Annotated in this window: 109 protein-coding genes, 3 tRNA genes and 1 riboswitch (1 of these 113 cut by a window edge); of the genes, 60 read left to right on the top strand and 52 right to left on the bottom strand. The window is 71.6% G+C overall.

What is annotated here, in order from left to right:
- On the top strand, positions 1-245 hold the final stretch of the coding sequence (gene cysS / locus B9B60_RS10980; RefSeq protein ID WP_084451444.1) for a cysteine--tRNA ligase. The gene continues 1189 nt to the left of window position 1, outside the view; 245 of the gene's 1434 nt are visible here — the last part of the coding sequence; the start codon falls outside the window, past its left edge; it ends in the stop codon at positions 243-245.
- Positions 245-1198 (top strand): 23S rRNA (guanosine(2251)-2'-O)-methyltransferase RlmB, encoded by a 954-nt coding sequence (rlmB, locus tag B9B60_RS10975; RefSeq protein WP_084451443.1) that lies wholly within the window; start codon positions 245-247, stop codon positions 1196-1198. Before cysS ends, rlmB begins: the two co-directional genes overlap by 1 nt.
- Positions 1199-1265: 67 nt before the next feature.
- Here rlmB and B9B60_RS10970 read toward each other — a convergent pair whose 3' ends face one another.
- The 4 genes from B9B60_RS10970 to B9B60_RS10955 are packed head-to-tail and all read right to left on the bottom strand — an operon-like array spanning position 1266 to position 5449.
- Complete coding sequence (locus B9B60_RS10970; protein ID WP_084451442.1) at positions 1266-1958, bottom strand: RDD family protein; 693 nt, start codon at positions 1956-1958, stop codon at positions 1266-1268.
- On the bottom strand, positions 1955-3238 hold the full coding sequence (locus B9B60_RS10965; protein WP_407656478.1) for a DUF4032 domain-containing protein: 1284 nt from the start codon (positions 3236-3238) through the stop codon (positions 1955-1957). The genes B9B60_RS10970 and B9B60_RS10965 overlap by 4 nt, the downstream gene beginning before the upstream one ends.
- A 20-nt stretch (positions 3239-3258) precedes the next feature.
- A complete protein-coding gene (gene otsB / locus B9B60_RS10960) occupies positions 3259-4011 on the bottom strand; it encodes a trehalose-phosphatase (protein ID WP_084451440.1) in 753 nt (250 codons plus the stop codon).
- Position 4012: 1 nt separating this feature from the next.
- Positions 4013-5449 carry an alpha,alpha-trehalose-phosphate synthase (UDP-forming) gene (locus tag B9B60_RS10955; RefSeq protein ID WP_084451439.1) on the bottom strand — a complete coding sequence of 479 codons (1437 nt, stop codon included), beginning with the start codon at positions 5447-5449 and terminating at the stop codon, positions 4013-4015.
- A gap of 88 nt (positions 5450-5537) precedes the next feature.
- Here B9B60_RS10955 and B9B60_RS10950 point away from each other — a divergent pair, with 88 nt between their 5' ends.
- From B9B60_RS10950 to B9B60_RS10925, 6 genes are all read left to right on the top strand, one after another.
- The gene (locus tag B9B60_RS10950) at positions 5538-5966 is read left to right on the top strand and encodes a CBS domain-containing protein (protein WP_084451571.1); all 429 of its coding nucleotides are present in this window, start codon (positions 5538-5540) and stop codon (positions 5964-5966) included.
- Between the two features lie 73 nt (positions 5967-6039).
- Complete coding sequence (locus tag B9B60_RS10945) at positions 6040-7749, top strand: serine/threonine-protein kinase (protein ID WP_084451438.1); 1710 nt, start codon at positions 6040-6042, stop codon at positions 7747-7749.
- Positions 7746-9344 (top strand): threonine/serine exporter family protein, encoded by a 1599-nt coding sequence (locus B9B60_RS10940; RefSeq protein ID WP_159451195.1) that lies wholly within the window; start codon positions 7746-7748, stop codon positions 9342-9344. Before B9B60_RS10945 ends, B9B60_RS10940 begins: the two co-directional genes overlap by 4 nt.
- 167 nt (positions 9345-9511) lie before the next feature.
- The gene (locus tag B9B60_RS10935) at positions 9512-10324 is read left to right on the top strand and encodes a transglycosylase family protein (protein ID WP_084451436.1); all 813 of its coding nucleotides are present in this window, start codon (positions 9512-9514) and stop codon (positions 10322-10324) included.
- Positions 10325-10578: 254 nt separating this feature from the next.
- The gene (locus B9B60_RS10930) at positions 10579-11304 is read left to right on the top strand and encodes a transglycosylase family protein (protein ID WP_084451435.1); all 726 of its coding nucleotides are present in this window, start codon (positions 10579-10581) and stop codon (positions 11302-11304) included.
- Positions 11305-11378: 74 nt separating this feature from the next.
- A tRNA-Thr gene (locus B9B60_RS10925) sits at positions 11379-11451 on the top strand.
- 20 nt (positions 11452-11471) lie between these two features.
- On the opposite strand, the gene B9B60_RS10920 is transcribed toward B9B60_RS10925, so the two are convergent.
- On the bottom strand, positions 11472-11849 hold the full coding sequence (locus B9B60_RS10920; protein WP_084451434.1) for a tyrosine-type recombinase/integrase: 378 nt from the start codon (positions 11847-11849) through the stop codon (positions 11472-11474).
- Here B9B60_RS10920 and B9B60_RS17850 point away from each other — a divergent pair.
- On the top strand, positions 11797-12231 hold the full coding sequence (locus tag B9B60_RS17850; RefSeq protein WP_072623572.1) for a GNAT family N-acetyltransferase: 435 nt from the start codon (positions 11797-11799) through the stop codon (positions 12229-12231). The two genes, B9B60_RS10920 and B9B60_RS17850, sit on opposite strands and share 53 nt — an antisense overlap.
- 151 nt (positions 12232-12382) lie before the next feature.
- On the opposite strand, the gene B9B60_RS16925 is transcribed toward B9B60_RS17850, so the two are convergent.
- Positions 12383-13012: a hypothetical protein gene (locus tag B9B60_RS16925; RefSeq protein WP_143445545.1), complete on the bottom strand. Its 630-nt coding sequence runs from the start codon at positions 13010-13012 to the stop codon at positions 12383-12385.
- Positions 13013-13106: 94 nt separating this feature from the next.
- Positions 13107-13598, bottom strand: coding sequence for a lactococcin 972 family bacteriocin (locus tag B9B60_RS10910; protein ID WP_083545956.1), 492 nt, complete (start codon positions 13596-13598; stop codon positions 13107-13109).
- A gap of 404 nt (positions 13599-14002) precedes the next feature.
- Here B9B60_RS10910 and pyrE point away from each other — a divergent pair, with 404 nt between their 5' ends.
- Positions 14003-14536 (top strand): orotate phosphoribosyltransferase, encoded by a 534-nt coding sequence (pyrE, locus tag B9B60_RS10905; protein WP_072623573.1) that lies wholly within the window; start codon positions 14003-14005, stop codon positions 14534-14536.
- Positions 14537-15005: 469 nt separating this feature from the next.
- Here pyrE and B9B60_RS10900 read toward each other — a convergent pair whose 3' ends face one another.
- On the bottom strand, positions 15006-15416 hold the full coding sequence (locus tag B9B60_RS10900) for a transglycosylase SLT domain-containing protein (RefSeq protein ID WP_084451433.1): 411 nt from the start codon (positions 15414-15416) through the stop codon (positions 15006-15008).
- A gap of 32 nt (positions 15417-15448) precedes the next feature.
- On the opposite strand from B9B60_RS10900, the gene B9B60_RS10895 reads away from it, so the two are divergent.
- From B9B60_RS10895 to B9B60_RS10885, 3 genes are read left to right on the top strand one after another with little or no spacing between them, the layout of a single operon-like run.
- Positions 15449-16405 (top strand): glucosyl-3-phosphoglycerate synthase, encoded by a 957-nt coding sequence (locus tag B9B60_RS10895; RefSeq protein ID WP_084451570.1) that lies wholly within the window; start codon positions 15449-15451, stop codon positions 16403-16405.
- Positions 16402-17262 carry a dihydropteroate synthase gene (folP, locus tag B9B60_RS10890; RefSeq protein WP_084451430.1) on the top strand — a complete coding sequence of 287 codons (861 nt, stop codon included), beginning with the start codon at positions 16402-16404 and terminating at the stop codon, positions 17260-17262. Before B9B60_RS10895 ends, folP begins: the two co-directional genes overlap by 4 nt.
- Entirely contained in the window at positions 17259-17921 is a 663-nt protein-coding gene (locus B9B60_RS10885) for a class III extradiol ring-cleavage dioxygenase family protein (protein WP_084451428.1), read from the top strand. The genes folP and B9B60_RS10885 overlap by 4 nt, the downstream gene beginning before the upstream one ends.
- On the opposite strand, the gene B9B60_RS10880 is transcribed toward B9B60_RS10885, so the two are convergent.
- Together B9B60_RS10880 and B9B60_RS17570 are read right to left on the bottom strand one after the other, a co-directional pair.
- A complete protein-coding gene (locus B9B60_RS10880; RefSeq protein WP_084451426.1) occupies positions 17918-18295 on the bottom strand; it encodes a GntR family transcriptional regulator in 378 nt (125 codons plus the stop codon). The two genes, B9B60_RS10885 and B9B60_RS10880, sit on opposite strands and share 4 nt — an antisense overlap.
- Positions 18292-18573 (bottom strand): hypothetical protein, encoded by a 282-nt coding sequence (locus B9B60_RS17570; RefSeq protein ID WP_234993846.1) that lies wholly within the window; start codon positions 18571-18573, stop codon positions 18292-18294. Before B9B60_RS17570 ends, B9B60_RS10880 begins: the two co-directional genes overlap by 4 nt.
- Before the next feature lie 47 nt (positions 18574-18620).
- On the opposite strand from B9B60_RS17570, the gene B9B60_RS10870 reads away from it, so the two are divergent.
- Complete coding sequence (locus B9B60_RS10870; RefSeq protein ID WP_084451424.1) at positions 18621-19961, top strand: MFS transporter; 1341 nt, start codon at positions 18621-18623, stop codon at positions 19959-19961.
- A gap of 13 nt (positions 19962-19974) precedes the next feature.
- Here B9B60_RS10870 and B9B60_RS10865 read toward each other — a convergent pair whose 3' ends face one another.
- Positions 19975-21135, bottom strand: coding sequence for an acyl-CoA dehydrogenase family protein (locus tag B9B60_RS10865; RefSeq protein WP_084451422.1), 1161 nt, complete (start codon positions 21133-21135; stop codon positions 19975-19977).
- Between the two features lie 210 nt (positions 21136-21345).
- On the opposite strand from B9B60_RS10865, the gene B9B60_RS10860 reads away from it, so the two are divergent.
- On the top strand, positions 21346-22473 hold the full coding sequence (locus tag B9B60_RS10860; protein WP_084451420.1) for an LCP family protein: 1128 nt from the start codon (positions 21346-21348) through the stop codon (positions 22471-22473).
- Here B9B60_RS10860 and B9B60_RS10855 read toward each other — a convergent pair.
- The 7 genes from B9B60_RS10855 to B9B60_RS10825 all read right to left on the bottom strand — a co-directional run bounded on the left by B9B60_RS10855 (position 22466) and on the right by B9B60_RS10825 (position 27338).
- Complete coding sequence (locus B9B60_RS10855; protein WP_084451418.1) at positions 22466-23536, bottom strand: ABC transporter ATP-binding protein; 1071 nt, start codon at positions 23534-23536, stop codon at positions 22466-22468. The two genes, B9B60_RS10860 and B9B60_RS10855, sit on opposite strands and share 8 nt — an antisense overlap.
- Positions 23533-24309 carry an ABC transporter permease gene (locus B9B60_RS10850; protein WP_084451416.1) on the bottom strand — a complete coding sequence of 259 codons (777 nt, stop codon included), beginning with the start codon at positions 24307-24309 and terminating at the stop codon, positions 23533-23535. Before B9B60_RS10850 ends, B9B60_RS10855 begins: the two co-directional genes overlap by 4 nt.
- Positions 24306-25073: a molybdate ABC transporter substrate-binding protein gene (gene modA, locus B9B60_RS10845; RefSeq protein WP_200811210.1), complete on the bottom strand. Its 768-nt coding sequence runs from the start codon at positions 25071-25073 to the stop codon at positions 24306-24308. The genes B9B60_RS10850 and modA overlap by 4 nt, the downstream gene beginning before the upstream one ends.
- On the bottom strand, positions 25070-25471 hold the full coding sequence (locus B9B60_RS10840) for a TOBE domain-containing protein (RefSeq protein WP_084451414.1): 402 nt from the start codon (positions 25469-25471) through the stop codon (positions 25070-25072). The genes modA and B9B60_RS10840 overlap by 4 nt, the downstream gene beginning before the upstream one ends.
- Before the next feature lie 73 nt (positions 25472-25544).
- A complete protein-coding gene (locus B9B60_RS10835; protein ID WP_084451413.1) occupies positions 25545-26363 on the bottom strand; it encodes an SGNH/GDSL hydrolase family protein in 819 nt (272 codons plus the stop codon).
- Complete coding sequence (locus tag B9B60_RS10830; protein WP_084451412.1) at positions 26360-27037, bottom strand: uracil-DNA glycosylase; 678 nt, start codon at positions 27035-27037, stop codon at positions 26360-26362. The genes B9B60_RS10835 and B9B60_RS10830 overlap by 4 nt, the downstream gene beginning before the upstream one ends.
- Before the next feature lie 67 nt (positions 27038-27104).
- Positions 27105-27338, bottom strand: a complete 234-nt coding sequence (locus B9B60_RS10825) for a three-helix bundle dimerization domain-containing protein (RefSeq protein WP_084451411.1) — start codon at positions 27336-27338, stop codon at positions 27105-27107.
- A gap of 108 nt (positions 27339-27446) precedes the next feature.
- Here B9B60_RS10825 and B9B60_RS10820 point away from each other — a divergent pair, with 108 nt between their 5' ends.
- On the top strand, positions 27447-28805 hold the full coding sequence (locus tag B9B60_RS10820; RefSeq protein ID WP_234993845.1) for a pyridoxal phosphate-dependent decarboxylase family protein: 1359 nt from the start codon (positions 27447-27449) through the stop codon (positions 28803-28805).
- A gap of 18 nt (positions 28806-28823) precedes the next feature.
- Here B9B60_RS10820 and B9B60_RS10815 read toward each other — a convergent pair whose 3' ends face one another.
- Entirely contained in the window at positions 28824-29138 is a 315-nt protein-coding gene (locus tag B9B60_RS10815) for a hypothetical protein (protein ID WP_084451410.1), read from the bottom strand.
- 223 nt (positions 29139-29361) lie between these two features.
- On the opposite strand from B9B60_RS10815, the gene B9B60_RS10810 reads away from it, so the two are divergent.
- The 14 genes from B9B60_RS10810 to B9B60_RS10745 all read left to right on the top strand — a co-directional run bounded on the left by B9B60_RS10810 (position 29362) and on the right by B9B60_RS10745 (position 45813).
- Positions 29362-29661: a DUF3263 domain-containing protein gene (locus tag B9B60_RS10810; protein ID WP_094078806.1), complete on the top strand. Its 300-nt coding sequence runs from the start codon at positions 29362-29364 to the stop codon at positions 29659-29661.
- Positions 29662-29812: 151 nt separating this feature from the next.
- Positions 29813-30277, top strand: coding sequence for a hypothetical protein (locus B9B60_RS10805; RefSeq protein WP_084451409.1), 465 nt, complete (start codon positions 29813-29815; stop codon positions 30275-30277).
- A gap of 102 nt (positions 30278-30379) precedes the next feature.
- Positions 30380-30949, top strand: coding sequence for a hypothetical protein (locus B9B60_RS10800; protein WP_084451407.1), 570 nt, complete (start codon positions 30380-30382; stop codon positions 30947-30949).
- A 246-nt stretch (positions 30950-31195) separates the two neighbouring features.
- Positions 31196-32830: a chaperonin GroEL gene (gene groL, locus B9B60_RS10795; RefSeq protein ID WP_072623594.1), complete on the top strand. Its 1635-nt coding sequence runs from the start codon at positions 31196-31198 to the stop codon at positions 32828-32830.
- 81 nt (positions 32831-32911) lie between these two features.
- Positions 32912-33784 (top strand): AAA family ATPase, encoded by an 873-nt coding sequence (locus B9B60_RS10790; RefSeq protein WP_072623595.1) that lies wholly within the window; start codon positions 32912-32914, stop codon positions 33782-33784.
- Positions 33781-34911 (top strand): vWA domain-containing protein, encoded by a 1131-nt coding sequence (locus tag B9B60_RS10785; RefSeq protein ID WP_084451406.1) that lies wholly within the window; start codon positions 33781-33783, stop codon positions 34909-34911. Before B9B60_RS10790 ends, B9B60_RS10785 begins: the two co-directional genes overlap by 4 nt.
- On the top strand, positions 34904-36034 hold the full coding sequence (locus B9B60_RS10780) for an XdhC family protein (RefSeq protein ID WP_084451405.1): 1131 nt from the start codon (positions 34904-34906) through the stop codon (positions 36032-36034). The genes B9B60_RS10785 and B9B60_RS10780 overlap by 8 nt, the downstream gene beginning before the upstream one ends.
- 85 nt (positions 36035-36119) lie before the next feature.
- Complete coding sequence (locus tag B9B60_RS10775) at positions 36120-36614, top strand: (2Fe-2S)-binding protein (RefSeq protein WP_084451404.1); 495 nt, start codon at positions 36120-36122, stop codon at positions 36612-36614.
- Positions 36611-39127, top strand: coding sequence for a xanthine dehydrogenase family protein molybdopterin-binding subunit (locus B9B60_RS10770; RefSeq protein WP_084451403.1), 2517 nt, complete (start codon positions 36611-36613; stop codon positions 39125-39127). Before B9B60_RS10775 ends, B9B60_RS10770 begins: the two co-directional genes overlap by 4 nt.
- Positions 39124-39975: an FAD binding domain-containing protein gene (locus tag B9B60_RS10765; protein WP_072623599.1), complete on the top strand. Its 852-nt coding sequence runs from the start codon at positions 39124-39126 to the stop codon at positions 39973-39975. The genes B9B60_RS10770 and B9B60_RS10765 overlap by 4 nt, the downstream gene beginning before the upstream one ends.
- Before the next feature lie 10 nt (positions 39976-39985).
- Complete coding sequence (locus tag B9B60_RS10760; protein WP_084451402.1) at positions 39986-40729, top strand: SRPBCC family protein; 744 nt, start codon at positions 39986-39988, stop codon at positions 40727-40729.
- 53 nt (positions 40730-40782) lie between these two features.
- Positions 40783-42438, top strand: coding sequence for an alkaline phosphatase D family protein (locus B9B60_RS10755; protein WP_084451401.1), 1656 nt, complete (start codon positions 40783-40785; stop codon positions 42436-42438).
- 100 nt (positions 42439-42538) lie between these two features.
- Positions 42539-43279: an ABC transporter ATP-binding protein gene (locus B9B60_RS10750; RefSeq protein ID WP_084451400.1), complete on the top strand. Its 741-nt coding sequence runs from the start codon at positions 42539-42541 to the stop codon at positions 43277-43279.
- Entirely contained in the window at positions 43279-45813 is a 2535-nt protein-coding gene (locus tag B9B60_RS10745) for an ABC transporter permease (protein ID WP_084451399.1), read from the top strand. The genes B9B60_RS10750 and B9B60_RS10745 overlap by 1 nt, the downstream gene beginning before the upstream one ends.
- A 66-nt stretch (positions 45814-45879) precedes the next feature.
- Here B9B60_RS10745 and B9B60_RS10740 read toward each other — a convergent pair whose 3' ends face one another.
- The 5 genes from B9B60_RS10740 to B9B60_RS10720 form a co-directional block, all read right to left on the bottom strand.
- Positions 45880-46176 carry a WXG100 family type VII secretion target gene (locus B9B60_RS10740; protein ID WP_084451398.1) on the bottom strand — a complete coding sequence of 99 codons (297 nt, stop codon included), beginning with the start codon at positions 46174-46176 and terminating at the stop codon, positions 45880-45882.
- 53 nt (positions 46177-46229) lie between these two features.
- Positions 46230-48146 carry a DUF2339 domain-containing protein gene (locus B9B60_RS10735; protein WP_143445544.1) on the bottom strand — a complete coding sequence of 639 codons (1917 nt, stop codon included), beginning with the start codon at positions 48144-48146 and terminating at the stop codon, positions 46230-46232.
- 250 nt (positions 48147-48396) lie between these two features.
- Complete coding sequence (locus tag B9B60_RS10730) at positions 48397-49644, bottom strand: S1C family serine protease (protein WP_234993844.1); 1248 nt, start codon at positions 49642-49644, stop codon at positions 48397-48399.
- A gap of 86 nt (positions 49645-49730) precedes the next feature.
- Complete coding sequence (locus B9B60_RS10725; RefSeq protein WP_084451396.1) at positions 49731-51191, bottom strand: sensor histidine kinase; 1461 nt, start codon at positions 51189-51191, stop codon at positions 49731-49733.
- Between the two features lie 7 nt (positions 51192-51198).
- On the bottom strand, positions 51199-51912 hold the full coding sequence (locus B9B60_RS10720) for a response regulator transcription factor (RefSeq protein ID WP_072623607.1): 714 nt from the start codon (positions 51910-51912) through the stop codon (positions 51199-51201).
- A 176-nt stretch (positions 51913-52088) separates the two neighbouring features.
- Between B9B60_RS10720 and ehuB the strand changes: the two genes are divergently transcribed.
- From ehuB to ehuA, 4 genes are read left to right on the top strand one after another with little or no spacing between them, the layout of a single operon-like run.
- A complete protein-coding gene (gene ehuB / locus B9B60_RS10715; protein ID WP_084451395.1) occupies positions 52089-52976 on the top strand; it encodes an ectoine/hydroxyectoine ABC transporter substrate-binding protein EhuB in 888 nt (295 codons plus the stop codon).
- The gene (gene ehuC, locus B9B60_RS10710; protein WP_072623609.1) at positions 52973-53671 is read left to right on the top strand and encodes an ectoine/hydroxyectoine ABC transporter permease subunit EhuC; all 699 of its coding nucleotides are present in this window, start codon (positions 52973-52975) and stop codon (positions 53669-53671) included. The genes ehuB and ehuC overlap by 4 nt, the downstream gene beginning before the upstream one ends.
- On the top strand, positions 53671-54339 hold the full coding sequence (gene ehuD, locus B9B60_RS10705) for an ectoine/hydroxyectoine ABC transporter permease subunit EhuD (protein WP_084451394.1): 669 nt from the start codon (positions 53671-53673) through the stop codon (positions 54337-54339). The genes ehuC and ehuD overlap by 1 nt, the downstream gene beginning before the upstream one ends.
- Positions 54340-54373: 34 nt before the next feature.
- Complete coding sequence (gene ehuA / locus B9B60_RS10700; protein WP_084451393.1) at positions 54374-55129, top strand: ectoine/hydroxyectoine ABC transporter ATP-binding protein EhuA; 756 nt, start codon at positions 54374-54376, stop codon at positions 55127-55129.
- Between the two features lie 4 nt (positions 55130-55133).
- Here the strand turns inward: ehuA and B9B60_RS10695 are convergent, their stop codons facing one another.
- Positions 55134-56768 carry a DNA repair helicase XPB gene (locus B9B60_RS10695; protein WP_084451392.1) on the bottom strand — a complete coding sequence of 545 codons (1635 nt, stop codon included), beginning with the start codon at positions 56766-56768 and terminating at the stop codon, positions 55134-55136.
- Between the two features lie 2 nt (positions 56769-56770).
- The gene (locus B9B60_RS10690; RefSeq protein ID WP_084451391.1) at positions 56771-57208 is read right to left on the bottom strand and encodes a hypothetical protein; all 438 of its coding nucleotides are present in this window, start codon (positions 57206-57208) and stop codon (positions 56771-56773) included.
- A 70-nt stretch (positions 57209-57278) separates the two neighbouring features.
- Between B9B60_RS10690 and B9B60_RS10685 the strand changes: the two genes are divergently transcribed.
- Positions 57279-58217: a hydroxymethylglutaryl-CoA lyase gene (locus B9B60_RS10685; RefSeq protein ID WP_084451565.1), complete on the top strand. Its 939-nt coding sequence runs from the start codon at positions 57279-57281 to the stop codon at positions 58215-58217.
- Between the two features lie 15 nt (positions 58218-58232).
- On the opposite strand, the gene B9B60_RS10680 is transcribed toward B9B60_RS10685, so the two are convergent.
- A complete protein-coding gene (locus B9B60_RS10680; protein ID WP_084451390.1) occupies positions 58233-60431 on the bottom strand; it encodes a helicase-associated domain-containing protein in 2199 nt (732 codons plus the stop codon).
- Positions 60432-60445: 14 nt separating this feature from the next.
- Positions 60446-61756, bottom strand: a complete 1311-nt coding sequence (locus B9B60_RS10675) for an MFS transporter (RefSeq protein ID WP_084451389.1) — start codon at positions 61754-61756, stop codon at positions 60446-60448.
- Positions 61757-61882: 126 nt separating this feature from the next.
- Between B9B60_RS10675 and B9B60_RS10670 the strand changes: the two genes are divergently transcribed.
- The gene (locus B9B60_RS10670; protein WP_072623615.1) at positions 61883-62278 is read left to right on the top strand and encodes a cold-shock protein; all 396 of its coding nucleotides are present in this window, start codon (positions 61883-61885) and stop codon (positions 62276-62278) included.
- 1 nt (position 62279) lies between these two features.
- On the top strand, positions 62280-63017 hold the full coding sequence (locus B9B60_RS10665) for a DUF3027 domain-containing protein (protein ID WP_084451388.1): 738 nt from the start codon (positions 62280-62282) through the stop codon (positions 63015-63017).
- A 12-nt stretch (positions 63018-63029) separates the two neighbouring features.
- Here the strand turns inward: B9B60_RS10665 and B9B60_RS10660 are convergent, their stop codons facing one another.
- Positions 63030-63290 (bottom strand): DUF2530 domain-containing protein, encoded by a 261-nt coding sequence (locus B9B60_RS10660; protein ID WP_084451564.1) that lies wholly within the window; start codon positions 63288-63290, stop codon positions 63030-63032.
- Here B9B60_RS10660 and B9B60_RS10655 point away from each other — a divergent pair.
- The 3 genes from B9B60_RS10655 to B9B60_RS10645 all read left to right on the top strand — a co-directional run bounded on the left by B9B60_RS10655 (position 63289) and on the right by B9B60_RS10645 (position 66653).
- Positions 63289-64773, top strand: coding sequence for an NCS2 family permease (locus B9B60_RS10655; RefSeq protein WP_084451387.1), 1485 nt, complete (start codon positions 63289-63291; stop codon positions 64771-64773). The two genes, B9B60_RS10660 and B9B60_RS10655, sit on opposite strands and share 2 nt — an antisense overlap.
- Before the next feature lie 162 nt (positions 64774-64935).
- Entirely contained in the window at positions 64936-65373 is a 438-nt protein-coding gene (locus B9B60_RS10650; RefSeq protein WP_223277735.1) for a MarR family winged helix-turn-helix transcriptional regulator, read from the top strand.
- Entirely contained in the window at positions 65370-66653 is a 1284-nt protein-coding gene (locus tag B9B60_RS10645) for an MFS transporter (RefSeq protein WP_084451386.1), read from the top strand. Before B9B60_RS10650 ends, B9B60_RS10645 begins: the two co-directional genes overlap by 4 nt.
- 60 nt (positions 66654-66713) lie before the next feature.
- Here the strand turns inward: B9B60_RS10645 and B9B60_RS10640 are convergent, their stop codons facing one another.
- From B9B60_RS10640 to B9B60_RS10625, 4 genes are read right to left on the bottom strand one after another with little or no spacing between them, the layout of a single operon-like run.
- Positions 66714-68207 (bottom strand): glycosyltransferase family 39 protein, encoded by a 1494-nt coding sequence (locus B9B60_RS10640; protein ID WP_084451385.1) that lies wholly within the window; start codon positions 68205-68207, stop codon positions 66714-66716.
- Between the two features lie 8 nt (positions 68208-68215).
- Positions 68216-69334: a phosphoserine transaminase gene (gene serC, locus B9B60_RS10635; protein WP_084451384.1), complete on the bottom strand. Its 1119-nt coding sequence runs from the start codon at positions 69332-69334 to the stop codon at positions 68216-68218.
- Complete coding sequence (locus tag B9B60_RS10630) at positions 69331-70212, bottom strand: LppX_LprAFG lipoprotein (protein WP_084451383.1); 882 nt, start codon at positions 70210-70212, stop codon at positions 69331-69333. Before B9B60_RS10630 ends, serC begins: the two co-directional genes overlap by 4 nt.
- Positions 70212-71321: a citrate synthase 2 gene (locus B9B60_RS10625; RefSeq protein WP_084451382.1), complete on the bottom strand. Its 1110-nt coding sequence runs from the start codon at positions 71319-71321 to the stop codon at positions 70212-70214. The genes B9B60_RS10630 and B9B60_RS10625 overlap by 1 nt, the downstream gene beginning before the upstream one ends.
- Before the next feature lie 123 nt (positions 71322-71444).
- Here B9B60_RS10625 and B9B60_RS10620 point away from each other — a divergent pair, with 123 nt between their 5' ends.
- On the top strand, positions 71445-73415 hold the full coding sequence (locus tag B9B60_RS10620; RefSeq protein ID WP_159451193.1) for an acyltransferase family protein: 1971 nt from the start codon (positions 71445-71447) through the stop codon (positions 73413-73415).
- Positions 73416-73433: 18 nt separating this feature from the next.
- On the opposite strand, the gene B9B60_RS10615 is transcribed toward B9B60_RS10620, so the two are convergent.
- The gene (locus B9B60_RS10615) at positions 73434-75443 is read right to left on the bottom strand and encodes an acyltransferase family protein (RefSeq protein ID WP_143445543.1); all 2010 of its coding nucleotides are present in this window, start codon (positions 75441-75443) and stop codon (positions 73434-73436) included.
- 385 nt (positions 75444-75828) lie between these two features.
- Here B9B60_RS10615 and B9B60_RS10610 point away from each other — a divergent pair, with 385 nt between their 5' ends.
- Together B9B60_RS10610 and pdxH are read left to right on the top strand one after the other, a co-directional pair.
- A complete protein-coding gene (locus B9B60_RS10610) occupies positions 75829-76434 on the top strand; it encodes a recombinase family protein (protein ID WP_234993842.1) in 606 nt (201 codons plus the stop codon).
- Positions 76435-76660: 226 nt separating this feature from the next.
- The gene (gene pdxH, locus B9B60_RS10605; protein WP_084451379.1) at positions 76661-77365 is read left to right on the top strand and encodes a pyridoxamine 5'-phosphate oxidase; all 705 of its coding nucleotides are present in this window, start codon (positions 76661-76663) and stop codon (positions 77363-77365) included.
- Between the two features lie 6 nt (positions 77366-77371).
- Here pdxH and B9B60_RS10600 read toward each other — a convergent pair whose 3' ends face one another.
- Complete coding sequence (locus B9B60_RS10600; RefSeq protein ID WP_084451378.1) at positions 77372-78667, bottom strand: hydroxyacid-oxoacid transhydrogenase; 1296 nt, start codon at positions 78665-78667, stop codon at positions 77372-77374.
- 12 nt (positions 78668-78679) lie between these two features.
- Positions 78680-79417 carry an SDR family NAD(P)-dependent oxidoreductase gene (locus B9B60_RS10595; RefSeq protein ID WP_084451377.1) on the bottom strand — a complete coding sequence of 246 codons (738 nt, stop codon included), beginning with the start codon at positions 79415-79417 and terminating at the stop codon, positions 78680-78682.
- Positions 79418-79488: 71 nt separating this feature from the next.
- Here B9B60_RS10595 and B9B60_RS10590 point away from each other — a divergent pair, with 71 nt between their 5' ends.
- The 3 genes from B9B60_RS10590 (at position 79489) to B9B60_RS10580 (ending at position 82528) form a co-directional block, all read left to right on the top strand.
- Positions 79489-80685, top strand: a complete 1197-nt coding sequence (locus tag B9B60_RS10590) for an MFS transporter (RefSeq protein WP_072623629.1) — start codon at positions 79489-79491, stop codon at positions 80683-80685.
- Positions 80686-80692: 7 nt separating this feature from the next.
- A complete protein-coding gene (locus B9B60_RS10585) occupies positions 80693-81409 on the top strand; it encodes an iron-dependent transcriptional repressor DtxR (RefSeq protein WP_084451375.1) in 717 nt (238 codons plus the stop codon).
- 125 nt (positions 81410-81534) lie between these two features.
- A riboswitch (cyclic di-AMP (ydaO/yuaA leader) is annotated at positions 81535-81710 on the top strand.
- 2 nt (positions 81711-81712) lie between these two features.
- Complete coding sequence (locus tag B9B60_RS10580; protein ID WP_084451374.1) at positions 81713-82528, top strand: C40 family peptidase; 816 nt, start codon at positions 81713-81715, stop codon at positions 82526-82528.
- Positions 82529-82588: 60 nt separating this feature from the next.
- On the opposite strand, the gene mnhG is transcribed toward B9B60_RS10580, so the two are convergent.
- Genes mnhG through B9B60_RS10550 form a run of 6 tightly spaced genes read right to left on the bottom strand, consistent with a single transcriptional unit; the run spans position 82589 to position 88676 of the window.
- Positions 82589-82966 (bottom strand): monovalent cation/H(+) antiporter subunit G, encoded by a 378-nt coding sequence (mnhG, locus tag B9B60_RS10575; protein ID WP_072623632.1) that lies wholly within the window; start codon positions 82964-82966, stop codon positions 82589-82591.
- Positions 82963-83229, bottom strand: a complete 267-nt coding sequence (locus tag B9B60_RS10570) for an MrpF/PhaF family protein (RefSeq protein ID WP_072623633.1) — start codon at positions 83227-83229, stop codon at positions 82963-82965. Before B9B60_RS10570 ends, mnhG begins: the two co-directional genes overlap by 4 nt.
- Complete coding sequence (locus tag B9B60_RS10565; protein WP_072623634.1) at positions 83226-83792, bottom strand: Na+/H+ antiporter subunit E; 567 nt, start codon at positions 83790-83792, stop codon at positions 83226-83228. The genes B9B60_RS10570 and B9B60_RS10565 overlap by 4 nt, the downstream gene beginning before the upstream one ends.
- Complete coding sequence (locus B9B60_RS10560) at positions 83789-85420, bottom strand: Na+/H+ antiporter subunit D (protein WP_084451373.1); 1632 nt, start codon at positions 85418-85420, stop codon at positions 83789-83791. Before B9B60_RS10560 ends, B9B60_RS10565 begins: the two co-directional genes overlap by 4 nt.
- A complete protein-coding gene (locus B9B60_RS10555; protein WP_084451372.1) occupies positions 85417-85860 on the bottom strand; it encodes a Na(+)/H(+) antiporter subunit C in 444 nt (147 codons plus the stop codon). Before B9B60_RS10555 ends, B9B60_RS10560 begins: the two co-directional genes overlap by 4 nt.
- Positions 85857-88676, bottom strand: a complete 2820-nt coding sequence (locus B9B60_RS10550; RefSeq protein WP_084451371.1) for a Na+/H+ antiporter subunit A — start codon at positions 88674-88676, stop codon at positions 85857-85859. Before B9B60_RS10550 ends, B9B60_RS10555 begins: the two co-directional genes overlap by 4 nt.
- Positions 88677-88868: 192 nt before the next feature.
- On the opposite strand from B9B60_RS10550, the gene B9B60_RS10545 reads away from it, so the two are divergent.
- The 6 genes from B9B60_RS10545 (at position 88869) to B9B60_RS16915 (ending at position 94224) form a co-directional block, all read left to right on the top strand.
- Positions 88869-90329 carry an HNH endonuclease signature motif containing protein gene (locus tag B9B60_RS10545; protein ID WP_084451370.1) on the top strand — a complete coding sequence of 487 codons (1461 nt, stop codon included), beginning with the start codon at positions 88869-88871 and terminating at the stop codon, positions 90327-90329.
- Positions 90330-90734: 405 nt separating this feature from the next.
- Entirely contained in the window at positions 90735-91538 is an 804-nt protein-coding gene (locus B9B60_RS10540; protein WP_200811209.1) for an adenylate/guanylate cyclase domain-containing protein, read from the top strand.
- A gap of 9 nt (positions 91539-91547) precedes the next feature.
- Entirely contained in the window at positions 91548-92168 is a 621-nt protein-coding gene (locus B9B60_RS10535; RefSeq protein WP_084451369.1) for a type II CBASS E2 protein, read from the top strand.
- A complete protein-coding gene (locus B9B60_RS10530; protein ID WP_084451368.1) occupies positions 92158-92706 on the top strand; it encodes a Pycsar system effector family protein in 549 nt (182 codons plus the stop codon). Before B9B60_RS10535 ends, B9B60_RS10530 begins: the two co-directional genes overlap by 11 nt.
- 400 nt (positions 92707-93106) lie before the next feature.
- Entirely contained in the window at positions 93107-93541 is a 435-nt protein-coding gene (locus B9B60_RS16920; RefSeq protein WP_143445542.1) for a hypothetical protein, read from the top strand.
- A gap of 101 nt (positions 93542-93642) precedes the next feature.
- Positions 93643-94224 (top strand): hypothetical protein, encoded by a 582-nt coding sequence (locus B9B60_RS16915; protein ID WP_143445541.1) that lies wholly within the window; start codon positions 93643-93645, stop codon positions 94222-94224.
- 967 nt (positions 94225-95191) lie between these two features.
- Here B9B60_RS16915 and B9B60_RS10515 read toward each other — a convergent pair.
- A tRNA-Arg gene (locus B9B60_RS10515) sits at positions 95192-95263 on the bottom strand.
- 60 nt (positions 95264-95323) lie between these two features.
- On the opposite strand from B9B60_RS10515, the gene B9B60_RS10510 reads away from it, so the two are divergent.
- From B9B60_RS10510 to B9B60_RS17195, 3 genes are read left to right on the top strand one after another with little or no spacing between them, the layout of a single operon-like run.
- Positions 95324-96562: an MFS transporter gene (locus tag B9B60_RS10510; protein ID WP_234993841.1), complete on the top strand. Its 1239-nt coding sequence runs from the start codon at positions 95324-95326 to the stop codon at positions 96560-96562.
- 10 nt (positions 96563-96572) lie between these two features.
- Positions 96573-100214: a DUF4011 domain-containing protein gene (locus B9B60_RS10505; RefSeq protein ID WP_143445540.1), complete on the top strand. Its 3642-nt coding sequence runs from the start codon at positions 96573-96575 to the stop codon at positions 100212-100214.
- A complete protein-coding gene (locus B9B60_RS17195) occupies positions 100211-100381 on the top strand; it encodes a hypothetical protein (protein WP_159451192.1) in 171 nt (56 codons plus the stop codon). The genes B9B60_RS10505 and B9B60_RS17195 overlap by 4 nt, the downstream gene beginning before the upstream one ends.
- Positions 100382-100412: 31 nt before the next feature.
- Here the strand turns inward: B9B60_RS17195 and mscL are convergent, their stop codons facing one another.
- The 4 genes from mscL to B9B60_RS10485 all read right to left on the bottom strand — a co-directional run bounded on the left by mscL (position 100413) and on the right by B9B60_RS10485 (position 103208).
- Positions 100413-100775, bottom strand: coding sequence for a large conductance mechanosensitive channel protein MscL (gene mscL / locus B9B60_RS10500; protein ID WP_084451364.1), 363 nt, complete (start codon positions 100773-100775; stop codon positions 100413-100415).
- Between the two features lie 110 nt (positions 100776-100885).
- On the bottom strand, positions 100886-101320 hold the full coding sequence (locus B9B60_RS10495) for a hypothetical protein (protein WP_084451363.1): 435 nt from the start codon (positions 101318-101320) through the stop codon (positions 100886-100888).
- 41 nt (positions 101321-101361) lie between these two features.
- Entirely contained in the window at positions 101362-101676 is a 315-nt protein-coding gene (locus tag B9B60_RS10490; protein WP_084451362.1) for an FmdB family zinc ribbon protein, read from the bottom strand.
- An 11-nt stretch (positions 101677-101687) separates the two neighbouring features.
- Entirely contained in the window at positions 101688-103208 is a 1521-nt protein-coding gene (locus B9B60_RS10485) for a potassium/proton antiporter (protein ID WP_084451557.1), read from the bottom strand.
- Positions 103209-103257: 49 nt separating this feature from the next.
- On the opposite strand from B9B60_RS10485, the gene B9B60_RS10480 reads away from it, so the two are divergent.
- Positions 103258-105834 carry a penicillin acylase family protein gene (locus B9B60_RS10480; RefSeq protein WP_084451361.1) on the top strand — a complete coding sequence of 859 codons (2577 nt, stop codon included), beginning with the start codon at positions 103258-103260 and terminating at the stop codon, positions 105832-105834.
- Here B9B60_RS10480 and B9B60_RS10475 read toward each other — a convergent pair.
- On the bottom strand, positions 105800-106375 hold the full coding sequence (locus B9B60_RS10475) for a 5-formyltetrahydrofolate cyclo-ligase (RefSeq protein WP_084451360.1): 576 nt from the start codon (positions 106373-106375) through the stop codon (positions 105800-105802). The genes B9B60_RS10480 and B9B60_RS10475 overlap by 35 nt on opposite strands.
- A gap of 23 nt (positions 106376-106398) precedes the next feature.
- Between B9B60_RS10475 and B9B60_RS10470 the strand changes: the two genes are divergently transcribed.
- The 3 genes from B9B60_RS10470 to B9B60_RS10460 are packed head-to-tail and all read left to right on the top strand — an operon-like array spanning position 106399 to position 109333.
- Entirely contained in the window at positions 106399-107796 is a 1398-nt protein-coding gene (locus tag B9B60_RS10470) for a UTP--glucose-1-phosphate uridylyltransferase (protein ID WP_084451359.1), read from the top strand.
- The gene (locus B9B60_RS10465) at positions 107793-108446 is read left to right on the top strand and encodes a GNAT family N-acetyltransferase (protein WP_084451358.1); all 654 of its coding nucleotides are present in this window, start codon (positions 107793-107795) and stop codon (positions 108444-108446) included. The genes B9B60_RS10470 and B9B60_RS10465 overlap by 4 nt, the downstream gene beginning before the upstream one ends.
- Before the next feature lie 41 nt (positions 108447-108487).
- Positions 108488-109333, top strand: a complete 846-nt coding sequence (locus tag B9B60_RS10460) for a hypothetical protein (protein WP_084451357.1) — start codon at positions 108488-108490, stop codon at positions 109331-109333.
- Positions 109334-109347: 14 nt separating this feature from the next.
- Here B9B60_RS10460 and B9B60_RS10455 read toward each other — a convergent pair whose 3' ends face one another.
- Positions 109348-110610, bottom strand: coding sequence for an AI-2E family transporter (locus B9B60_RS10455; protein WP_084451356.1), 1263 nt, complete (start codon positions 110608-110610; stop codon positions 109348-109350).
- 89 nt (positions 110611-110699) lie between these two features.
- Here B9B60_RS10455 and B9B60_RS10450 point away from each other — a divergent pair.
- Positions 110700-110775 (top strand) — tRNA-Ala (locus B9B60_RS10450).
- 58 nt (positions 110776-110833) lie between these two features.
- Here the strand turns inward: B9B60_RS10450 and B9B60_RS10445 are convergent.
- The 3 genes from B9B60_RS10445 to B9B60_RS10435 are packed head-to-tail and all read right to left on the bottom strand — an operon-like array spanning position 110834 to position 112917.
- Positions 110834-111916, bottom strand: a complete 1083-nt coding sequence (locus B9B60_RS10445) for a tyrosine-type recombinase/integrase (protein WP_084451555.1) — start codon at positions 111914-111916, stop codon at positions 110834-110836.
- Positions 111913-112122 (bottom strand): helix-turn-helix transcriptional regulator, encoded by a 210-nt coding sequence (locus B9B60_RS10440; protein WP_084451355.1) that lies wholly within the window; start codon positions 112120-112122, stop codon positions 111913-111915. Before B9B60_RS10440 ends, B9B60_RS10445 begins: the two co-directional genes overlap by 4 nt.
- Before the next feature lie 15 nt (positions 112123-112137).
- Entirely contained in the window at positions 112138-112917 is a 780-nt protein-coding gene (locus tag B9B60_RS10435) for a replication initiator (RefSeq protein WP_327078586.1), read from the bottom strand.
- Positions 112918-112972 lie beyond the last annotated feature (55 nt).

Raw genomic sequence — 112972 nt, 5'->3', positions numbered from 1 at the left:
CCGACGTCCTCGGGATCAACCCGCTGGCGGGCACGTGGGGCGGTGCCGGTGGCAGCCGCGAGGCCGAGCTCACCGACGCCCTCGATGCGCTCGTCCAGCTGCAGGTCGAGGCCCGGGCCAAGGCCCGCGCGGCCCGCGACTTCGAGACCGCCGACCAGATCCGCGACGCGCTCACCGCCGCGGGCATCACCATCGAGGACACCCCGCGCGGCGCGCGCTGGACCCTCGGCAGGAAGGACCACTGATGGCCGGCAACAGCCAGCGTCGCGGCGCCGTGCGTCGCACCGGATCGAAGAAGGGGGCGCAGGTCGGCTCCGGCGGCCAGCGCCGCCGCGGGCTCGAGGGCAAGGGCCCGACGCCCAAGGCGAGCGAGCGACCCAACCACAAGGCCTACAAGATGTCCAAGGCCGCCGACAAGCGGGCCTCGGGCCGTCCGACGTCGACGCGCAAGAAGTCCGGCTCGACCGAGATGGTCGCCGGGCGCAACTCCGTCCTCGAGGCGCTGCGCACCGAGGTGCCGGTGTCGACGATGTACGTCGCGCACCGCATCGACAGCGACGACCGGGTCAAGGAGTCGCTCACCCTGGCCGCCGAGGCGGGCATCCCGATCATGGAGACGCCGCGGGCCGAGCTCGACCGGCTCACTGACGGCGCGGTGCACCAGGGCCTGGCCCTCCAGGTGCCGCCCTACGACTACGCCCACCCCAAGGACCTCGTCGACTCGCAGATCCCGGGCGTCCCGCTCGTCGTCGCCCTCGACGGCATCACCGATCCGCGCAACCTCGGCGCGATCGTGCGCTCGACCGCGGCCTTCGGCGGGCACGGCGTCGTCGTCCCGGCCCGTCGCAGCGCGGGGATGACCGCGTCGGCGTGGAAGACCTCCGCCGGTGCCGCCGCCCGGATCCCCGTGGCGCAGGCGAGCAACCTCGTGCGTGCGCTCGAGGACTACCGCAAGGCCGGGTTCTTCGTCATCGGCCTGGACATGGACGGTGACGTCGAGCTGCCCGGCCTGGAGCTGGCGACCTCGCCGCTCGTCGTCGTCGTCGGGTCCGAGGGCAAGGGCCTGTCGCGCCTGGTCCGCGAGACCTGCGACCAGATCGTGTCGATCCCGATGAGCAGCAGCGTCGAGTCACTCAACGCCGGCCTCGCCGCCGGCGTCACGCTCTACGAGATCGCCCGGGTACGGGGCGCCGGCTGACCCACCGCCGACATGACCGAAGGGGGCCGCGAGCATGACGCTCGCGGCCCCCTTCGCCCGTGGTGGGTCAGTCCTTGCCGACGTGCACGACGTGCGTCTTGCCGACGATGTCCGCCAGCGTGCGGTCGTCGTCGTCGACGAGCATCCAGATCCAGCTGATGATGCCGGCAACCTGGTGGACGAGCTCGCGCAAGGCGGCCGGGCCGAGCTGCGGGTGCTTGCCGCTCTCGGCGTCGATGACCTTGAGGCCGGTGACCTTCTTGCCGATGCTCTGGCCGGTCTTGGTCACCCGCCACACGCGGTTCCACGCGGCCATGGCGATCGCGGCGAGGAAGGACAGGAAGATCAGCAGGATGCCCAGGCCGACGAGCCCGCCGGACCCGGAGCCGGGCACCTCGCAGGTGCGCGTGTAGTAGACGCCGCAGTCGTAGGTGTCGGGCATGCCGGCGACGATGCACACGATGCCCAGGATCACGGGGATGAAGGCGGCGGCCATGCCGAGCAGGCTGTCGATGATCCCCGGGAGGATCCGGTCACCGAAGCCTGCGGTGCGGCCGTAGCGCTGCTCGACCCAGGCCCGCGACCCCGGCCTGCCCGGGTCACTGCCACCACCCGCTGGGTAGGGCGAAGGGGGACCCGGCTGCGGTGCGCCGGTCGTTGGGGTGGGTGCTCCGGGCGGCGGCGTCGGCGCCCCCTGTGGCGGCGTCGGCGCGCCCTGCGGCGGCTGGCCCGGCAGGCCCCCCTGCGTCGGGTCGGTCATTTCTTCTCTCCCTTGTCGACGACGGGCAGCATCTGGGTGTCGGTCCCCAGGACCGACTGCTCGTCGGGTTTGCTCGGCAGGACCTCTCGCAGGTAGTCGGCGATCGCGTCCTCGATGGGCACATCGTGCCCCACTTTTTCAGCCACGTACCACCGGTGCTCGAGGATCTCGTGGAAGATCTCGGCGGGCTCGAGCTTGGCGCGCAGCTCGGGCGGGATGCGGCGCGAGGTGGGTTCGTAGACCCGGGTGAGCCAGTCGTGGGCCACGAGCGCCTCGTCGTCGCCCTGCCGGTCCATGGCCGCGCGGTAGGAGTCGAGGTCGTTGAGCAGGCGGCGGGCCTGGTTTTCTTCCACGTCGAGACCGGTGAGGCGCAGCAGGCGCCGGCTGTGGTGCCCGGCGTCGACGACCTTGGGCTCGATCCGCAGGTGGGTGCCGTCGAGGTCGGTGGTGATCGCCAGCTCGTCGACGTCGAAGCCCAGGGCGTTGAGCCGGCGGATCCTCTCGTCGACCCGCCAGCGCTCGCCGGCGTCGAACCACTCGTCGCCGGTGAGCTCCTGCCACAGCCCGCGGTAGCGCTCGATGATGTCGTGGGCGATCTCGATGGGGTCGAGCTCCTCCGGCAGGTAGCCGGCCGCGGCGAGGTCCATCATCTCGCCGGCGATGTTGGTCTGGGCCAGGTCGAGGTCGTGCTCGCGCTGCCCGGTGCTCAGCCGGTCGTGCAGCTCGCCGGTCTCGGCGTCGACGAGATAGGCGGAGAAGGCGCCGGCGTCCCGGCGGAAGAGCGTGTTGGACAGCGACACGTCGCCCCAGAAGAACCCGGCCAGGTGCAGCCGGGCGAGGAGGACGGCCAGGGCGTCGGCGAGCCGGACGGCGGTGTCGGCGCGCAGGTTCTGGCTGAAGACGAGGCGGTAGGGCAGGGAGAACTGCAGGTGCCGGGTGACGAGGCAGGCGTCGAGCGGCTGCCCGTCGGCGTCGGTGCGCCCGGTGACGACCGCGAGCGGCTCGACGCACGGCAGGTCGAGGCGGCGCAGCTGCCGCAGCAGGTGGTACTCGTTGCGCGCCAGCTCGGCCTTGATCTCCTTGACCGCGACGATGCCGCCGGACAGGTGGGCGAAGCGCACGACGTGCCGGGAGATGCCGCGGGGCAGCGCGGCGAGCCGGTCGGCGGGCCAGTCCTCGAGGGGGGTCGACCACGGCAGGTCGAGCAGGGCCGGGTCCGGGCGTGCGGCGGAGATGTCGAGTGGCACGGCTCTTCCCTTCGCGGCCCCGGGTGGGCCCATCGACCCAGTGTGCCGCAGCCTCAGGCGCGAAGGGAGGTCAGCGCGGCCAGCACCTCGGGCACCGCGGCGGCGTCGTCGACCCGCACGGCGGCGGCCGTCTCGCCGGGCCCGACCTTGATCCCGAGGTCACCGGCACCGAGCACGGCGAAGGCGTGCTCGTCGGTGACGTCGTCGCCGAGGTAGACGACGGCGTCGGCGTCGAGCTCGGTGGCCAGGGCGCGCAGCGCCGTGCCCTTGTCCGCCTGCAGGACGCTCAGCTCGTGCACGCCCTTGCCCGCGAGGTGCCGCACGCCCTCGGTAGCGGCGGCCTCCTCGGCGATCGCGGCGGCCGTCGGCAGCACCTCGTCGGGCAGGCCGCGCGTGTGCAGCACGACGGCGGTCGGCTTGTGCTCCAGGCGGATCCGCGGATCGCGGGCGGCCACCGCCGCCTCGACCGCGCCGCGCAGCGCGGCGAGCGCGGCGGCGGTGCCGTCGGGCAGGGCCCCGCCGCGGCTGGACTCGGCGCCGTGGCTGCCGATGCGGGTCACGGCCGACCCCGCGAGGCCGGTGAGCTCGTCGAGGGTGGTCAGGTCGCGCCCGGAGACGACCGCCGACCACGTCGCCGGCAGGGCCGCCAGCGAGGTGAGCGACTCCAGGGTGCCCGGCTGCGCCCGGGCGTCCATGGGGTTGAGGACGAAGGGAGCGAGCACCCCGTCGAAGTCGGTGGCCACGAGCAGTCGGGGTGCGGCGGCGACGGCGGCCAGCGCGGTGGTGACCACGTGTGGCAGGGGCACGTCAGGCTCCCTTCGGGCCGGTCTTGTGCGGTGCGGTGTCGAGGTTGGTGAGGAAGCGGTCGGCCCAGCGCTGCACGTCGTTGTCGGCGACGCGGCGGCGCAGGGCCCGCATGAGGCGACGGCGCTCCTTGTCGTCGGTGCGCAGCGCCCGCAGGATCGTCTGCTTCAGCCCCTCGATGTCGTGGGGGTTGCAGACGAAGGACTGGTGCAGCTCGTGCCAGGCCCCGGTGAACTCGCTGAGCACGAGCGCGCCACCGGTGTCGTGCCGGCAGGTGACGTACTCCTTGGCGACGAGGTTCATCCCGTCGCGCAGCGGGGTGACGAGCATGACGTCGGCGGCCTGGAAGAGCGCCGCCATCTCCTCGCGTGGGTAGGACTGGTGGAGGTAGTGCACCGCGGGGGAGCCGAGGGTGCCGTAGGTGCCGTTGATGCGGCCCACGGTCGTCTCGACCTCGGTGCGCAGCCGCTTGTAGGCCTCGACGCGTTCGCGGCTGGGCGTGGCGACCTGGACGAAGGTCACCTCCGGCGGCCGGAGGGTGCCCTCGGCGAGCAGCTCCTCGTAGGCCTTGAGGCGGTGGCGGATCCCCTTGGTGTAGTCGAGCCGGTCGACGCCGAGCATGACCACCTCGGGCTCGCCGAGCGAGGTGCGGATCTGCCGGGCCCGCTCCTGCACGGCCTCGCTGCGGGCCAGCGACTCCAGGTCGGTGTAGTCGATGCTGATCGGCACCGCCGAGGCGCGCACGACCCGCTCGGCGCCGTCGGCGTCGCGGGCGATGACCGTGTCGCCCCGGGTCGCGCGTCCGTCGAGGCGCCGGGCGGCGCGCAGGAAGTTCTGCGCATCGGCGACCCGCTGGAAGCCGAGGTAGTCGGCGCCGAGGAGGCCCTCGATGATCTGCGAGCGCCACGGCAGCTGGGCGAAGAGCTCGACGGGCGGGAAGGGGATGTGGTTGAACCACCCGATGCGCACGTCGGGGCGGCGCCGGCGCACGAGGGCGGGGACCAGCTGGAGCTGGTAGTCGTGGATCCAGACCTTGGCCCCCGGCGCGGCGACCTCGCAGACCGCCTCCGCGAAGCGCTCGTTGACCCGCTCGTAGGCCTGCCACCACTCGCGGTGGAAGTGCGCCGGGACGATGACGTCGTGGTAGATCGGCCAGAGGGTGTCGTTGCTGAACCCCTCGTAGTAGGTCTCGAGCTCCTGCGCGTCGAGCGGCACCGGGTGCAGCCACATGCCGGCCTCGGCGAAGGGGGCGGGAGCCTCTCCCGGTTCGCCGGCCCAGCCGACCCAGGCCCCGTCGCGGCCACGCATCACCGAGTCCATGGCGGTGACGAGCCCGCCGGGGGAGCGGTGCCACTGCGAGCTGCCGTCGGGGGCCACGACCCGGTCGACGGGTAGGCGGTTGGCGGCGATGACGAGGTCGTACGTGCGCTGGTCTGACACGGTGGGCACCCTCCGGAGCTCGATGGCCCCACTCTATGCACCCGGGCTCGTCCTTCCATCCGCGGTCCGGGGCCACTACCGTCGGTACATGAAGATCTCGGACGTACTGCGCAGCAAGGGCACCGACGTCGTGACCGTCGCACCCGAGTCCACCGTCGGCGAGCTCCTCGCGCTCCTCGCGGAGCACCGCATCGGGGCCGTCGTCGTCTCCGCGGGGGAGGGCAGCGTCGACGGAATCGTCTCCGAGCGCGACGTCGTGCGCCGTCTCCACAGCGACGGGCTCGGGGTCCTCGAGGGGCCGGTGAGCGCGATCATGACCGCCGAGGTGCACACCTGCGGCGAGCACGACGACGTGCGGGATCTGGCCGGCGAGATGAGCGACCGTCGCATCCGCCACGTGCCCGTCGTGCGCGACGGCAAGCTCATCGCGATCGTCAGCATCGGTGACATCGTCAAGCAGCGCATCCGCGACCTCGCCGCCGAGCGCGACCAGCTCGAGGCCTACATCACCCAGTAACGATCCGGTCGCCACAGCGCGCACACAGGAGGTGCTCCGACATCTCCCAAGGAGGGCCTTCTACCCTGAACCCATGACGACACAGCTCCTCGGGGACGACCCCGCCCCGGACGAGCGCGGAGACGTCAGCGTCGCGGACTTCGACACCATCGGTCCCTACCGCGTGCTCCAGCAGCTCGGCCAGGGCGGCATGGGCATCGTCCACCTCGCACTCGACGCCCGCGGCCGCGCCGTCGCGGTCAAGGTGCTGCGGACCCACGTCGCCCACGACGACGACGCCCGGGCGCGTCTGGGCCGTGAGGTCGACACGCTCGCGCGGGTGCGCTCGCAGCGGATCGCCCCCGTCTTCGACGCCGACCTCGAGGCCGACCAGCCCTACATCGTCACCCGCTACGTCCCCGGCCCGAGCCTCGAGCAGCTCGTCCGCGAGGAGGGCCCGCTCGACGCCGAGTCGCTGCTGCGTCTGGCCCGGGGCCTGGCCGAGGCGCTGCGCGCCATCCACGAGGTCGGGGTCATCCACCGCGACCTCAAGCCGGGCAATGTCCTCATCCTCGACGGCGACCCGGTCGTCATCGACTTCGGCATCGCCCACGTCGCCGACACCTCCCGCATGACCATGACCGGCCTCGTCATGGGCACTCCCGGCTACCTCTCGCCCGAGCTCGTCGAGGGCGGCGACGTCACGCCGGCCACGGACTGGTGGGGCTGGGCGGCGACGCTCGTCTTCGCGGCCACCGGGCGATCCCCCTTCGGTCGCGGTGGCATGGAGGCCGTGCTCGCCCGCGTGTGCCGCGGCGACGCCGACCTGCGCGATGTCGACCCCGAGCTCGCCCCGTTGCTCTACGCGGCGCTCACGCCCGACCCGCAGCTGCGGCCCGATGCCGACGAGGTGCTCATGGCGCTCGAGGCCTGGGCGCGCGGGCGCCCGGTGACCGACGTGCTGCCGCAGCGCACCCGTGCGCTGCAGGCCGACGCGACGCGCACCCTGCCGCCGGTGGCAGCCGCGCCGGCCCCCGTCCAGCGCGCCGAGCCGCCGGCGCCCTGGGGCAGTGGCGACTGGACCGACCCGCGGCCGGCTCCCGCGCCGACCCCGGCTCCCGTCGCGCAGAGCGGTCACACCTCGTGGCCGGGCACCGCCCCCGCCGGGGTGGCCGGCGACCGCCCCGGCGACCCTCGCATCGGCAAGTCGCGCCGCAGCGACGTGCTCGCGGCACTCCTCGCCGCCGTCGTGGCCCTGGCGACGGCCGTCCCCTTCGTCGGCCTCGGCCTGGCCGTGCTCTGGTCGTGGCTCGCCCGCACCGTCGACACCTCGATGACCTCGACGGTGCGCCGACGCCACCAGGCCGGCCGGCGTCGCAGCGACGGGGTCGTCGCCGCGATGGCCTCGCCGTGGCACCTGCTCACCGCCGGCCTCAAGACGGTCGTCGCCGCCCTCCTGCCGATCGCCGTGGGCGCCGCTGGTCTGCTCGCCGCTGCGCTGGCCCGGTCGGCGGTCGACGGGCTCGGCGTGCGGCTGGCCGCGCCCGTGCCGCTCGCGGTCGGGTCGCTGCTCGCCCTCCTCGTCGCGTGGTGGGGCCCTGGCGGCCCGGGCCTGCGGCGCGGCAGCCGCAGCCTCGTCCGCGGCGTGACCGGTGTCCCGGCCGCGCGGGTCGTGCTCATCGCGGTGCTCGTCGTCTTCGCCGTGGGTGTGCTCGGCGCCCTGGCCGTCGGTGCCCTCGAGGTCTCGTGGTGGCCCGACGTCAGCTCGCCCCTGCCCGGCCCGGAGCAGCTGCCCGCGCGATGACGAGCACCCCGCCCCCTCCGCCCCCACCGCGCCCCCGTCCGCGACCGCGGCGGCGGCCGGGAGCCGAGCCCGAGGCCGTCGACCCGACGACCGGCTCGATCCCGCAGCGGCCCCAGCCCAAGCCGCGCCGCCGCCCGAGCCTGCGCGGCGAGCAGCCGACCGAGACGATCCCGCTGCGCGGTTCGCTGCGCGGCACCCCCTACCGCGACCCCCGCGTCACCCGCGCCGTCGCCGAGGAGCGGGCGGCCGCGCACGCGATGGACCTCGCCCTGCGGGTCGCCGAGATCATGCTGCGCTCGGGGTCGTCGGCCAGCGGTGTCGAGTCCGCGACGATCGCCGTCGGCGTGGCGGCCGGGCTCGAGGACCTCGACGTCGACCTGACGATGCAGTCGATGCACATGCAGTGCCGCACGCCGTCGGGGCAGACGATCAGCCGGCTGCGTGTCGTGCGTCAGCCGCGCCTGGACTTCGCCCGGCTGGCGATGGTGCACGCCCTCGTCGACGACCTCGTCTCCGGCGACATCGACCTCGAGCAGGCCGACTCCCAGCTGCGGGAGATCAGCCGTACACCGCGCATGTGGTCGCGCTGGTTCGTCACCCTCGCCGAGGGCGGAGTGGCGGCCGGGGTCGCCCTCATCCTCGGGGCGAGCGACTTCGCGGTGCTCGTGGCGCTGCTCTCGGCCTGTCTGACGATCGGGCTCGCCTCGCTCATCGACCGGCTCAACCTGCCCGACTTCTACCTCGGGGCAATCGGCGGTGCCGTGGCGACGCTCGTCGCCTTCGTCGCCTATGTCCTGGGCACCTACTCGATCCTGCCGATCTCACCGTCCGACTTCGCCTTCATCGTGGCCGGCGGCATCGTCGCACTGCTGCCCTCACGCACGCTCATCTCGGCGATGGAGGACGTGCTGTCGGGCTTCCCGGTCACCGGGTCGGCTCGGATCTTCGCGGTCATGCTGCACACCTTCGGCCTCATCGTGGGTGTTGCCGGCGGCCTGGGCATGAGTCTCGAGCTCGGTGGGGTGCTCGACTTCGGGCTCGAGCCGCCGCCGATCGACAAGCTCGCCTGGGCCTCGGCCACGCTGCCGGTCGTCATCGTCGGCGCCGTGCTCATCGGCTTCGCCGGGGCGATCACGCTCCAGGGCAGCCGGCGCATGCTCCTGCCGGCGGCGCTGCTGTGCACGATGGGTGTGGCCGTCGCGGCCCTGCTCACCCAGGCCGGCCTCGGGCGGGTGACCGCCACCGGAGTCGCGGCGGCGCTCATCGGCTTCATGGCCCGCTTCATCGCGCTGCGCATGGACGCGCCGGCCCTCACGGTCGCCGTCCCGGCGACCTTCGGTCTCTTCCCCGGTCTGGGGATCTTCGTCGGCCTCTACCACATGACCAGTCCCTCGGCGATGGCCGACGGGTCCGACACCGTGCAGGGTCTCTTCAGCGTCCTCGGGGCGCTCGGCGTGATCATGGCGATCGCCACCGGGACCACCCTCGGCGACCGGCTGGCCGCCCCCTTCGACGCCCCGGTGGCGCAGCGACGCAAGGCCGCCGTCGAGCAGGAGAGCACGGCCCGGGCCGACGAGGGCTGGGACATCGTCTGACCCGCGCGCTACCGCACGAGCTGACCCGGTCCTGACCATTTCAGGTCACGTGTTTGACTCGTTTGGTCACGGGAAGGTAACGTTCCCGCCGTCAGCGAATGACGCCAGACCCCCTGGCAGCTTCGACCACGAAGCCCCCTGAACTCCGTGGAAGGAACCACACCCCCATGTTCTACTCCCCCAAGCACGCCCAGACGAAGCAGTCGTCGCCCGCTCGCCGCCGCATCGCCGGTGTCGCCGTGGCCGGCGCGACCGCCACCGTGGGCACCATCGCGACCGCGCAGGGCGCCTCCGCCGCCCCGGCCGCCTCCTCGTCCTCCGTGTGGGACGCCGTGGCCCAGTGCGAGAGCGGTGGCAACTGGTCGATCAACACCGGCAACGGCTTCTACGGCGGCCTGCAGTTCACGACGCAGACCTGGCAGGGCTTCGGCGGCGGCAAGTACGCGGCCAACGCGCACCAGGCCACCAAGGCCCAGCAGATCGAGATCGCCCAGAAGGTCCTGCAGGTGCAGGGCCCCGGCGCGTGGCCCGTCTGCTCGCAGAAGGCCGGCCTGACCAAGGCCAACGGCGGTGCCGCCGTGGCGTCCACCTCCGGTGGCGACAGCTCGGGCACCACGACCCAGGCCCCCACGCAGCAGCAGGCTCCCACGCAGCAGCAGGCTCCCACGCAGCAGCAGGCCCCGACGCAGACCTCCCGCTCGGAGGTTCGCGGTGAGGCCACCTCCGGCAGCCTCGTCGTCGACGGCATCCGTGGCCCCAAGACCAACGCCGCCATCGAGAAGTGGGTCGGCGTCGCACAGGACGGCACCCTCAGCTCCGCCGACGTCCAGGCCCTCCAGGCCAAGGTCGGCACGGCTCAGGACGGCGTCATCGGCCCGAAGACCACCGCTGCGCTGCAGTCGGTCGTCGGGGCCACGCAGGACGGCATCTGGGGTCCCAAGACCACCTCCGCGCTGCAGACCTACCTCAACGGTCGCTGAGCGAGACGCGGCTGACGGGCTGACCTGATCGGCCCGATCACCTCCACGAAGGGGAGGGGAGACCACTGGTCTCCCCTCCCCTTCGTCGTGCCCGGACGGGGCGCTCGGGGTGGTGACGGATGGTGGCCGAGGGCCTTGAGTTACAGGTCTGTATTTACGTGGCAGGTGTTGTTTGTGTGACTGAAGTGTCCTTAGCGTCTCTCTCGGACCTGCGCGGGGACCCCTGCCGCGCTCAGCCCAGGAGAGGGACCTTCATGTTCAGCACCAACGACTTTCCCGACCAGCGCGTCGGTCGCCGCGGCCGTCGTCTGCGCGTGGCCGGGGGCGCCGTCGCCGCCGGCGCGATCGTCGCCGGCGGTCTGGTCGTCGCCTCCAACGCCGGTGCATCCGACACGGTCTGGGACCGCGTCGCGGCCTGCGAGTCGACCGGCAACTGGAGTATCAACACCGGCAACGGCTACTACGGCGGCCTGCAGTTCTCCTTCCAGACCTGGAAGGGCTTCGGTGGGCAGAAGTACGCCTACACCGCCGACCGCGCGAGCAAGGCGCAGCAGATCGAGATCGCCCAGGAGGTGCTCAAGGTCCAGGGCCCCGGCGCCTGGCCCGTGTGCTCCCAGCGCGCCGGCCTGACCGTGTCCAACGGTCTGGCCGTCGACCCCTACTCCGGTGGCACCCGCCCCTCGCGCGACACCACGCGGCCGCCGGTGACCTCGACCGGCGGCAAGCTCGTCGTCGACGGCGTCCAGGGCCCGCGGACCAACGCCGGCATCGAGAAGTGGGGCGGCCGCCCGATGAACGGCTACCTCGACGCCGGTGACAAGCGCGCCCTCCAGGCCCGCGTCGGCACCGCGCAAGACGGCATCATCGGCCCGATGACAACGCGGGCGCTGCAGCGCAAGGTCGGCGCCGACGTCGACGGCAAGTGGGGGCCGCAGACGACCTCCCGCCTGCAGACCTGGCTGAACAACAACGTGCTCTGAGCGCACGACCGGCTCGGTGAGGACCGGGACCGCGGGCTAAGATGCCGCGGTCCCGGTCTTCGTCGTCCGGGCCCGCTGGCGTGGCGCAATTGGTAGCGCACCTGTCTTGTAAACAGGTGGTTGAGGGTTCGAGTCCCTTCGCCAGCTCTGAAATCAAGGGAAACACCTCACTCCCCACCCTCCGGAAGGCCGAAGCCTCCACTTTCGCCTCCACTTTGGCCCGGCGAAGGGGGTCGTGGGTCCGCCGCTTCGAGCGCCGCCAGCACCCGAGGATCCTGCTCCCCACGGCCCAGGTAGACGTCCTGCGTCATCGACACCCGCGAGTGGCCGAGCTGGTCCGCGATGATCCGCGCCGTGACCCCTGACCCGTCGAGGATGCTCGCCGTCGTCTTGCGCCAGGCGTGCGAGGTCACCCACTCCAGGTCGCTGTCGAGCCGCACCTCGTAGAGCCACCGGCTGACCGAGCGCGGCTCCCGGAAGCCACCGTCGACCGTGCCGAAGACCGGCTCCTCCGGCCCGACCCCGACCTCAGCGCGCCGCCGCAGTCAGTGGGTGTCGCGTATTGACGGGCACCCCGTAGGGCATGTGGCGCTCACGCGCCCAGGGGACCGCGAGGACGCCGTCGAGATCATGGCTCAAAGAGGCATGCCCGTCGAGCGTTCGGCCGTCGTGGCTCGTCTCTTCGTGCTGCCAGCGGCAAGGGGTCGCGGCGTTGGCGGTGAACTGATGAGAACCGTCGCGGTTGCTGCGAGCGACTTGAGCCTGATCCCAATCCTAGAAGTTTTAGCAAAAGATCGGGCGGCCCTGCGACTGTACGAAGATCGTGGGTGGGAGCCGATCGGTGAAACCACCCATCGACACGGATCGAGGTCCTATTCTGCTGTGGCCCTTCGTGGACCCTCAGCGGGCGGTGGCAGTGAATGGTGACTCGCAGACTGCTGGCGGCGCAACGGGGAGACGTGCCAAGAATCAGGAGGGGATCAATACGTCGCATGACACGCCAATTACAAGTCTGACAAAGAACTCCCCCGGCTACGCCCAGCACATCGCCTAGCTTGCCGAATCGACATGGGTCGGCCTATTTGCTTAGGTCGCAATCGAGGCGCGCTGCCCCGGAGGCGTGTTCGCCCGGCCGGTGAGCCGCGGTGCGCGACGTGAGAGCAACGATGCGTATGACTGCGACGGCGAAAGCGACACCCGCGGCCACGGGCCACAGAATCCGCGTCACCTGCAAGAGCTCAGGATCCATCCAAGGGTCTTGAGAAAGAAAGCCGTATGCATCGAAAGCGCCGTAGGAGACGAACGCGGGAAGGGCGGCGGCGGCGGGAACGGATATCCACGTGCGTCTTCTGACTAGACGTGTCAACCCACCAATCGCCGCGGAGACGACCAGAGCCGCGATGGTCCAGAAAATGACGATGGCGGGAGACTTGGAACTTCCAGTTCCGGTTACCTGTTCAGCGAGAATGTAGTCGAATAGGTAGTACGCCGCTATGGCTGGCAACAGCGTGAATAAACTGCGCTTGGTGGCCGAAGGCCAAGACGCTCCCCCCCAGGCTGCGAGGAAGGAAGCCGCGAGCCACCCCCAGCTATTCCCGACAAGCTTGGAGATGTAAACGGCCCCGGGGAAGAGCCCGTAGTTTGCGGTCACGTTGACCAGACCTAGAAGTAGCCCGCCTCCAAGCAAGTACCAGTGGATCCGTCGCACGGTAGATCAGATCTCCTCGGGTCGAACAAGAGGTTGGGTTGATGACGCTGTGCATGACGCGTCATCAACCCAACTCGTTCATACTCAAACCAGGTCAGGCCGAGTTGCTCCAGTACACCTTGCAGGTGTTGCTGGTCCAGCGGATAACGTAGGCCTCGGCCCAGCCCTTAGCGCCTTGGGTCACGGTGTCGGTGTAGCCGTCCATCGAGGCAGTGGCGCTGTGGCGGTTGTACCAGTGGTAGTACTTGGAGAAGCAAGTCTTTTGACCTCCAGCGTTTACGGTGGTTCCGTAGCGCCACTCTCCGCCACCCACGCGCACCGTTGCAGCAGGCGCAAAGGGGGAAGATTGCTTGCCGTCAACGGTGACCGTTCCTTCGCCAGTGAAGGTGACATAGCCGCCGGTAGCGGTCTCCCCGCTATCGATGACCTTGATCGATCCAGTTGTCTCGACGTCAGCGCCCACATGGTGACTCTGCGGATCGCTAGCCTTCCGAGGTGACTCCGCGACGGCTGCGCCGGGCAGGGCCAGGGTCCCGAGTGCCATGGTCAGCGTCGCGATCAGGGATGCGGCGGACTTTCGATTCATGTTCAAACCCCCCCCTTGTGCGGTGACCCCGCGGCCCGCGCCGGGCGCGGAGTCCTGATGTTGCGAACACTAGGCCAGATCACGAGAAACCTCTCGACGAACCGTGCTCGGGCGCGCTGGGCGAACCGCACACCCACTGCTGCGCTCGGATGCGCGTGCTGCATCCCGGAGTTGGCCGGCTTTGCGCGAACTGAGGTACCGACCGTCCACAGGCCTTGACTCTTCGTCGCGCTGCCACCCGAGGGCCACTGAGGCTCACCGCGGCCCGGTGAGAAGTTTCTCCACTGACTCAAGCGCGCCTTCGGCGCGAGCCGGCGGGCCGAGCCCGCACGGCACAGAAACGGCGTCCGAGTGGGAAGTCAGACGCCAACTCTGCTGAGCAAGACCTATGGGAAACTGCCCTCGTGGCCGACCTCCTCAGCGAACTTGCCCGTGACATTGACCGGGCCTGCCGACTGACGGGCACCTTCACGCTTCGTAGTGGTCAGGTCGCCACCGAGTACTTCGACAAGTACCTCTTCGAATCCGACCCGCACCTCCTTCGGCGAGTCGCCGAGAGCATGGTCCCGCTGATTCCCGAAGACACAGACCTTCTTGGCGGCCTGGAGCTCGGCGGCATCCCTCTCGCCACGATGCTCAGCAGCCTCACCGCCACGCCCGCACTCTTCGTCCGGAAGAAGGCCAAGGAGTACGGAACCAAGCGGCTGGCCGAGGGTGCAGATGTCGACGGACGCCGCGTGACCCTCGTCGAGGACATCATCACCACCGGTGGTGCGGTCCGAGACGCCACCCTTGCCCTGCGCGAGGCGGGCGCGACGGTCGAGGCCGTCGTCTGCGCGATTGACCGCAGCCCCAATCCCGGCGACGCGCTGTCCGACGTCGACTTGACCACGCGCTACCTGTTGACCCGAGCCGACCTGGACCGAGCGCACGCGTAGAGGGACCAAGTCACCTTCACGCCTCCGACCCTCCGCTTCACTCTCCGCCCACCTCCGGACCGCATCAAGGGCGCTCCGCGTCACTCCGTGATGGACTCCGTCCACCCTTGACCCGGCCACTCCGGCAGGCTCCTCTGCTCCGCTACAGGGTCCGTGGCTAGATCCGGCCAGCCCTCCACTTACGCCTCCTCTTTGGTCCAGAGAAGGACCGATCCAGTCCGAGACGGCTCCATGCATGCACGCGAACACCGTTGGAAACACAGGGAATCCGAGTCCCAGCAGAACCCATCCGAGGACCACCGCAGGGAAACAGGTGGTTGAGGGTTCGAGTCCCTTCGCCAGCTCCACGTGCACCAGCTGCGGTGGCATGTCGCGCGGCAGTTCATGGTGTGACTCGGGCACAAGGCCCGGAAATTCGGCGGTTCCGATGGCGTGACTGGGCGAACTGCCGCGTGACGCGCCGTAGGCGTCAGTCGCGCTGGGCCAGCCAGGCGTCGATCGACTCCTTGAGCGGGGTCTCCTGCTCACCCACGAGGACCGCGCCGGCGTCTCCGGACGAGGAGGTGGGGGTGACTCCCTTCGCCTCGCCGTCGGCACCGATGATCACGTCGACCTCGCCGCGCTCGACGGCGGCAGCGAGCGCCTCGAGCTCGCCGACCTGCCAGCTCGGGTGCGCCCCGATGGAGTCCGCGTAGTCGCCGATGAGGTCGGCGGCCGGGCCGGTGACGTCGCCGCCGTCGGTCGGGACGGTGCGCGGGGGGTTGTCGACGACGCCGACGTTGAGCACGCCGGTGCTCTCGGCGCGGGACAGAGCGGACCCGGGGTCGGAGCAGGCGGTCAGCAGCAGCGGCAGCAGCAGGATCGCCAGGAGTCGTCGCATGGGCTCCATGATGCCTGCATACGATGAGCCGCATGCGCCCGTCGACCCGTGAGTGGCTGTCGGCGCGCAGCCACGTCCACACGGACTTCGACGCCGCCGACCTCGTCACCCGCCTCGAGGCGAAGGGGGAGTCCGTCGCCGTCGTCGTCCCGGCCCGCAACGAGGCCGCTACGGTCGGCGATGTGGTGGCCGGCCTACGCCGCGAGCTCGTCGAGACCCAGCCGCTCGTCCACGAGCTCGTCGTCATCGACTCCGACTCGACCGACGACACCGCGCGCGTCGCGGCCGACGCGGGGGCCACCGTGCACCGCGCGGCCGACATCGCGCCGCACCTCGGCGCCCACCCGGGCAAGGGCGAGGCGTTGTGGAAGTCGCTCTTCGTCACCACCGCCGACCTGCTCGTCTTCGTCGATGCCGACCTCACCGAGTGGGGACCGCACTTCGTCACCGGGCTCGTCGGTGCCATGACCGCCGACCCGGGCACCCTGCTCGTCAAGGGCTGGTACGACCGCGTCATGGACGTGCCCGGCCGCGCCGCGAGCACCGAGGGCGGCCGGGTCACCGAGCTCGTCGCCCGCCCGGTCCTCGACCTGTGGTGGCCCGAGCTCGCCGGCGTCGTCCAGCCCCTGGCGGGGGAGTGGGCCGCCCGCCGCTCGCTCATGGAGTCGCTGACCGTGCCGACCGGCTACGGCATCGAGATCGCCTCGCTCCTCGACACCCACACCCGCCACGGTCTCGACGCGATCGCCCAGGTCGACCTCGGGGCCCGCGCCCACCGCCACCAGCGCGACCACGACCTCGCCGTCATGGCCGCCGAGCTGCTCGCCGTCGTCCACGCCCGCCGGCACGGCGAGCCGGTCGACGTCGCGGTCGCGAGCGAGACGCTCGAGCAGTTCACCCGCGAGGGCGGCTGGCGGACCCGGCCCGTCCCCCTTCGCCAGCGGCCACCGGCGACCACCCAGCCCGGCTATCCCGCAGGAGCACGATGAGACTCGGCCGCCACTCCTTCGCCGACGACGCGATGCTCGTCATGGCGATCGTCAACCGCACGCCCGACTCCTTCTACGACAAGGGCGCGACCTTCGCCGAGGACAAGGCGATGGAGCGCGTCGGCCTCGTCGTCGAGCAGGGTGCCGACATCGTCGACATCGGCGGGGTCAAGGCCGCGCCCGGGGGTGACGTCGACGTCGCCGAGGAGATCGACCGGGTCGCCGGACTCGTCGCCCGCGTCCGCGAGGCCCACCCGCAACTGGTCGTCTCGGTCGACACCTGGCGGGCCGAGGTCGGCGAAGCCGTCTGCGCCGCAGGCGCGGACGTGCTCAACGACGCGTGGGGCGGGGCCGACCCCGGTCTCGTCGACATCGCGGCCGCGCACGACGTCGCGATCATCTGCACGCACACCGGCGGGGTGGAGCCGCGCACCCGCCCCTTCCGCACCGGCTTCGAGGGTGACGTCGTCGCCGACGTCATCGAGGGAGTCCTCGGCTACGCCGAGCGGGCCGTGGCCGCCGGCGTCGCCCGCGAGTCGGTCGTCATCGACCCGGCGCACGACTTCGGCAAGAACACCCACCACACCCTCGAGGTCACCCGCCGCCTCGACGAGATGGTTGAGACCGGCTGGCCCGTGCTGGTGTCGCTGTCCAACAAGGACTTCGTCGGGGAGACCCTCGACCGCCCCGTCGACGAGCGCCTGATCGGCACGCTCGCGACGACCGCCGTCTCCGCGTGGCTCGGCGCGCGGATCTACCGCGTCCACGAGGTCGCCGAGACCCGCCAGGTGCTCGACATGGTCGCCACCCTGCGCGGCGAACGTCCCCCGGCCCGCACGATCCGGGGGCTGGCATGAGCCTCACCGCCGCAGTCGTCGTCCCGGCCGCCCCGGCCCTGCTGCCCGGCATCGGCGGCACCGCCGACCCGCTCGCCGACCTGCGTGAGCGGGCAGCAGCCCTCGTCGCCGACACCGCCACGGCGAAGGGGGCCGACCGTCTCGTCGTCGTCGGCTCGGGTACGACCACCCGTGTGTGGCCCGGCGACGCCCCTTCGGGTGCTGCGCGCTTCACGACCGGCCGCGTCCCCGAGGGTGCGCTGCCGACCGACCTCGAGATCGGACGTCTGCTCGTCCCCTCTGGAGGGGGCGAGACCTTGCTGCACTCGGTCGCCGCCGACGCGTCGCCGCAGGAGTGCGCAGCCCTGGGCGCCACCCTCGCCGCGGGCCCGTCGACGCTGCTGGTCGTCGTCGCCGACGGCCCGGCGACGCTCACCGAGAAGGCGCCGGGCCACCTCCAACCGGACGCGGCTCCCTTCGCCGAGGGTCTTGCGTGCGCGCTCGCCGCTGCCGACACCACTGCCCTGGCCGCCCTCGACCCCGCGACGTGCGACCGGCTGTGGATGCGCGGTCGGGCCGCCCTGCAGGTCCTCGCCGCCGCGACCGACGGTCTGGCGGGGGAGCTCGTCGCCGAGGAGTCTCCCTTCGGCGTGCAGTACCTGCTTGCCCGCTGGGGCTAGTCGTCCCCGCGGGCCACGATCTCCACGACCTGGATCGCGCGGTCGTCGCTGACCCCCAACGCCCGCACCCGGGCGAGGTACTCGCGGGCGGCCGCCTCGACGAGTGCGCCGTCAGCCTCTGCCCGTGGGGCCACCCGAGTGCCTGCCCCGCGCGCCGTCGTCACCAGACCGTCGGCCTCGAGCTCCCGGTAGGCCCGGGCGACCGTGCCGGCCGCCAGCCCGAGGTCGCTTGCGAGACCGCGCACGGAGGGCAGCCGCTCCCCGGTGACGAGGCGGCCACTCTCGATGAGCAGCGCCACCTGGTGACGCACCTGCTCGAAGGGGGCGTCCGCGCCCTCGGGGTCGATGCTGAGCAGCTCGCGCACGGTGCTCACCCGCCCAGCTCGAGCTTGAAGCCCTCGGGGGAGGCGACGTACCCGAGCCGTTCGTAGAACCGGTGCGCGTCGCCCCGTCGCTTGTCGCTCGTCAGCTGCATGGTGCCCGCGGGGCGGCCGTCCCCGTCACGCACGATGACGAGCAGCTGCTGGGGGTGGGCGACGGCGGCGTCGAAGGCCGCGTCGTAGGGCGCGGGGTCGGTGCGCGTGGCTCGGGCGATCGTGAAGTTCCCGTGGGCAGTGGCGAGCTCGTGCACGTGGCCTCCGGTCTGCTGCATGGAACGCAGCTTGGTTGAACGATGCAGACATTCGTACCATCTATGCAGTGACCGGGACCCGACAGCTGCACGACATCGGGCGGCGTCGCGCCTACGCCATCTGGGGCGCCGGCCTCGCCGTCTACGTCCTCGCCGTCTTCCACCGCACCTCCCTCGGGGTCGCGGGGCTGCTCGCGGCGGACCGCTTCGACGTCAACGCCAGCCAGCTGGCGACCTTCACCGTCCTCCAGCTCGCCGTCTACGCCGGCATGCAGGTGCCCGTCGGGGTGGCGCTCGACCGCTTCGGCTCACGCATCCTCATCATCAGCGGCCTGGTCTGCATGACCGTCGGGCAGCTGTGGTTCGCCGTCGCCGACAGCTTCGCCATGGGCCTGGGAGCCCGGGCCCTCGTCGGTGCCGGCGACGCGATGGTCTTCACCGCGGTCCTGCGGCTGGTCGCCGTGTGGTTCCTCGTGCGGCAGGCGCCGGTCATCACCCAGGTCACCGGCATGATCGGCCAGATGGGCGCCGTCGCCGCGGCCGTCCCCCTGAGCGCCGCCCTGCACGGCATGGGCTGGACCCGCACCTACGCCCTGGCCGCCTCGCTCGGCGTCATCCTGCTCCTCGGTGCCTTCGCGGTCATCAAGGACTCGCCCTACGAGCGCGGCGAGGTCGAGCGGATCAAGCTGCGCGCCCTGCGACACAGCCTCACCGAGGTCTGGCGCGACCCCGGCGCCAGGCTCGGGCTCTCGGTGCACTTCACCTCGCAGTTCGCGCCCACGGTCTTCGCGCTGCTGTGGGGCTACCCCTTCCTCGTCTCGGGGCAGGGGCTGTCGCCGACCACGGCATCGACGCTGCTCACCCTGATGACCTTCGTCGCGCTCGTCGCCGGCCCGACGATCGGGCGCTGGACCGGCCGCAACCCCTACTACCGCTCGGTGGTCGCGCTCGGCGTCGTCGGGGCGATCGCCCTGGTGTGGGCGGTCGTCCTCGCACTGCCCGGCCGGGCTCCGCTGTGGCTGCTCGTCGTCCTCGTCGCCGTCACCGCGGTGGGCGGCCCCGGGTCGATGATCGCCTTCGACCTGGCCCGCACCTTCCACCGCAGCGACCGGCTCGGCCGGGCCTCGGGCGTGGTCAACATGGGCGGCTTCGTCGCCTCGCTCGTGACGATGGCCCTCATCGGCCTCGTCCTCGACCGGCTGGCCCCCGGCGGCCCGTCGACCTACACCCTCGACGACTTCCGCATCGCGATGAGCGTCCAGTTCCTCCTGTGGGGCTTCGGCGCCTGGATGATCTGGCGCTACCGCCGGCGCAGCCTCGAGCGGGTCGCGCAGAGCCCCGGCGCCATGGACGCGTTGCGCCGCGGCGAGGCGCTCCTGCCCGGGATCTCCCGGGACCACGAGGCCTGACGGGCGAAGGGGGTCAGAGCCCGGCGAGGAGCTGGCGCGAGATGACCAGCCGCTGGATCTGGTTGGTCCCCTCGAAGATCTGGGTCACCTTGGCCTCGCGGAAGTAGCGCTCCACGGGGAAGTCCTGGGTGAAGCCGGCGCCACCGAGCACCTGGATCGCCTCGGTGGTCACCCGCATCGCCGCGTCGGTCGCGACGAGCTTGGCCACCGCAGCCTCCTTGCCGAAGGCCCGCCCCGCGTCGCGCAGCCGGGCCGCGTGCAGGTAGGTCGCGCGCGCACTGGTCACCGCGGCCTCCATGTCGGCGAGGAGGAAGGCCAGGCCCTGGTTGCTCGCGATCGTCCGGCCGAACTGCTCGCGCTCGCTCGCGTAGCGGGCCGCGACGTCGAGGGCTGCCTGGCCCAGGCCGGTCGCCACGGCGGCGATGCCCAGACGGCCGGCGTCGAGCCCGGCGAGCGCCATGGGCACCCCGCGCCCGAGGTCGCCGACCTGCCGGTCGCCGGCCACCGGCACGTCCTCGAAGATCACCTCGCGCACGGTGTCGCCGTGCAGGCCCATCTTGCGCTCGGGGGTGCCGAAGGACAGGCCCTCGGCGTCGGCCGGGACGACGAAGCAGCTGACGCCGCGGCCCCCGTCGTCGCTCGTGCGGGCAAAGGTCGTGTAGTAGTCGGCGTGACCGGCGTGCGAGATCCAGGCCTTGCGGCCCCGGATGCGCCAGTCGTCGCCGTCCGGGGTCGCCCGGGTGGTCATCGCGCCGATGTCGGAGCCGGCGAGCGGCTCGGAGAGGGCGTAGGCGCCGAGGGTCTCGCCCGAGAGCATGTCGGGCAGGAGCGCTGCCTGCTGCTCGGGGGTCCCGTAGGTGTGGACGGCATAGGCGGTCAGCGAGTGCACCGAGACGCCGACCGCGACGGCCGCCCAGGCGGAGGCGATCTCCTCGACGACCTGCAGGTAGACCTCGTAGGGCTGGCCGCCACCGCCGAGCTCCTCGGGGTAGGGCAGCGACAGCAGACCTGCCCGCCCGAGCGTGCGGAAGACCTCCCGCGGGAAGACCTCCTCGGTGGCCGCGCGCGCCTCGACGTCGTCCACCTGCGGTCGCAGGGTCTTGTCGCAGATCGCCCGGGTGAGCTCGATGAGATCGTCACCGATGTCCGTGGGCATGAGCCTCGTTGCTGCCATGCGGGCCACTCTAGGAGGTGCCTCGAGGAGGTGGTCAGCCGCGTGGAGTGCGGCAAGCACTTCTGACAGGTCACCGTCGACATCGCCGACCGCACCGAGGTCGAGGTCCGCGTCGACGTCACCTCGGGCACGGCGACCCTCGAGCAGGACGACGACAACACCGGCGACAGCGACGACAACGACGACGACTGACCGGCCTACGGTGGAGGGGTGAGACCTCCCTTCGCCCGTACCGCCGCGACCGCCACCGCCCTCGCGCTGGCGGTCGCGGCCTGCTCCGCCGAGGAGTCGCAGGCCCCGTCGTCGGACCCTTCGAGCTCGTCGAGCTCCACCCCCACCCCGACCTCCAGCAGCGCAGCCGCACCCGCGGCCGAGGTCACCGGCGCGCCCGCGGCGCTCACCTCTGCCGTGGCGAAGAAGTACGGCTCGGCGACCCTGCGCGGCAAGGCCTCGCTCGGCACTTGGCGCGGCTCGAAGGTCGCCGTCGTCACCGCCGGCGACGACGTCACTCTCGCCGTCCAGCCCAGGGGCCGCCAGGGCTGGAAGGTCGTCGGCGGGTGGTGGCCGAGCCTCGGCGGGACCCGCGGCAAGGCCGACCTCGGTGGGGCCAGGCACGTCCTGGTCATCGGCTCCGACGCGCGCCCCGGCCAGGACGTCGAGCGCTCACGCGCCGACGCGATCCAGCTCCTCGGGGTCGACGGCACGGGCGGCGCGGGCCTCATGGGCTTCGCCCGCGACCTGTGGGTCCCGATCCCCGGGCACGGACAGGGCAAGCTCAACTCCTCGATGGTCTTCGCCGGGCCGAGCGGGCAGACCGAGTCCGTGAGCAGCATCAGCGGCATCGACGTCGACGGCTACGTCGTCACCGGCTTCGAGGGCTTCGAGGCGATCGTCGACGAGCTCGGTGGGCTGAACTTCATCGCGCCCCGGGCGATGGACTCGCACCTGTCCGGCGGCCAGGTGAAGAAGGGCTACAACCACCTCGACGGCCGCGAGGCGCTCGCCTGGTCCTGTGAGCGCAAGTCACTGCCGGGCGGCGACTTCGACCGCTCCCGCAACCAGGGCCTGCTCCTGGCCTCCGCGGCGATCCAGGCGCGGCTGCGCGGGCCGGGCTCGATCCCCGGGGCGCTCACCGTCATCGACGAGCACGCGAGCAGCAACCTGTCGGCGCAGGACATGCTCCTCGTCTCCGCGGCCTTCTTCCGGGTCGATCCCACCCGGGTCGGCACGGCGGTGGCCCAGGGCCCGACGGGCATGCAGTCCGGGCAGTCGATCGTGCGTCTGGACGAGGACTCCCGCCGGGCCTTCCGCGACTTCCGCGACGGCCGGCTCAGCTGAGCGCCCCGGCGTGCGCCGGGTGCACCCGCACCTGCGTCGCCTTGACCGAGACCCACACGCTCGCGCCCGGCCGCAGGGGCACCTCGGTCAGCGCGGCGGGCGTGATCTCGGCGCTCATGACGAAGGGGGACTCCAGCCCCACGCGCACCCGGCCCGCGTGGGCCTCGACCCGGGAGACCCGACCCGGCCAGACATTGCGCGGGGAGCCCTCGGGCCGGTCGCGGTGCAGGGAGACCGCGTCGGGGGCGAAGGTCACCCAGCAGTCGCCGGTCACGTCGTGCGGGCCGGTGGCGATCACCGTGCTCGCCCCGGTGTCGTCGCGGGCCTGCGCTCCGGACCCGGAGCCCGCCCGTGCCCGCACGAGGTTGACCCCGGCCAGGTCTGCGGTGAACCCGCTGCGCGGTCGGTCGAGCACGGCGCGCACCGGGCCGTGCTCGACCTGCTCGCCGAGGACCGTGAGGGTGTCGTCGGCGCCGTCGCAGACCGTGAGCACGTCGAGGACGTCGTGGGTGGCCAGCACGACGACGAGGTCGTCGCGCTCGTGGGTCACGTCGGACAGGACCGCCCGCATCTGCGGTGTCGCCTCGACGTCGAGGGCGGCCAGCGGCTCGTCGAGCAGCAGCGCCAACGGCTCCGCAGCCAGGGCCCGGGCGAGGGCGACCCGGGCGGCCTGGCCGCCGGAGAGGCCACCCGGTCGCCGGTCGGCGAAGGCGCTCATGCCCACGACCTCGAGCCAGTGGTCGGCGAGCGCCCGGGCCGCTCGTCGACCGTGACCGAGGCTGCGGGGGCCGAAGGCGACGTTGTCCCGCACGCCGAGGTGGGGGAAGAGCTGCGCCGCTTGGCTCATCAGCACGACCCGGCGACGGTGCGGCGGCACGCCGTCGAGGCTGCGGCCGCCGAGGACGATCCGGCTCCCGTCGATCGGGGCCAGCCCGGCGATGACCGACAGCAGCGAGGACTTGCCGGCGCCGTTGGGTCCGGCCAGCGCGTGCCGCCCCGCCGGCAGGGTGAGGTCGACGTCGAGGCCGCGCTGGGCCCAGCGGGCGGTGACCTGCAGACTCACGCCGGTCCTCCCTTCGTCCGGGCGTAGACGGCACCGACGATGAGCGTCGCGAGCACGACGAGGACGAGCGAGAGGGCGATGGCGGCGTCCTGGTCGACCTCCCGCTGGAGGTAGATCTCGAGCGGCAGGGTGCGGGTGCGGCCCTGCGCGGACCCGGCGAAGGTCAGCGTGGCGCCGAACTCGCCGAGCGCCCGGGCGAAGGCCAGCACCGAGCCCGACAGCAGCCCCGGTCCGACGAGCGGGAGGGTGACCCGCGTCAGGCGGCGCCACGGGCTCGCACCGAGGGTCGCCGCGGCCTGCTCCTGCCGTGGGTCGAGGCCGCGGACCGCGCCCTCGAGCGAGAGCACGAGGAAGGGGAGCGCGACGAAGGTCTGCGCGAGGACGACCGCGGTGGTCGTGTAGGAGATCGTCACGCCCGCGGCGACGAGGTGCTCGCCGAGCAGGCCCCGGCGACCGAAGGTCGTCAGCAGGGCCAGACCGCCGACGACCGGTGGCAGGACGAGCGGGACGAGGACGAGCGCCCTCAGCACGGACCGACCCGGCCAGCGGCCCCGGGCGAGCAGGATCGCGAGCGGGGTACCGAGCAGGATGCACAGCAGGGTCGAGACGACCGCGGTGCGCAGCGACAGCAGGAGCGCGTCGAGCGACGCCTCGGAGGTCAGCAGCGGCCAGAGCGACCCGACGTCGACGGAGGTGAGCAGGCCGAGCAGCGGGACGACGACGACGAGGACGGCCCCCGCCGCCGGGAGCCACAGCCAGGCGGGTGGTCTCACGGGGTGCCGAAGCCCTTGTCCTGCAGCACCTTTTGCCCTTCGGGGCCGGTCACGTGGGCGACGAAGTCCTCGGCGAGGTCAGCGGCGGCGGCGTCGGTGAGGGTCGCGATCGGGTAGCTGTTGACGACCTCGTCGGCGCCCTCGGTCTCGACGGTCTCGACGTCCTCGCCCGCGGCGGTGGCGTCGGTGACGTAGACCAGACCCGCGTCGGCCTCGCCGCTGCTCACCTTGGTCAGCACGTCGGTCACCTTGGACTCCTCGCTCGCCGGGTCGAGCGTGACGCCCTGCTGCTCGGTGAGCGTCGTGGCCGCGGCCCCGCAGGGGACCTGCTCGGCGCACACGACGACGGCCAGGTCGGGGTCGGCGAGGTCGTCCAACCCGCTGATCTTCTTCGGGTTGCCGGGTTCGGTGATGATCGTCAGCACGTTGGTGGCGAAGATCTGCGGGTCCTCGACGGAGTCGGCGACCTTGTCCATGTTGGCCTCGTCGGCCGAGGCGAAGACGTCGATCTGCGCCCCGCCCTCGATCTGGGTCGCGAGGTCGGAGGACCCAGCGAACTGGTACTCGACCTCGACCCCCTCGTGCTCGGCCTCGAAGTCGGTGGCGATCTCCTCGAAGGCCTCGGTGAGCGACGCAGCGGCCGCGACGTGGAGGGTGGTCGTGCCGCCCTCGCCGCCCGACCCGTCGCCTGAGTCGGAGCCGCACGCCGCCAGGGCGAGGGCCAGCGCGGCGACGGTCGTGGTCGTGAGGGTGCGATGGATCATGCGGGGATCCCAGGGGTGGCGATGACGACATTGGTCGACTTGATCGACGCGACCGCGACGACGCCCGGCTCGAGGCCGAGCTCGTCGGCGGCCTCGCGCGACATGAGCGAGACGATGCGGAAGGGGCCGGCCTGCAGGCTGACCTGGGCCATGACGCCGTCGCGCTGCACATCGGTGACGATGCCGCGCATGCGGTTGCGGGCGGACTCGTCGCGCACGCTGCCGATGGCCGGTGGCTGGGCGATCTCCTGCGCCAGCCGGGCCAGATCGGCGCCGTCGACGAGGACGGGCCCCGCTCCCTTCGTCGCCGTGAGGCGCCCGCCGTCGATCCACCGTCGGATGGTGTCGGGGGAGACGGCGAGCAACTCGGCCGCCTCGGACACCCGCATCTGCGTCATGAGAGGAACGTATCAGCCGCAGATGCAGCACAGTGGTCGCATTGCCGTAGGGCAATGCGACTTCGGGCGCGGGTCAGTCGGTGGGCAGGTCCTGCGGGCCGAAGGGGGTCGGTCGCCCGATCTTGGCCGTCACCGAGTCGCCGGAGGAGCGGCCGGTGAGCCGGCGCTGCACCCACGGGCCGGCGTAGGAGACGGCCCACCGCGCGCGCTCCGCACGGCGCTGCGCGGCCGGGACCGGCGGCGCAGCGGGCAGCCGCTCGTCCCACCCCTCCCGCGCGCCGAGGCCGAGCGCCGCGAGAGCCGCCTGGGTGAGCCGCTGGTGCCCCTCGGTGCTGGGGTGGATGCGGTCCTCGCCCCACATGCGCGGGTCGCGCATCGACTGCATGCCCCACAGGCCGAGGACGTGCGCGCCGTGCCGGGAGGCGATCGTGTAGAGGTTGGCCGTGTGCACCGCGTGACGGGTGCGCAGCGCGGAGAAGAGCCCCGCCCCGCGCGGGTCGGTCGGGGTCGCGAGGAGCACGTCGGCGCCGGTCGCCCGGATCCGCGTGACGGCCTCCTCGAGCCGGGCGGCGATGGCGTCGAGGTCGACGCGCGGCCGGAGGATGTCGTTGCCGCCGCCGACGATCGACACGAGGTCGGGGGCCATCGTCATCGCCTCGTCGAGCTGACGACCGACGACGTCGTCGAGCTTGCGGCCGCGGATCGCCAGGTTGGCGTAGTGCAGCTCTTCTCCGCCGGTGCGGCCTGCGAGCTCGGCCGCGAGCCGGTCGGCCCAGCCGATGAAGCGGCCCTCGTGGCGCGGGTCGGTGTCGACCATGCCCTCTGTGAAGGAGTCGCCGATTGCGACGTAGCGGCGCCAGGGGTGCTCGGCGGGGACGGTCGGGTCGGTCACGGCAGGCTCCAGTCGATCGGGTCGGCGCCCTGGCGGGCGAGCAGCTCGTTGGTGCGGCTGAAGGGCCGCGAGCCGAAGAAGCCGTTGCGGGCCGACAGGGGAGAGGGGTGGGCGCTCTCGACGCGCGGCACGTCGCCGAGCGCCGGGGCGAGGTTGCGGGCCTGACGGCCCCAGAGGATCGCGACGAGCGGTCCGCCGCGGGAGGCGAGGACCTCGATCGCCCGGTCGGTGACGGTCTCCCAGCCGCGGCCGTGGTGGCTGCCCGGTGCGCCCGGCCGGACCGTGAGGCAGCGGTTGAGCAGCATGACACCCTGCCGCGCCCATGGGCTGAGGTCGCCGTTGGTCGGCTGGGGGACCTTGATGTCGTCGACGAGCTCCCGGTGGATGTTGGTCAGCGATCGCGGCAGTGGCCGCACCTCGGGTGCGACGGCGAAGGACAGACCGATCGCGTGCCCGGGCGTCGGGTAGGGGTCCTGGCCGACGACGAGGACCCGCACCTGCTCGAGCGGGATGGTGAAGGCGCGCAGCACGTGCTCGCCCGCCGGCAGGTAGCCGTGGCCGGCGTCGAGCTCCGCCCGCAGGACGTCGCCCATCGCGGCGATCGCGGGTGCCACCGGCTCCAGTGCCTGTGCCCACGACGGGTGGACGAGCTCGGTCAGCGGTCGCGTGGGCACGCCCCCAACGTACGACGATCCCCCCGGCGCAGGGGTGCCGGGGGGATCGTCGCGGTGCGAAGGGGGATCAGCAGGTGGCGCTCGTCGGCGGCACCGGGGCGCCGGCCAGGTCGTGCAGCTCGATGCGCACGGCGTGCTCGATGAGCGGCGCGATGAACTCGGCGTGGGTGTTGGTCGGCTCGATCCGCTCGCGGGCGGAGGCGACCATGGCCTCGATGCGCTCGCAGGCGACCTGGGGGTAGCGCACGCACAGGTCGGCAGCGATGTTGGCGGCGACGTGGTCGACGTTGATCGTGAACATGTGGGCCTCCTGGTGGGCCGGGTGAACCAGACGGTGTGCCTTGGTGAACAAAAGGTTAACAGAAGGTGGACGACGTGGTGAAGTGCGCGGCGCGCCTAGAGTGCACGCGTGCACGGATTCGCTGACGACAACATGTCCCTCGCCGAGCTGGCGCAGACGATCCTCGACTACTCCCGCGAGCGGCTCGAGCTCGACCCGGTGCCGCTCGACCGCACGCTGACGCCCGCGCAGCTGCAGGAGCAGGCCGGGCAGACGATCACCCGCGACGGCCTGGGCGGTCAGCAGGCGATGGACCTCTTCGCCGAGGTGCTCGCGCCGGCCTGCCTGTCGGTCGACCACCCGCGCTACCTCTCCTTCATCCCGTGCGCCCCCACCGAGGCGGCCGCGATGTTCGACCTCGTCGTCGGGGCGAGCTCGATCTACGCCGGGTCGTGGCTCGAGGGCTCCGGTGCCGTCTACGCCGAGAACCAGGCGCTGCGCTGGATCGCCGACCTCGTCGGTCTGCCGGAGTCGGCGGGCGGCGTCTTCGTCCCCGGCGGCACGATCGGCAACCTCTCCGCCCTCGTCGCCGCCCGCACCGAGGCGCGCCGCACCGCAGCCCCGGGGCAGCGGCCCTTCCGGGTGGCGACGACCCACGGCGCGCACTCGTCGATCCAGTCGGCGTGCGACGTCATGGACGCCGAGCTGACGACCGTCGAGCCCGACGAGCGCGGCCGGCTCACGGGGGAGCGGCTGCGCGAGGTGCTCCTGGCCAACGGGCCCGAGACCTACTTCGCGGTCGTCGCGACCGCGGGCACGACCAACTTCGGCATCGTCGACGACCTCGAGTCGGTCGCGCAGGTCTGCCGCGAGCTCGGCATCTGGTTCCACGTCGACGGTGCCTACGGCGGTGCGGGCCTCGCGGCGCCGTCGGTGCGCCACCTCTACGCGGGCATCGAGCACTGCGACAGCTTCATCGTCGACCCGCACAAGTGGCTCTTCGCCCCCTTCGACTGCTGCGCGCTGATCTACCGCAACCCCGCGGCGGCCCTCAATGCCCACACCCAGCACGCCGGCTACCTCGACGTGCTCACCGAGGCGACCGACTGGAACCCCACCGACTACTCCGTCGGACTGACCCGACGGGCCCGCGGGCTGCCCTTCTGGTTCTCCCTCGCCACGCACGGCACGCAGGCCTACAGCGACTCGGTCGAGCAGACGCTGCGTGTCGCCGCCTTCGCCGAGGCCGAGGTCGCCCGCCGTGACGACCTCGAGCTCGTCGGCGAACGCTTCCTGTCCGTCCTCGTCTTCCGGCGCAAGGGCTGGGCCGCGGCCGACTACCAGGTCTGGTCCGACCGGATCCTCGACGAGGAGTTCGCCTTCGTCGTCCCGACCAACCACGACGGCGAGACGCTGGCGCGCTTCGCGATCGTCAACCCGCACACGACGACGGAGGACATCGTCGCGATCCTCGACTCCATGGGCTGAGGGCCGCGACGACCGGCCTCACTCCTCGAAGCTCGCGTTGCCCCGACAGGTGTAGCGCGGAGCCTCGGCGGCCACGGCGTCCTTGAGGCCGAAGGCGACGAACTGGCCGTAGCTCTGCGTGCCGTGGCCGAGGAAGTCGTCGTCGAGGCCGGGCGGGTTGCCCTCGATCTCGTCGGGGGTGTCGAGCCCGGAGAAGGCGCAGATCGACTTCGCCCGGTGCTCCTTGACGGGGGTGGGCTTGCCATTGCCGGTGACCTCGCCGGCGGATGCGGCGCCGGCGGCGCCGAGGACCAGACCGCCGGCCATGAGGCCGGCGACGAGCAACTTCTTCATGGGGGATCCTTCCGAGAGCTGCGCCCCGTCCTCCCCGTCGGGGCTGGCGACCCCGTTGTCGCCGCCGATGAATTTACTCTTTCCTGACTGTCTTGGTCCGGCCCTGCGCCGAGCGGTCCGACGTGTGACGGGTGGGACGAAGGGGGCGCGAGTGACCCCCCTCGTCCGCGCTGTCCAGCCGACACGCCGAAGGGAATGACAGGCGTGTGATTACGCCGGTACAGTGCGACGCGTGAACCTCGCAGACCAGACCGCCGCGCCGACCCCCTCGGTCCCGCTCTCGGACCGCGACCGCGAGATCCTCGCCTTCGAGCGCCAGTGGTGGAAGTACGCCGGCTCCAAGGAGCAGGCGATCAAGGAACTCTTCGACATGAGCTCCACCCGCTACTACCAGGTGCTCAACGCCCTGATCAACAACCCCGCGGCGCTGTCCGAGGACCCCATGCTCATCAAGCGTCTGCGCCGTCTGCGCGACCAGCGGCAGCGCACCCGCAGCGCCCGCCGCCTCGGGTTCGAGGTCTGAGCGCCGCGCCAGATCACAGATCGGTCTCGGATTCGCGTCCGGGCCAACCGGAGCCGCCCCGGCCACGTCTGACTCCACGGGAGGGACGCCGAGGGCGGCTCCGGTGCGCAGGGGGTACCGGAGCCGCCCTCGGACTTGGCAGGGTGGGGCCATGAGCGACATGGACTGGAGCACCCCCGAGGGCCTCGCCGCGATCCGCGCCCACCTCGCCGAGCGCCTCGACGGCTGGACGCCGCCGGTGGCCTGGGCCGTGGGCATCACCCCCGCGACCAGCGACCCGGACGTGCAGTTCCCGCACGTCAACCTCCCCGGCGGCAGCCACGGGCTGGCGGCCGTCGTCCTCGCCTCCGTGCTGCGGCACGACGGCGCCACCGCCACCCTCGACGTCTCCGTCGACCAGCTGCAGGCGGCCGTCGAGGGGCTCGAGCCCGCGCAGGCGTGCACGACCGTCGAGCACCCCAACCTCGGCGCCTGGCGCGGACTGCTCACCGAGGCCCGCGACAACCCGGCCCGTGAGCTCGTAGCGGTCTTCGTCGCCGATCTCGACGACCCGGTCTCCTCCGACGCCGACGGCGAGATGCGCGCCGGGTTCGAGGGGCTGCACCCGCGCGCCTGACCAGCGCCCGCCGCCGGTCGACGCAACCGTCCGCCCCCTTCGTGCGTCTCCCGTTGTGAGGGTCGTCACCGTCGACGACCCCATGACAGACAGGGGAGAGACATGAAGACCACCACACGCACACTGCTGGTGACCGCGGCATCCGTCGGTCTCGTCGCCACCGGGGCGAATGCCCAGGCCGCGCCGGCCGACACGACGCGCGTGCTCGCCGAGCACGTCACCGTCCGGGTCATGCTCGACGGGGCGATGAGCGGGGCGCGGGGCAACCAGCACCGGTTCACCTACCAGACCGACACCGAGGGGATGCCGTGGCCGGCCTCGGCCATGAAGATCACTTCCTTCTTCTGCCCGACCGGCGCCACCGTCGCCCAGACGTGGCGGTCGAGCCGGTGCACCCACCGCAGCACGAGATACCTGCGGCCCCGGAGCGCCGACTACCGGGTGAGCTCGACGATGCGCTCGGCCGTGGTGGACGGGACCCTCGTGTCCGGTAGCCGGCGCTTCGCCGCTGACTTGACGCTCTTCGCCGACGGCGCCCAGCGCACGAGCAACCACGGCGGGGCGGTGCGCCGTGAGGTCGACGCCAACGTGTCCGGCACCGTGGGCGGGGCCCGGGTGCGGTGGAGCACCCGAGGGGAGGCCTGGATCCACCGCTACGAGACCGTGCGCTGAGGTCACCCACGAACCCACGACCACGGAGTGCGGCCGGCTGGCCGCACTCCGTCGTCCGCCACGGCGTTTGCACTCGCTCGGTGAGAGTGCCAATAATGGGTCTTAGCACTCTCCTTGTGAGAGTGACAGTCCTGACCGGTCAGGTGAGGGGCGCGATCGCACGGTGACGTGAGCCGGGTGGTCGCACTCCGTCCGTCGCGGGCACCCCCGGTCGCACCCTTCGATTCGCGTGGAGGAACCACCCGAATGGCAAAGCTCATTGCTTTCGACGAGGAGGCCCGTCGCGGTCTCGAGCGGGGTATGAACACCCTCGCCGACGCCGTCAAGGTCACCCTCGGCCCCAAGGGCCGCAATGTCGTCCTGGAGAAGAAGTGGGGCGCCCCCACGATCACCAATGACGGCGTGTCCATCGCCAAGGAGATCGAGCTCGACGACCCCTACGAGAAGATCGGGGCCGAGCTGGTCAAGGAGGTCGCCAAGAAGACCGACGACGTCGCCGGTGACGGCACGACGACGGCGACCGTCCTCGCCCAGGCGCTCGTGCGCGAGGGCCTGCGCAATGTCGCGGCCGGCGCCAACCCCATGGCCCTCAAGCGCGGTATCGAGAAGGCCACCGCTGCGGTGTCCGACGAGCTGCTCGCGATGGCCAAGGAGATCGAGACCAAGGAGCAGATCGCTGCCACGGCCTCCATCTCCGCCGCTGACCAGGAGATCGGCGCCAAGATCGCCGAGGCCATGGACAAGGTCGGCAAGGAAGGCGTCATCACCGTCGAGGAGAGCAACACCTTCGGGCTCGAGCTCGAGCTCACCGAGGGCATGCGCTTCGACAAGGGCTACATCTCCGGCTACTTCGTCACCGACACCGAGCGCATGGAGACCGTGCTCGAGGACCCCTACGTCCTCATCGCCAACTCCAAGATCGGCTCGATCAAGGACCTCCTGCCCGTCCTCGAGAAGGTCATGCAGGCCGGCAAGCCGCTGCTGATCATCGCCGAGGACCTCGAGGGCGAGGCGCTGTCGACGCTCGTCGTCAACAAGCTCAAGGGCACCTTCAAGTCCGTCGCCGTCAAGGCCCCGGGCTTCGGTGACCGCCGCAAGGCCATGCTCGCCGACATCGCCATCCTCACCGGTGGCCAGGTCATCTCCGAGGAGGTCGGCCTCTCCCTCGAGACCGCCGAGCTCGACCTGCTCGGCCGCGCCCGCAAGGTCGTCGTCACCAAGGACGAGACGACCATCGTCGAGGGTGCTGGCGACCAGGACCAGATCGCCGGCCGCGTGAACCAGATCAAGGCCGAGATCGAGAACAGCGACTCGGACTACGACCGCGAGAAGCTCCAGGAGCGCCTCGCCAAGCTCGCCGGCGGCGTCGCCGTCATCCGTGCGGGCGCGGCCACCGAGGTCGAGCTCAAGGAGCGCAAGCACCGCATCGAGGACGCCGTGCGCAACGCCAAGGCCGCTGTCGAGGAGGGCATCGTCGCCGGTGGTGGCGTCGCGCTCCTGCAGGCGACCAAGGCCGCCTTCGACAAGCTCTCGCTCGAGGGTGACGAGGCGACCGGCGCCAACATCGTGCGCGTCGCGGCGGGTGCCCCGCTCAAGCAGATCGCGGCCAACGCCGGCCTCAACGGCGGCGTCGTCACCGAGAAGGTCGAGAACCTGCCTGCGGGCGAGGGCCTCAACGCCGCGACCGGTGAGTACGTCGACATGATCGCCCAGGGCATCATCGACCCGGCCAAGGTCACGCGCAGCGCGCTGCAGAACGCCGCTTCCATCGCGGCGCTCTTCCTCACCACCGAGGCCGTCGTCGCCGACAAGCCGGAGAAGGCCGCCCCGGCCATGCCCGGTGGCGACGACATGGGTGGCATGGGCGGCATGGGCTTCTGAGCCCACCCCGCACCACCTGCACCACGCGCGAAGGGCGGTTCCCCGGTCACGGGGGACCGCCCTTCGGCGTACCCTTCCTGCATGACGTCACCGCAGGAGCTGGCGGACCGGCTGGGTGCCACGGGTTACCTCGCCGACGAGGACCTCGCCACCGTGGTCTTCCTCGCCCGGGAGATGCGCCGGCCGCTGCTGCTCGAGGGGGCGCCGGGCACGGGCAAGACCGCGCTCGCCGAGGCCCTCGCCGAGCTCGAGGGCGTGCCCCTCGTCCGGCTGCAGTGCTACGAGGGCATCGACGCCTCGCAGGCCCTCTACGACTGGGACTTCCCGCGGCAGATCCTCCACCTTCGCACCCTCGAGGCGCTCCACGCGAGTGGTGGGCTCGAGGCGTCCGAGGCCGAGAGCTCGCTCTTCGACGAGCGCTACCTCCTCGAGCGGCCGGTCCTGCAGGCCCTGCGGCGGGCCCCGGCGGTGCTGCTCGTCGACGAGATCGACCGGGCCGACGACGAGTTCGAGGCCTTCCTGCTCGAGGTCCTCTCGAGCTGGAGCGTGAGCATCCCCGAGCTCGGGACCGTGCGCGCCCAGGTGCCGCCGACGGTCGTGCTCACCTCCAACCGCACCCGAGACCTGCACGACGCACTCAAGCGCCGCTGCCTCTACCACTGGATCGACCACCCCGGTCTGGACCGGGAGGTGGCGATCGTGCGCCGCCGCATCCCCGAGGTGAGCGAGACCCTCGCCCGTCAGGTCGTCGCGGCCGTGCAGCGGCTGCGCACCGAGGACCTCGTCAAGCCGCCGGGCGTCGCCGAGACCCTCGACTGGGTGGCCGCCCTGCAGCGTCTCGGGTCGCCGGAGCTCGACCTCGAGACCGCCGCCCGCACACTCGGGGCCGTGATCAAGTACCGCGAGGACGCTGAGCGGGTGAGGCAGGCATTGGACCGGGTGCTCGCCCGATGACGGCACCCCAGTACGCCGGCAAGGTCGACGAGATCCTCCTCGGGCTGACCCATGCGGTGCGGGCGGCCGGGGTGCCGGTGACCCACGACAGGGCGACGACCTTCCTCGAGGCGGCCGCGCTCGTCGGCGCCGGGGGCCTGGCGCAGGTGCGCCTCGCCGGCCGCGCGACCCTGTGCGCGGGCCCCGAGGACATCGTGCGCTTCGAGCAGGTGTACGCCGAATGGTTCGCCGGGCGCGACGACCTGCCTCGGCGGGTCGACAGGGAGGAGCAGAACGAGCTCGTCTCCCCCTTGCCCGAGGACGACGGTGCCGCCGGCGTGGAAGGGGAGGCCGACGCACTGCACGTGGCCGCGAGCGAGGTCGAGGTCCTGCGCCACCGCGACGTGGCGGCCCTGTCGCCGGAGGGCAAGGCGCTGCTCGACCGGATGATCGGGCAGCTGCGCCCCCGGCTGCCCGTGCGTCGCGCCACCCGGCGCACCGCCTGGCGGCGCGGGGAGATCGACGTGCGGTCCACCCTTCGCGCCATGCTGCGGCAGATGGGCGAGCCGGCCCGGGTCCACCACCGTCGCCGCGGCACCCGCACCCGCCGGGTCGTGCTGCTCGTCGACGTCTCGGGCTCGATGCGGCCCTACGCCGACGCCCTGCTGCGACTCGCGCACGCCGTCGCCCAGGCACCGCGCCAGGGTGGGTCCTCCGGCGCCGTCGAGGTCTTCACGCTCGGTACCCGCCTCACCCGGGTCACCGAGGCGCTGCGCACCCGCGACCCCGAGCGGGCCCTCGTGCGTGTGGGGGAGGCCGTGCCGGACTGGTCCGGCGGTACCCGGCTGGGGCAGGCCCTGCAGGTCTTCCTCACCCGCGAGCACACCCGCTACCTCGCCCGCGGAGCGGTCGTGGTCGTCGTGAGCGACGGCTGGGAGCGCGGTGACGGGGCCGAGCTCGCCGAGCAGCTGTCCCGGCTGCACCGCATGTCCCACCATCTGGTCTGGGCCAACCCCCATCGCGGCAAGGAGGGGTACCGTCCTGTGCAGGTCGGCATCGTCGCCGCGTTGCCGCACGTGGACGAATTCGTCGCGGGGCACTCCTTGCGAGCATTCGAGGACCTGCTGGAGGTGATCGCCGATGCGTGAGGTGCTGCCCGAGCTGATGCAGTGGTGGGAGCAGGGCCACTCCGTCGGGGTCGGGACCGTCGTCGCGACCTTCCGCTCCGCGCCACGGCCCCCCGGGGCCTCGATGCTCGTCGGGCCGGAGGGCACCGCCGTCGGGTCGGTCTCCGGGGGCTGCGTCGAGGGCGCGGTCTACGAGTCGGCCCAGGAGGTCGTGGAGTCCGGCCGGCCGCAGTTCCACCGGTACGGCATCTCCGACGACGACGCGATGTCCGTGGGGCTGACCTGCGGCGGCATCCTCGACGTCTGGGTCGAGGTCATGGACCGCGAGACCTTCCCCGAGCTCGGCGAGATCGCCGCCGATGTCGAGGCCGGCCGGCCGGTGGCCGTCGCAACCGTCATCGAGCACCCCGACGAGGCATGGCTCGGCCGGCGGATGCTCGTGCGCCCCGATCAGGAGCCGACCGGCACCCTCGGCTCCGCGCGGGTCGACGCAGCCGTCCGCGACGACGCGCTCGGCCAGCTCGCCCTCGGTCACAACGCCACCCTCGGCTACGGCCCCGACGGCGAACGCCGCGGCGAGGGCATGCGCGTCTTCGTCTGGGCCTTCGCCCCACCGCCGCGGATGCTCGTCTTCGGCGCCATCGACTTCGCGGCGGCCGTCGCCCGCGTCGGCGACTTCCTCGGCTACCGCGTCACGGTGTGCGACGCGCGACCGGTCTTCGCCACCCGCACGAGGTTCCCCGCCGCCGACGAGGTCGTCGTCGACTGGCCGCACCGCTACCTGGCCGCCGAGGAGGAGGCCGGGCGCATCGACGGCCGCACGGTCATCGCGGTGCTCACCCACGACCCGAAGTTCGACGTCCCGCTGCTCGAGGTCGCCCTTCGCCTGCCCGAGGTCGGCTACATCGGCGCGATGGGCTCGCGGCGGACCCACGACGACCGCGAGGCGCGGCTGCGCGAGGTCGGCGTCACCGACGAGGAGCTGGCCCGGCTGCGCAGCCCGATCGGGCTCGACCTCGGGGCCCGCACGCCCGAAGAGACCGCCATCAGCATCGCGGCCGAGTTCGTCGCCGAGCGGTGGGGTGGCTCCGGTCGACCGCTGGCCGGGCGCGCAGGACGGATCCACCAGTCGGGCGGGGAATGAGTCCTCGCGAAGGGGGTGACTCCCGAGGCGGTCGTGGCTAGCATGAGCCAGATCACACTGTCGTGATCGAGATCAGGAGCGCTCCATGGCCAATATCGAGCTCGTCGTCGACGGCGCCCGCGTCGCGGACGACGTCGAACCCCGGACTCTGCTCGTGCACTACCTGCGCGAGACCCTCGGCAAGACCGGCACGGTGGTGGGGTGCGACACCTCCAACTGCGGAGCGTGCACCGTCCACCTCGACGGCAGGAGCGTGAAGTCCTGCAACGTCCTCGCCGTCCAGGCAGATGGCTGCGAGGTGACGACCATCGAAGGCATGGCCAGGGATGGCGAGCTGCATCCGGTGCAGGCGGCCTTCCACGAGTGCCATGCCCTCCAGTGCGGCTACTGCACCCCCGGCATGATCATGCAGTCCGCCGACCTGCTGCGCGACAACCCCGATCCCTCGGAGGAGGAGATCCGTGTGGGGCTCGAGGGCAACCTCTGCCGGTGCACCGGCTACCACAACATCGTCCGCGCGGTGCAGACCGCGGCGAGTGCCTCGGCCGCCTCCGCCGGTGCCGCTGGGGATGCGTCATGACCGCGGAGGTCACCGACCGGCCCGCCACCACCGAGATCGGCCGCGACCGCCGTCGCAAGGAGGACCAGCGGCTCATCACCGGTCGTACCCGCTGGACCGACAACATCGTGCTGCCGGGCATGTTGCACATGGCGATGGTCCGCAGCCCCTTCGCGCACGCTCGGATCGCGTCCGTCGACACGAGCGAGGCGGCCAGCGCGACCAATGTCGTCGCCGTCTACTCCGGCGCCGACCTCGACGAATCGGCCGGCGTCCTCATCAACGCGTGGCCGGTCAGTCCGGACCAGGTGGCTCCGGTGCACCCGCCGATGCCGGCCGACCGGGTGACCTTCGCCGGGGAGATCGTCGCCCTCGTCGTCGCCCGCAGCGCCGCGGAGGCGCGCGACGCCGCTGAGCTGATCGACGTCGACTACGAGGAGCTGCCCGCCGCCCTCGACCTCAAGGAGGCGGCGGAGGACACCGTCCTCGCGCATCCCGACCTCGGCACCAACAAGTCGGCCCTGTGGACCTTCGACTCCGCCGAGGCCGGCACCGGGGGTGACGTCGAGGAGGCCATTGCCACCGCACGCCAGGACGGCATCGTCATCGAGCGCGAGTACCGCCAGCAGCGACTCATCCCCGCCTTCATGGAGCCGCGCTCCGTCGTCGTCGACCCGACCGGCGAGCAGCTGACGATGTGGACGGCGACCCAGATCCCGCACATCGTGCGCTTCGCGCTCGCGGCCACGACCGGCGTCCCGGAGTCGAAGATCCGGGTCATCGCCCCGGACGTGGGCGGCGGCTTCGGCGGCAAGCTGCAGGTGACGCCGGAGGAGTGGCTGGCCTGGTGGGTGGCCCGCCAGCTGGGCCGGCCCGTCAAGTACACCGAGACCCGCTCGGAGTCGCTCATGGCGGCCCACCACGGCCGTGACCAGTGGCAGCGGCTGACGCTCGCCGCCGACAAGCAGGGCAAGGTCACCGGGCTCAAGGTCGACCTGCTCGCGGACCTCGGCTCCTACGTCGCCCTCATCGGCGGCGGCGTTCCCGTCCTGGGCGCCTTCATGTTCAACGCCATCTACAAGTTCCCGGCCTACCACTTCTCGATGCAGTCGGTCCTCACCAACAAGGCCTGGACCGATGCCTACCGGGGTGCCGGTCGCCCCGAGGCCACCTTCGGCATCGAGCGGATCATGGACGATCTGGCGCACGAGCTCGGTGAGGACCCGCTCGTGGTGCGCGAGCGCAACTGGATCACCCACGAGGAGTTCCCCTTCACCTCCGTTGCCGGTCTCGAGTACGACTCCGGCAACTACGAGGCCGCCACGGACCTGGCCAAGCAGATGTTCGGCTACGACGAGCTGCGCGAGGAGCAGCGTCGTCGGCGCGAGTCCAAGGACCCCGTGCAGCTGGGCATCGGCATCTCGACCTTCACCGAGATGTGCGGTCTCGCGCCCAGCCGTGTCCTCGGCAGTCTCGACTACGGCGCGGGTGGCTGGGAGCACGCGAGCGTGCGCATGCTCGCGACGGGCAAGGTCGAGGTCGTCGTCGGCGTGAGCCCGCACGGTCAGGGGCACGAGACGGCCTTCAGCCAGATCGTCGCCGACCGGCTGGGTGTCCCCTTCGAGGACGTCGAGATCCTGCACGGCGACACCCAGATCTCGCACAAGGGACTCGACACCTACGGCTCGCGCTCGCTCGTCGTCGGCGGCGAGGCCGTGGTTCGTGCCGCGGACAAGGTCATCGACAAGGCGCGGCGCTACGCGGCGCACGTGCTCGAGGCCAACCCCGACGATCTCGAGTTCACGGCCGGTCGCTTTGGTGTCGCGGGCACGGACCAGTCCGTGGGGATCACCGACATCGCGGCCGCGGCCTTCGCCTCGCACGACTACCCGGACGACATCGAACCGGGCATCGACGCGGAGGCCACCTTTGACCCGGTGAACTTCAACTACCCGCACGGCACCCACCTGAGTGCCATCGAGATCGATACCGAGACCGGGGAGGTCAGGCTGCGCAAGTACACCTGCGTCGACGATGTCGGACAGGTGATCAATCCGCTCATCGTCGAGGGACAGATCCACGGCGGACTCGTCCAGGGCATCTCGCAGGCGCTGTGGGAGGAGGCCGTCTACGACGACTCCGGCACGCTCGTGAGCGGCAGTTTCGTCGACTACCTCGTCCCGACCGCGGCCGACACCATCAGCTTCGACACCGCGACCACCTCGACGGCGGCGACGGGCAACACGCTCGGGACCAAGGGAGTGGGTGAGGCGGGAACGATCGCCTCGACCCCCTGCATCGTCAACGGTGTCGTCGACGCGCTGCGCATCTTCGGCGTCGATGACGTGCAGATGCCGTGCACCCCCGAGCGGGTGTGGCAGGCGATCCGGTCCGGGTCCGGTGGCGAGGACACGACCGGGGCCGCGGCGCCCCACTTCGACGAGGCGACTGGTGACCAGGGGCAGACCGACCGGATGGCGGGCGCCGACGGACCCACGGGACCGGCGATGAGCACGGAAGGAGAGGTCCGATGATCCCGGCGAAGTTCGACTACGCAGCACCGACGTCGGTGGAGGAGGCGCTCGGGCTGCTCGGCGAGCATGGCGACGACGCCAAGGTGCTCGCCGGCGGGCAGTCCCTGCTCCCGGTTTTGCGGATGCGGCTCAACGCCCCCGAGATGATCATCGACATCGGTCGGATCCCCGAGCTGCGCGGCATCAGCGACGACGGTCGGACGCTCACCATCGGGGCCATGACGCCGTACCACGAGATCCTCGCCGACGATCGGGTGAGTGGACGCTGTCGACTTCTGCACCAGGCGATCAGCGAGGTCGCCGACCCGCAGATCCGCCACCGGGGCACCCTCGGCGGGGCCCTGGTCCACGCCGACCCCGCCGGCGACTGCGGGGCACCTGTGCTCGCCATGGACGCCGAGCTCGTCATCACCGGAGCGTCAGGCCAACGGGTCGTCCCCGCGGCCGACTTCTTCCACGGCCTCTTCGAGACCGCGGTCGGCGAGGACGAGCTGCTCACCGCCGTCAGGGTGCCCACCTACGACGGATGGGGCTCGCACTACGAAAAGTTCGTGCGGGTCGCCCACCAGTGGCCCATCGTCGCGGTCGCCGCGCAGGTGCGGGTCGAGGGTGGCGCGATCGCCGAGGCACGGGTCGGCCTGACCAACATGGGCGCGACCCCGGTCCGAGCCAGCGCAGTCGAGGCCGCGCTCGTCGGGAACCAGCCGACCGCCGAGGGCGTGCGGGCGGCCTGCGAACTGGCCGGCGAGGGCACCGAGCCGCCGTCGGACCTCAACGGCGATGCCGACTACCGCCGGCACCTGGCCACCGTACTGACGAGGCGTGCCGTGCTCACGGCCGCAGGATGAGAGGACCTTCGTGCAACTGACCCACAGTTTCACCGTTCCCGCCGGCATCGACGAGACCTGGGCCGCGCTCAACGACATCGAGTCCGTCGCCGGGTGCTTCCCCGGTGCCCAGGTGACCCACGCCGACGCCGACTCCTTCGAGGGCACGGTCAAGGTCAAGCTCGGTCCGATCGCGCTCGTGTACAAGGGGAGCGGCGACTTCGTCGACAAGGACGAGGCCGCTCACCGGATGGGTATCACCGCCAAGGGCAAGGACAAGCGGGGCAACGGCACCGCGGGCGCCGACGTCGTCGTGACGATGGCCCCCGAGGGTGCGGCCAGCACCAAGGTGGAGGTGGTCACCGACCTCAACATCACGGGCAAGCCCGCGCAGTTCGGCCGTGGCGTGATGCAGGACGTCTCCGACAAGCTCCTCGGGCAGTTCGTCGACTGCCTGGCGGGCCGCTTCGCCGCCCCCGAGGCCACCCCGGAGCCGACGGGCGAGGAGGAGGCGGCGGCCACATCGCCGGAGCAGACGCCGACCCGGTCGACCACGACGCCGGCGGCCACGGGGCCCGCCTCCGCTGCGGCTCCCGCCGCGAGCTCACCGGCCGTCTCCTCACCGGCCGCGCGCCCGGCGAGCTCGTCCGATGACGCGATCGACCTCGGGGCGACCGCCCTTCCGGTGCTGCTGCGGGCTTACGGCCCCCAGATCGCCGCGGCGCTCGCCCCGCTCGTCCTCCTGATCATCGCCCTGCGGCGTCGCAAGGGGTGAGCTGACGCACCCCCGGCCAGCCGACTCACAGCCTCGGGCGAGACGATGAGCGGATGACCGCCACGTCCCCGCTCGTCCTCGGTCCCCTCCTGCGCTTCGTCGGTGAGCACGACGCCTCCGTCTGGGTGGAGACCGCCGCCCCCGCGCGGGTGACCGTCGCGGCCGACGGCCGCGCGTGGCACGCCGCGAGCTTCGTCGTGGAGGGCCACCACTACGCCCTCGTCCTGCTCGACGACCTCGAGCCCGGCCGCACCTACGACTACGTGGTGAGCATCGACGACGAGCAGGTGTGGCCGCCGGCCGGGTCCGACCTGCCGTCCTCGAGCATCGCGACGCTGGACCGCACGCGTGCGACGCTGCTCGCCTTCGGCTCCTGCCGCACGAGCGTCCCGCACGACGCGGAGCACCACGCGAGCCACGGCGTCGACGCGCTGCGCACCTTCGCCCTGTCCCTGGCGAAGGGGGAGTCCCCACGACCCGACGTCCTCGCACTCCTCGGTGACCAGGTCTACGCCGACGAGACGAGCCCGCAGATGCACGACTTCATCGCCTCCCGCCGCGACATCGAGGAACCGCCCGGCGAGGAGATCAAGGACTACGCGGAGTACGCGCACCTCTACCAGCTCGCGTGGAGCGACCCGGCCATCCGGTGGGTGCTGTCGGTCGTGCCGAGCGCGATGATCTTCGACGACCACGACATCCGCGACGACTGGAACACCTCGTGGTCGTGGCACCAGGAGATCAACCGCACCCCGTGGTGGCACGAGCGGCTGGTCGCGGGGCTGACGAGCTACTGGGTGCACCAGCACATCGGCAACCTCGCGCCCGAGGAGCTCGCCCGCGACGAGATCTGGGCCCGGCTCGACGGTGCCGGGCCGGGCGAGGTCGACCTGACCGGCCCCCTTCGTGCCCTCGCGGAGCGGGTCGACCGTGAGCCCGAGAGCTACCGCTGGAGCTACACCCGGGCCCTCGGCGGGTCGTGGCTGATCATGCTCGACTCCCGGGCCGCGCGGGTGCTCGAGCCGGAGCGGCGCTCGATGCTCGACGACGACGAGCTCGCCTGGCTCGACGAGCAGATGACTGGCGACCTCGACCACCTCTTCGTCGGGACCTCGCTGCCCTTCCTCCTGCCGCCCGGGCTGCACGACGCCGAGTCGATCAGCGAGTCCCTCGCCGGGCCGGACCGGCCCCAGCCGGTGCACCGCGCGACCGAGGCGCTGCGGCAGGTCGTCGACCTCGAGCACTGGGGCGCCTTCCAGTCCGGCTTCGTCGAGGTCTTCGAGCTCGTCATGTCCGTCGCCCGCGGAGAGCGCGGCCGACCCCCGGGCACGATCACCTTCCTCTCCGGCGACGTGCACCACTCCTACGTCGCCGAGGTGACCGACCCCGCGGGTCACGGCGCGAGCAGTCGGATCGTGCAGGCCGTGTGCAGCCCGATCCGCAACCCCATGCCCCGCGCGCTGCGCGTGCTGATGTCGCAGATGGCCAAGGGGCTCGTCCGCCCGATGCGCTGGCTCGCGGCCCGGACCGACGGGGTGCCCGAGCTGCGCTACCCGTGGGAGCTCACCGAGGGGCCGTGGTTCGACAACAACCTCGCCGTCGCCGAGGTCCACGACGGGCACCTGACCCTGCGCTGGGTCACCGGTGACGTCGTCGACGGCGACGACGAGCACCCGCGCCTGCGGGTCGTCGCCACGGTCGAGGTGTAGCCGGCCGCAGGGAGACGTCGGGGGTAAACCCCAGTGACGGCCGCCCAGCGTCGACCCTAGATTGGTCGTCGGACATCCACGACGGACGAGAGCAGGGGACATGGGCACGCAGGTTGCCGCCAGCACGCACGAGCTTCGCAAGGTCTACGGCAAGGGCGAGGCGCAGGTCGCCGCGCTCGACGGGATCGACCTCGACATCGGGGCGGGGCAGTTCACCGCCATCATGGGGCCCTCCGGCTCCGGCAAGTCCACCTTCATGCACTGCCTCGCCGGGCTCGACGCGGTGAGCGGGGGCCGGGCACTCATCGGTGACACCGACATCACCCGGTTGAAGGAGAAGGACCTCACCCGGCTGCGCCGCGACCGGATCGGTTTCATCTTCCAGGCCTTCAACCTCATCCCGACGCTGACCGCGGAGGAGAACATCCTCCTGCCGCTGGCGATCGCCGGCCGCAAACCGGACCGCGAGTGGTTCGACCTCGTCATCGAGACCGTCGGCCTGCGCAACCGCCTCGGCCACCGGCCCAACGAGCTGTCCGGCGGCCAGCAGCAGCGCGTCGCGTGCGCCCGGGCCCTGGTGTCGAAGCCCGCGATCATCTTCGCCGACGAGCCCACCGGCAACCTCGACTCGACCTCCGGCGCCGAGGTGCTCGGCTTCCTGCGCCGCAGCGTCGACGAGTTCGACCAGACGATCGTCATGGTCACCCACGACCCCGTGGCCGCGAGCCACACCGACCGAGTCCTCTTCCTCGCCGACGGGCGCATCGTCGACGAGCTGTGGGAGCCGGACCGTGAGACCGTCCTCGAGCGGATGGTCGCGCTGACCAATGGGGCACACTGATGCTCAAGGCCACCTTCAAGAGTCTGCTGGCGCGCAAGGCGCGCCTGCTGATGAGCGCCATGGCGATCGTCCTCGGCACGGCCTTCGTCGCCGGGTCGCTGATCTTCACCGACACCCTCGGACGCACCTTCGACGGCATCATGGACGGCACCGTCGGTGACGTCGTCGTCCAGCCCGAGCAGACCGACGAGTACGGCGGCACGGGTGGCGGGCGCATGTCCGCCGCCGACGTCGACAAGATGGCCGAGCTGCCGGGCGCGGCACGGGCTGACGGTTCGGTCGACGCCATCGGGGTCTTCGTCGTCGGCGACAACGGCAAGGTCGTCGGCGGGCAGGGGGCACCCGCCCTGGCCTTCAACTACTCCGACGCGCCCAACCAGCTCGGTGAGGACCCGCTCGTCATCGACGAGGGCCGCGAGCCCCAGCGCGAGGGCGAGGTCATGGTCGACTCCGTGACCGCCGAGCGGGCCGGCCACGAGGTCGGCGACCGGATCAGCCTCGTGACGACCGGCGACACCCCCGAGATCGAGACCGAGCTCGTCGGCACGATGACCTTCGGCGAAGGGGGGATGGCCGGCGCCTCGGTCGTCGTCTTCGACACCAAGACCATGCAGAAGTACTACATGGACGGCAAGGACGAGTACTCCTCCGTCTGGGTCACCGCCGACGACGGCGTGAGCCAGCAGGAGCTGCTCACCCAGGTCGAGCCGCTCGTGCCCGAGGGCTACAAGGGATGGACGGGCAAGGGGCTCGCGGAGGAAAACCAGAGCGACGTGCAGCAGGCACTCGGCTTCATCACGACCTTCCTCCTGGTCTTCGCCGGCATCGCCCTCTTCGTCGGCTCCTTCCTCATCATCAACACCTTCAGCATCCTCGTCGCGCAGCGTGGCCGGGAGCTGGCCCTGCTGCGGGCCATCGGTGCCTCTCGCCGGCAGATCGTGCGCGGGGTCCTCCTCGAGGCCTTCATCATCGGCGTCGTGGGTGCGACCCTCGGCCTGGCCCTCGGTGTGGTGCTCGCCCTGGGCATCCAGGCGCTCTTCGCCACCTTCGGGCTCGACCTGTCGGGCACCGGACTGGTCTTCACGCCCCGGACGGTCATCGCGGCCTACGCCGTCGGCATCGTCGTGACGATGCTCGCGGCCTGGGTGCCGGCCCGACGGGCCGGGTCGGTGCCGCCGGTCGCGGCGATGCGCGACTCGGTCGACACGGGTATCGGCCACCACCCGATCCGCCGTGGCCTCGAGGTCGGCGTGCTCGTGCTCGGCGTCGTCGCCTTCCTCTACGGGCTCTTCGTCGCCGACACCCGCGAACTGTGGTGGATCGGTGGCGGCATCGTCGGGCTCGTCCTCGGCACGGCCTTCCTCGCCCCCTTCGTCGGGCGTCCGGTGATTTCCGGGCTCGGCTGGGTCTATCGCACGGCCTTCGGGAGCATCGGCCGGATGGCCGAGCAGAACTCCGTGCGCAACCCCGGTCGCACCGCCGCGACGGCGTCGGCGCTGATGATCGGCATGACGCTCGTCGCGCTCATGGGTGTCGTCGCCACGAGCACCACGGCGAGCGTCGACAAGCAGATCGAGGAGACCTTCCGCGCCGACTACATCCTCAGCAACGCGGTCGGCCAGCCCTTCTCGTCGACGGTCGCCGAGCGGGTGGCCGAGGTCGACGGGGTCCGGGAGGTCTCGCCGGTGCGCTTCAGCAGTGCCGGCGTCGACGGTGGCCAGCTCTTCGTCACCGCGATCGACCCGCGCAGCTTCGAGGACGTCGAGCAGATCGAGCCGACCAACGGGAGCGCCGATCTCGACAAGGACTCGGTGATGCTCTCGACGAAGCACGAGGGCGGCCGCTCCGTCGGCGACACCGTCGAGGTGAAGATGGGCTCGACGACCCGGGACCTGACGGTCGTCGGCTTCTACGACGAGATCCAGGCGATCGGTTCGCCCGACGTCCTCATGTCGGTCGACACCGTCGAGTCGATGGGCGGCTCGGCCGCCGACAACTGGGCCTTCATCTTCGTCGACGAGGGGGCCGACAAGGCCCAGGTCGAGTCCGGCATCGAGCAGATCGTCGACAAGCAGCCGCTCGTCACGCTCAAGGACCAGGCCGGCTACGCCGACGAGCAGCGCTCGAGCATCAACCAGCTGCTCTTCCTCATCTACGCCCTGCTCGGCCTGGCGATCGTCATCGCCGTGCTCGGCATCGTCAACACGCTCGGCCTGTCGGTCATGGAGCGCACCCGTGAGGTCGGGCTCCTGCGGGCGGTCGGCCTCTCCCGCCGGCAGCTGTGGCGGATGATCACCCTCGAGTCGGTGACCATCGCGCTGCTCGGCGCCCTGCTCGGCATCGTGCTCGGGGTGGTCGCGGGCGTGGCGATCCAGCGCTCGCTCGTCGACGACGGCATCACCGAGCTGGCGATCCCGTGGGCGCAGATGGCCGTCTTCGTCGCCCTCGCCGGGGTCATCGGCGTCCTCGCGGCCCTGCTGCCGGCCCGCCGGGCCTCGCGCATGGACGTCCTGCAGGCGATCAGCACGGAGTGACCTGCGAGCACGACGGGGGGCGGTGACCGGACAGGTCACCGCCCCCCGTCGTCGTGGTCGGGCCGGTCAGCGGCCGGGGCGCATCGTGCTCTTGACCGAGGTCTCGGTGTCGTCGTAGGTCCGGCCGGCCTCGCCGAGGACCCGCCCGATCTCGTCGAGGCTCTCCTTGACCGTGCGCTGGGTCGCGCGCCAGTCGTTGATGAGGTCCTGGAAGGACGAGGAGGCCTCGCCCTGCCACTGGTTCTGGAGCGACAGCAGGCGCGACATCATGCTCGCGACGGTGGTCTCGACGTCCTCGGAGATGCGCGAGACGTCGGAGGCGCTGCTCGCGACCTGGGCGGTGTCGACGGTGAAGCTGGCCATGGTGGTTCCCCTTCGGCTGGTGATCGGCCGGGCCCCTGCGGCCCGACGTCTCCCTAGACCGTAGGAGGAACCGGGACCGGCGCCGCCGGGTTATCCACAGGAGGGGTCGGCCCGGTGCCGGGGCCGCCACCGCCGCGGCGCGACCGCTCGAGCGCCTGGGCGTAGCCGACACCCATCCCGAGCAGGAGCAGGCCGGCGACGATGAAGCACAGCACCCGGGCCAGCCCGCTGAGGAAGGACAGGTCGAAGAGGAGCAGCTTGCCAACGCTCAGCGCGGCGAGACCCAGGCCGGCCGGCACGGCGATCGTCGACCCGCGCAGACCACGCAGCAGCAGGACCGCGGCGGTGGCCATCCACACGACCGTGGCGCCGGCCTGGCCCGCGGTGTAGCCCCCGCGGGCGTCGTCGACGAGCTGGCCGGCGAGCGCGCCGAGCAGGACGACGGCGCCGCCGGTGACGAGCACCGAGAGGGCGACGAGGATGCGCGGCAGCGCGGGTGAGGTGTCCGGCACAAGCACGTGGCTCGCCCGCGCGGTGACGGCGAGCGTCGCGACGAGGAGCACGGTCGCCAGCAGGTGGGTGGGCCCGACCTCGTCGGCGAGGCTGCGCAGCGCGACGTGGGGCAGGAGTGTGGTCGCGCCGATCAGGCCCAGGGCCGACAGGGCCCACGAGACGAAGAGCGTCGTGCGGTGCCGCAGGACGAGCGCGGCGACGGCCCAGAGCAGGCACAGGGCCAGCCCGACGACCGGCGTCCAGCCGTTGCCGTCGGCGCCGCGCACGGCGGCGGTGAGCGAGGTGACGCCGGCTGCGGCCAGTGCGAGCTCGGGGACACGGTGCACCAGGGCGGTGCGCTCGTCGTGCCCGACGAGACCGGCGATGAGCACGAGCAGGCAGGTGGCGATGACGAGCAGCCCGGTGCCGGTCCACCGGCCGTCGAACGCCATGCCGGCGAACCACAGCGGGCCGATGCCGACCGGGACGAGCAGCCCGAGCTGCTCCGGCAGCCGGTCGACGCGGGCCCCGGCGAGCGTCGTGGCCATGACGAGGAGGGCGAAGGCGATGGCCAGGGCGGCGGCGATGCCCTGCTCGTCGTGCGCGACGGCGAGCGCGGCGAGGAAGAGTGCGGTCGGGATGACGCGGGAGAGCTCGAGGGCCCACCAGTCGCGACCGATCTGCGCCGGCCAGGTCGCTGCGGTGAGCACGAGCAGGAAGCCGCCGGTGAGCAGGCCGTGCTGGAGGCCGACGAAGGGGGCCATGAGCGCGACGCCGAGGACGGCGATGACCGCGAGCAGCTGGCTGTCCCAGGCGCGGGCGAGCAGGACGCCGCCGAGGGCGATGAGGCCGGCGAGCACGAGTCCGACGCCGAGCGGGACCCACGCGTAGACGTAGGTGACCGCGAGGACGTCGAGGTAGGCGGTGGCGATGCCGGTCGCCGCCAGACCGAGGGCGCCGACGGTACTCGTCTGCCGGGAGCGCACGAGCGCCGCGGCGCCGACGAGCGCGAGGGAGAGCAGTCCGCCGCTGATGACCCGGGCGAGGGGGCCGAAGAACCCCAGCTGGATCGCCAGGGCGAGGAGGAAGGCGACGCCGATGAGGGTGATCGCGGCGCCGACGGCCGCCAGGGCCTTGGCGATGATCCCGTCCCGCTGCCACCACGGCTCGGTGGGCGGCAGCGGAGGGGACGGCGGCGGGGCCATGGACGGCCCCGCCGGCGGGGCGACTCGCGGCGGAGGCGTCACGTGGCCGGGAGCGACGGGCGCCGCGGCGGGAGCGGTGGCCGCGGGCGAGGGCGAAGGGGGGATCTCGGGGGTCGCGACCCGCGTCCAGTGCTCGGGGGAGGCCTCGGTGGCGAGGTGGGCACGGAGCCTGGCCAGCTCGTTGCCGACGCCGTACATGCGCGACATCGCGTCTGCGAAGTCGTCCTCGATCGCGCGCACCTGCTCGAGGACCGGGTCTCCTGACATGCTCATGCCCCCAGTGTGCTGTTGCCAGCACACCGGGGGCATGAGTTCGGCTACTCAGCGCCGCCTTCAGACGCCACACCCGAAGGCGGGGGTAGCACCCCTGTGGGAGCCGGAGGAAGTCGGTGCTTCGTCGGGGGAGGAGACGATCGAGCGACCGTTGCTTCCATGTCCTGTGCTCCTGAGACCATCGTGCGACACCGGGATGGGACACCGCTGGCATCGACCTGAGAGTCTGCTGAGCACGTGGCTCCCCAGATCACCCCTGGGACGTCGGGGCCGTCCCGAGGGTGGCTTCGATGGTCTGCTCCTCGCCGTCGCGGACGACGGCGAGCGAGACCTTGGTCCCGATCCGGTGCGAGCGGATGATCCCGACGAGCGACTCGGCCGAGGTGACCGTGCTGTCGTCGACGCCCACGACGAGGTCGCCCTCCTGCAGGCCGGCCTCGGCGGCGGGGCTGCCGTCGGAGACCGAGCGGATCTGGGCGCCGGAGCGGGTCGCGGACCCGAGCTCGGCGGTGCCGTCGCTGGGGGTGACCCCGAGGAAGGCGTGCTCGGCCTGACCGTCCTCGATGAGCTGCTCGGCGATCCACTGGGCCTCGTCGACGGGGATCGCGAAGCCGATGCCGATGCTGCCGGACTGGCCGCTGCTGCTGCCCAGGCTGGCGATGGAGGAGTTGATGCCGACGAGGCGACCGGCCGCGTCGACGAGCGCGCCGCCCGAGTTGCCCGGGTTGACCGCCGCCGAGGTCTGGATCGCCGAGGTGACGACCTGGCTCGACTGCTGCTGCTGGCCGAAGGGGTCCTGCTGCTCGCTCTCGGTGGAGCTGGTCGTCACGGGGCGGTCGAGGGCGCTGACGATGCCCGTGGTCACCGTGCCGGAGAGGCCGAGGGGGTTGCCGACCGCCATGACCGGGTCGCCGACCTCCAGGCCCGAGGAGGAGCCGACGGTGATCGGCTGCAGGTCATCGGGCGGGTCCTCGAGGGTGAGCACCGCCAGGTCGGTCGAGGCGTCCTCGCCGGCGATGCTCGCCCGGTAGGTCTTGCCGTCGGAGAGGGTGACCGTGATCGTCGCGTCGTCGCCCGCCCCGCTCACGACGTGGTGATTGGTGAGGACGTGCCCCTCCTTGTCCAGGACGACCCCGGACCCCTCGCCGCCGGAGCCGCCCGCCGAGACGGTGATCGAGACGACGCTCGGCGTGACGGCGGCGGTCACGGCGTTCCAGTCGGGGTTGGTCTTGGAGGCGCTGCTCACCGGGACCACGCTGGCGGCGGAGTCACCGGATGTGCTCGCGCTCGTCGACGAGGCGGCGGTCGTGCCGTCGTCGGTGAGCGACATGACACCCCAGGTGCCACCGCTGGCCAGGGCCGCGGTGAGGACCGCGACCGCGGTCAGCTCGCCGATACGGCGTCCCCGGTGGCGCGGCATGCGCGGCGGCGGGGGAGTGGCGAGCGCCGAGGCGTACGAAGGGTGCTGCGGCGGCAGTGGCGCGGTGGGCTGGTCCATCGTGGGGCTCCTTCTCGAGGCTGTGCGACCCACTCTGCGCCGCGGACTTCTGATCGTCCTTGGCCCCACCTGTCAGATTGCTGTGATCAGACGTGGCCGGGGCGCGCCGGTGTCGCGCCCGGCAGCTCGACGCGGAAGGTCGCGCCGCCGCCCGGGGTCTCGCGGACCGCGACGGTGCCGGAGTGCTGGGCGACGATGGCCAGGCCGAGGCCGCTGCCACCGCGTGCCCGCGAGCGGGCCTTGTCGACCCGGTAGAAGCGTTCGAAGACCCGGGCGGCCACCTCGGGGTCGATGCCGGCGCCGTGGTCGCGGACCTCGAGGACTGCTCGGTCGCCGACCTGGCCGGTGCGGACCTCGACGAGCACGTCGTCGGCGGTGTGCATGAGGGCATTGCCGATGAGGTTGCTCAGCACCTGCCGCAGCCGGCCGTCGTCGCCGCGGACGACCGCGGGCCGCAGGTCGCCGTCGAGACCGGCGAGCTGGATCGACCGGTGGGGAGCCCGGGCGCGGGCGTCGTGGACGGTCTCGGCGGACAGGACGACGAGGTCGACGTCCTCGAGCTCCAGCGGGCGTTGGTCGTCGAGGCGGGCCAGCAGCAGCAGGTCGTCGACGAGCCCGGTCATGCGCGAGGCCTCGCCCTCGATCCGCTCCATCGCCTGGGTCGTCTGGTCGGGGCCCTGGACGGCGCCCTGCCGGTAGAGCTCGGCGTAGCCGCGGACGGTCGCGAGCGGGGTGCGCAGCTCGTGGCTCGCGTCGGCGACGAACTGGCGCATCTTGGTCTCGGACGCCTCCTGCACGGCGAAGCTGCGCTCGACCTGACCGAGCATGGAGTTGAGCGACTCGCTCAGGCTCGCGACCTCGTCATGGCTGTGGCGCACGGGGACACGTCGGGTCAGGTCGCCGGCGGCGATGGCCGCGGCGGTGTCCTCGATGCGACGAAGGGGGCGGAAGGCCCGGCGGGTGGCGAACCAGCCGAGGACCCCGCAGGTCGCCAGGGCCCCCAGACCGACGGAGGCGGTGACGATGACGTAGCGGCCGATGACCTTGTTGACCCCGGACAGCGGCATGCCGACGGCGAAGGTCGAGCCGTCCTCGTAGCGGCCGGCGATGAAGCGCCACTGGACGGTGCCGTCGAGCGACTCGACGGTGAAGGGCTGGTTGGTGATGGCCCGCGCGTCGTCGGCACGGATGACGGGCACGTCGGGGCGGGAGCTCACGCCCGTGGGGAAGCGGTACTGCCAGGCGTCGCCGTCGGCGGGCTGGCGCACGAAGAAGAGGTTGGTCGGTCCGCTGCGCGGCTGGTAGAAGTCCGGGGTCTCGCCCCCGGTCGACAGCCCGGAGCTGTCCTCGGCGACCGGGATGGCGACCGTGCGCAGCTGTTCGTCGACATTGGCCTCGAGGTCGCGCTGGAGCAGCCACGCCGTCGTCAGCGAGGTCGCGAGCAGCGCCGCGAGCAGCAGCGTCAGCAGGATGACGACGAGCCGCCAGGTGAGCGGCATCGCCTCCAACCGGCGGACGACGGGCGCGGTGACGCGCTCGAGGCTCATGGGCGGGTCACTCGGGCGGCAGGCGCAGCACGTAGCCGAAGCCGCGCTTGGTGTGGATGAGCGGCGGCAGCCCCTCGGTGTCGATCTTGCGGCGCAGGTAGGAGATGTAGGACTCGACGATCCCCATCTCGCCCCGGAAGTCGTAGTCCCACACGTGGTCGAGGATCTGGGCCTTCGACAGGACGCGGTTGGGGTTGAGCATGAGGTAGCGCAGCAGCTTGAACTCGGTCGGCGAGACGTCGATGACCCGCCCGGCGCGGCGGACCTCGTGGGCCTCGTCGTCGAGCTCGAGGTCGGCGAAGCGCAGCACCGACTCGGTGGAGGGGATGTCGGTCGTGCGGCGCAGGATGACCCGGATGCGGGCGATGACCTCCTCGAGGGAGAAGGGCTTGGTGACGTAGTCGTCGCCGCCGACGGTCAGGCCCTTGAGCTTGTCGTCGAGGGAGTCGCGCGCGGTGAGGAAGAGGATCGGCTGGTGGCGCTCGGAGGCGCGCAGCCGGGAGGCGACCTCGAAGCCGTCGGTGTCGGGGAGCATGACGTCGAGGACGATGAGGTCGGGCTCCATGCGGTGCACCGCGTCGAGCGCGCTCGCGCCGTCGCCGGCCACCTCGACCTCGAAGCCGGCGAAGCGCAGCGACGTGGCGAGCAGCTCGCGGATGTTGGGCTCGTCCTCGACGACCAGCAGGTGGGGGGCGTCGACGGAGGTGGTGGGAGTGCTCACCCGTCGAGTGTGCGCCCGTTGTCTGGGTGTCGGCTGAACGAGCGCTGGGCGCGGTGGGGTCACGGAGTGACAACGAAGGGGGCGGGAACCCCCCTTCGCGCCGTTGATTTGGTCGGGTGGGGGGACTCGGAGGACCGGGAGGGGCCCGGCGAAGAACCTCCGAGGGGAGGAAACACGTGCGTCACTCACGAACTCTGGCCGGAACCGCAGCACTGACCCTCGCTCTCACCTTGGCCGCCTGCGGCTCCGACTCCGGATCGGACGGTGGGTCGGGCGACAAGCTCGCCGAGCTCAAGGAGGAGGGGACGATCACCGTCGCCTTCGCCGGTGAGGAGCCCTACTCCTTCGAGAAGGACGGGGAGCTCACCGGGGCCACCATCGCCCTGCACAAGAAGATCTTCAAGGACATGGGGATCAAGGAGGTCAAGGGCGTCAAGACGGAGTGGAATGCGCTCATCCCGGGCCTGAAGGCCGGCCGCTACGACGCCATCTCCGCGGGCATGTCGATCCTGCCGGACCGCTGCAAGGAGGCCTCCTTCGGCGACCCGGAGATCCTCTACACGACGGCGCTCATGGTGCCCGAGGGCAACCCCAAGAACCTCAAGGACCTCGACGACGTCAAGAAGTCCGGCGCCAAGCTCGCGACGATGAGCGGCGCCATCGAGACCGACTACGCCAAGTCGCTCGACATCGAGGCCACCCAGGTCAAGTCCCCGCAGGACGGCATGGACGCGGTGGCACGCGGCAGCAGCGACGTCTTCGCGCTGACCGGGATCTCCCTGCGGACCATGGACGAGAACAACCCCGACGTTAAGGTCGAGGTCACCGACTCCTTCGTCGCCGTCGTCGACGGCAAGGAGCAGGTCGGCGCCGGCGCGACCGTCTTCAAGAAGGGTGACGACACCCTGCGCGATGCCTACAACGAGGAGCTCGCCAAGATCACCGGCGACGAGAAGGCCTACACCGACGTCATCGGCGAGTTCGGCTTCACCGACGCCGAGCGGCCCAAGGGCGACCTGACGACCGAGCAGCTCTGCAAGGGCGAGCTGCCGGACGCCAAGTGACCGATCATCTCGACGCGCTCCGGGATGCCCTGCCGAGACTGGGCGAGGGCGTGCTCGTCACGCTCCAGCTCACGCTCGGCGGGGCCCTGGTCGCCTTCGTCGTCTCGGTCGCCCTCGGCCTGCTGAGCATCAGCCCCGTCGCACCCCTGCGGTGGCTCGCGACGATCGTCGTGGAGTTCTTCCGCGGCACCTCGCTCGTCGTGCAGCTCTTCTGGCTCTATTACGTCATGCCGCTCTTCGGGGTCAGCTGGGATGCCGTGCTCACCGGCGTCATCGCGCTCGGGCTCAACTACGGCGCCTACGGCGCGGAGATCGTGCGCGGCTCGATCAATGCCGTCGACCGCGGCCAGTGGGAGGGCGCCAAGGCCCTCAACATGTCGCCGCTGACCCGCATGCGTCGGATCATCTGGCCGCAGGCCTGGGTGCTCATGCTCTCCGGCTACAACAACCTGCTCGTCATGCTCATCAAGGGCACGGCCGTGGCGCTCTTCATCGGGCTGCAGGACCTCGCCTACGAGATCGACCAGCTGCGCATCAACACGACGACGATCTTCGCCTACGGCATCGGCCTGATCATCTACTACCTCTTCGCGCTCGTCTTCTCCTCCGGTCTGCGACAGCTGGAGAAGCGTGCCCGTCGTCGACTCGGCCTGCCCACCCGCAGTGCCCACGCCGGAGCGGGGGTGGCGCTGTGATGAGGCCCGCCATCACCTTCGAGGAGTTCTGGAGCTGGGAGGCCGCCCGTGAGCTGGCGCCCGAGATCATCGAGGCCTTCTTCACGGCCACCCTGCTCATCACCGTCGTCGGCACGGCCGTCGCCGTCGTCGTGGGCCTGCTCCTGGCCGTGATCACCCAGGTCGCACCGACGCTCCTGTCGCGTCCCGTGCGCTGGGTCATGGACGTCATCCGGATGACGCCGCTCATCGTCCAGCTCGTCTTCGCGAAGTTCCTCGTGCCCGTGGACTGGGACATGCTCTGGGTCGGGACGGTGGTCATCGGTATCCACTACGCGACCTACATGGCCGAGTCCTTCATCGCCGGCATCCGCTCGGTCGACACCGGCCAGTGGGAGGCGGCCCGCGCGCTCAGCCTCCCGCAGGGGCGCACCTGGCGGGACATCGTCCTCCCGCAGGCCCTCCGCTCGACGCTCCCGGCCCTGGGCAACTGGGCCATCTCGATGTTCAAGGACACCCCCTACCTCTTCGCCATCACGGTGCTCGAGATGGTCACCGTCGCCCAGCAGGCCGGCGGCAACACCTTCCGCTACAACGAGGCCTTCACCATCGCGGGGCTGATCTTCCTCGTCGCGAGCCTCGTCACCGCCTTCGCCGTCCGCAGATTGGAAAAAGCTCTTGTCTACTGACCCGACCGGGGGGACGCCCCCTTCGTCCACCCCCGTGATCCGCTTCGAGGACGTCGAGAAGTCCTTCGGGGACCACACGGTGCTGTCGGACCTGCACTTCGACGTCGCCCAGGGCGAGCGGGTGACGCTCATCGGCCCGAGCGGCTCGGGCAAGACGACGATCCTGCGGCTCGTCATGACGCTCGAGGAGCTCACCGGCGGCTACATCTGGATCGACGGCAAGCCGCTGACCCACGACCGCCGCGACGGCAAGCGGGTCCGCCTGCGGGAGAAGGAGGTTGCCCAGACCCGCAAGAAGATCGGCATGGTCTTCCAGCACTTCAACCTCTTCCCCAACATGTCGGTCATCGACAACGTCACCGAGGCGCCCGTGCACGTCCTCGGGCGGAGCAAGGACGAGGCCCGCGAGCGCGGGCTGGCGCTGCTCGACCAGGTGGGCCTGAAGGACCGAGCCGACGAGCACCCCAGCCGCCTGTCCGGAGGTCAGAAGCAGCGGGTCGCGATTGCCCGGGCCCTGGCGATGGACCCGAAGATCCTGCTGCTCGACGAGGTGACCTCGGCGCTCGACCCGGAGCTCGTCGGCGACGTGCTCGGTGTGCTGCGCGATGTCGCGGACTCGACGGACATCTCGATGCTCATCGTCACCCACGAGATGCAGTTCGCGCGCGACGTCTCGCACAAGGTGATGATGTTCGACCACGGGCAGATCCTCGAGCAGGGCACGCCCGACGCGATCCTCAGCAACCCCGAGCACGAGCGGACGAAGCGCTTCCTGACCTCGATCCTGTGACGGGCTAGAGGTCGTCGGCGTCGACGATTCGGTAGGCGTAGCCCTGCTCGGCGAGGAAGCGCTGGCGGTGGGCGGCGAACTCGGCGTCGACGGTGTCGCGCGTGACGACGGTGTAGAAGTGCGCGGTGCGGCCGTCCCCCTTCGGCCGCAGGACCCGACCGAGGCGCTGGGCCTCCTCCTGGCGTGAGCCGAAGGTCCCGCTCACCTGGATGGCGACGGTCGCCTCCGGCAGGTCGACGGAGAAGTTGGCCACCTTGGAGACCACGAGCAGGCTCGAGCGGCCCTCGCGGAAGTCGGCGAAGAGCTGCTGGCGCTCCTTGACCGAGGTCTCGCCGGTGATGAGGTCGGCGTCGAGCTGCTCGGCGAGCTCGTGCAGCTGGTCGAGGTACTGACCGATGACGAGGGTCGGCTCGCCGCGGTGCTGCTCGACGAGCGAGCGGACGACGGGCAGTTTGACCGGTGAGCACGAGGCGAGCCGGTAGCGGTCGTCGGGCTCGGCCGTCGCATAGGCCATGCGCTCGGAGTCGCTGAGCGTCACCCGCACCTCGACGCAGTCGGCGGGCGCGATGTAGCCCTGCGCCTCGATGTCCTTCCACGGCGCGTCGAAGCGCTTGGGGCCGATGAGCGAGAAGACGTCGGCCTCGCGGCCGTCCTCGCGGACGAGGGTGGCCGTCAGCCCGAGCCGGCGACGGGCCTGCAGGTCGGCGGTCATCCGGAAGATGGGCGCCGGCAGCAGGTGGACCTCGTCGTAGACGATCAGGCCCCAGTCGCGGGCGTCGAGCAGGTCGAGGTGCGGGTAGACGCCCTTGCGCTTGAGCGTGAGCACCTGGTAGGTCGCGATGGTGACCGGACGGATCTCCTTGCGCGCCCCGGAGTACTCGCCGATCTCGTCCTCGGTGAGCGAGGTGCGCTCGAGCAGCTCCTGCTTCCACTGCCGGGCACTGACGGTGTTGGTCACGAGGATGAGCGTCGTGGCGCTCGCGGCGGCCATCGCGCCGGCTCCGACGAGGGTCTTGCCCGCGCCGCACGGCAGGACGACGACGCCGGAGCCACCGTCCCAGAAGCCGTCGACCGCCTGCTGCTGGTAGGGCCGCAGCGTCCAGCCGTCCTCGGTGAGGTCGATGGGGTGGGCCTCGCCGTCGACGTAGCCGGCCCGGTCGTCGGCGGGCCAGCCGACCTTGAGCAGTTCCTGCTTGAGTGTGCCCCGCTCGGAGGGGTGGACGACGACCTCGTCGGGGGAGAGCTGGGCGCCGAGCAGCGGCGTGATCTTCTTGTGCCGCATGACCTCGGTGAGCACGGCCCGGTCGGTGGCGCGCAGCACGAGCTGCTCACCATCCTTTTCCAGCACGAGCCGGCCGTAGCGGTCCATCGTCTCGGCGACGTCGACGAGCAGCGCCTGCGGCACGGGGTAGCGCGAGTGGGTGATGAGGGCGTCGACGACCTGCTCCGCGTCGTGGCCCGCGGCGCGGGCATTCCACAGGCCGAGCGGCGTGACCCGGTAGGTGTGGATGTGCTCCGGTGCGCGCTCCAGCTCGGCGAAGGGGGCGATGGCCCGCCGCGCGTCGGCGGCCCGCTCGTGGTCGACCTCGAGCAGGAGCGTCTTGTCGCTCTGGACGATCAGGGCACCGTCGGGGGCCACGCTCAGGCCTCGCTCAGGGCGACGACGGCGATGAAGCCCATGACGGCGAGCAGCCCGATGGCGAAGAGCGCGGCGAAGGTGATCCAGCCGTAGCGGGTCAGCCGGTCGGCGCCCTCGGGGTCGGAGGAGTTCTTGGTCATGGCGACGATGCCCATGACGAGCGACGGGATGCCGACCCAGCAGCAGTAGCCGGACATCGTCATGATCGCCGAGAGGATGACCAGGACGATGACCGAGGCGCCCATGGGCCGCGGCGGCGCATAGGCGTAGGCATACGGCGGCGGCAGGGCCGGCGGCGCCTGCTGGGGTGCCGGGGTCGCAGGGTAGGGGGCGGGCGGCCGGGTCTCGTCGGGTCGGCCCACGGGGAGGTAGGGGTCGCTCGAGTAGGGGTCGCTGCCGCTCGGGTCGGGCCGCTGGCTCGGGTACGGGTCGTTGCTCATCCTGTGCTGTCCTCCCGGGCCGACGACTGCGGCCCGGGCCCACGGTACGTGATGGGGGATCATGGGCTCCATGAGTCGTGCACTGCCGCAGACCGAGCCCGCCAGCGACCTGACCCCACGGGTGACGATCTACGAGGTCGGCCCGCGTGATGGCCTGCAGAACGAGTCGTCGAGCGTGCCCACCCCCGTCAAGGCGGAGTTCGTCCGCCGACTCGTCGCGGCGGGGCTCGAGACGGTCGAGACGACCTCCTTCGTCTCGCCGCGGTGGGTCCCGCAGCTCGCCGACGCGGCCGAGCTCCTCGCCGACCTCGACGAGGTGGGGCGAAGCCCCCTTCGGCCCGTGCTCGTGCCCAACGAACGCGGTCTGGACCGCGCCCTCGAGGCCGGCGTGGGGGCGGTCGCGATCTTCGGCAGCGCGACGGAGACCTTCGCGCAGAAGAACCTCGGGCGCTCGCAGGCGGAGTCGGTGCAGATGTTCGCCCCCGTGGTCCGCCGGGCACAGGAGGCCGGCCTGTGGGTGCGCGCCTACGTGTCGATGTGCTTCGGCGACCCGTGGGAGGGGCCGGTGCCCGTCGACCAGGTGGCCGATGCCTGCGCCGAGCTGATGGACCTCGGCTGCGACCAGCTCTCCGTCGGCGACACGATCGGCACCGGCACGACCGGGCACGTCGAGGCGCTGCTCGCCGCCCTCGACCGGCGCGGGGTCGGCGTGGACCGGATCGGCGTGCACTTCCACGACACCTACGGGCAGGCCCTGGCCAACACCCTCACGGCCCTGCGCGCCGGCGTGACCGTCGTCGACGCCTCGACCGGCGGGCTCGGCGGCTGCCCCTATGCGAAGTCGGCGACGGGCAACCTGGCCACCGAGGACCTCGTGTGGATGCTCGACGGGGCGGGTGTCGAGACCGGTGTCGACCTCGACGCGCTCGTCGAGACGAGCGCGTGGATGGCGCAGCAGCTCGGCAAGCCCTCGCCCTCGCGGGTCGTCAAGGCGCTGTCGGGCGGGTGACCCGGCGAGCCCGGCTCAGCCGTCGATGACGACGCCGGTGATGCGGTGCAGCGAGTAGGTCTGCGGCTTCGCGTCGACCTCGCCGATGACGCGGCCACCCTCGACGGCGAGGGGGTGGAAGAGCAGCCGGCGGGTGGCGCCGACGGCGTCGGTGACGCCGATCCATGCGGCGAGCCGGTCGGCGGCTGCCTCGCGCAGCAACGCGGAGCTGCTCGCGGGGTCGAGAGCGGGGATGCTCGGCCCGTCGGGGGTGCCGGCGGTGCGCCGGGCGGCGGCGCGCGCCTCGCCGGCGCGGAGGCGCTCGAGTACCTCCTGTGCCGGCTCGGGGCGGACCTCGAGGACGGGGCGAGCGGTGCGCGGCGTGATCCGCGACCCGGTGGGCGTGCTGCTCACGACACCGCCGGATCCCTCGAGCGCCGGCGCGGCGCCGATCTCGCGCAGCGCGTCGAGCAGGGTCGTGGGGCCGGCCGGCGAGACGAGGACGGTCGGGGCGATCTGCCGCAGCTGGAGGTGGCCGAGGTCGCGGTGGCCGAGGAGCGCCTCGAGGTGCGTCGGGTCGTCACTGCGCAGATAGCTGCCGGCGCTGCCGACCCGCAGCTGCCCGTGGCGGCGGGCCACGTCGCGCACGAGGTAGTCCAGCGGCTGGGGCACAGGCGTGGCGCTGAAGCGAGCGAGCGACTCGAGCAGGTCGTCGGCGGTCCACCCGGCGTCGAGCGCCCCGCGCAGCGCGGCCTCGGTGAAGCGGTGCACGCTCGCGCCGCCTCGTGACTCGAGCACCGAGCTGCGGCGGAGCATCGCCGCGAGCTCGGGCACCGGAGTGCCCGGCACGATTGCCGTGAGGTCGGCCTGCAGGAGCAGCTGGTCGACGGGGTCGGGGACGAGCTCGGCCAGCCGCTCGGTCGCGGCGGCCTCGTCGCTGAGCAGCAGCCGGCCGAAGGAGCCGAGGGCCCCGCGACCGGTGACGCCGAGGGACTCGCCCTCGCGCAGCAGCGCGGCGACGACCTCGTCGGCCTGGTGGGGCATGCGGCGTGGACGGCGCTGGTGGAGCAGGTGCACGACGGTCGCCGTGTCGGGGGCGCTGCCGGCCGGGAGCGCGGCGAGGATCTCGAGCACCTCGTGGCGCAGCGCCCGCACCGGCGGCCAGACCATGCCCTCGGACAGGGCGTTGACCCGCCCGCCGTCTTCGGGGGCGGGCACGACGGTGGCGCGCAGGGAGTGCAGCCAGAGCAGGGCGAGCGCGCTCCAGCGCCGCCCGGGTGCGAGGGCGCGCCAGTCCTCGACGACGGTGGTGAGGCGCCAGGTCGGGTCGAGCGCGTGGTCGTCGGCGAGCAGGGCCGCGCCCAGGGCGAGCTCGAGGAGCAGGGTGGTGGCGGCCTCGTCGAGGTCGATGCGGGTGGCCAGGGTGCGCAGGTCGCGCACCGCGAGACCGCCGCTGCGCAGGACCCGCGGGCGCAGGGCATCGGCGTGGTCGAGCAGCTCGTCGACCAGGGCGACGAGCTCGGTGGCCGAGGCGGTTGCGGCTCGGTCGACGTCGTCGGGGTCGTAGGTCGGGGATGTCGTGGCCTGCTCGCGCGGCTCGGGGTGCAGGCGGCCGCCGCGGACGGCCAGCCCCACCTCGCGTGGCACGACGACGTGCTCGGCGTCGGGGGCGGCCAGGAGACCGGCGTCGACGAGCGCGGCGACGGCCCGCCCGGTGCGTCCCTCCGGGTCGCCGGGGACGGCGGCCGTGGGACCGTGCGCGGTGATGTGGCCCAGGACCTGGCTCTGCTCGGCGGGGAGGTCGGCGAGGGTCGTCGGCAGGTCGAGGGGCAGCGCGTGACCGAGGGTCGCGGCGCTTGGGCCGAGCCCCGCGGGGTGCGGGCCGAGGACGTCGGTGACGGTGCGGGCCAGGACCGGGCCGTCGGGGGAGCGCCACAGCAGGGCCGCGGCCGTCAGGTCGTCGACGAGGGTGGCGGCCTCGTGCTCGTCCACCCCGACGAAGGGGGCGATGGTCGCCGGGTCCGTCGAGCCGGTGACGGCACAGGCCTGCAGGGCGCTCAGGTGGTCGAGGTCGAGGTGGTCGACGGCGCGGGCCGTGCTCGCGCGGGTGCTCGCCCGGGCGGCCAGGGCGGTGAGATCGGCAGGCTGCGGTCGCGCCAGGTCGGGTCGCAGCTCGAGCAGCGCGACCAGCTCGGCGTCGGAGCGGTCGCGGATGTCCTCGGCGAGGGAACGCACCGACCCACGGTAGTTCAGTGCACGGACGGCTCGTCGGTCGCGGTCACCGGGAGTCCGTTGACCGCGGGGCTGACGATCCGCTCCAGCCGCAGGAAGAGCCAGGCCGTGACGACGAGCCCGGCGACGACGACGAGGACGAAGGTCGTCGACAGGTCGCGCTCGAGCAGCACCCCGGCGACGAGCGGCCCGAGCACCCCGCCGGCCATGAAGGCCGTGGACTGGGCGGCGTTGACCCGGCCCCGCAGGTGGTCGGGCGCCATGTCGTTGGTGATCGCGGGGAGCGTCGGCTGCAGCAGGGTCTCGCCGAGGCCGAAGAGGGTGAGGAAGGCGACGACGAGCACGGCCGCCGCGAGGCTCCCCGGGAGCTGGCCGCTCAGGCCGAGGGCGAGCCACGCGACCGCCCAGATGCCGAGCATGACGAGGCCGACGCGGGTGCGCCGGTGGCCCTCGATGCGCTGGAGCACCCAGAACTGCAGCAGGACGATGACGGCGGTGTTGGCCGCGAAGGCCAGCCCGACGACGGAGGTGCTCACCTGCGCCACCCCGTGCGCGAAGGCCGGGATGCCGGCCTCGAGCTGGCCGTAGCCGACGAAGCTCGTGACGAGCGCCAGCAGCAGCACCCACCGCATGCCGGGCAGCCGCAGGACCGTCGCGTAGCTCGCGGTGGCGGAGCCGTCGTCGGGGTGCTCGGCGCGGGCGTGCACATGACGAAGGGGGCCGAGCAGCCAGATGCCGGGGATGAGCACGAGGACGGCGTCGACGAGGAAGATCGTCTCGAAGGTCACCGGCCGGGCGACGTCGACGAAGGCCCCGGCGATGAGCCCGCCCGCGCCGATGCCGAGGTTGAGCAGGGCGAAGTTGACCCCGAAGTACCTCTGCCGCAAGGGCCCTCGCACCAGCGCGGAGATGAAGGTGTTGGACGCCGACCAGCCGATGCTCTGCGACAGGCCCATGAGCACCGCGCCGAGGACCGCGATCGGCAGGCTCGTCGCGAAGGCGAGCGCGACCGCCCCGAGGCTCTGGCACACGCCGGCGACGATGAGCATCCACCGGGCGCCGAGGAGGTCGGTGAGGGCGCCCATCGGCGCCGCGGCCAGGGCGGCCACCAGCGCGAGCAGGGCCATGATCGAGCCCGCGGTGTCGAGGGAGAAGCCGCGCACCTCGTGCAGGTAGATGACCGTGAAGGGCAAGGTCATGCCCCGCCCGAGGTGCTGGACGGCGACGGTCGAGAGGAGGAACCTCCCTTCGCGCGGCAGCGCCCGCCAGAAGCCGGCCAGACCCGACCCGATCTCGTCGGCGGGGAGGTCCTTGGGCAGCGTGGTCACGAGGGGCAATGCTGCCCCACGGCACCGACGGCCGACCACTGCGTTTCGGCCTGCTCGGGTTAGCCTTGGGGGCGGTGCACGATCCGGTGCGCCCACACACTTTCGTATGCGAGCAAGAGGTGCACGGTGCCCACTGGCAAGGTCAAGTGGTACGACGCGGAGAAGGGCTTCGGCTTCATCTCCGGGGACGACGGCGCGGACATCTTCCTCCACGCCAATGCCCTGCCCGAGGGCACGACGACGCTCAAGGGCGGTACCCGCGTGGACTACGGCATCGTCGAGGGCCGCCGCGGCGCCCAAGCTCTGGCGGTCAAGGTCCTCGACACCCCGCCGAGCGTCACCTCCAACCTGCGCCAGCGCGACCGCAAGGGCGCCGAGGACATGGCCGCGATCGTCGAGGACGTCATCAAGCTCCTCGACGGCATCGGCAACGGCCTGCGCCGTGGTCGCTACCCCGACAAGGCGCAGGGCGCCAAGGTCGCGCAGGTCCTGCGCCGCGTCGCCGACGACCTGGAGGGCTGAGATGGCACGCGCCAAGTCCGATGCCGTGCTCGCGGCCGCGGTCGAGCCGGCCCGTCGCGAGCTGCTCGAGGCGACGAAGGGGGAGGGCGTCGGCGAGCACGTCGGCTTCACCCTCGACGGCGAGCGGCTCGGCACTCACTGGTTCGCCGCGACCCTGCCCGGCTACGGCGGGTGGGCGTGGGCGGTGACGGTCACCCGCGCCCCGCGCGCCAAGACGGCGACCGTCTGCGAGACCCAGCTGCTGCCCGGCGACGACGCGATCCTCTCGCCGGAGTGGCTGCCGTGGGCTGACCGGCTCGCCCCCGGCGACGTCGGCCCCGGCGACGTCACGCCCAAGATCGACGACGACCCCAACCTCGAGGCCGGCTTCGAGGCCACGGGCGACGAGGACGTCGACGCGGTGGCCCTGTGGGAGCTCGGTCTCGGGCGCCCGCGGGTGCTGTCCGCCGAGGGCCGCGACCGGGCCGCTCAGCGTTGGTACGACGGCGCCCACGGTCCGACCGCCGAGGTCGCGACCAAGGCTCCCGCGCGCTGCGCGGGGTGCGGCTACTTCATCCCGATGGCGGGCGCCCTGCGCTCGGTCTTCGGCGTCTGCGCCAACGAGTGGAGCCCGAGCGACGGCGGCGTCGTCAGCCGCGACCACGGCTGTGGCGCCCACTCCGAGATCGACATGGACGCCCCCGAGCCGGAGAAGGTCGGCGAGCCGATCCTCGACGACGAGGTGCTCGAGGTCCTCTAGGCCTGCTCGGCCCTAGGCCTGCTCGGCATTGCCGCGGCCGCGGCGCAGGTAGCCCCAGCCGAGCAACCCCAGGGTGAGGCCGGTGACGCACGTCCACGGCCACCACGACCGGTCGCCGGTGTGCCAACCGGGCACGACGAGGGTCGCGACGAGGGCGAGCAGCCACAGCAGCGAGCCCACGAGGACGATCCGGGTCATGGCCCCAGCGTAGGTGCGGGGCAGGGGGATCGGATGCAGGAGCACGGCCGCCACGGCAATACGATGTCGGCCCATGAGCACCCCTGCTGCCCGCCCGTCGACGGAGGGCTCCGCTCTCGAGCGGTACTTCAAGATCACCGAACGCGGCTCGTCCGTCAGCCGCGAGGTCCGTGGTGGGTTCGCCACCTTCTTCACCATGGCCTACATCGTCGTCCTCAACCCGCTGATCATCGGCACCCAGGAGGACTCGACCGGAGGCTTCCTCGGCGGCGGTGACGGGCCCAACCTCGCGATGGTCGCGGCCTGCACCGCGCTCGTCGCCGGCGTGATGACCCTCCTCATGGGTGTCGTCGCCAACTATCCGCTGGCGCTCGCGGCCGGCCTGGGGCTCAACGCCTTCGTCGCCTTCGGCATCGCCAAGCTGCCCGAGATGACCTGGGCCGACGCGATGGGCCTGATCGTCCTCGAGGGCCTGATCATCCTGCTGCTCGTGCTCACCGGCTTCCGCAAGGCGGTGCTGCACGCCGTGCCGCCGCCGCTCAAGACGGCGATCAGCGTCGGCATCGGCCTCTTCATCACCGTCGTCGGTCTCGTCGACGCCGGCTTCGTGCGCAAGGCCGAGGGCGGCCCGCTGGGTGAGCTCGGGGTCGGCGGCTTCCTCGCCGGCTGGCCGCTGCTCGTCTTCGTCATCGGCCTCTTCATCATCATCACGCTGCACGTGCGCGGGGTGAAGGGCGCGATCCTCTACGGCATCCTCGGCACGACGATCCTCGCGATGGTCGTCGAGGCGGTCTTCGACATCGGCGGCCAGACCAACGAGGCCGGCGAGCTGGTCAACCCGACCGGCTGGGGGCTCAACGTCCCGAGCCTGCCGAGCTCGCTCGTCGCGACCCCGGACTTCGGCCTCCTCGGCGACTTCAACCTCCTCGGCTCCTTCGACAAGATCGGCATCGTCTCCGCGGCGCTGCTCGTCTTCACGATCCTGCTTGCCGACTTCTTCGACACGATGGGCACGATGGTCGCTGTCGGCGCCGAGGGCGACCTGCTCGACGAGGAGGGCAACCCGCCCAACAGCCAGAAGATCCTCGTCGTCGACTCGCTCGCCGCGGTCGCTGGTGGTGCCGCCTCGGTCAGCTCCAACACGAGCTACATCGAGTCCGCCTCGGGTGTCGGCGAGGGCGCGCGCACGGGTCTGGCCTCGGTGGTCACCGGCGTGCTCTTCCTGCTGACGACCTTCCTGTCGCCGCTCGTCGCCGTCGTGCCCTACGAGGCCGCGACCCCGGCGCTCGTGCTCGTGGGCTTCCTCATGATGCAGCAGGTCAAGGAGATCGACTGGGACGACCTGGAGATCGCCATCCCGGCCTTCCTGACGATCATCCTCATGCCCTTCACCTACTCGATCACCGCGGGCATCGGCGCCGGCTTCGTCAGCTATGTCTTCATCAAGGTGGTGCGTGGCAAGGCCGCGACGATCCACCCGCTCATGTGGCTCGTCGGCGTGCTCTTCGTCCTCTACTTCGGCATCGACCCGATCAAGGGGATCCTCGGCGTCGAGTGACGGGCCCCTCCCACTTCGCAGGACTTACCCCCGCTTCGCAAGGGTTCCAAACCCTTGCGAAGCGGGGGTTTTCCGGGTCACCCGAGAATCCCGGGACAGGTGGGATTAGTTAGCACAGGTAATGAGTTGTGCTAACGTGTTCTGGCGAGCGAAGGGAGATCCGTGTCCGGTGACGAGGTGGGCCACGAGGCCATCAGCAGCCTGAGCGAGGACCTGCGCCTCGCGTGCATGCGGATCAGTCGGCGGGTCCGCTTCGAGAGCACCGACGCCATTGCGCCGCACCAGTTCTCGGTCCTGTCGCGGCTCGAGGACGGGCCGCTCACCCCGCGCGCCCTGGCCGACGTCGAAAAGGTCTCGGCCCCGAGCATGACCCGCACGGTCGGCTGCCTCGCCGACGACGGCCTCGTCGAGCGGCACGACGACCCGCAGGACGGGCGCCGGGTGCTCGTCGAGCTCACCGCCGAGGGGCGCGCCACGCTGACGCTCACCCGCCGCCGCCGAGACAAGTGGATGACCGAGCGGGTCGCCGAGCTCACCGGCGACGAGCAGGCGACCCTGCGGGCCGCCACCGACCTGCTGCAGCGGATCGCCGCCCGATGAGCCCCACCTTCGCCTCCCTCTCGATCCGCAACTACCGCATCTACGCCCTGGGCGCGATCGTCTCCAACGTCGGCACCTGGATGGGCCGCGTCGCCCAGGACTGGGTCGTGCTCACCGAGCTCACCGATCACTCGGCGAGCGCGCTGGGCATCGTCACCGGCCTGCAGTTCCTCCCGATGCTGCTCCTCGCGCCGTGGACCGGCGCGGTCGTCGACCGCTTCCCCAAGCGCTCGCTGCTGCTGCTCACCCAGGCGGTGCTCGGCCTGACCGCGCTCGTCGGCGGTGTTCTCGTCGTCACCGGGGCGGCGCAGCTGTGGCACTTCTACCTGCTGGCGCTCATGACCGGCGTCGCCACGGCCTTCGACAACCCGGCGCGGCAGACCTTCGTCTCCGAGATGGTGCCGCGCGAGCGGCTGAGCAATGCGGTCGCCCTCAACAGCGCCTCCTTCAACCTCGGCCGGCTCATCGGCCCGGCGGTCGCCGGTCTCGTCATCGCGGGCATCGGCTCGGGCCAGGCGCTGCTCGTCAACTCGCTGTCCTTCGTCACGGTCATCGTCGCGCTGCTCGCTCTGCGGGCGAGCGAGCTGACCCCGGCCCCGCGCGTGACCGGCCGCGGCTCGGCCCGCGAGGGCCTGCGCTACGTGCGCGGCCGGCCCGACATCATCCTCGTCATGGTGCTGATCTTCGTCCTGGGCACCTTCGGCATGAACTTCCAGATCACCATCGCGCTCATGGCCACCCAGGTCTTCGGGCGGGGCGCCGAGGGCTACGGCCTGCTCGGCTCGATCATGGCGGTCGGCTCGCTGAGCGCCGCGCTGCTCGCCGCCCGGCGCAGCGAGCCGCGGCTGCGGGTGCTGCTGCTCTCGCTCGTCGGCTTCACCTTCGCCGCGGCCGGGACCGCGATCGCCCCGACCTACGCGAGCTTCGCGGTGGCGCTCGCGGCGTGCGGCCTGACCGCTCTGACGGCGATGACGACGGCCAATGCCATGGTCCAGATGCGCACCGACCCGATGATGCGCGGCCGCGTCATGGCCCTCTACATGGCGATCTTCTTCGGCGGGACACCGCTCGGCGCGCCGATCATCGGCTGGGTCGGCGACGTCCTCGGCCCGCGCTGGACGATCGGCATCGGGGCCGCCGCGGTCGGGATCACGCTCGTCGGAGTCTCGATCTGGCTCGGTCGGCACGAGAATGTCGAGGTGACCTACTCCAGCCAACGCCGACCCCGGGTGCGGGTCTCCTCCGCGCCGACCCACGACGTGCCGCAGGCCGCCCGATGACCCCGCGCTTCCGCCGGGTCATGACGTGGGTCGTACTCGCCTCCCTCGTCCTCGTCGCGATCATCGCGGCGCTGTAGGCCGACTCGCGCCCCCGGACGCTGCCGGGCGAAGGGGGCCGCAGCCCGGGTCCGGCACGAAGGCCGGGTGCGGGTCGGCCTGCCGGACGAAGAGCACGAGGTCGCCGACCCGGTGCTCGGAGTAGGGCACCGGACGGCAGGCCCGCCACAGGTGCGGGTCCATGGCGTCCGAGCGGGCGGCATAGGAGCGGTCGACGAGCAGGGCCCGGGGCGCCAGGCTGCCCGGCATCGTCGTCGTCAGCCGGCGGCCCGGCAGCGCGACCTGCGTCGGCCAAGGGTCGGACCAGATCGTGATCGTCGTCCCCTCGGGCACCTCGCGCGCGAGCACGTCCGGGGCGAGGGTGAGCCCGCTGGGCTCGGTGCGGGCCACGGCGCCGACGTGGTCAGCGGCGAGGACGACGGCGGGCAGGAGGGCGAGCGCGGCCCCGCCCGACGCCACGGGCCCGGCCCACCGCCCGGCGGGTCCACGCCGGGTGGCCCGGTGGCTCGGCGCCAGCGCACACCCCGCGAGCGCGAGGAGCAGCGGCCACCAGACGTACTGGTAGTGGCCGAGCTGCACGGGGGAGAGGCTCATCGCGACGACGAGACCGAGCAGGGTCGTGGCGACGGGCGCGAGCCGCGCCCCGTGCCGGGCCAACCCGACGAGGGCACCGAGGACGAGCCCGGCAGCCGCGAGCGGCCCGAGCCGTTGAAGCGCGAACCACAGCGAGGTCCACCATGGCGCGTGGTGGTGGGTCTGCCCCGCGACGACGACGGTGTGCCCCGCCTCGGCGTGGCCGAGCTGGAAGGTCACCGGCGTGGTCATCGCCCGCAGCGCCTCGCCCTCCATCGGGACGAAGGGGAAGACCCAGGTCACCCCGGCCGCGACCAGTGCCGCGGCGGCGAGGGGGACGACGGTGCGCGCGGGGCGGTGCCGCAGCAGGAGCAGCGCTGCCGGGAGCAGGCCGACGAGGGCGAGGGCGCCGGTGAGCTTGGCCGCGGCGGCCAGCCCGGCGAGGGCGCCACCGACGAGGAGCCAGCGCGGGTCGCGCCGGGTGACCGTGAGGGTCCAGGCGAGCTGGGCGGCGACGAGCCCGCAGGTCATCACCGACTCGAGGGTGGCGGTGCGCCCGGGAGCCCAGGGGAGGGTCCACCACAGCAGCGCCGTGGCGATGCCGACGAGGGCGGTCCACCGGCCGGGGCGCCCGACCTGCCACACGAGGAGGGCGAGGAGGAGCCCGGTGACCCACGCGGCGAGCGCTGCGGGCAGGCGGTCGGCGACGACCGTGTCGCCGAGCCCGAGGTGGGTGAGGGCCATGAGCTGCTTGGCCAGCGGCGGGTGCTGCGCATTGGTGAGCCACTGCCCCTCGAGCATGTCGAGGGCGGCCTGGCGGTAGTAGAGCTCGTCACCGCGCAGGTGGAGGGCGTCGAGCCGCCACCCGAGCGTCCACGCGCCCACGCCGCCGGCGGCGAGCAGCCCGACGTGCCGGGCGCGCACCCGAGCGGTCAGAGCCGCTCCAGCACGTGGTCGATGCAGGCGAGCAGTGCGGAGACGTCGTCGGGGTCGACGGCGGGGAAGGTCGCGATGCGCAGCTGGTTGCGGCCGAGCTTGCGGTAGGGCTCGACGTCGACGATGCCGTTGCGGCGCAAGGCGGTCGCGATCGCCGCGGCATCGACCTCGTCGTCGAAGTCGACCGTGGTGACGACCTGCGAGCGGGCCGCGGGGTCGGTGACGAAGAGGCTGGTGTGTTCTCCCTTCGTCGCCCACTCGTGGATCCGCGAGGAGGACTCGGCCGTGCGGGCGGTCGTGAAGCCGAGTCCGCCCGAGGTGAGCATCCAGCGGACCTGCTCGGCCATGAGGGCGAGCGTCGCGACGGCCGGGGTGTTGAGCGTCTGGTCCTTGCGCGAGTTGTCGATCGCGGCGGTCAGCGAGAGGAAGTCGGGGATCCACCGGTCGGTCGCGGCGACCTCCTCGGCGCGGGTCAGGGCCGCGGGGCTCATGATGGCGAACCAGATGCCGCCGTCGGAGGCGAAGGACTTCTGCGGCGCGAAGTAGTAGGCGTCGGTCTGCGCGATGTCGACGGGCAGGCCGCCCGCGCCGGAGGTGGCGTCGACGAGGACGAGCGCGTCGTCGTCGGTGCCGGCCGGGCGCTCGACGGGTGCCATGACGCCGGTGGAGGTCTCGTTGTGCGGCCAGGCGTAGGCGTCGACGCCGGCGACCGCCTCGGGTCGGCTCAGCCCGCCCGGCTCGGCCGAGCGCACATCGGGCTCGGCGAGGAAGGGAGCGCGTCGCGTGACGGCGGCGAACTTGCCGGAGAACTCGCCGAAGACGCAGTGCTGCGCCCGCTCGCGGATCAGGCCGAGGGCCGCGATGTCCCAGAAGGCGGTCGACCCGCCGTTGCCGAGGACGACCTCGTAGCCCTCGGGGGCACCGAAGAGCGTCGCCAGACCCTCGCGCAGCTCGTGGACGAGACCCCGGACCGGTGCCTGGCGGTGCGAGGTGCCGATGACGTCGCGGGCGATCGAGCGGAGGTAGTCGACCTGCTCGGCGCGCACGAGGGAGGGACCCGAGCCGAAGCGGCCGTCACGGGGGCGCAGCGTCTCGGGGATGGTGATGTCGGTCATGGGACCTCGGCGAGCTCGGAGGACTTGGGCTTGGTGATCGAGACCGGCTCGCCCCACTCGGAGGCGGTGAGGACCGCATCGGCCCCACCCTGGGTGAAGGACATCTTGCGGATGAGGTCGTCCTCGTCGAGCCACACGTCGTAGGTCATCGTCGGCGGGGCGTCGGGGTCGGCCTCCAAGCCGAGCTCCTTGCGCACGTCCGCGGTACGCACGGTGGCCGTGTAGTGCCGCGTACGCACGCCGTCGACCTGCTCGTCCCCCTTGTCGCCGGCCGACTCGACGCCCGCGATGAAGGCGTCGAGCTGGGTCCGCATGCTCAGCAGGGCCGTCTGCTCCAGGGCCCGCTTGACGAGCGGGTTGGTCGAGTCCTCGGTCACCTCGAACCACTTGGGCGGCTGGGCCAGGTAGTACTGCCCGTCGACGAGTCGGTAGGTCATCTGCTGGCCGCCCGCATCGACGTCCATCTCGAGGGCGTCGTCGGCGAGGTCCTGGTAGCCGCTCGCCGTGGCGTCGGGCCCGAAGCGCACGTCGATCTTGACCGTCGGGTTGGCGTCCACGGCGGCCTCGAGCCGGTCGGCGAACTCCTGGGCGTCGAAGGGCTTGCCGGTGTCCGTCGAGGTGGAGCTCGACGCCGCAGCCGACGAGCTCTTGGTGGAGTTGGACAGCGTCGGCTCGTCGGAGCCGCTGCTCGTCGAGCGGGGCGAGCTCGTGCTCGATCCGCCGGGGGTGCTGCCCTTGTCGCCGCCGGGGGTGGGTGTCGATGAGTTGGAGACGGAGTCGTCGCCGGCCCCGGCCGTCGGCCCCGGCCCGCCGTCGCCGCCGCACGCCGACAGGGCGAGGGCGGTCGTGGCGGTGAGGGCGATCGCGGCCGTGCGCATCAGACCGAGGGCAGCTGGTCGTAGCCCGCGACGTCGGAGATCGCCCGGGGGCCGTGACCGACGTAGTTGCTGCTCGGGCGGATGAGGCGGCCGGTGCGCTTCTGCTCGAGGACGTGCGCTGCCCAGCCGGCGGTACGGGCGCAGACGAAGAGCGGCGTCATCATCTCGCCGGGGACGTCCGCGAAGTCGAGCAGGACCGCCGCCCAGTAGTCGACGTTGGTCTCCATCTTGCGCTCGGGGTAGCGGTCGGCGAGCTCGGCGATGGCCGCCTTTTCCAGCTCGAGAGCGACCTCGTAGCGCGGGGCGCCGAGGCGCTTGCAGGTGTCGCGCAGGACGGCCGCGCGCGGGTCGTAGGCGCGGTAGACGCGGTGACCGAAGCCCATGAGGCGCTCCTTGCGGTCGAGCGCGTCCTTGACGTACTTCGTCGCGTCGCCGGTGCGCTCGACGCCCTCGATCATGTGCTGCGCACGCGAGGGCGCGCCGCCGTGGAGCGGGCCGGACATCGCGCCGACCGCGCCGGAGAGGCAGGCGGCGACGTCGGCGCCGGTCGAGGCGATGACGCGGGCGGTGAAGGTCGAGGCGTTCATGCCGTGCTCGGCCGCGGAGATGAAGTAGGCGTCGATGGCCTCGACGTGCTTGGGGTCGGGCTCGCCGCGCCAGCGGATCATGAAGCGCTCGACGATGTTCTTGCCCTCGTCGACGCGCGCCTGCGGGACCATCGCGGAGTTCTGCCCGTGCGCGGACTGGGCGATGAAGGACAGCGCCATGACCGAGGCTCGGGCCAGGTCGTCGCGGACCTGGGTGTCGTCGATGTCGAGGAGCGGCTTGAAGCCCCACAGGGGCGCGAGCTGCGCCAGGGCCGACTGGACGTCGACGCGGATGTCGCCGCTGTGCACCGGCAGGGGGAAGGGCTCGGCGGGCGGCAGGCCCGGGTCGAAGCTGTCGTCGACGAGCAGCCCCCAGACGCGCCCGAAGGAGACCTTGCCGACGAGGTCGTTGATGTCCACGCCGCGATAGCGCAGGTTGCCCCCGGCCTTGTCCGGCTCGGCGATCTCCGACTCGAAGGCGACGACGCCCTCCAGACCGTGCTTGACCTCGGTGTCGGACATGATCTGCCTCTTTTCGTTCCGGTGCTGCGGTGCTCGGCGCCCAGTCTTGCACGCGGGCAGCGGCTCGCTCACGTGTGGGCGCCCAGTAGCATGCCCGTCGACGACGGAGCGACGGGGGATGCGATGGCGCAGGCAGGCCGGCAGTACAGCCCGGCACTCGACGGTGCCCGTGGGGTCTTCGTGGTGGCCCTGCTCGCCTACCACTTCGGCCTCTCGCAGCTCGCCGGCATGTGGGTGGTCATCAACCACTTCTTCATCTTCTCCGGCTTCCTCATCGTCCGGCTGCTCGTGCAGGAGTACGAGCGCCACGGCGACATCGACATCATGGGCTTCTACCGGCGGCGCATCCGTCGCCTGCTGCCGGCACTGGTCGCCGTGCTGGCCTTCGTGGCCGTCTACGGGGCCCTCTTCGCCGAAGGGGGACAGCGTCGCCGCATCGGGGGAGACATCCTCGCGACCCTCGGCTACGTCATGAACTGGCGCCTCATCGCGCAGGGCGACGAGTACTTCGGTGACCAGGGCGCGGCCTCGCCGCTCCAGCACGCCTGGACCCTGGCCATCGAGGAGCAGTTCTACCTCGTCGTCCCGCTGCTCGTCATCGCCCTCTTCGCGCTCGCGGGTCGTCGTCGACGGTGGGTGGTCGTCGCGGCTCTCGTGGTCGGCTGCCTCGCGTCCGTGCTGTGGACCTGGCACCTGGGGTTCCCGGAGCAGGCGGACCACGGCCGCGTCTACTACGGCACCGACGCCCGCGCCCAGTCGCTCTTCCTCGGCGCCGCGCTCGGTGCCTGGCGGGCACCGCGACGATCCGGGCGGGGCCCGTGGCGCATCCCGCGTCGGGGGCTCGAGGTGCTCGGCGTCGCGGGTCTCGTCGGCTCGATCTCGTGCTTCTGGTTCGTCACCCCCTTCACCCCGTGGATGTTCAGCGGTCCGGGTCAGCTCCTCTTCGGCCTGGCGGGCGCGGGCATCGTCCTCGCCTGCGCCGACCGGCAGCGCTCCGCGGTCCAGTCCTTCTTCTCCTTCGCCCCCTTCGCCTGGGCCGGACGTCGCACCTACGGGCTCTACCTGTGGCACTGGCCGATCTTCGTCGCCCTCTCCGGGGTCGTGGGGTCGGGGCCGCTGCTCTTCGTGCTGTGCATGGTGGCGACCTTCGTCGTCGCCGACCTGTGCTACCGCTACCTGGAGGTCCCGGTCCTCGCCAAGGGCGTCCGGGGCCTGCTGCCGCGGACCCGCAGGCCGCTGCTGCTGGCCCTGACCCCGGTCGTCGTGATCGCGGTCGCCGCCTTCGGCCTCGTGCGCACCGCCCCGCCGCCGCAGGCGGACGTCACGGCCGAGTCGGCACCGAGCCTGCAGTCCGTGCCCGACCTCGTCGAGGGCCAGCCCGGCTACCGACCGGACGCGCCGGCGCGCATCGCGGTCCACGGCGACTCGGTGCCCTACTACCTCGTGCAGCGGCTGCCCGCCGCGACCTTCCCCGGCGTGCGCGTCGACAACCTCGCCGGCGAGGGGTGCGACCTGCTTGACGAGCCCATCAGCTACGCGGCCGGCCTGCGCAAGGAGACCGAGCCGTGGTGCGCCGACCTGAAGAAGGAGTGGCCGGACACGTTGGCTGCCAACGGCGACGAGGTCTTCGTCATCTTCGCCTCACCGCTGACGGCCATGCCCCACCTCGTCGACGGCGAGCGCCTGTGGCTGGACGACCCGGCCTTCCGTCGGGTCATCACGGACAAGCTGGAGCAGCTGCGCTCGCAGGCGGTGGGCGCCGGCGTCGAGCAGGTGCAGGTGGTCAACGTGCCGTGCCGGGTCGTGCCCGACGACATCCCCGACGAGATCCGTGCCGGCCTCGAGGACGAGCCGGAGAAGGTCGCCGAGTTCAAGGATCCCAAGGTCATCAACCGGCTCATCGACCGGTGGGCCGACACCCACGACGACGTCGAGGTCATCGACCTGGACGGTGCTCTGTGTGCCGAGGGGTTCACCGACGAGGTCGCGGGGATGCAGCTGTACAACGACTTCCAGCACTACTCACCCGAGGTGACGCCCACCCTGTGGAAGTGGCTCCTGGGTCAGGTGAGCGCCAACTTCGCCGATCGGTGAGGTCACCGGACGTGCGCCTCAGGCGTCCCTGAAGTTCCAGGCCGTGGTGATCTCGGGGGCCAGCCAGGTCCAGACGAGCTGCGCGCCCTGCCGGGAGAAGTGGACCCGGTCGGCGTAGAGGTCGGCGCCGTTGATCTGCGCGCGATAGCCCTGGGCGCAGACCGCGGAGTTGAGGTCGAGGACGGCGACCGAGACCTCGCTGCGCTGCTCCTGGACCTCCTTGGCCCACCGGGTCACGATCTCGTTGGTGGCCGTCGGGTCGATCTTCACGGCCCCGAGCTGCTCACCGTCGCGGGTCGTGGCCGGGTCGTCGTGGCAGGTGGCGTTGACCAGCTGCAGCTGTCGGGCGCCGGAGCGGCGGGTCTGCTCGAGCAGGGCGTCCAGGGCGCGGCGGACCTCGCGGTCGTGCGCCTCGGTGCCGGGCCGGACCGTGCGTCCGTCGCGGACGATCGGCTGCGTGAGTGCGGTCTCGATGGGGGACAGGACGATCTGCGATCCTGCCCCGCGCACCTCGTCGGGCCAGCGCTCGCGCCAGGCGGCACAGGTCTGGTCCTCCTCGACCTCGCCCCCACCCAGGTACTTGAAGGTGATCGGCACCGGGTTGCAGGAGCCGCGGCGGGTGTGGCCGCTGACGTCGAGCCCCGGGTAGTCGCGTCCCACGAAGCCGTCGCGGATCGACTGGGCGATGGAGCTGCCGACGACCGAGACCCGCAGGTCCCCGGAGGGTGGGTCGTAGTCGGCTGCGGCCGCGAGGGGGCGGCCGTCCCAGTCGCCGTCGACGAGCGGGGACCACACGGTGCTCAGGGCGTAGGCGAGCGCGGCGACGGCGGCGACGAGCGCAGGAGCCGCCCACTGGCGAGCTCGTCGTCCCAGCCCGCGGGGCACGAGCGCGCCGAAGCCGCCGATCATCACGGGCAGCTCGACGAGCCGGTAGGACGCGACGGCGCAGACCCAGGCCAGGGCGAGCTTGATGGCGATGGCGATGACGAGGGGCAGCCCGTCCAACGGCAGCCAGAGGGAGATGGGCCAGTGGAAGAGGTAGAGGCCGTAGGAGATCTGGCCGAGGTGGACCAGTGGGGACCAGCTGACGATCCGGTTGATCCGCAGGGGGCGCGGGTCGAGCGCGGAGGCGCCCATGCACGCCGCCATGACGGCGAAGACCAGCATGCCGCCACGCTCGAAGACCCACCGGCCCGTCTCGTCGAGGACGAAGAAGGCCGAGACCGACAGCACGGTGCCGCCCCAGCCGACCACCTCGGCGGCGGACCGGCTCAGTCGCGGTGCGTCGCCGCGCCGGTCGGGGGTAAGGAGCATGGCGACCGCCAGCCCGACGAGGATGGCCTGGGCGCGCACGTCGGTTCCGTAGTAGAGGCGTGAGCCGGTGGCGCCGCTGTCGGCGAGCACGGCGGTCCACGCGGCGCTGAGCACGGCGAGCCCGAGGACGATCGCGGTGCGTGCCCAGCGGCGGCGGACCACGAGGACGGCTGCGACGACGAAGGGGGCGAGGAGGTAGAACTGCTCCTCCACGCCGAGCGTCCACACGTGTCGCAGCGGGCTGGGCTCGACGAGCACGTCGAAGTACTGGTCGTCGCGGGCGATCAGGCGCCAGTTCTGCCAGAAGGTCAGGCTGGCGAAGGCGTCACCTGCCGTCTGGGGTCGGTCGCCCTGGTCGACGAGCAGGGTGTGCGCCAGGACGGCGATGACGAGCAGGACCAGTGCGGGGACGAGGCGCCGAGCGCGTCGCAGGTAGAAGCGCACCGCGTCGATCCGGCCCCGACGCTGCCACTCCTTGATGAGCATGCCCCCGATGAGGAAGCCGGAGAAGGTGAAGAAGTGGTTGATGCCCACCCACCCGCCAGCGAGCTGGGTGACCCCGAAGTGGTAGAGCATGACGAGCACGATGAAGAGCCCGCGGTAGCCGTCGAGCGCCGGGCGGTAGGAGCGGCCCATCAGGTCGAGGTCCGTGCTCACGAGGTCGCGCCACCGGCCGCGCTGACGGCGGGCGCGCCGCGGGGCGGCAGGACGCATGAAGGACTCCACATGACGGGCGGACGACGGTCCCGGGCAGGTTACCGCCGCAGGTGGCGATCGTCGTCGTGCCGTATGCGAACCCGACCAAACCCGGCGTAGGAAGCGCACGCATGAATTCGTGGCGTCGTTCCAGCCCGCCTTCGCGCCGAGACCATCTCAGGTCGCTTTGTCTGCCAAGATGTGGCTCGCCGATCGTGAATCATTCGGGGGATCGACGGCGTGTGCCTGGGGAGGCCTGTGGTGGTGCGGCGTTGGTTGGTGGCTGTGGTTGTGGTGGTCGCTGTCGTTGTGGGGGTGGTGCCGGCGGGGGCGTCTGGCTCGGGTGTGGGGGTCCGCTGCTTGCGGCGGTTGCGCGCAGAGAAATCAATCTGAGGTTTATTCCGTGATCAGCGAGGACGACTTTCCAGAAGGCGGCTTGACCGCCAAGCAACTCATGGACCTCCTCGAGCAGGATCCCGCGTTTCGGGCTGGGCGGGCTTCGGGTGAAGCTGAACTTGAGCAACGGGTTCGACGTTGGCGCGAAGCTGAGCAACCACTCGTCGAGGATCTGCGTCGCGAGGGCGTCTGTGTGGATTCGGTGTGGGACTTGGTGAACACTTCGGAGCCGTACCCAGAGGCGTTAGCCGTCTTGATGGCGCATCTCGAGCGGGACGTGTACCCAGATCGTGTCCGGGAGGGGATCGCTAGAGCCCTGGCTGTGATCCCTGCATCGGTCTACTGGGATAGGTTGCGAGCCGTGTACCAGAAGCCCTTGGGTCGAGGCGCAAAGGAAGGTGTTGCCGTGGCGTTGGCCGTGGCCGTGGCCGCTGCCGCCGAGCACATGGATGCCGTGGAGGCTCTCGTGCGAGATGAGGGCAATGGGGCGTCTCGGGTTCACTTCGTTGGGGCAATCCTCAGAATTGGCGGTATGCGGGGCCGGTCGTTCGTCGAGTCTTTGCGTTCGGACCCCGTTCTAGGCCGAGAGGCGTCCGCGTTGCTTTCCAAATGAACGGCGCGGTGTGGGATTTCCGCATTGTCTTCGCCTATAAAGGGGCGTCGACTTCCAACCGTCTCGTCTTCATCCTGCGCGGAGCGTAGCCGGCAGAAATCGCCCGACCAGCAGTCGAACCCGCCGCATTCTGACCCCAAACGGAACCTGCGATGCCGTGAGCACTTTTCTTGGCCTAACCAAGACCGGCCGTATCCGTAACCTGTGGCGTCGTAGTCTGGCGGCCATGAGCGCCTCGCCCGACGGCATGATCCCCCGCACGCCACCGACGGTGGACCACGTCGACTACGCCGGGGAGGGGCTGGCCGACGGAGAGGTGCCGGGCGCTCCCTTCGCGCTCGTGACGTCGTGGATCGACACCGCACGGGCCCGCCAGGCCGACCGCGGCGACGTGCCGGAGCCGCTGTCCTTCGCCGTCGCGACCGTCGACGAGCAGGGGCGGCCGGACGTGCGCACGGTGCTCATGCGCTTCCTCGACGCCCGCGGTCCGGGCTTCGTCACCAACCTCGAGTCGGCCAAGAGCCGGCAGCTGCAGGCGACCCCGGGCATCGCCGCGACGATCACCTGGCCGGCGATGTTCCGCGCGGTCCGCTTCCGCGGGCGGGCCGAGCTCGTGGCCGAGGCCGAGATCGACCGCTACTTCGCGGAGCGGCCGCGCGGGTCGCAGCTGAGCGCGTGGGTCTCGCACCAGTCGCAGCCGATCGCGGGCCGCGAGCCGCTGGAGCGCGCCTGGGCCGAGGTCGAGGAACGCTTCGCCGGTCAGGACGTGCCGCGCCCCGACTTCTGGGGCGGCTGGCGGATCGTCTGCGACGAGGTCGAGGCGTGGGCCGGTCGGAGCAACCGGCTGCACGACCGCTTCCGCTGGACGCGGGTCGCCGACGGCGGGCTCGACGTGGCGGGCGCGTGGCGGGTGGAGCGGCTCCAGCCCTGAGTCACCTCACCAGTGGTGCATCGACGCCCGCACCACGCCGGCGACGTCCTCCTCGGTGACCTCGCGCGGGGCGGTGGCGAGCAGCCGCTGCTGCTGCATCGTCCCCGAGACGATGCCGTCGACGTCCGCGTCGCCGTAGCCGATCTCGGCCAGGCCCGAGGGCTGGCCGATGTCACGCATGAGGCGGCGCAGCACGGCCGAGAGGCGCTCCGGCTCGGGGACGTCGGCGTCAAGGCCCTGCGGGTCGAGCCAGGCGGCGGCGGTGAGGTGGCGCTGCGGGTTGGCCGCGAAGGTCATCGCGAAGGCCGCCGGAGCCGTCGACGCGACCGCCATCCCGTGGGGCACCATCGCCTCGTCGACGTCGTAGTCGCGCGGCCGGAATTCGGAGCCGAGGTCGTGGACCCGCCCGGCGATCGGGTAGGCGTTGGCGTGCGGCACGTGCACACCGGCGTTGCCGAAGCCCATCCCCGCGAAGGTCGCCGCGAGCGCCATGTCGGTCCGCGCCTGCTCCTCCCCGGCCACCGCCCCGCGGAAGGCGCCGGCGAGCAGCCGCATCGCCTTTTCCGCATAGAGGTCCGAGATCGGGTTGGACCCGCAGTAGGGCACGCGCTGCTCGGGCGTCTTGTGCTCGTAGCTCGTGTAGGGCCGCGCGGTCCACGACTCGAGGGCGTGGCACAGGATGTCCATGCCCGCCGACGCGGTGACCCCCGCCGGCTGGGTCGCGGTCAGCTCGGGGTCGACGACGGCGAGCACCGGCCGCAGCCGCTCGTGGCTGATGCCGGTCTTGACCTGGGACGCCAGCACGTCGAGGACGCACACGGTCGTCGACTCGGCCCCGGTCCCGGTCGTCGTGGGCACCGCGACGAGCGGGAGCACCGGCTGCTCGGGCGCGCGCCCGCCCCCGACCGGGGCGTTGACGTAGTCCATGAGCTCACCCGGGTTGGTGAGCAGCAGGGACACTGCCTTGGCCGTGTCGATGCTCGACCCACCACCGACGGCGACGACGGCGTCGAAGGGTGCCGCCCCCTTCGCCCGCTCGACGGCGGCGGCCAGCGACACGTCACTGGGCTCGACGGCGGCGGAGTCGTGCACGTCGACCCGCAGCCCGGCCGTGCGCAGGGCCTTGGCGACGCGCTCGGGGTGGCCGGTCGCGGCCAGCCGGGGGTCGGTGACGACGAGCGCGCTGCGGGCGCCCAGCCCGGCGACGTCGTGGCCGATCTCGGTGACGGCGCCGGGGCCGAACTTCAGCCGCGGCGCGGCATAGGTGAAGACGGACTCGGGCGTGTGCGGTGACGTGGGCATGACGGTGCCTTCCTACTCCCGGTGGACCTTGTGGGCGGCGGCCTGCGCCCGCGGCTTGATGACCATGAGGTCGATGTTGACGTGGCGCGGCCGGGTGGCCATCCAGGTGATCGCCTCGGCGATGTCGTCGGCGACGAGCGGCTCGGCGACGCCGGCGTAGACCTGCTCCGCCCGCTCCCGGTCACCCTTGAAGCGGGTGAGCGAAAATCCCTCGGTCTGCACCATCCCGGGCGCGATCTCGGTGACCCGCACCGGCTGGTCGACGAGCTCCAGACGCATCGTCTCGGTCATCGTCGCCAGCGCGTGCTTGGCCGCGGTGTAGCCGGCGCCGCCCTCGTAGGAGGTGCGCCCCGCGATGGAGCCGACGTTGACGATGACCCCCTCGGCCGCCACGAGCGAAGGGAGCAGCGCCTGCACCACGCGCAGGGTCCCGATGACGTTGACCTCGTACATCGCCCGCCAGTCCTCGACGTCGCCGGTCGCCACGGGGTCGAGGCCGTAGGCGCCACCGGCGTTGTTGACGAGCACGTCGAGCCGGTCGCCCACCTCGGCGGCCAGGGCGGCCACCGCGTCGGGGTCGGTGACGTCGCAGGTGACCGCGCGCCCGTCGATCTCGGCGGCGAGGTCGGCGATGCGGTCGGTGCGGCGGGCCGCGCAGACCACCTCGTGGCCGGCCGCTGCGAGGGCGCGCGCGGTGGCGGCGCCGATGCCGGAGCTGGCGCCGGTGACGAGGGCGAGGGGGTGGGTCATGGGCACTCCTTCGGGCGGCGACGCTGACACCGCCCAAGGTATCGACACCGCGGCAGGAGAGGATGGCCGGGATGAGCGAGAGCGAGACCTTCGGCTGGAGGCGCATCGCCGTACCCGCCTTCGGGCCGACCCTGCTCTCCGCCGCGGCCACGGGTGCCGTCGTGCCGATCGCGGCGCTGCGCGCCGACGAGCTCGGGGCGAGCATCGGCACGGCCGCCTTCGTCGTCGCCCTCACCGGCGTCGGCCAGCTCGTCGGGGTCCTGCCCGCCGGGGCGCTCGTCGCCCGCATCGGGGAGCGGGCCACGCTCGTGCGCGCCGGGCTGCTCGACATCGTCGCCCTGGCGGTCGCCGGCTGGGCGCCCTCGCTGTGGCTCATGGGCGTGGCGCTCCTGCTGAGCGGGTTGGCGTCCTCGGCCTTCTTCCTCGCCCGGCAGGGCTACATGATCGACGTGCTGCCGCAGCGGCTGCTCGCCCGCGGCATGTCGCTGCTCGGCGGCTCGATGCGCGCGGGGCTGCTCCTCGGGCCGGTCCTGGGCTCGGTGGCGATCGCCCCCTTCGGCCTGCAGGGGGCCTACGGAGTGGCCGTGCTCCTCGCCGTCGGCTCGGTGGTCACCGTGCTCACCGCGCCCGACCTCACCGGCGACCACGAGCGGGCCCGGGCCGGGGAGCCGCACACGGGGGTCCTGCGGGTCGTGCGGCAGCACGCGCGCCTCCTGCTCACCCAGGGCATCGGCGTCACGGTGATCTCCGCGCTGCGGCAGTCGCGGTTGGTGATCCTGCCCCTGTGGGCGGTGCACATCGGGCTCGACGGCGTCGACTCCTCGCAGATCTTCGCCGTCGCCGGCGTCGCCGAGCTGCTCCTCGTCTACCCGGGAGGCTGGGTCATGGACCGCCTCGGCCGGGTGTGGGTCGTCGCGGTGCTGCTGTCGGTGGTCTCGACGTCCTTCCTCGCGCTGCCCCTCGCCGGCACGAAGGGGGAGCTGCTCGCCGTGGCCCTCGTCATGGCCCTGGGCAATGGTCTGGGGTCCGGCATCGTCATGACCCTCGGGGCCGATGCGGCGCCGGACCGCGACCGCGCGCAGTTCCTCGGCGCCTGGCGGCTCATGGGCGAGCTCGGCCACGCCGGCGGCACGCTCGGGCTGAGCGCCGTGACGGCCCTGGTGTCGCTGCCGGTCGCGGCGGTGGTGCTCGGCGCGACCGGGCTCGTCGGGCTGGGCTGGACGAGTCTGTGGGTCTCGCGGGCCGACCGGGAGCGCGGCAAGGCATGATGGAGCTGTGAAGGATCTCATCGACACCACGGAGATGTACCTCCGCACGATCTTCGAACTCGAGGAGGAGGGCATCCCTCCCATGCGGGCCCGCATCGCCGAGCGGCTGGGGCACTCGGGTCCCACCGTTTCGCAGACGATCGCGCGCATGGAGCGTGACGGGCTGGTGAGCCTCGGCGAGGACCGTCGCCTCGTGCTCTCCGACGAGGGCCGGCTCCTCGCCACCCGCGTCATGCGCAAGCACCGCCTCGCCGAGCGACTGCTCGCCGACGTCATCGGCCTCGAGTGGGAGCACATCCACGACGAGGCCTGCCGCTGGGAGCACGTGATGAGCGAGCGCGTCGAGCGCAAGATCCTCGCCATGATCCCCGAGCACCGCGAGTCGCCCTACGGCACCCCGATCCCCGGCCTCGACGAGCTGCTCGCCGGCGGCGACGAGGCCCCGGCCGACGACTACCTCGAGGGGCTCTCCAGCCTCACCGACGTCGTCGACGGCGGCCTGACCGGTCCCTTCCGTGTGCGGCGCATCGGTGAGCCGGCGCAGGAGGACCACGAGGCGCTCGCACTGCTCACCGAGGCCCGGCTGCGCCCGCGCGAGGTCGTGCGCGTCACTCCCGAGGACGACCGCATCATCGTCGCCCGTGACGGCGCGGCCCCCTCCGACGCGGTCTCGCTGCCGCGCGACGTGGCCGTCCACGTCTTCGTGGAGCAGATCGCGCCCTGACCGCGTGCGTACCGTGCCGTGACCTCGGTGTGACATTTTCGTGATCGGCAGGTGCGGTCGGGAGGTCCGCCTCCCCTGGGCGGATCCGTCACGCGGACGACAAGTCCTGCCACCGCACCGACGGTAGTGAGAGCACACCGCATGGCAGGAGCGGGGGACCCACTCATGGGGCATCGCGGATGCTCCTCGGGGTGAAGTCCCGGGGCGTGCGGACCGCTGGGTCGGTCCGGTGCCGCGGGACCGGACCGCACCTCTGGCCCGAACCCGACAGCTGACCTCGCAGGCGGGACAGAGGTATACATCGTGTCTCACAACGTCGGGCGCCACCGCGCTCCTGAGCGCTACAACCCCCTGACCGAGATCGGCACCGTCATCAGCCAGACGGGCACCCCGCTGGCCAAGGGCTCCGCCGTCCTCGCCGCCTCCGGTGGTCTCGTCGCCGCCATCGCCATCCCCGCGCAGGCGAGCACCGCCGCCGACCAGGTCGACGCCACCCCGGTCCGGGCCGCTGCTGCCCCCGCCGCCCCGGCTGCCGCGGCCGTCACCGCGCCGAGCGCCCCGGCCACTTCGACGGCCGCGACCTCCGCCTTCGGCAAGATCGAGGTCGAGCCCGTCGCCAAGCCGACCGGCCCCACCCCCTACCAGCTGCGCATGCGCGCCGAGCGTGAGCAGGCCGCGCAGGAGCGCGAGTCCGAGGCCGCCAGCCGCTCGCAGGAGCGCCAGTCGCCCGCCCCGCAGGCGAGCACCTCGACCCCCGCCGCCGAGACCGCGGCGCCGGCCCCGGCCGCCTCGAGCAATGTCGTCGAGATCGCCAAGCAGTACATCGGCACCCCCTACGTCTACGGCGGCTCGACCCCCGCGGGCTTCGACTGCTCCGGCTTCACGCAGTACGTCTTCGCCAAGGCCGGCAAGTCCATCCCGCGCGTGACCACCGCCCAGCAGGCCGCCGCCACCCCGGTGTCCAGCCCGCAGCCCGGCGACCTGGTCTTCTTCGGGTCCCCGTCGTGGCACGTCGGCATCTACGTCGGCGACGGCATGATGATCGACTCGCCGCGCACCGGCTCGTCGGTCTCGATCCGCCCGATCTTCGACGGGGTCTCCGGCTACGGCCGGGTCTGACCGCCGACCCGACAGGGGGCGAAGGGAGCAGCTGCTCCCTTCGCCCCCTGCGTCATGTCGTCAGGACTGCTCGCGCTGCCGGTCCTGCTCCTGCATCCGTCGGTAGGCGGCGCCGAGCTCGTCGTGGTGGAGCAGGCCGTCCTCGACGATGCCGGTGCGGTAGCCGGCGCGGCCGAGGATGTGTGCCGTGACCGGGGCGGTGAGGGCCTGGGCGCCGACGACGATGAGCAGCGTGGCGACCGAGGCCCAGGTGCGCACCGTGAGCGCCAGGCCGAGCAGGATGAGCAGCAGGCCCAGGGTCTGCGGCTTGGTGGCGGCGTGCATGCGGGCGAAGAAGTCGGGCAGGCGCACCAGGCCGATCGCGCCGACGAGCGCCAGCGTGGCACCGAGGAGCAGGCTGATCGCCCCGGCGAGGTCGAGGATCTGCGCCCAGCTCATGAGGCATCGTCCTTGCGGGCCATGAAGCGGGCGACCGAGACCGACCCGACGAATCCGGTGAGGCTGAAGACGACGAGGATCGGCAGCGTCCCGGCGTCACCGGTGCGCACGATCTGGGTCGCCATGATGCCGATGACGATGACGATGACCACGTCGAGGCTCAGAGCACGGTCGAGGGTGGTCGGACCCCGCGCGATGCGCACGAGGACCAGGCCGGCGGCGGCGAAGAGCAGCCCGAGACCGATCGACAGGATGATGCTCATGCGACCTCCTGCGTGCAGATCGAGATCTCCTCGGGGGTGCCGATGGCCCGCACGACCCGGGTCTCGACGGCCAGGACGTCTCGGCGCAGCTCCTCCACGCCCTCGGGCGTGGTGACGTGGAAGCCGTGGACGTAGAGGACGTTGGCGCCGCGTCTGGCCTCGACGACGATCGACCCGGGCACGAGGGAGACGAGCGCGGAGACGATCGTCATGTAGAACTCCGATTGCGTGCGCATCCGGACCTCGACGATCGAGCCACCTTGGCTGGGGCGGCGGCTCAGGGTGGCGCCGGCGATCTGGACCGCGGCGCTCACGAGGTCGACGAGGAAGCGCCCGATGAGCAGCAGGAGGCGCCACGGGTGGATCCGCCCGAAGTACTGGATCGAGGGCAGCGGGAAGATCTGCGTGACGACCGCGCCGATGATCAGGCCGTTGACGATGTTGCCCAGGGTGATGCGGTCCCAGAGCAGGACCCACACGACGGCTAGGGCGATGATCGCCCGGGGCTGGAAGCCGCCGCGCCGACGGGTCGCCGGGGTCGTGTCGATGGCGGTGTCGCTCACGGCGCCTCCTCGGGCAGGACGGCGCGGACGTAGGCATCGCTGGAGAGCATCTGCCGGGCCGCCGCGTCGGTGTAGGTGAAGAGCGGGCCGGCGAAGAGCGAGAGCCCCAGGCTGAAGGCGACGACCGCGGCGGCCGCGCCCAGCATGAGCGGCGGCATCGGCCGCTCGACCTGGGTCACCGCCGGCGGCGGGGCGATCGGGGTCGAGGGGCGCTGGGCCGCGACGGCGGCGCCGATGGCGTCGCTCAGGCGCCCGAAGCTCGGGGTGAGCGTCGGCATCTCGAAGGTCTGGTCCTGGCCCTCGACAGCACGCGGCCGCCAGAAGGCCGCGCTCCACGTCTTGGCCACGGCGTAGAGGGTGAGCAGCGAGGTGACGACCGAGCCGACGACGAGCGTCCAGGCGATGACGCTGCCGTCCTGGGTGCCGGCCTGCAGCAGGCCGACCTTGCCGACGAAGCCGGAGAAGGGCGGGATGCCGGCGAGGTTCATCGCCGGGACGAAGAAGAGGACGGCGAGCACCGGGGTGCTCGCGGCGAGCCCGCCGAGGCGGTCGATGACCGTCGAGCCGCCCACCCGCTCGATGAGGCCGGAGATGAGGAAGAGCGCGGTCTGCACGGTGATGTGGTGGGCGATGTAGAAGATCGCCGCCGACACCCCGGACTCGCTCGCCAGCCCGATGCCGAAGAGCATGTAGCCGATGTGGCTGACGAGGGTGAAGGAGAGCATCCGCTTGATCCCCGGCTGGGCCACCGCCCCGAGGATGCCGATGATCATCGTCAGCAGGCCGGCCCCCATGATCAGGTGGTGCAGCGGTGACTCGGGGAAGAGCAGGAACTGGGTGCGCACGATCGCGTAGACGCCGACCTTGGTGAGCAGTCCGGCGAAGACGGCCGAGACCGGCACCGGCGCCGACGGGTAGGAGTCGGGCAGCCACGCCGACATCGGGAAGACGGCCGCCTTGATGCCGAAGACGGTGAGGAGCATCAGCTGCAGCGCCAGCGAGACCGTCGAGTCGATCTCGGGCAGGCGAAGGGAGAGCTGCGCCAGGTTGACCGTGCCGGTCGCGGCGTAGACCCCGGCGATCGCCGACAGGAAGAGGAAGGAGGAGACCATCGAGACGATGACGTAGGTCGTCCCCGCCCGGATCCGGGTGCCGCTGCCGCCGAGGGTCAGCAGGACGAAGCTCGCGAAGAGCAGCATCTCGAAGCTGACGAAGAGGTTGAACAGGTCGCCCGCGAGGAAGGCATTGGACACGCCGGCCGAGAGCACGAGATAGGTCGGGAAGTAGATCGCGAGCGGCGAGTCCTCGTCGCCGTCGGCGACGCCCTGCCCGATGGCGAAGACGAGCACGACGAGGATGACGAAGGAGCTGATGAGCAGCATGAGCGCCGAGATTCGGTCGGCGACGAGGGCGATGCCCAAGGGTTCGGACCACGCGCCGAGCCACAGCGCGATGGGTCCGTCGTGGTGGGTGGACCACATGAGGGTGGCGGCGACGGCGAGGCTGGCGGCGAGCACGGCGATGCTGATGGCGACCTGCACGCGCGGGTGACGGCGGGCGACCAGGGTGAGGGCGGCGCCGAGCAGCGGCAGCAGCACCGGCATGGGCAGGAGGTTGGCCACGGTCATGCGGTCGCGTCCTCCTCTTGGGCCTCGGTCGTGGACTGGGTGTCGTCGTCGTAGGTGCTGGAGACCTCGTCGCGTTCGGCGAGGCGCTTGATCAGCTCGTCCTCGGCGTCGTCGGGTACGTCGTCGCTGCCGGTGATCCGCCACTGGCGGTAGGCGAGGGACAGGACGAAGCCGACCGAGGCCAGGGCGATGACGATCGCGGTGAGCACCATCGCCTGGGGGAGCGCGTCGCTCATCTCGTCGGCCGGTCGTGCACCGACGAAGGGGGCTCCCTTCGCCGGTCCGGAGACGACGAGGTAGAGCGTGGCGACGCCGTTGGACGCCAGGACGATGCCGAGGATCAGGCGGGTGAGCGCTCGCTCGAGGAGCAGGTAGACGCCGGTCGCGATGAGGAAGCCGGCGACGACGACGAGGCTGAGGTTGGGCGCGATGGCGTTCATGCGGTGGCCCCGTCCTCTTCGGCCTGCTTGTCGACACCTGCACCGAGCGAGCGGACGACGTCGAGCGCGAGCCCGATGACGATGAGGTAGACGCCGATGTCGAAGAACATCGCGGTGACGAGCTTGACGTGACCCCAGACGGGGACGTCGAACTGCACGACCGCCGACTGCAGCACGGTGCCGCCGAAGGCGAGCGGCGCGAGCGCGGAGAGCGCCGCGACGACCAGGCCGGCCCCGAGGACGAGACCGGCGCTCACCGGGGCCGCGCGGTCGAGCTCGGCGCGACCGCCGGCGAGGTAGCGCACGAGCAACGCCAGACCGAGGACGAGGCCACCGGCGAAGCCACCGCCGGGCTGGTTGTGCCCGGAGAAGAGCAGGTAGAGCGAGAGCGCGATCATCACGTGGAAGACCAGCCGGGTGGCGGTCTCGAGGATGACCGAGCGGCGCTCGCGGGGGAGCGACGCGGTGACCGGGCCCTGGTTGCGCCGGCGGGTCCACGAGCGCTCGACGTCCTGGGTGCGCACGAAGACCAGGCTGGCGATGCCGGTCGCGGCCGCGACGAGGACCGAGATCTCGCCGAGGGTGTCCCAGGCGCGGATGTCGACGAGGGTCACGTTGACGACATTTTGTCCGTGGCCGAAGTCGTAGGCCTGCTCGGGGAAGGCCTTGCTGATCGGCTCGTGGATGCGGGCATTGGCCGCGACGACCGTGAGAATCGAGATCGCCGCGCCCATGGTCCCGGCGAGGGCGAGGCGCCACAGCCGGCGGCGCGAGCGGCGGCCGGAGCGGGGGCGGCGGCGGAAGTCCTGCGGGAGCATGCGCAGCACGAGGACGAAGAGGACGAGGGAGAAGGTCTCGACGAGCACCTGGGTCAGGGCGAGGTCGGGCGCCCCGTGCAGGTGGAAGAGCAGGGCCAGCCCGTAGCCGGTGAGGCCGACGAACATCACCGACTGGAGGCGGTTGCGGCCGCGCACGGCGAGGATCGCCGCGGCGATGACGAAGAGCCCGACGGCCGCCTGGCTGAAGGTGTCCCACAGCCGCACCTCGGTGCCCGGCAGGGCGGTGGCGGCGACGACGCCCGGCAGGAGGATGACGACGAGGAAGATCGCGCCGAGGTAGGTCGGCAGCGAGCCGCCCTGGGCGAGGGCGGTGACCTCGACGGCGAAGCGGTCGAGGGCCTTCATGAAGCGCTGGTAGACGCGCTCGGCGTTGACCACCTCGGGCAGCGCGGCCTGGACCCGGGCGAAGGGGGCCCGCCCCACGAAGAGCAGGAGGCCGGCGACGATCGCCACGACGGTCAGCCCGAGGGCCGGGGTGAGGCCGTGCCACAGCGCGAGGTGCTCGGGCTCGGCGCCCGGGAGCGTCTCGGTGTAGGGGTGGAAGAGCTTGGTGAGCGGGTCGCCGAAGAAGCCGGACGCCAGGGTCGTGAGCGACAGCAGGACCGGCGCGATGAGCAGCGCGTGGGGTGCGGCGAAGGGGGTGGGGCTCGGGGCGGCGCCGGTCGCCCCCTTCGTCGCGAAGGCACCCCAGACGAAGCGCGCGGAGTAGGCCACCGTGAGCACAGATCCCGTGACGAGGCCGACGACGGCCAGCCAGCCGGTGGTCGTCGACAGGGGGCCGTGAGCGGACTCGATGACGGCGGTGAGCGCCGACTCCTTGGCGACGAAGCCGACGAGCGGCGGCAGGCCGGCCATCGAGGCGGCGGACAGGGTCGCGGCCGTGGCGAGGACCGGTGCGGTGCGCCCGAGGCCGTGCAGCTGCGTCAGGTCGCGGGTGCCGGTCCCTTTGTCGATGATGCCGACGCTGAAGAAGAGCACCGACTTGAAGAGGGCGTGGGAGAGGACGAGGGCCAGGGCGGCCAGCCCGGCGGCCTGGGTGCCGACGCCCGCGAGGACGGTCATGAAGCCCAGCTGGCTCACCGTGCCGTAGGCGAGGAGGAGCTTGATGTCGTCCTGACGCAGGGCCCGCCAGCCACCGAGGATCATCGTCCACAGGCCGAGGACGAGCAGGACCGGACGCCACCCGGGCACGTCCGCGAAGATCGGCTCGAGCAGCAGGATGAGGTAGATGCCGGCCTTGACCATCGAGGCTGCGTGCAGGTAGGCGCTCACCGGGGTCGGGGCGGCCATGGCGCCGGGCAGCCAGAAGTGGAAGGGCACCTGCGCCGACTTGGTGAGGGCGCCGACGAGGACGAGGAGGGCGGCCGTCGTCGTCAGGGCGCCGGCCGGGGGCGGCGAGGCGAGCATCTCGCTGATCGTGTAGCTGCTCGTCTCGCCGATGATCACCGTGCCGATGAGCATCGCCAGGCCGCCGAAGGTCGTGACGAGCAGGGCCTGGGTGGCGGAGCGGCGGTTGGCCGAGCGCACCGGGTTGTGCCCGATGAGCGTGTAGGAGAAGACCGTCGTCAGCTCCCAGAAGATGTAGAGCGCCAGGAGGTTGTCGGCGAGGACGAGGCCGAGCATGGCGCCCGCGAAGGCGGTGAAGACGCCCGTGAAGCGCCACAGGCTGGGGTCGTCGGGCTTGAAGTACCAGGCGCAGTAGAGCAGGGCGAGGGCACCGACGCCGGTGACGAGCAGCCCGAGGAGCCACTGGAGGGTGCCGAGCCGCAGCGCGAAGTCCATGCCGAGCGAGGGGACCCAGGCGATGTCCTCGACGATCGACCGGCCGGCGGTCACGTCGCCGGTCTGGGCGAGGAGCCAGGCGAAGGCCGCGGCGGGCACGAGGGCCAGGACGAGGAAGGCGCGTCGGTTGAGGAGCTTGGCGAGGCCGGGCGCAACTGCTGCCGCCGCGAAGTGCGCAAGCAGCAGCAGGGTCACGAGGGCCTCTCACGGGTCCGGGGACGGGAGGCCAGTTTAACGGCAGGTGACCCAGCGCCCCGAGGTCGGGGTGCACGCGCGTCCTCGCGGTGCCGTAGGTGCCCGGCTCGGCAGGTTCCCGAAGACATCTCGGCCCACCCTCTTGAATTCTTCGAACACATGTTCGATACTGGAGGGGCGAGGGGAGGCGCCATGACACATCAGTCGATCACCGATCAGGTCAGTGGGACCACGGTCCCGGGGCGCCTGCGCGCCGTGCTTGCCGAGGTGTCCGCCACCGGCGTCGACGGGCTGACCGAGGTCGAGCTGCTCGAGGTCGTCGCCCTCCTCGAGATGACGAAGGGGGCCGCTGCCGCCGCTCAGGCCCGCGCCACTGCACGCTTTGTCGAGGAGCGTGACGCGCGGGTTGCCGAGATGGCCGCCGCCGAGGAGATCTCCCGTCGCGAGGCCTCGCTGCGACGCCGGGCCACCCGCAGCGAGGTGGCGCTGGCGCGGCGGTGCTCGCCGGGTCAGGCCGACCGTCACGTGGGCGCCGCGCAGGCGCTCGTCCACGAGCTGCCCGGCACGATGGCCGCGCTCACCGCGGGTGAGATCAGCGAGTGGCGGGCGACGATCGTCGTCCGCGAAACGGCCTGCCTGTCGCCGGTGCGCCGGCGCGAGGCCGACCGTCGGTTGGCGGGTGGGCTGCGCGACCTCGGTGACCGGGCGCTGGCTGCCGCCGCGCACCGGGCGTGCGTCGACCTCGACCAGGAGTCGGTCGTCGAGCGGCGGCGTCGGGCCGCGGCCTCGCGGCACGTGTCGGTCCGCCCGGCGCCTGACGGCATGGCCTGGCTGTCGATCCTCGGGCCGCTCGTCGACGTCGTCGGCGCCCACGTCGCGCTGCGCGCGGCCGAGCAGGCGCGGCACGTGGCGACCGGTGACCCCGAGGCCGATGCGGCCGCTGCCGCCGACGAGCGGGGTCGTGGTGCCTGGATGACCGACACGGCCCTCGAGCTGCTCTCCGGGCGGGCGCCCGGTCAGGCCCAGCCGGTGGAGATCGGGCTCGTGATGAGTGAGGGCGTGCTCCTCCCGGGCACGGGCTCGGACGCTGGCGGCGCCGACGAGGTCGAGGTGCCGGGTCACGGCGCGCTGGCCGGTGACCTCGCCCGCGAGCACGTGCTGCGACTGCTCGACGAGGGCGTTGACCGAGATGGCGAGACGGCGCTCTGGCTGCGGCGGCTCTGGACAGCGCCCGACGGGCGCGATCTCGTGGCCGTCGACTCGAGGCAGCGGCTCTTCGCCGGTCGGCTGAGGCGGCTGATCGAGCTGCGCGACGCGACCTGCCGGGTGCCGTGGTGCGATGCTCCGGTGCGCCAGGTCGACCACGTCCGCCGGGTCTCCCGTGGCGGCGAGACCTCCGCGAGCAACGGCATGGGCGTCTGCCAGCGGCACAACCTCGACAAGGAGGCGCCCGGCTGGCGGGCCGAGGTGATCTCGACCGGTCTCGACCCGGGCGGCGGGCCGCACGAGGTGCGGCTGACGACCCCGGCTGCTGGTGATGTCCGCTGCCTCGCGCCACCCCTGCTCGGCCTCGGTCGTGCAGAGAGACGGCCGGTGGTGGAGCAACCGTCGGCGCTTGAGGCCCGCCTGCTGGCGCTGCTCGACGCGGCCTAGGTGATGGGCGCCCCCGGCTGGATTCGAACCAGCGACACCTTCTTAGGAGAGTCGTGAGGGCGTGATTCGCGCGTCTGACAACCGTGACAACCGCGGAAACTCGGGTCCGCCGGTGTCGGTCAGAGCTGTTGAGTCGACCGTCGTACGTCCAAAATGCGGCCTCGCAGCGTCGGCTCGTTGGCACGTCACTTGCAAAGCTGAGGTGAGGAGGTCGGCTCGGCGGCTGCCGAATGTAAGCAGGTCCGCACCATCCCTAAACCCTCGCGCCACCTCGGGCATCGTGGAGTGTGGAGAGCGTTCTGACGTATCGCGCCTCCATGGATCTCTAGAGCGACTCGGCTGTCGGCGCCACTACGTATCCTGTACCTGCAGCCCTTCGGCTGCTGATGCCGGGAGGACCGCGAGTTGAGCGACTACACCAGGGCACAGTTCGGTGCCACCGTGCGCGATGACTTCTCGCGGCGTCGCGCAACGCAGTCGATGCAAAAGTCGACGACGGCGAGCGCTGCGTTGGAGACCAAAGCGCTTGGGCACCCCGATTACGAGACCCTCGACATCGGGGAGCGGCGAACGGCACCGATGGTGACCGTCTTCCTCGATCTCACGAACTTCACTGGGCGCACGTTCTGGGACGACCAGGATGAGGTCGTGGATCTCGCCCATGCCGTGCTCTCCGGCTTCGTCGAGGTTGTCAATCTCTTCGGAGGGCACCCGCTGGGCCTTCGGGGAGATGGTCTCTTCGCCGGCTTCAGCCCTGGTCAGCCCGAGGTCACGGGCGCGATGGCACTTGCCGCTTGCGCCTTCGCGCTAGACGGCATCGAACGGGAGGTCAACCCCTGGCTAGACGGCCGCCGTATCGCTCGCATCCAGGCCAGGGCCGGTCTGGACTATGGCCAAACGACCTTCGTTCGTAGCGGCAGCCGGGAGCGTAGCGAGATCAACCCGCTCGGTTTCGCCGCAAACTTCGCCGCAAAATGCGAGAAGAAGGCTAAGTCATGGGAAATCGTCGTCGGTCAAGGGCTCCGCGAGCTTCTGCCGGAGTATCCGCATTTCGTGGAGCACCATGCCTCGCCTAAGACGTACACCCGCGACTATAAGAGCAGGCTGTATAGATTTTACGACTACCGCTGGCGTAATACTCTGCCCCTTCTGCCCGGCGTCCTCTCTGATCTGAACGGCACTCCGACCTCGCTCATCTTGACAAAGTAAGGACGTACCATGACCATCGCTGCCCTGCTTGGCCACTTCAAGATCGATGTGCCCCGCTACGTCACCATGGATGGCCAGATCGTTTTTAGCGGTGTAACCGCCTCCGACAGTGGTAATTACACCCACACCGACCACGGCACCGTCAGCCCTGTTGCCAATCACACCTTCCATGGTGGAGAAGACGAACCGGCCGATGGCCCCGATACCCCCACCCACTGGTGGGACGACAGCGACGCGCTCGCTTGGCACATTGAGGATATGAAGAGGTGTTTTCCCAAGTTCATCTTCGTTCCCGCCAGCGAGAAGGCCGCCCCGTGCTGGATCGGCGAGATTGACACCGGGCGCGGCAAGTTTGAGGTGATTGTCGTTCTCCGTCGTGACCGGGGACTGCCGTCGGTAGCAAAGATCGGCGGACCCCAGCTCGGGGTCAGTGCGGGTCGCAGATGGATTCCTTCGCCTCACTTGTATCTGAATGGCAACCTGTGCGTCGCCGACCGGGGGGACTGGAGGCCCGATGAGCACACCGCCGCTACAGCCACCGCCTGGGCCGCGCATTGGCTCGCCGCCTATACGGAGTGGCGCATCACCCGTCGTTGGCCAGTTGAGGGGGTACGGTCGCGTGCTGCGTAACCGCAGCTTGTGCCCGCCGCCGGGAGCGGGGATCAAGGTTGACCCCACCGACGGTGGCTTCCAGGCGCTGGACCAGATGGCTAACTGGGTCCGCTTTGCGGATAGCAAGGCCACCATTCTCACCGCCGGGTTCGGGGTCCTGGTGACCATGCTCATCACCAATGCAGGGACCATCGCCAGTGCATTGCGTGAGGGCTGTCTAGCCGCTCTTGTAGTGGGTGTGCTCGCCGTTGGTGCCGTCCTCGCGGCCGCCTGGACGCTCTATTGGCTCGTGCGGGCGATCGCACCCCAGAGCGCGATTCGCTACTCCCATCTGAACCGATTCGCTTGGCCATCGCTTGTCAACGCCACGCCGCAGCAGTTGCTCCAGCACGCTCAGCGCGTCGATGTTCGGACCGATATTTGGCAACAAGTCGTCGATCTCTCAAGCATCGCGAACCGGAAGTTTGACTGCTGCGGTAAGGCTGTTCACGGCTTTGCTGCGCTCGCCGTCCTCGGGCTCGCTTGCGTCGCCGTTGCTACGGGCCTGACGGGCTGATCGCAATAATCTAGGGGTGCTATGTGATGCGTGTGCGGCGAGCTCGCCCCTCGAAAATGATCCAGGCGGTCCGAATCGTGCCTGGCTTCTACGACATGCGCGACTAGATCAATCCGGCCCGCCGGCCCGTTAGCGGAGCATCGCAGACATCTTCCTGCTTGTCGGCCTCGTGCTCCTCCGGCTTTTGGTGATGTTCCTACCGGCCGCCGGTCTCGTGACCATCCCCAGGCAGGGCCCACAAGTTGTTGTCCGTCTTACGGATCAGCAGTACTCGCTTGTCGGGCGACTGCACCACGGCGACGACTGATGGCACGACTGTGTTCGCGGCGGGGGCCTTATGATCGTTGACGTAGTCCGTTCGTCCCATGCCCAGAGTCTACCCAGTCAAAGGAGTTGCGCCGTGGATCGCTTGGAGGGTGACGAGTGGGAGAAGCCGGTTGCCGTGGTTCTTGACACGAACTTGTGGGGCAAAGGACATCCGGACTACGAAGCAATCGAAAGTCTTGCCAAGCGGCTAGGGAAGTACGAGATTCCAGTTTGGGTGCCGCAGCAGGTCGCACATGAGTGGGTGTCTCACTGCGAACGCGATTTGGCGGCGCTGCGCAAGAGTTACTCGATTTTAGTTAAGGCCGATGCATTCGATCAGGACGTCGCCATTAACAAGAAAATGAGCACTCCAGAGGGAGTCATTTCCCGGCTCGGGGAAATTTCGAACGTTGAGGTCATCCCAATGCTGGGCGAATCGGCGGTCGCGGCTCTTCTGGATCAAATTGCCGGCAAGGGGGGGGCACCACGAAGACGAATGTCAAGACCGGGGCGGTCGACTCCTCCATAGTCAGAGATGCTCTGGGTCGTTGCGCGGGTGGGGAGTTCCCGATCTTCGTTACCGGTAACGTTAAAGACTTTGAGAAGGTCGGCAAAGAGCTCGATGTAGAGATGCGCATCGCAAACCTTCGCCAGATCCACATGAGAGGGTACGCGATCCCTCCCGCAACTGAGGATGTGGACACACTGCTTGAGGAGGTAACGGAAGAGGTTGTGTCCAAGAACTTCCTACGAGCCTGGCGATCGTGGCAAGAATTCGTAACAGCTGACAGTGATGGGCATAGTCCTTCTTGGGACTCAGAGATTGATTGGAACATCACTGAATACTCGACCCCAAGCAGTCTTCTTGGGGGCAACTTTCAGATTACTGACGTTGGCGTCCTGGGGATTCCGGAGGTGACTGAGGTCCATCTTGCGGAGGTGGAAGAGTTCACGGTCGAGGACGTTGACGGTAACGTTTTTAGTTACTCAGCCCTCCTCGATTGCACGTTCTCCGCGGTCGTTGAAGTGCAGGGGTATGTCCTCGACGGGAACGGTGAAGTCCAGATGCTCTCAGAGGTTTTTTATGATTCGATTGTGGAGTCCACGGTCCATTTGGACTTCTCCGCTGAATCAGATTCAGAATTCGACATTGTCGAGACCTCCAGCGTCACGATCGCCGATTTGGTTCACCCGTGTCCGGTGGGGCTTTAGCGGTCTCCCACACCTTCTGTGCCCATCTCTCGAATGCTGCGAAAGGGTTCCCTCGTGAAGCCCGTTCAAGTGGAAGACCGGGGCCTGGCTGGCTGGGATTCCATAGATGTGCTGGTTGACGAGCATCTCCCAATCAAACCGAAAAATTGATTGGTAGAGAGTGCAGCCATGCTGTCGGAGGTCGATGCCCTCTGTGCCCTCAAGAGGCCGCAGATATTTCCATGTCAACCGGCATCTTTGAATGACCGAGTCGCCAATTTCTTCCTCATTTCCGCGCACAGCCACAGCTCGCGAGTCGGGGTCCCCCAGGATGAGCCTGATCCGAGCCCCGACCGAAGCACGTTCTCTTGGGGCGTCTACGAAGTCCGGCAATGCATCATGCAGAAAGCTGGCCGAGAAAGCAAGCACGTCGATTCTCTTCTGCGCCGTGTATGAGAGGCATCCAGGTTTCTGTCGACACTGATCCGCGTTTCGCGTAGATGGCGGTGAGGCCGGTGCGGTCGGATGGACGTGAGCGAGCCGAAGAGCAAAGCCTCGAACCGGTACGTCGGGATCCCACGTCGGATAGCGGATCTCTTGGCGGACCGCGTCGACGGCAAGTCCAGCCGCGACTTGGTGTTCCCGTCGCCCGAGGGGACGTACATGCGGAGTCGGAACTGGCGGCGCCGGTCAGGGTTTGATGCGGCTCGCGGGCAGCTCGGTCTGGACCATGTGACCCCGCATGACCTCAGGAGGACCTTCGGTAGCCTCGCGCGGATGGCCGGAGCAGACCTTTGATTCATCCAGAAGGCAATGGGGCACGGTTCCATCGCCACCACGGCGCGGATCTACGCCCACCTCTACGACGGCGAACTAGACGCCGTGCGCGTGCACTAGACGGGCTGGGCGGAGCACTTCCGGGGGATGACCCGGCCACGAAGCCGGCTTCGAGAGGTCAGCCAGCCTGAAGATCCCCGATAAATGGCGGCGCCCCCGGCAAGATTCGAACTTGCGACACCTTCTTTAGGAGAGAAGTGCTCTTCCCCTGAGCTACGGAGGCCCGGCGCGGTGCGGTGAGGCGACCACGCCACGGGACAGGGTACGCGTCATACTCCCTTCGGTGAGCATCCCGGCCCTGCAGCGGCGCACCGTCGCCACCCTCGCCGGGTCGCAGGTCCTCGGGGGCGTGGGGGTGAGCGCCGGGGCCGCGGTCGGGGCCCTGCTCGCGGCCGACGTGTCGGGCAGCGAGACCTGGGCCGGCCTCGGCGGCACCGCCCAGACCCTGGGCGGCGCGCTCGCTGCCCTCGTCGTGGCGCGGGTCATGGCGGCGAAGGGGAGGCGCCCCGGCCTGACCACGGGGTACCTCATGGCGATCTTCGGCGGGCTACTCATCGTGGCCGCCTCGGTGGTGGGCTCCTTCGCGGTGCTGCTCGTCGGGTTCCTCCTCTTCGGCGGGGCGACGGCGGCGAACTCGCAGGCGAGGTTCGCCGCGACGGACCTGGCCGACGACGCGCACCGTGGCCGCCACCTGTCGGTCGTCGTCTGGGCGACGACGATCGGGGCGGTGGCCGGCCCCAACCTCACCGGTCCGGGGCAGTGGGTCGCCCGCCAGCTACACCTGCCGGCGCTCGTCGGGCCCTACGTCCTCTCGCTCGTGGGTATCGCCCTGGCCGCCCTCGTCCTCACGGCCGCGCTGCGGCCGGACCCGCTCCTGACCGCCCGCAGCCTGCAGGTCGACCACGACGAGCCGGACCCGACGGCCGGGCTCGAAGGGGAGGCGACCCGCGGCTGGGCGGTGATCCGCACCCGACCCGACGCCCTCATGGGCGTGGTCGCCATGGCGCTCGGTCACGTCGTCATGGTGTCGGTGATGATCATGACCCCGCTGCACATGCGGCACGGCCACGCCGGCCTCGAGATCATCGGTCTGGTCATCTCCCTCCACGTCGTCGGGATGTACGCCTTCTCACCACTCACCGGTTGGGCCGTCGACCGCTGGGGCTCCCGGGCGGTCATCGCGGTCGGTGCGGGGGTGCTGCTCACCGCGAGCCTGCTCGCCGCGTCGACCGCGAGCGGGCACTCCCTTCGCCTGACGGCGGCGCTGGTGCTGCTCGGCATGGGCTGGTCCTGCACCCTCATCGCCGGCTCGACCCTGCTGACGGCCGCCGTGCCACTGCGTCAGCGGCCTGCGGCCCAGGGACTGTCGGACGTCGCGATGGGCCTCGCCGGTGGTGGCGGGGGAGCCCTGGCGGGCGTCGTCGTCGGCTGGTGGGGCTACCCGGCGCTCGGGCTGCTCGCCGGCGGCGCGGCGCTGCTGCTCGGGCTGTTGGTCCCGCTGGGGCGCCGCTCCGGTTGTTAGCGTTGGCGTCGTGACTCCTGTGCCGACGACCCCTGCCCAGGCGCCGGCCGACGTCTCCTCCCTGCGCCGCGAGCTGATGGAGCTCGGCGGCCCCAACACTCTCATCTGGCCGACCCGCGATCCCCACGTCGTCGACCTGACCAACGCCCACCCCGGTGGCGTGGCGATGCTCCTCTCCGGCCGCGACGCCCGCCTGTCCGACCTCGTCCGTGAGCCCGGGGCCCTGCTGCGGGCACAGCGCCGGGCGGCCAGCCTCACCGAGCACGTCGAGCGGATCGCCGAGGAGCACGGCGTGCACACCTGCTTCCTCGCCATGGGCGCCGCCTCGTGGCACGTGCCCGGCGAGGAGGAGCGCCCGCTCGCCCCGGTCGTGCTCCGCCGAGCCGCCCTGCGGCGGCTGCGGCCCGGGCCCGACTTCGCCCTCGACCTGGCCCCCCGGGTCGAGATCAACCCCGCGCTCCTGACCTACCTGCGTCGGGCGTTGAGGCGCGACATCGACGGCGAGGCCCTCGCCGACCTCGGCCGCGGCGACGGTCGCGGCTTCAACCCCACGCCCGTGCTCGACGCCCTGCGCGAGCAGTGCGCCGACCTGCCCGAGCTCACCATCTCCTCGCGGATCGTCCTGGCGGCCTTCCCCTACGGCAAGGCCGAGGCGCTCGCCGACCTCTCCCGGCTCACCGAGTCGGGTGCGCTCGAGCAGGGCCCGGCGGCGGCGCTGCTGGCGGGCGAGGCACTCCCTTCGCCCGAGGCCGAGGCGCCGAGCGTTGCCGACTCCGCCGTCCTCGACGTCACGGCCGACCAGCAGGCGGTGCTCGACCGCGTCGCCGACGGTCAGGACCTCTACGTCGACGCGCCGCCCGGAACCGGTGTCGCCCGGCTCGTCGCCTCGGTCATCGCGCAGGCCGCCGGTGAGCGCCGCTCCGTCCTGCTCCTCACCGAAAAGGCCTCTGCCATCGAGGCCGTCGCCGGCGAGCTGCGCCCAGCCGGCCTGGCGGACCTGCTCGTCCACGTCACCGACCCCGCCGCCGAGATCGACCCCGCGATCGTCACCGAGCGCTGGCCCCGCGGGCTGCCGGACTCAGACCGTTCCTTCAGCCAGCCGGGCCGGCGCGCGGCGTCGGCCGCCCGCATCCTCGACGGCCACACCCACGCCATGCACCAGCCGCGTGAGCCCTGGGGCGTGTCCATCGCCGACGCCCAGGACGCGATCGTCGGTCTGTCGACGTGCCGACCGGCGCCCCGCTCCCGTGTCCGGATCACCGGCCGCACGCTCGCCGCCCTCGATGCCGAAGGGAGGGACGCTCTCGCCGCGCAGCTCACCGGTGTCGCGACCCGCAAGGCCTGGCGCCCCGAGCGCAGCGACGAGCCCTGGCAGGGCGCCCGGCTGACCTCCACGGCCGACGTCGACGAGGTGCTCGCGGCGCTGGAGCGGTTGCGCGGCAAGGACGGCAGCCTCGCGTCGCTGCGCACGACGGTGCGCGACGTCTTCGCCGACATCGCCGAGCCGCGGTCCGGGCGCCCGGCCGACCTCGGTCGGTTCCTCGCCGGCATCGAGGAGATCCGCGACACCCTCGAGGTCTTCCGGCCGGAGGTCTTCGACACCCCGCTCGACCACCTGCTCGCGGCCACCGCGCCCAAGGGCACGCCCGACCTCGAGGCGCTCGGCGCCATCGAGCGGCGGCGCCTGCGTGGTCAGGCCCGCCGACTGCTGCGCCCGGGTCGCCCGCCCGAGGACCTCCACGCCGCGCTGCGGCTGGCCGCCGAGCAGCGTCGCTCCTGGTCGCGCCTCACCGGTGGCGGCGGACGCCCCCGCATCCCGGCCGACATGGACCGCGCGCACACCGCCTACGAGCGCGTCTACGCCGACCTGACCCATGTGGGGTCCGTGCTCGCCGACACCGACGCGGGCGGCGACCTGCTCGACACCCCGTGGGAGGAGCTGACCGCCCGCCTCGACGCTCTCGCCAAGGACACGACGGGCGTGCGTGCCGTGCCCGAGGTCATCGAGGATCTCGACGACCTGCGGGCCCGTGGTCTCGGCGACCTGCTCGACGACCTCGCTGCCCGCCGGGTCGCGCCCGACGCTGTCGCCGACGAGGTCCGCTTCGTCTGGTGGACCTCGGTCCTCGCCGAGGCCGGCCGCGACGAGCGGTACTCGGCGATCACCGGGGAGAGCCTCGACGAGGCACTGCGCACCTTCGTCGAGGCCGACCGGGCGAGCCTGGGCGCCAACGTCGCTCGCATCGCTACCCGGCAGCGGGAGCGCTTCCACGTCGAGGGTCGGCGCTTCCGCTCCGCCGCGCGTGAGGTCGCCGCCGCCCACGAGGGGATCGTGGCGCGACCGCCGTGGACCCGGGCCTTCGACTCGTGGGGCGGGCTGCTGCGCGCCGCGGCTCCCGCCTGGGCGATGTCCCCCTTCGTCATCGGGCAGGTGCTGCCGGGAGACGAGCGCTTCGATCTGGTCGTCGTCGACGACGCCTCGCGCACCTCGCTCGCCCGCACCCTCTCCGGGATCGCCCGCGGCGGCCAGCTGCTCGTCATCGGCGACCGCGGCCAGCTGCCGCCCGCGACCTGGTCCGCGGACGCCGGCGTGTCCGCACCTGCAGCACCGAAGCGCTCGCTCGCCGACGTCGCCGCAGACGTGCTCCCGACCGCCGCGCTGCGGGACAGCGCCTACCCCCGCCCGCGGGTCGCCAACCTGCTCGTCGACGGCTCGTCCGCCGGCGAGCTCGTCCACCCGCCGCCGCCCCTCGCCCGCGAAGACGTCCACCTCGTGCGCGTCGAGGGCCTGGGCATCCTCGACGAGCGCACCGGGCTCGTCGAGAGCTCGACCGTCGAGGTCGAGGCGGTGCTCGAGAGGCTGCGCCGCCAGCTGAGCGGGCACCCGGGGCGTTCCGTGGGCATCGTGACCTTCGGTCGGGCGCACACCGAGCGGATCGCCGATGCCGTGGCCGAGCTCGCCCAGGGTGACCCGGCCATCGCGCGGGCGATCGCCGAGCTGCCCGAGCCCCTGCTCATCAAGCCCGCCGACCGCTGGCAGCGCGAGCAGCGCGACGCGGTCATCGTCTCGGTCGGGTTCGGCCGCACGCCGCAGGGCCGGGTCGTGCGACGTCTCGGTGCGCTGAGCGGCGACACCGGGGGCGAGCTCGTCCTGCTCGCGGCCACGCGCGCCCGTCGCAGCGTGACCTGGGTGACGACCTTCGAGGCCGACGACCTCACCGGCGAGCACGGCGACCGGCCGGGGCATCGCGCGCTGCGCACCCTGCTGGCCGGTCTGGCCGACCGGACCCCGCAGGAGGAACCCGAGCCTCCCGCGCTCAGCCCGCTGCTCGACGGCTTCGTCCAGAGGCTGCGCGAGGGCGGCCTGTCGGTGCGCACCGGCGTCGGCATGGGCGAGCACCGTATCGACATCGCCGTCGCCGACCCCCGCGACACCGAGCGCATGCTCCTGGCCGTCGACGTCGACGGGCCCGGCTACGCCGGCCTGGCGTCGACCCGGCAGCGCGACCGGATCCTCGTCGAGCGACTCACCGACCTCGGGTGGCACCACCTGCGGCTGTGGGCCGTGGACATCTTCGCCGACCCGGCACGTCAGGAGGCCCAGGTCGCCCGAGCGGTGCGCGAAGCCATCGGAGATCAGGAGCAGTCATGAGTGAGACGCCCGAGGGGCAGGCACCCGAGGAGCAGCCGCGGACGCCTCGGCCGCGCACCCGCCCGGAGCAGACCCGCGACGACACCGACCGCGGCTGGGGCGAGCGCCCCGACGAGGACGAGCACGACCGCTGGCTGCGCGAGCAACGCCCGCCTCACTGGGAGTGAGGCGGGCGTTGGGTCGTGCTCGTGGCGTGACTCAGGCGCGGCCGGCGCGCAGGGAGTCGCGGATCTCGCGGAGGAGCTCGACGGACTCGTCGGTGGTCTCCTCCTCGGCGGCGACGAAGCGCGCACGCATCGCGGTGTACGGCTTCACGACGAAGAAGTACACGACGAAGGCGAGGATGAGGAAGGCGATGACGGCGGTGATGAAGGCACCGACCGGCAGGTCGCCCGGCTTGAAGCTGGTGAAGTCGGGGTTGGCGCCGACGACCTTGGCGATGGCCGACAGCAGCAGCTCGGTGAACGTCGCGACGACGGTGCCGAACGAGGTCGCCATGATCAGACCGACGGCGATCTCGACGAGATTGCCGCGCATGAGGAAGTCCTTGAAGCCCTTCACGAGGGTCTCCCTTCAACTGGGTAACAGGGGTCGCGACCGAGGCCGCTCGTCTTTCAGTGTGGACCATGGGGAGGCCGTTTGCGCGGCCATGCGCCACCCGTCGTGTCGCATCAGCCGTGGCGGACGAGCACGAAGCCGCCCTGGGTCGGCCCGTCGACCCCCATCTGGCGCAGGATCGCGCCGATGTCGTTGTCGCGCAGCGTGATCCGAGCCACGCTGCGCCCGGACGCGTCCTCGTCGCCCCCGCGGAAGCGGGCCGAGGCGACGACGGGCTCTGCACGGCCGGGGAGGTAGACGCCGACCCGGTCGCCGGGGGAGAGGTGGTCTGCGGGCATCGCCAGCGGCAGGGAGAGCTCGGGGCCGGTGGGTGTCGAGGAACTCGGGGCGAGGCTCTCGGCCGGCGCGAGCGCGCCGAGCGCCAGGTGCAGTGCGAGCAGGATCGACAGCGCGGCAAGGGCCCGGCGGGCGAGCGAGAGGCGCCACGCGGCACGTCGGGAGGGCCCGAAGAGCGAGGGCAGGTGCTGGGCGAGAGCGGATGCGGCCATGGCCCGACGCTAGGGGCGCGGCGGGCCGGTCGGGGCAGGCGTCAGCTGGCGGTGGACGACGCGGTCGCAGCGCTCGAGCTTGTGGACGAGCTGGAGCTCGACGCGCTCGAGGAGCTGCTCGACGACCCCGACGCGCTCGAGGAGGACGAGTCGCTCGAGCTCGAGGAGGACGAGTCGTTGGAGCGCGAGTCGTTGCGGTAGAACCCGCCGCCCTTGAAGACGACGCCCACGGCGTTGAACTGCTTGCGCAGGGTGCCGTCGCACTGCGGGCACACCGTCAGCGCGTCGTCGCTGAAGGACTGGACGATGTCGAAGGCGTGGCCGCAGTCGGCGCAGGCGTAGGCATAGGTAGGCATATCGGCTCATATCATACGTCGGTCCGCCACCCGGCCAGTCGACCTGCCCGCGACACGGCACGGAAGCGGGCCTCGGTCGCCTCGCGAAGCGCCCCGGGGGTGACGACGAGGAGCCGGTCGCCGGTCAACAGCCGGGTGTGGGCGTCGGGGACGAAGGTCGCCTCGTCACGGACGACGAGCGAGACATTGGCCCCGCGCGGCAGCCGCAGCTCGTAGACCTCGACACCGGCCAGGCGGGAGCCGGGCACGACCGCGACCTCGAGCATCTCGGCGCCGAGCTGCTCGAGCGGGACCGACTCGACGACCACCCCGGTCGCCAGCGCCGGCTCGGTGACCCGCAGCCGGCGGGCCACCCACGGCAGCAGGGGCGCCTGCACGAGCGTGAAGATCACGACGAGCATGAAGACCAGGTCGAAGACCCACTCGACGCCGGGCACGGAGGTGGTCACCGGCACCGTGGCGAGGACGACGGGCACGGCCCCGCGCAGACCGGCCCACGAGAGGAAGGCCTGCTCGCGCCACGGGACGCCGAAGGGGGTGAGCGAGACGAGCACCGACAGCGGCCGGGCCACGAGCAGCAGGACGAGCCCCACGACGATCGCGCGGGGGATCTCCTCGACGATCCCGGAGGGGCGGGCGAGCATGCCGAGCATGACGAAGAGGCCGATCTGGGCGAGCCAGCCGAGCGCCTCGGCGAAGCCGGTGACCGACTGACGGTGCGACAGGTGCATGTTGCCCAGGACGAGCGCAGCGAGGTAGCAGGCGATGAAGCCCGAGGTGTGCACCGTCGCGGCCGCCGCGTAGGCGAGCACCCCGATGGACATCACCCCGAGGGAGAAGAGCCCGGACGTGCCCTGGGCCAGCCGCTGCATGAGCTTGCCGCCGAGCCACCCGATCGCCAGACCGATGAGCGCCCCGCCGGTGAGCTCGGCGATGGCGAGCAGGCCGATGGCCCACCACGGCTCGGCGTCGGCGGGGTGGGCGATCTGCAGCGAGAGGGCGGTGACGAGCATGACGACCGGGGCGTCGTTGAAGCCGGACTCGGCCTCGAGCATCCCGGACAGCCGCCGCGGCAGCGGCACCACCCGCAGCACGGAGAAGACGGCGGCCGCGTCGGTTGAGGCGAGGATCGCGCCGATGAGCAGGCTGATCCGCCAGTCGGTGTCCAGGATCTGGTGCAGCGCGACGGCGACCACGGCGACGGACACGAGCACGCCGACGGTGGAGAGGGCGAGCGCCGGGGCGACCGACGCGCGGATCGAGGACCACCTCGTCGTGAGGCCACCCTCGACGAGGATGAGCACGAGCGCGCAGTAGCCGAGCACCTGCGCCATCTGCTCGGAGTCGAAGGGGATGCCCAGCCCCTCCCGCCCCAGCGCCAGACCGATGGCCAGGTAGAGCAGGAGCGTCGGCAGGCCCGAGTGGGTGGCCAGCCGCACGGCGGCGACGGCGACGACGAGCACGAGCGACCCGGCAAGCAGGACGAGCGAGAGCTGCGACAGGTCGAAGCCCGCGGCCGCAGGATCGCCCATCGTCACCTGAAGACCTCCTCCGCCCGTCGTCTGCGCATAGTCTCGCAGGGTGAGCCTCGTGCGTAAGGTCCGCCGCACCCTCGTCGTCGTGCTGGCGCTCGTGCTCGTCACCGCGGTGGTCCTCGCCGGCGTCGTCATCGGTCAGGGCCGCCGACCCCTGCCGCAGACGAGCGGGACGATCGAGCTGGCCGGGCTCGACGGCAAGGTCGAGGTGCTGCGCGACGCGCAGGGCGTGCCCCACGTCTACGCCGACACGACCGGCGACCTCATGCGGGCGCAGGGCTACGTGCAAGCTCAGGACCGGTTCTTCGAGATGGACCTGCGGCGGCACATCACCGCCGGTCGCCTCGCCGAGCTCGTCGGCGAGCCCGGTGTCGAGACCGACAAGGTCGTGCGCACGATGGGCTGGCGACGCGTCGCCGAGGCGGAGCTGCCGACGCTCGACCCGCGGACCCGGCAGGCCCTCTCGGCCTACACCGCCGGGGTCAACGCGTGGATCGACGAGCACGGCTCCACGGCGTCGATGGCCCTGGAGTACACCGTCCTCGACCTCACCCTCCCGGAGTACCAGGTCGAGCACTGGACCTCGGTCGACTCGCTCGCCTGGCTCAAGGCGATGGCCTGGGACCTGCGCGGCAACTACGACGGCGAGCTGACCCGCGCGCTGCTCCAGGGCCGGGTCAGCGACGCGATGATCGAGGACCTCTACCCGGCCTACCCGACCCGTGAGCACGCCCCGATCCTGTCCGGCCGCGACTGGCGGCCGTCGACGCAGGAGCGTCCCGCCTTCACGACGAAGGGGGAGGGCGTCCCCCTTCGTACCTCGCAGGCCCGCACTGCGATGACCGAGACGGTCGCCGCGATCGACGCCGTCCCACCGCTCCTCGGGCACGGCGAGGGCGTCGGGTCCAATGCCTGGGCGGTGAGCGCGGAGCGTTCGACCACCGGCGAGCCGCTGCTCGCCAACGACCCGCACCTCGGGGTGACGCAGCCGGGCATCTGGTACCAGATGGGGCTGCACTGCCGCGAGGTCAGCGACGCCTGCCCCTTCGACGTCTCGGGCTACACCTTCGCCGGGGTGCCGGGCGTGGTCATCGGGCACAACCGCGACATCGCCTGGGGCCTCACCAACCTCGGGCCGGACGTCACCGACTTCTACCTCGAGCAGATCACCGACGACCGCTACCTGCGCAAGGGGCGTCTCGTGCCGCTCGACACCCGCGTCGAGCGGATCCGGGTCGCCGGTGGCAAGACACAGCGGATCACCGTGCGCTCGACCGGCCACGGGCCGATCCTCTCCGACGTCGTCCCCACGGTCGCCGAGGCGGGGGAGGAGGTCGAGGTCGAGGGCCGGAGCACGCAGAGCTACGCCGTCTCGCTCGCCTGGACCGCGCTCGAGCCGGGGCGCACCGCCGACGCGATCTTCGGCCTCAACACCGCGAGCAACTTCGACGAGTTCCGCGCTGCGGCACAGGACTTCGCCGTCCCCAGCCAGAACCTCGTCTACGCCGACACCGCCGGTCACATCGGCTACCAGGCGCCCGGCCGGGTGCCGGTCCGCCAGGGCATCGGCGACCACCCGCCGGGCTGGCTGCCGGCGCCGGGCTGGGACGAGACCTACGACTGGACGGGCTACGTGCCCTTCGAGGACCTGCCGTGGGCGCTCGACCCGAAGGAGGGTCTGGTCGTCACGGCCAACCAGCAGGTCACGGCGAGCACCACCCCCTTCCTCACGACGGAGTGGGACCACGGCTACCGGTCGCAACGCATCCACGACCTGCTGCTCAGCGAGGAGCGGGTGAGCCCGGACAAGATGGCGCGGGTGCAGCTCGACACCCACCACGGGCTGGCGCTGGTGCTCGTCGACCGGCTGCTCGAGATCGACCTCGACGACGACTTCACCGAGGACGCGCGGGACCTGCTGCGCGACTGGGACGACAGCCAGCCGTCCGGTGGGGGCTCGCACGCCGCGGCCGCCATGTACTTCAACGCCGTGTGGCAGCAGCTCGTGCGGCTGACCTTCGACGACGACCTGCCCGCCGAGCTGCCGGCGAGCGGGGAGTCGGCCTACTGGACCGCGATCGAGCAGCTGCTCGACAAGCCGCGCAGCGGCTGGTGGGACGACCGGACGACGCCCGGCGTGCTCGAGGGCCGCGACGAGATCCTGCGGCGCGCCCTCGTCGACGCCCGACTCGAGCTGACCCGCGAGCTCGGCAAGGACCCGACGACGTGGCGGTGGGACCAGCTGCACCGGGTGACCTTCCGCCACCAGGTGCTCGGCGGCGACGACGTGCCCGGGCCGGTGCGCCGCCTCGTCAACGGCGGGTCGCACCCGGTCGCCGGCGGCACCTCGACGGTCAACGCGATGGCCTGGGCCGCGCCCGAGGGATTCGGCGTGACCAATGCGCCGTCGATGCGCATGGTCGTCGACCTCGGCGACCTCGACGCCTCCCGGTGGGTCAACCAGACCGGGGCCTCGGGGCACCCCTTCAGCGACCACTACGACGACCAGACGCAGGCCTGGCTCGCGGGCGAGACCTATCCCTGGCCGAGCACCCGTCGCGCCGTCGAGGAGTCGACCGAGGAGACCCTCACGCTCGTGCCCGGCTCCACCCGTCCGCAGTGAGCACGAGCGCCACCGGCACGTCGTGGGGGTCGGCGGGCAGCGGCTCGTCGGTGACCTCACCGGGGTGGAGCAGGACGACGAAGGGGGTGCCCTCCGCGAGCATCGGCAGCACCCGGTCGTAGCAGCCGCCGCCCTGCCCGAGCCGCGTGCCGGCCGTGTCGACGGCCAGCGCCGGGGTGAGGACGAGGTCGGCGCGCGTGGGGGAATCGATGCCCAGCGGGGTGCGGTCGGGGTCGGCGAGGTCGCACCACTCCAGCCGCATGTCGGGCAGGGTGATCGGCACGAGCACGCGGTGGCCGGCCGCCTGCAGGGCGGTGTTGACCCCGGCGGTCGGCGGCTCGTGGGGCAGCGACTCGTAGGACAGGACGGTCGTGGGGGCGGCGCCCGGGGTGGCTCCGGGCCAGCCCGCCGGCGGGTGGTCGAGGAGGTGCTCCGCCAGCGCCGCCCCGTCTGCCGTGAGGTCTCGAGCGGCCGCCAGCTCCCGCCGCCGGGCCCGCAGGAGGCGACGGATCTCTCCCTTCGTCCTCCGGGCGGGCGCCATGAGCGCATCGTAGGCTGACCGGCATGGGAGCAGCAGGGCGAGACGAGGCCGTCGCCAGGATGACCGCGCGCGGGGTCGACCGGCGGGCCGTGGCGGTCTTCGAGGACTACTGGCAGCAGCTCGCCGACGGCGCCCAGGGCACGATCCCCGAGGAGAGCATCGAGCCGCTCGTCGACCCGCCCGAGCTCGCCGCCATCGAGGTGAGCGACGACGAGCGCCGGGCCGCGATGGCCAAGGTCGCGGTCATCAAGCTCAACGGCGGTCTCGGCACGAGCATGGGCATGTCCGGGCCCAAGTCGGCCGTCGTCGCGCGTGACGGACTGACCTTCCTCGACATCATCGCCCGCCAGCTCATCGCCCTCGAGGAGCGCTACGGCACCCGCCCGCCGCTCGTGCTGATGAACTCCTTCCGCACCCGCGAGGAGTCGCTCGAGATCCTCGAGCGCTACCCGCAGCTGGCGCGCCAGGACCTGCCGCTCGACTTCGTGCAGAGCATGGAGCCCAAGCTCGACGCCGCGACCCTCGCGCCGGTGACCTGGCCCGACGACCCCACCCTCGAGTGGTGCCCGCCCGGCCACGGCGACGTCTACGTCTCGCTCGCCGCCTCCGGCCTGCTCGACCAGATGCGCGCTGCCGGCATCCGCTACGCCTTCATCTCCAACTCCGACAACCTCGGCGCGACCTGCGACCCCGACATCGCGGCCTGGCTGCTCGCCGAGGGCATCCCCTTCGCGGCCGAGGTCGCCGAGCGAACGGCCAACGACCGCAAGGGTGGTCACGTCGCCGTGCGCCGCAGCGACGGACGGATCGTCCTGCGCGAGTCGGCCATGGTCGTCGACGGCGAGGAGGATCTCTTCCAGGACACCTCGCGCCACGGCTGGTTCAACACCAACAACCTGTGGGTCGGCCTCGACGAGCTCGACGCCCTGCTGCGGGAGCGCGACGGCGTCCTCGGCCTGCCGATCATCATCAACCGCAAGACCGTCGACCCCACGCGCGCCGACTCCACCCCGATCATCCAGATCGAGTCGGCGATGGGCACGGCCGTCGAGGCCTTCGAGGGCAGCGTCGCGCTGCGCGTGCCGCGCTCGCGCTTCCGTCCGGTCAAGACGACCAACGAGCTGCTCCTCGTGCGCAGCGACGTCTTCGAGCTCGACGAGGCCTGGCGGGTCGTCTCGCGGATCGAGCGCAAGGACCCGCGGGTCAGCCTCGACGGCAGCTACAAGTTCCTCGCCGACTTCGACGCCCGCTTCCCCGCCGGGGCTCCTTCGCTGCGCGAGTGCACGAGCTTCGCCGTCGAGGGCGATGTGACCTTCGGTGCCGACGTCGTGGCCGTGGGAGATGTCGAGGTCGTCGCGAGCGAGCCGACGACGGTGGCGGACGGGACCCGGCTCGAGGGCCGGGTCACGTTGCCGCAGTGAGGCGCTCGCGCGAGGTCGTCCTTACCGGGACCACTCCTGCGGGCGAGGAGATCTCCCTTCGTCCCGTGCGAAGGGGGGACCGCGCCGAGTTCGTCGCGCTGCGGGAGCGCAATGCCGACTGGCTGCGTCCGTGGGACCCCACGGTGCCGCCCGGCGGGCCGGCGCGACGCGACATCGCGGCCGACTTCGGGGGCTATGTGCGGGCGCTGCGGCGCGAGGCCCGCGTCGGCGGCGGGCTGAGCCTGGTGGTCGTCGTCGCCGGGCGACTCGTCGGGATGGTCGCGGCCAGCAGCATCGTCGAAGGCGCGCTGCGTTCGGCGAGCATCGGCTACTGGGTCGGTCAGGAGGTCGCCGGCCGGGGCATCGCCCCGACGGCGGTCGCCACGATCGCCGACCACCTCATGGACCCGCGCGGCCGCAACCTGCACCGGGTGCAGCTGGAGATCCGCCCGGACAACCCCGCGAGCCTGGCCGTCGCGGCGAAGCTGGGGCTGCGCGAGGAGGGCCTGCGGCGTGCCTACCTGCACATCGACGGGGACTGGCGCGACCACCGCAGCTTCGCCGTCGTGCGCGAGGAGCTCGGTCCCGGAGGGCTCACGGCGCGCGTGTCACACCCACAACATCCGTCACGTGCGCGACACACCGAGTAGCCTGCGCCACGCGCGGTGCTCGTCCTCATAGCGTTGTCCTCGTGCAGCCGAGCAGCCTCATCTTCGTCCTCGTCGTGGCGATCTGGGCTGTCTATCTCCTCCAGTACTGGATCAAGCGCCGCGACCACCTCTCCACCGTGCGGTCCGTCGACCGGTTTTCCGCTGCCATGCGGGTCCTCGACGACCACCGACTGCGTCGTGAGTCGGCCGAGCCGACGCCGCGCTCCTACTCCGTCGCTCCGGTGCGTGCCGCGCGACCCGAGGTGACCGTCAAGCACGCCGAGGCTCCGCAGCGTGCCGAGGCGCCGCAGCGCGGCCGCCTCGCCGAGCCGGCCGTCGGTGCCCCCCGTCGCGTGCGCGGTCTGGTGCTGCTCACGATGGCCGTGCTGCTGCCCGTCGTCGCCCTCGTCGCGGCCTTCGGCCCGCTGCCCTGGTGGGTCGGGCTCGCCTGGCTCGTCGGGACCGTCGCGGCCTTCGGCTGGCTGCGTCAGGCCGTGCAGGTCGAGCGTCGGGCCCGTGCCGCCGAGCGTGCCGCGGCTCGTCGCGAGCGGGCCGCCGCACGCCCGAACGCGCCGAGCGCCCCCCGGGCCAGCGCTGCTCCGGCCGCCGCGCCCCGCGCGCCCGAGCGCATCTACGACGTCGCTGCCGCCGCCCCGGCCGCCGAGCCCGAGACCGAGGTCGCGACCCCGGTCGCCGAGGCCGAGCCGGGCACTTGGCAGCCCACCCCCGTACCGCGCCCCGTCTACACGATGAAGGCCGCGGCCCACCGGCCCGAGCCGGCTCCCGCGCCGACCGCCGCTCCGGTTGCATCAGCAGCCGCCGACGACGTGCCGCAGGTCATCGACGTCGAGGACGACGAGCTGCCGGCCATCGCCGGCTGGGGCTGAGCCCCCTTCGTCCATCAGGACTCGAGGCGGCTGCGCTCGTCGTCCTCCGCGACGTCCTCACGGATCTCCTCGCCCTGCTCCCGTGACTCGACGAGGTCGGCGGGGTCGTCGACGTCTTCGGGCTCGGGGTCGAGGAGGTTGTGGCCCACGGCGTTGAGCACGGCGACCGTCGGGACCGCGACGAGGGCCCCGATGACGCCGCCGACGATGATGCCCGTGGCGATGCCGAGGATCACCGCGAGCGGGTGAACCCGCACGGCCCGGCCGAGGAGCAGCGGCTGCAGCACGTGCGACTCGAGCTGCTGCACCGCGATGACGACGCCGAGCATGATCAGGGCAGTGACTGGTCCCTTGGCGACGAAGGCCAGCGCGACCGCGATGAAGCCGGAGACGAGCGCTCCGACGATCGGGACGAAGGACCCGATGAAGACGAGCAGCGCGATGCCGGAGGCGAAGGGGACGCCGAGGACGAAGGCGCCCAGGCCGATGCCGAGCGCGTCGACCCCGGCGACGAGGATCGTCGCGCGGGTGAAGGCCTTGAGCTGGTTCCAGGCGATGGCGCCGGAGGAGAGGACCTTGGCGCGGGCGCCGCGCGGGAAGAGGCGAACGATCCACGCCCAGATGCCGGGCCCGTCGTAGAGGAAGAAGAAGAGCGAGAACATCGCCAGGAAGAAGCTGGTGAGCAGGTGGCCGACGGTCAGGCCGGCCTGGGTCGCGCGGGCCGAGAGGTCCTCGCCCTGGGCGACCTTGGCCCACTGCTCGGTGAGCCACGTCGTGATCTGGCCCTCGGTGAGACCGAAGGTGGAGACGATCCACTCGCGCGACTCCTCGATGCCCTGGGTCACCTGGCCGACGATGTCGTCGAGCTGGTCGGCGAACTGGTTGCCGACGAAGCTGAAGAGCGCGACGAGGACGGCGAGGGTGCCGAGCACCGTGACGCCGGCGGCCAGCCCGCGGGGCAGGACCACGCGCAGCCGCTGGTAGAGCGGCTCGAGGAGGGCCGCGAGGAGCAGCGCGATGATCACCGGGAAGACGACCTCGGACAGTTTCGAGATGATCCAGAGCAGCGCGAGGATCCCGACGCCGATGACCAGGCTGCGCCAGACCCACTCCGAGGCCGCCCGGAAGGTCGGCGGGACCGTCGCTGGGGCCGACGGCGTCGGGGGCGTGGTCTGGATGACGATCTGGCGCTCAGGCGCTGGGGCCGCAGGCAGCTGGGGCAGGCGGCGGGGGATGCGGGGCAGCCGCACTCCCTTCGGGCGGCGCTCGTCGCTCATGCGGCTCCTCACAGGTCCATGGTCTGCCGACTCTAGTCGCCCGGATTGCGAGTCCCGGCCACGCCGGTGTTATGGTTGCCGTCGTTCTCGGGGCTGTGGCGCAGTTGGTAGCGCGTCTCGTTCGCAATGAGAAGGTCAGGGGTTCGAATCCCCTCAGCTCCACCACCGGGACACCCCGGCCGACCAGCGAAAACGCTGGAAACTCGGCCGGGGTTTCGCTTTGTCATTCCGACCCCGCCTCGCGATGTGTCCCCCCGGTGCCCCCCGGCGCGGCATTGAGCCGGTCCAGACCCGCCCGGTCAGCGCCCGTGCCGAGGAAGTGCAGGTACCTGTTCGTCGTCGCGATGGACTCGTGACCCATCCACGCCTGCACCGTCCCGGGATCGACCCCACGACTCAGCCAGAGGCACGCCGCGGTGTGCCGCAGGTCGTGGATCCGGCGGCCGCGACCTGTCGTCGGCCAGTGGACCGAGCGGAGCACGGCAGAGCGGTGCAGCTGCGCCCCTCGCTCGGTCGTGAAGAGCAGATCCCCTTGGGCCTTGCCCTCCGACAACCGCAGCACGATCGGCAGCACCCGGTTGGCCAAGGGCACTCGACGTGACCGCCGCCCCTTGGTGGCCTTCACCGCCTGACCCTCAGGCTGCGAGCGTCGGACGAGCAGACCGGGAGTCGGGACCTGCATGACGTCCTCGACCCGCATCGCCCGAGCCTCCGCCCACCGCAAGCCCGTCCACGCCAGCACCAGCAGCAGGTCCGCGAGATGCGGCGAGGCCGTGGCCCAGGCGGCGTGGACCTCCTCGAGGACCTCCTCGGTGAAGGGGTCCATCTCCTCGACCTCGCCGGACTGCTTGGGCACGGTCACGCCGATGACCGGGTTGGCCAGGACGATCTTCTCGCGCACGCACCAAGCGAAGAAGGAGGAGAGGCTGGCTCGGAAGCGTCGGACCGAGCTCTCGGCGAGACCGTCAGAGAGGAGGCTCTCGAAGGAGCGGGCGACCTCCCGACCCGAGACCGCTGACACGTGGAGCGCCAGCATGCTGGTCGGCATCAGCCGCAGCAGGTCCTGGTCTGCCCTGTAGGTCTTCGCGGCCACCGTCGTGCGCCGGACCTCGAGCCACTGCACCACGAGGACCCGGACCCGCTGCCGCCCCGCCCGTGGGTCGACCCCGCCGGACAGGGCCGCACGTTCGCGCGCCAGCCACGCCTTGGCCTCCCGCTGGGTGTCGAAGACACGGCTGGCGACGTTGACCCGTCCGCTCTTCAACTTCGCCCGGAAGCGCCCGTTCGGGGTCTTCTGGATGCTCACGCCGCCGCCTTCCTCAGCCACGCGTCGACGTCCTCACGGCGGTACCGCGGGATGAAGGGTGACAGCCACGTCACGCGCGGCCCCTCCCCGGAGTGCCGCCAACGGCACAGCGTCGACGGCGAGACCTGCACCGCTCGCGCCACGTCCTTGGTGGTCAGCAGCCGAGGCAGCTCGGCCTCGTCCGGTGTCGGTGTGCTCTGGTCCATGTCTTTCCCCTGTCTCTAGTGTCCACGTCGGGTGGTGCGTCGTTGGGCTTTCCACAGGTCGTATTCGCGGGAGCGGGCGGCGACTGCGAGGGCGAGTGCTTCTTCGGTGTCGTCGCGCCAGCCGGTGCCGGTGTAGGTCCAGGACCCGATGACTTGGGTGGTTTCGTCGGCGTCGTCGGCCAGGAGGCGGGCTTCGAGGTCGCGGGTGTCGATGGGGGTGCCGGTGCGTCGGGATTGGGCGGCGAGTTCTTGCCAGCGTGATCGGGCGCGGCGTAGTGCTCCGAGGGTGATGGAGTAGCGGCGGGACTTGGTGCCGAAGTGTCCGCGGAAGCCGAGGCAGCGCACCCATTTGTGCATGCGCCGGTAGTCGTGGTCGGGGGCGTGGAAGGCTGCGGCGCGCTGGGCCATCTGACGGCACTGGTGTTGCAGCGCGATGATGTGGGGCCGGTTTTGCCCGTGGCCGTGCAGGCTGCTGGAGTCCTTGGTGGAGTACTTGGCGAGGTATCCGGCGACTTGGTCGGGGGTCAGTGGGCCGGTGGGGTCGTCGGTGCGGGTCCCGGCGCGCACGGTGCGCACGTCGACCTGGGCGCCGAACGCGAGGACGCGGGGGGTGTCGTCGTGGTCGACGGGTTCGGCCAGGACGGTCACGGTCGGGACGACGTCGCGGACAAGGTCGGCGAGGTCGTGGCCGGTGAGGGTGGCCGGGGCGGGGGAGCCGGTGCCGGCGGTGGCGGGCCCATCGAGTCGGATGAGGGGGGGCCTGACCCCGGTTCTTGGACACGCAGAATCCAGCACCTGGTGCTGGGGAAGCGAGATGATTCGAGAATCATGGCCAGGAAGAACTACTCCG

The sequence above is a fragment of the Janibacter indicus genome, assembly GCF_900176385.1.
GTDB lineage: Bacteria > Actinomycetota > Actinomycetes > Actinomycetales > Dermatophilaceae > Janibacter > Janibacter indicus.
Note: the sequence above shows the minus strand (reverse complement) of the source record. Positions and strands in the feature narration are given on the sequence as shown.

Coding starts and splice junctions, on each gene's coding strand:
- rlmB (WP_084451443.1), top strand. CDS start 245: ATGGCCGGCAACAGCCAGCGTCGCGGCGCCGTGCGTCGCACCGGATCG.
- B9B60_RS10970 (WP_084451442.1), bottom strand. CDS start 1,958: ATGACCGACCCGACGCAGGGGGGCCTGCCGGGCCAGCCGCCGCAGGGC.
- B9B60_RS10965 (WP_407656478.1), bottom strand. CDS start 3,238: ATGGGCCCACCCGGGGCCGCGAAGGGAAGAGCCGTGCCACTCGACATC.
- B9B60_RS10950 (WP_084451571.1), top strand. CDS start 5,538: ATGAAGATCTCGGACGTACTGCGCAGCAAGGGCACCGACGTCGTGACC.
- B9B60_RS10945 (WP_084451438.1), top strand. CDS start 6,040: ATGACGACACAGCTCCTCGGGGACGACCCCGCCCCGGACGAGCGCGGA.
- B9B60_RS10940 (WP_159451195.1), top strand. CDS start 7,746: ATGACGAGCACCCCGCCCCCTCCGCCCCCACCGCGCCCCCGTCCGCGA.
- B9B60_RS10935 (WP_084451436.1), top strand. CDS start 9,512: ATGTTCTACTCCCCCAAGCACGCCCAGACGAAGCAGTCGTCGCCCGCT.
- B9B60_RS10930 (WP_084451435.1), top strand. CDS start 10,579: ATGTTCAGCACCAACGACTTTCCCGACCAGCGCGTCGGTCGCCGCGGC.
- B9B60_RS10910 (WP_083545956.1), bottom strand. CDS start 13,598: ATGAATCGAAAGTCCGCCGCATCCCTGATCGCGACGCTGACCATGGCA.
- B9B60_RS10900 (WP_084451433.1), bottom strand. CDS start 15,416: ATGCGACGACTCCTGGCGATCCTGCTGCTGCCGCTGCTGCTGACCGCC.
- B9B60_RS10895 (WP_084451570.1), top strand. CDS start 15,449: ATGCGCCCGTCGACCCGTGAGTGGCTGTCGGCGCGCAGCCACGTCCAC.
- folP (WP_084451430.1), top strand. CDS start 16,402: ATGAGACTCGGCCGCCACTCCTTCGCCGACGACGCGATGCTCGTCATG.
- B9B60_RS10885 (WP_084451428.1), top strand. CDS start 17,259: ATGAGCCTCACCGCCGCAGTCGTCGTCCCGGCCGCCCCGGCCCTGCTG.
- B9B60_RS17570 (WP_234993846.1), bottom strand. CDS start 18,573: ATGCAGCAGACCGGAGGCCACGTGCACGAGCTCGCCACTGCCCACGGG.
- B9B60_RS10865 (WP_084451422.1), bottom strand. CDS start 21,135: ATGGCAGCAACGAGGCTCATGCCCACGGACATCGGTGACGATCTCATC.
- modA (WP_200811210.1), bottom strand. CDS start 25,073: ATGATCCATCGCACCCTCACGACCACGACCGTCGCCGCGCTGGCCCTC.
- B9B60_RS10840 (WP_084451414.1), bottom strand. CDS start 25,471: ATGACGCAGATGCGGGTGTCCGAGGCGGCCGAGTTGCTCGCCGTCTCC.
- B9B60_RS10825 (WP_084451411.1), bottom strand. CDS start 27,338: ATGTTCACGATCAACGTCGACCACGTCGCCGCCAACATCGCTGCCGAC.
- B9B60_RS10815 (WP_084451410.1), bottom strand. CDS start 29,138: ATGAAGAAGTTGCTCGTCGCCGGCCTCATGGCCGGCGGTCTGGTCCTC.
- B9B60_RS10805 (WP_084451409.1), top strand. CDS start 29,813: ATGAGCGACATGGACTGGAGCACCCCCGAGGGCCTCGCCGCGATCCGC.
- B9B60_RS10800 (WP_084451407.1), top strand. CDS start 30,380: ATGAAGACCACCACACGCACACTGCTGGTGACCGCGGCATCCGTCGGT.
- groL (WP_072623594.1), top strand. CDS start 31,196: ATGGCAAAGCTCATTGCTTTCGACGAGGAGGCCCGTCGCGGTCTCGAG.
- B9B60_RS10790 (WP_072623595.1), top strand. CDS start 32,912: ATGACGTCACCGCAGGAGCTGGCGGACCGGCTGGGTGCCACGGGTTAC.
- B9B60_RS10785 (WP_084451406.1), top strand. CDS start 33,781: ATGACGGCACCCCAGTACGCCGGCAAGGTCGACGAGATCCTCCTCGGG.
- B9B60_RS10780 (WP_084451405.1), top strand. CDS start 34,904: ATGCGTGAGGTGCTGCCCGAGCTGATGCAGTGGTGGGAGCAGGGCCAC.
- B9B60_RS10775 (WP_084451404.1), top strand. CDS start 36,120: ATGGCCAATATCGAGCTCGTCGTCGACGGCGCCCGCGTCGCGGACGAC.
- B9B60_RS10770 (WP_084451403.1), top strand. CDS start 36,611: ATGACCGCGGAGGTCACCGACCGGCCCGCCACCACCGAGATCGGCCGC.
- B9B60_RS10765 (WP_072623599.1), top strand. CDS start 39,124: ATGATCCCGGCGAAGTTCGACTACGCAGCACCGACGTCGGTGGAGGAG.
- B9B60_RS10755 (WP_084451401.1), top strand. CDS start 40,783: ATGACCGCCACGTCCCCGCTCGTCCTCGGTCCCCTCCTGCGCTTCGTC.
- B9B60_RS10750 (WP_084451400.1), top strand. CDS start 42,539: ATGGGCACGCAGGTTGCCGCCAGCACGCACGAGCTTCGCAAGGTCTAC.
- B9B60_RS10745 (WP_084451399.1), top strand. CDS start 43,279: ATGCTCAAGGCCACCTTCAAGAGTCTGCTGGCGCGCAAGGCGCGCCTG.
- B9B60_RS10740 (WP_084451398.1), bottom strand. CDS start 46,176: ATGGCCAGCTTCACCGTCGACACCGCCCAGGTCGCGAGCAGCGCCTCC.
- B9B60_RS10735 (WP_143445544.1), bottom strand. CDS start 48,146: ATGAGCATGTCAGGAGACCCGGTCCTCGAGCAGGTGCGCGCGATCGAG.
- B9B60_RS10730 (WP_234993844.1), bottom strand. CDS start 49,644: ATGGACCAGCCCACCGCGCCACTGCCGCCGCAGCACCCTTCGTACGCC.
- B9B60_RS10725 (WP_084451396.1), bottom strand. CDS start 51,191: ATGAGCCTCGAGCGCGTCACCGCGCCCGTCGTCCGCCGGTTGGAGGCG.
- ehuD (WP_084451394.1), top strand. CDS start 53,671: ATGAGGCCCGCCATCACCTTCGAGGAGTTCTGGAGCTGGGAGGCCGCC.
- B9B60_RS10690 (WP_084451391.1), bottom strand. CDS start 57,208: ATGAGCAACGACCCGTACCCGAGCCAGCGGCCCGACCCGAGCGGCAGC.
- B9B60_RS10685 (WP_084451565.1), top strand. CDS start 57,279: ATGAGTCGTGCACTGCCGCAGACCGAGCCCGCCAGCGACCTGACCCCA.
- B9B60_RS10665 (WP_084451388.1), top strand. CDS start 62,280: ATGGCACGCGCCAAGTCCGATGCCGTGCTCGCGGCCGCGGTCGAGCCG.
- B9B60_RS10655 (WP_084451387.1), top strand. CDS start 63,289: ATGAGCACCCCTGCTGCCCGCCCGTCGACGGAGGGCTCCGCTCTCGAG.
- B9B60_RS10660 (WP_084451564.1), bottom strand. CDS start 63,290: ATGGGCCGACATCGTATTGCCGTGGCGGCCGTGCTCCTGCATCCGATC.
- B9B60_RS10645 (WP_084451386.1), top strand. CDS start 65,370: ATGAGCCCCACCTTCGCCTCCCTCTCGATCCGCAACTACCGCATCTAC.
- serC (WP_084451384.1), bottom strand. CDS start 69,334: ATGACCGACATCACCATCCCCGAGACGCTGCGCCCCCGTGACGGCCGC.
- B9B60_RS10630 (WP_084451383.1), bottom strand. CDS start 70,212: ATGCGCACGGCCGCGATCGCCCTCACCGCCACGACCGCCCTCGCCCTG.
- B9B60_RS10625 (WP_084451382.1), bottom strand. CDS start 71,321: ATGTCCGACACCGAGGTCAAGCACGGTCTGGAGGGCGTCGTCGCCTTC.
- B9B60_RS10620 (WP_159451193.1), top strand. CDS start 71,445: ATGGCGCAGGCAGGCCGGCAGTACAGCCCGGCACTCGACGGTGCCCGT.
- B9B60_RS10615 (WP_143445543.1), bottom strand. CDS start 75,443: ATGCGTCCTGCCGCCCCGCGGCGCGCCCGCCGTCAGCGCGGCCGGTGG.
- pdxH (WP_084451379.1), top strand. CDS start 76,661: ATGAGCGCCTCGCCCGACGGCATGATCCCCCGCACGCCACCGACGGTG.
- B9B60_RS10600 (WP_084451378.1), bottom strand. CDS start 78,667: ATGCCCACGTCACCGCACACGCCCGAGTCCGTCTTCACCTATGCCGCG.
- B9B60_RS10595 (WP_084451377.1), bottom strand. CDS start 79,417: ATGACCCACCCCCTCGCCCTCGTCACCGGCGCCAGCTCCGGCATCGGC.
- B9B60_RS10590 (WP_072623629.1), top strand. CDS start 79,489: ATGAGCGAGAGCGAGACCTTCGGCTGGAGGCGCATCGCCGTACCCGCC.
- mnhG (WP_072623632.1), bottom strand. CDS start 82,966: ATGAGCTGGGCGCAGATCCTCGACCTCGCCGGGGCGATCAGCCTGCTC.
- B9B60_RS10570 (WP_072623633.1), bottom strand. CDS start 83,229: ATGAGCATCATCCTGTCGATCGGTCTCGGGCTGCTCTTCGCCGCCGCC.
- B9B60_RS10560 (WP_084451373.1), bottom strand. CDS start 85,420: ATGACCGTGGCCAACCTCCTGCCCATGCCGGTGCTGCTGCCGCTGCTC.
- B9B60_RS10555 (WP_084451372.1), bottom strand. CDS start 85,860: ATGAACGCCATCGCGCCCAACCTCAGCCTCGTCGTCGTCGCCGGCTTC.
- B9B60_RS10545 (WP_084451370.1), top strand. CDS start 88,869: ATGACACATCAGTCGATCACCGATCAGGTCAGTGGGACCACGGTCCCG.
- B9B60_RS10535 (WP_084451369.1), top strand. CDS start 91,548: ATGACCATCGCTGCCCTGCTTGGCCACTTCAAGATCGATGTGCCCCGC.
- B9B60_RS16915 (WP_143445541.1), top strand. CDS start 93,643: ATGCGCATCGCAAACCTTCGCCAGATCCACATGAGAGGGTACGCGATC.
- B9B60_RS17195 (WP_159451192.1), top strand. CDS start 100,211: ATGAGTGAGACGCCCGAGGGGCAGGCACCCGAGGAGCAGCCGCGGACG.
- B9B60_RS10495 (WP_084451363.1), bottom strand. CDS start 101,320: ATGGCCGCATCCGCTCTCGCCCAGCACCTGCCCTCGCTCTTCGGGCCC.
- B9B60_RS10490 (WP_084451362.1), bottom strand. CDS start 101,676: ATGCCTACCTATGCCTACGCCTGCGCCGACTGCGGCCACGCCTTCGAC.
- B9B60_RS10485 (WP_084451557.1), bottom strand. CDS start 103,208: ATGGGCGATCCTGCGGCCGCGGGCTTCGACCTGTCGCAGCTCTCGCTC.
- B9B60_RS10475 (WP_084451360.1), bottom strand. CDS start 106,375: ATGGCGCCCGCCCGGAGGACGAAGGGAGAGATCCGTCGCCTCCTGCGG.
- B9B60_RS10470 (WP_084451359.1), top strand. CDS start 106,399: ATGGGAGCAGCAGGGCGAGACGAGGCCGTCGCCAGGATGACCGCGCGC.
- B9B60_RS10455 (WP_084451356.1), bottom strand. CDS start 110,610: ATGAGCGACGAGCGCCGCCCGAAGGGAGTGCGGCTGCCCCGCATCCCC.
- B9B60_RS10440 (WP_084451355.1), bottom strand. CDS start 112,122: ATGGACCAGAGCACACCGACACCGGACGAGGCCGAGCTGCCTCGGCTG.